The following is a 115,343-nucleotide window of genomic DNA, read 5'->3' as shown; positions in this document are numbered from 1 at the left end:
AGGGCTTTACGATCCAGTTTGCCATTCGGGTTGACGGGGAAGGCCTCCAGAATGACATAAGCGCCGGGTAGCATATATTCCACCAGACGGCTGCTTAACTGTTCGCGTAACTGAAGCAAATCAAGCGTAACTCCCGGCTGTGGCACCAGATAAGCCACCAGACGTTTATTGCCGTTTTCCTCTTCACGCGCGACTACCACTGCATCCTTGACTCCGTCACACTGAGCCAGCCGGGCTTCAATTTCCCCCAGTTCAATGCGGAATCCCCGGATCTTGACCTGAAAATCATTACGCTCCAGATATTCAATCGTGCCGTCCGGCAGCCAGCGGCCGAGGTCACCGGTTTTATACATACGGGCATTCGGCTGCGGACTGAACGGATCAGTAATAAAGCGCTCTGCGGTCAGATCAGGGCGGTTGAGGTAGCCACGGGCAACGCTTAATCCTCCGATATGGATCTCTCCGGCCACGCCGATAGGAACAGGCTGCCCCTGAGTATCGAGAATATAGAGGCGGGTATTGGTCAGCGGATAGCCAATCGGCACGGCGTTGGTGAGGCAGAATTCATGGTTATCCGATTTCCACATCGTGGCATTAACGGTGGTTTCAGTCGGACCATAGGAGTTTATCCAGCGGCAGGCCTGTGTTTCAGGCAAAGACTGCCAGGTATTGAAATGACGTAATTCCGCTTTTTCTCCGCCGACCAGCACCAGCCGTAAAGAAGGGCTGAAACCGCAGCGACCGGCCGCCATTTCCTGCATCCATAAATGCCAGAATGCGGTGGGCAAATCGGAAACAGTAATAGCCTGATCACGCAGGAACTGGCTGAATGCCTTGTCGGGAATACGCAGATGAGCGGGACGCAGTACCAGCGTTGCGCCGGTCGCCAGCGTAGCGAAAATATCGGCGACTGTCGTATCAAAGCAAACGGAAGTAAATTGCAGTACCCGATCTGCCGGGGTCAGCTCATTGGCTGCACACTGGACATGAACAAAGTTCACGACCTGACGGTGTTCAATCATGACTCCTTTCGGCTGTCCGGTGGAGCCGGAAGTGTAAATAATATAAGCCAGATGATGTGGTAACAGGCCCAGCGAGTGAGCGTCAGGATTATGAGCCGGCTGCTGTGCCGCGGTGTTCAGGTAACTCATATCGTCCATCACCCAAACAGGAATATCGGTCGTCAGGCGATCGGCTAAGTGTTGCTGGGTCAGCAATAACTGCGGGGCACAATCGGACAAAATATAAGCCAGCCGTTCTGTCGGGTAATCCGGATCTAACGGCACGTAACCGGCACCGGCTTTCAGAATGCCGAACAGACCGATAATCATATCCGGGCTGCGGTCAACGCAAATGGCGACCCTGTCATCCGGCTTGACGCCGGCGGCAATCAGGGCATGGGCCAGCTGGTTGGCTTGCCGGTTCAGTTCGGTATAACTGAGCTGCTGCCCGTCACTGACCAGTGCAACGGACTCAGGCGAACGTAACACCTGTTGTTCGAAGAGTTGTTGCAGTAACAGATCTTGCGGATAAGCGACTTCTGTGGTGCTGAATTCGGTCAGGAGCTGTGTGCGTTGCTGTGGCGTGAGTAGGGCTAAATCGGCGACTTGTTGTGTCTCATCCGTCACCATCGCCGCCAGCAGAGTTTGCAGGTGTTCTGCCATCCGTTCGATGGTGGCGTGCTCAAATAGATCGCTGGCATATTCCAGTTCACCCACTAATCCATTTTCGCTCTCACTGAAGGACAGCGACACATCAAACTGGGTTGTTTTTCTGTCTAAAGGCAGATGGTTGATGGTCAGGTCTGGTAAATTGAATTCTGATGAACCGGAAGTATTATCCAGCCCCATCATCACCTGAAAGACCGGGCTGTGACTCAGGCTGCGCGGCGGTTGTAATGCTTCCACCAACTGTTCAAAGGGCAGATCCTGATGAGCATAGGCGGCCAGCGCATGGGCTTTGACCTGCGCTAACAACGCGTTCACAGTCGGGTTGTCTTCCAGCCTGACCCGTAACGCCAGCGTATTAACGAAGAAGCCAATCAGCGGCTCCAGTTCACGGTATTGGCGGTTGGCAACGGGGGTACCGATCACGATATCCTGCTGACCACTTAGTCGGGACAGTAAAATCGCCCAGCCTGCCAGCAGGGTCATAAACAGGGTGGTACCATGCCGCTGGCTCAGGGCGAGTAAGCCGGCATTTAACTCACTTGGCAGGGTAAAAACGACCAGATCTCCGCGGTAGCTCTGCTCCAGAGGGCGTGGGTGATCTGTTGGCAGCTCCAGTAATACCGGCGCATCCTGTAGGGTCTGACACCAGTAATTCACCTGTTGTGCTAATTTGTCACCCTGTAACCATTGCTGTTGCCATACGGCATAATCCGCATACTGAATGGGCAGGAGGGGGAGCGGATCGGGCTGTTGCTGGCAGAAAGCCTGATAAAGCGCTGAAAACTCTTTGATCAGCACATTCAGTGACCAGCCGTCAGAAACAATATGGTGCTGAGTCACTAACAGAATATGGTGTTCATCACTGATTTTCAGCAGTTGGGCGCGGACTAACGGCCCTTGTGTAAAGTCAAAAGGCTGGTCAGCTTCGGCCTGCTCTGCCGCTTTCAGGGCGATTTGCTGCTCCGCCGGAGATAACGGACTGAGATCCTGCGATATCAGGGAAAATCCGTTGTCAGGGTTGCCAATAATCTGACGGGTTTCTCCGTCAATAACGGCAATCGTGGTACGCAGGATCTCATGGCGGGCCACAATTCTGTCCAGCGCAGCCTGTAACGCGGCCTGATTCAGCTGGCCCCGCAATTCTAACCCGCCGGCAATGTGGTAGGCTGCCTGTGCAGCGCTGTCCAGCTGGGCGAGGAACCATAAACGCTGCTGGGCCCAGGAAAGAGGTAAAGGTTGCAGGCGATCCGCGGGCAGAATAACCGACTGAGTGGATTGGGTGGCATTCCCCAGAGACTGAGCTAAATCAGCCAGTGTCGGGTAGGTGAAGAGATCCTGTAAGGTCACTTCAATGTTCAGTTTTTCCCGTAAACGGGCTGCGACCTGCACCGTTAATAACGAATGCCCGCCCAGCTCAAAGAAATTATCATGACGGCCAACCTGCTCCAGTCCAAGCAGTGTTTGCCAGATAGCCGCCAGCGTTTGCTCCATTTCTCCCTGAGGTTCGGCATATTCACGCTGGACAATGGCAGAACTGTCCGGCGCAGGCAGGGCTTTGCGATCCAGTTTGCCATTCGGGTTGACGGGGAAGGCCTCCAGAATGACATAAGCGCCGGGCAGCATATACTCCATCAGGCGGCTGCTTAATTGTTCGCGTAACTGAAGCAAATCAAGCGTAATCCCCGGCTGTGGCACCAGATAAGCCACCAGACGTTTATTGCCGTTTTCCTCTTCGCGAGCCACCACAACCGCATCTTTGACCCCGTCACACTGGGCCAGCCGGGCTTCAATTTCCCCCAGTTCAATGCGGAATCCCCGGATCTTGACCTGAAAATCATTGCGCTCCAGATATTCAATCGTACCGTCCGGCAGCCAGCGGCCGAGGTCACCGGTTTTATACATACGGGCATCAGTTTGCGGACTGAACGGATCAGTAACAAAGCGTTCTGCTGTCAGATCAGGGCGGTTGAGATAACCACGGGCGACGCTTAATCCTCCGATATGGATCTCGCCGGCCACGCCGATAGGAACAGGCTGCCCCTGAGTATCGAGAATATAGAGTCGGGTATTGATCAGCGGATAACCAATCGGCACGTTCTGGTTCAGGCAGAGTGCCTGGTTTTCCGGTTTCCATACGGTGGCGATTACGGTGGTTTCGGTCGGGCCGTAGGAGTTTATCCAGCGGCAGGCCTGAGTTTCAGGTAAAGTCTGCCAGGTATTGAAATGGCGTAATTCGGCTTTTTCTCCGCCAACAATCACCAGCCGTAAAGAAGGGCTGAAACCGCAGCGACCGGCCGCCATTTCCTGTACCCATAAATGCCAGAATGCGGTGGGTAAATCGGAAACAGTAATAGCCTGATCCCGCAGGAACTGACCGAATGCCTTGTCGGGAATACGCAGATGAGCGGGACGCAGTACCAGCGTTGCGCCGGTCGCCAGCGTAGCGAAAATATCGGACACCGTGGTATCAAAGGATACCGATGTGAATTGCAACACCCGATCTGTCGGAGTCAGTTCATTCGTTTCACACTGGACATGAACAAAATTGACGACCTGACGGTGTTCAATCATGACTCCTTTTGGCTGTCCGGTGGAGCCGGAAGTATAAATAATATAAGCCAGATGATGCGGTAACAGGCCCAGCGAGTGAGCGTCAGGATTATGAGCTGGCTGCTGTGCCATTGTGTTCAGGTAATCGATTTCGTCCATCACCCAAACAGGAATATCGGTCGTCAGACGATCGGCTAAGTGTTGCTGGGTCAGCAATAATTGCGGGGTACAGTCAGACAGAATATAAGCCAGCCGTTCTGTCGGGTAGTCCGGGTCTAACGGCACGTAACCGGCGCCGGCTTTCAGAATGCCGAACAGGCCGATAATCATATCCGGGCTACGGTCAACGCAAATCGCGACCCTGTCATCCGGTTTGACGCCAGCGGCAATCAGGGCATGGGCCAGCTGGTTGGCTCGCCGGTTCAGTTCGGTGTAACTGAGCTGCTGCCCGTCACTGACCAGTGCGACGGACTCAGGTGAGCGTATTACCTGTTGTTCGAAAAGTTGTTGCAGTAACAGATCCTGCGGGTAGGTGACTTCTTTCGTGCTGAATTCAGTCAGGAGCTGTGTGCGTTGTTGTGGCGTAAGTAGCGCTAAATCCGCGACTTGTTGTGTTTCATCCGCCACCATTGCCGCCAGCAGGGTTTGCAGATGGTCCACCATCCGTTCAATGGTGGCGTGTTCAAACAGATCCCGGGCATATTCTAAATCACCGACTAATCCGTTTTTTGTATCATAGAGTGTGAGAGTCAAATCAAAGTAGGCACTTTCTCTGACCAGAGGAAGTTCGCTCAATTTTAATCCTGCTAACTCAAACTGCTTTTGTTCTGATTGGTTATCAAGAGTCAGCATGACCTGAAAAATAGGGCTGTGGCTCAAACTGCGGGTAGGTCGCAGCGCTTCAACAAGTTGTTCGAAGGGTAAATCCTGATGTGCATAAGCGCCCAGTGCACGCTTTTTCACCAGTGTCAGCAACTCACTGACACTTAAGTTATCACTTAATTGAATACGCAATGCCAGCGTATTGGCAAAGAAACCGATTAATGATTCCAGCTCAGGTTGTTGACGATTGACAATGGGCGTTCCTATGACCAGATCGTCCTGCCCGCTGAAACGGGAAAGTAATACCGCCCAGCCCGCCATCAGGGTCATAAATAGAGTCGTTCCATGACGCTGGCTGAGATTTTTCAAACCGGCACTCAGTTCAGCAGGAAATGCCAGCTCAACACGGTTACCTTTATAACTCTGTTGTACCGGATGGGGTTTGTCAGTGGGTAATTCGAGTAATTCAGGAGCATCCTGTAACTGTTCACGCCAGTAATTTAACTGTGTTTCGAGCCGTTCGCCCTGTAACCATTGCTGCTGCCAGAGTACGTAATCAGCATACTGGAGAGATAATTCAGGCAATGGGTCCGGTTGTTCCTGACTAAAAGCCTGATAAAGAGTGGAAAGTTCCTGAATTAATAATCTGACAGACCAGCCATCTGAGATAATGTGATGCTGTGTTAATAACAGAACATATTCATCTTCAGCCAAATGCAATAAATGCCCTCTGAGTAATGGCCCACAGATAAAATCGAAAGGTCTGACAGCTTCGTCATGGGCACGCTTTTCGACGGCTGTCTGTTGTTCTGGCTCTGATAAATGGCGAATATCCTCAGATGTCAAAGCAAATCCACTATCGGGATGCCCGATAACCTGCCGGGCGGTTCCGTTAGTGGAGATAAACGTTGTCCGCAGGATCTCGTGACGGGCGACAATCCTGTCCAGCGCTGCCTGTAGTGCACTCTGATTAAGCTGACCCTGTAGATGTAATCCCACAGGCATGTGATATGCCGTTTGAGCAGATGAATCTAACTGCGTCAGAAACCAGAGCCGTTGCTGTGTCCAGGACAAGGGGATATCACCCTTGCGAGGCTGAGGGAGGATCTCAGTTTTTTGTGTGTATTGACGGGATAGCTTGGCGGCTTTGGCTAACTCAAGTAGCCTTTTCCGTTCAGCTAATGGTAAAGAAATTAATTCATTATTATTCATTGTTAAGTACCATTCGAGAGCCAGATTTATTCCATCGATTCATAAAGACCCTGTAGGGATCCTGCGTCAAATTGCATTAATTGAGCGTTGATAATGCACTCTTCAAGCTGACTGATTGAGGGGTGTGCAAACAGTTGTTGAATGGAAAGATCAACCTCAAAGATTTCATTAACTTTTGACTGAAGTTGCAGCACCAGAAGCGAGTGCCCGCCGAGTTCAAAGAAGTTGTCATGACGACCGACCCGATCTATTTTCAGTATCGTCCGCCAGATATCTGCCAGTTGTTCTTCGGTTTCCCCTTGTGGTGCTGCATATTCCTGAGAACTGACTGATGAATAGTCCGGAGCAGGCAGTGCATGGCGATCCAGTTTTCCGCTCACTGTCAGCGGGAAAGCCTCCAGCATGACAAAGGCGCTGGGAACCATGTGATCGGGCAGGCTACTACTCAATTGCTCCCGCAGTTCGGAGATGCCTGGTGTGGTGTCTGAGTCAGGAACGATATAAGCAACCAGCCGCGTATCTGCCGTATCATATTCACGGGCAATGACGACGACTTGCTGAACGCCTGCGCACTGAGCCAGACGGGTTTCAATTTCCCCCAGTTCAATGCGGAATCCACGGATCTTGACCTGAAAATCGTTACGGCCCAGATATTCGATATTACCATCTGACATCCAGCGTCCCAGATCGCCGGTTTTATACAGACGAGCGTATGGGTCAGTGACAAAAGGATCAGCTATAAAGCGCTCTGCGGTCAGTTCAGGGCGATTCAGGTAACCGCGGGACACGCCGGAACCACCGATATAAATTTCACCTGTGACTCCCAGAGGAGTGGGCTGGCCATTGGGGTCAAGAATATAGATTTGGGTATTAGCCACCGGTTTGCCGATACTGGGAAGCGGCAGGGAGCTATCCACCGGACAGAAGGTAGCCTGAACAGTACATTCTGTTGGCCCATAGGCATTGATAAAACGGGTTGTTTTTATCTGCTGTAAACGTGACCATACGGCAGGGTGAATGGCTTCCCCGCCAATTAATGCCAGTTTGGGCTGATAACCGGAACTGGTGCCTAAGCCCGTGTTTAACAATCCGTGCAGCTGCACGGGAGTGCAGTCAAACATATCTACTTTATGATGTTCGAAATAACGCCAGAGTTGTGGCCCATCGGTACGGATAGCGTTCGGAATGATGACCAGCGTATGACCGGCAAGCAATTGCGACCAGCTTTGCAACGAGGCATCAAACACGATGCTGGCATTCAGCGCTACGCGACTTGACGGAGCGAGATCGAGCATCAACTGTAACCCGATATGAAGGTTGATGACGTTGTGGTGTTCTACCATGACCCCTTTGGGCTTTCCGGTGGAACCGGAGGTGTAGATCACATACGCAAGATGGTGTGAGTTCAGCCCACATGTACAGTGATCGGGATTTGTATCCGGCATCTGGTTAAAGGGTGATGAATTGCTGTCATCCAGCAGCACGATTGTCGGGGTATTTTCCAGTCGGTCAGTCAGGGAGGATTGGGTGAGCAGCGCGACGGGAGCGGCATCTTCCAGCATATAGGCCAGCCGTTCAGCCGGATAGGCCGGATCGAGCGGAACATAAGCGGCTCCTGCTTTGAGAATACCCAGCAATCCGACTATCATTTCCGGGCCGCGCTCTACACAAATAGCAATCCGGTCATCGGGTTTCACCCCTAACCCAATCAGGTAATGTGCCAGCTGGTTGGCCCGACGATTTAATTCATCATAAGTCAGCTGATTGTCGCCATAAATCAGCGCCATCGCTTCTGGTGTATGGTCAGCCTGTTGCTCGAATAGCTGGTGGATCAGAGCATCTTTCGGGTAGGGGACGTTAGTTGCATTAAAATCACCGAGTACCTGCTGAAGCTGGTGTTCATCCATTAATGGTAAATGGCTAATAACCTGCTGGTCATCATCTGCTATGGCTGCTAATAAAGTGAAAAAATTGTCCATTAGCTGAGTGATAAACTCAGAATCGAACAGCTTGGTATCGTAATGAAAACCGCAATTAATCTGCTGATCAATTTCAATGAGATTGATCATTAAGGGCACAGGCATTTCAGCATAATAAGGATATGGGAAAGAGCGGAGTTCTGCGCCTCCCCAGTTCACTGTGGTGGTACCGCTCTGATCCATCCATAACGATGTCAGGTTACTGACATATCTGGGTTGCTGGAAAGTCATGGTTGTCTGGAAAACTGGATGGGTATCCGCATTGCGCTGTAATTTAATGTGCTCCAGTATTTTCGAAAAAGGGTATTTTTGATGCTCAATTGCCTGACGAATGCTTTTAGCAGCCTGTAATATGTGCTCCTGTACTGTCATCTCACCCTTGATTTGGGCGCGTAAGGCAACCGGATTGATAAATTCACCGACGACTTTGCCCCAGAGAGAGCGGCTACGACCGGGCATGATAGAGCCGACCAAAATATCATCCTGACCTGTATAGCGATGTAGCAGGAGTTGATAAGCAGCCAGAAAAATTGCAAACAGGCTATTATGATATTTTGGTGTCAGTGCAATTAATTTTGCGGCCAGTGTATCGGGGAGTTTACGAGCAACCGTAATTTTATCTGCTACCAAAGAGGGGGCACTGACGCTTGATTTGCTGCTGACGGGTAATTGTAATTCGGTTAACTCACCACTTAGATTATCAACCCAGAATTTCTGTTGTTTTTTTGCATTGTTACTATTAAGCCACTGCTGTTGCCAGATAACATAATCCTGATAACTCCGTTCCGAGGTAGGAGGTAATTCCTGCCCGGTTAAAAGCATGCCGAGTTCTTCCAATAATATCCAATAGGACCAGCCATCAACGGCAATATGGTCAAAGGTTAATACCATGACACATTCCTGATCATGGCATTGATACCAACTAACATAAATACGCAGTGGATTTTCGAGATCGAAGGGATACCAGCAATCATTGTGGACTAGCTGTTGAAGCGTTTCTGCATCCAGATCCCGGGCATCATGTTTTTTGATTGTAATAATTGCATTTTCTGCTATTTGATATCCCAGTTCACCGCCATATTGACCAAAACTAGCCCGTAACATAGGGTGGCGTTTTATCAGATGATTAAGTGCTTCTTCCAATTTTTCAGCAGTTAATCCTCTGACTCTGGCACAAAATGCACTATTATTCTGCCCCCTCTGGGCCGGGTTAATTTGATATTGAAACCAACGGCTGCTTTGTGCTTCAGATAAAGCAAATGGTTTCAATGTTTCAGGATGATTCATTTTATAGCTCCCCTTTTATGGGCATATGGAAAAACAAAATTTTCAGAACTGATAAAACAAAAAAAGTGGAACAGAATTAAAGCCAAAGACATTGGCTAAATAAATTTCAAAGAGATATATTTTCTAATAAGAAAATTAATGTGGCGAAAGTATTACGCAATAAAAAAAATAACAACGATAATATGAGTGGAGTTTTCTAGGAAAGTTATAAATTAATTTCATCTTTATATAAACTGTTTCTTGTCTTTATTATTGAATTTAAGGTAATGGATTATATATTAAATAAAGTTATTTTGCAGAGTGACAGCAACGTTATTGTATATCTAATTTTATTAGAGCCCCGTTGTCTTTCGTGTTGCCGCTATCAATTTTTAATATTAAAGAGCCTTTTAAATAATAATACATAGTTTAAAAAAAAGAGCCTGTTTTAATGAGGCTCTTAAAATGGGCGAGGATATATTTATTATAAATATTTTTTGATCTGGATCATTTTTAGCTAGGATGATGACTACTGGTTTTTATCTCCTTAATATGTCCATCTTCCAATTTAATCACACGTTCTGCAATATCAAAATATGCATCATCATGGCTAATAACAATAACAGTCTTGCCACGGGATTTTAGCTCCGGTAATAACTCAGTATAGAAGATCTTTTTAAATACAGGGTCTTGATCCGCAGCCCATTCGTCAAATAGGTAGATAGGGCGGTCTTCTAAATAAGCAGCAACTAAAGCTAATCTTTTTCTCTGACCAGCGGAAAGATCAGTCGTTGAAAATTGTCCGTCAATAACTTTGACTTTGTGACCCATGTTTAAGGATTCAATATAGTGAGTTGCTTTTTCAGTAACATTCGTACCGGTATTTAATAGTTGATCGAATAGATGATAATTGGAGAAAACGGCCGAAAAATACTGACGATAATGTTCATTATTCGTTTCATCCATTTTGATGCCATTAAGCATGATAGAGCCGGATTCTTGTTCGAACAAACCGACTAATAGCATGGCAAGTGTTGTCTTTCCACTCCCGTTACCGCCGACAATAAAAACTATTTCACCCTGAGAAATAGTCAAGTTCATAGGCCCTAGTTTAAATTCCCGATCTTCTTTGTCAGTGGTGTAGTGGTGAATAATATCTTTTAACTCAAGCGATAATGGCTTTTCGGTTAAAAATGGATCCGGGGAATTAGCCTGCTGCACATACAAAGATTCTTCCAGTTCGTTATCCAGCCGCTTCATTTTTTGTAATGAGACTTCCGCCTGTCTTAATTCAGGAATGGCACCGATAACCTCACTGATAGGGCCAGACAAAAACAGGACAATCAGAGTTACCGTCATTAAAGTTGCCGGTTCCTGAGGCAACCAGATAGGAATGACAAAAATCATCAGGCCGATAACAATATAGAAGATCACAGAGCCGGCATTCAGGACCCAGGCATAGTTATTGTTTGCCTTGATGCAGATCTCTTTAAATTTTAGTGCAGCAGGGGAAATAACTTTATCAATAAATGCATTACCTTTTTGTCTATTGAGTTTCAGTTCTTTGCTGCCATCGATCAGTTGCTGAAAGTTGAGATATATCTTATCTACCTGCTCACGCATTTCTTCCATCAGGCGTATAGGACGTTTTTCCAAAAAATAGAAGAGAGAAGCGGTTACCAGACAGACAATAGCCAAAATGATAAATAGCTGCCATGAAATCCAGGCTAAATAACCGAAACAGGCAATGATAAGTGTGATATTACCAAAAACAGTTGGAGCTAACATAAAAGAGTGGATAAACACATCAACATCTTTAGTCAGAACGGCCAGCAACCCATGTTTCCCAAAGCGGTTCAATTTTTTAAACGGTGCCCGTAATATTTTATTACTCAGGCTTAGACGCAGCGAATAAATGGTTGCCTGAGTCAAATGTGACAACATAATTTCTGATAGTGTTTTCGTAACAAAAAAAAGAATACAGAGACCAAAAAACTTCCAGATAAATGAAGTCAGATTAACCGTTCCTGTAATTCCCTGGCTAATCATACCGACTACTGACGCCCCGGAAAATCCACTGATCAATGCAAATATTGTTGATAGAAGCAGCAATATCCAAGATTGGCGATAAAGATAAACAATTAGAGTCATAAACTAAACCATTATAGGAGGTTATAGGTAATATAAAAAATATACACCAGCCAATGAGACCCGTAATGGTTATTTTTTTCTGGTGAAAATTCAAGGAAGATTTATGAATGAAAATATGAATAAAGTTAAACCGTGATAAATTTCACAGTTCACATATAACGGGTTTTTCCTTAATTATTAGAGGTGGTCTTTTTCCTTAATAGATAGAAGTTATTCTAATGGTGGAGGCTGTTGGATCTTGTTAGTCAGAATGATTAATAAGAACATGGATAAATAGTCACGCTTAGTTACACAATAACATCACTCATAATATGAATATAATGTATCAGAGAAGCGTAGGTGAGAATGATTGATGGAATATTGAGAGTGATTCTAGTTTGGTTAATAAAAATCAATAGTTGATGATTTATTTTTATTTTGAACAAGGAAATAGTAATTCTCTAGAGTATTAATTGCATAATGTAACTGGTAAGGTACGTGATAGTAATAAATGGTGTTAGGTAATCATACATAAGGAATAAAAGGGAAATAAGATGTTTTAGAAGGCGTCATTTTTCATATCCTGTGATTTCTAAATTGTATTTTTGCTATAAAAGATAATAAGTCTTATTTTAAATTAGAGTGCATGTTATATCTGAACCAGTCTCTCTATTTGATTAGAGGACCTGGTTTTTTATGTTATTCAAACAAACCAAGATCCTCTGAGAGGTGGGGTGGTTTTTTTATTATTGTGCTGCTTTATGAAATTCATTAAGTATATACTCTGTTTATATTTTTGATTTAAATTAAAATTTCTAATGTTTTAATGGATGAAGATCACAATAAATTTTCGATGTAATAAGTTAAAATTAAAGTTTATGATTAGATAATCATTGGAAATAAATAATAAATTAAATATTAACTTTAACAATATAATGGTTATTGTTTTTAATTATATATTTTTATGAGTAAAGCATGGAGTCTATTTACTATGGTTAAGAATGTGATAATTGCTATATTAATAGCAAAGCGGTTTAATAAAAGTTAATGTTGAGTAATATATGGTAATGACGTAGCAGAGATGAAACTATGAATAAGAGTATTAATTCTACATTGTGGTTTTTAAGGCTAATAATGTTTTAATCGTTGAAGTAAGTATCCTAATTATAATGAGGTAATATATGAAAGAGTTAAATCAAAAAGAAATGGAGCAAGTCGCTGGTGCTGGCTGGAAAGAGTTCGCTGAAGGGCTTGTTGGTGTGTTTGAAAAAGTAGGTGAAAGCATAGTAGACGGCTTGGAAGAGGCGGGTATTCTCTCTAAAGAGACGGGAGATAATATTAAGGGAACTATGAAAAAAGGTGCAGAATTCGTAGACTCAGTTATTGATAATGTTTAATTAATTATTCATATGGCAAGATCCACCCATTCTATTTTATTAGAGTGGGTGGTTTTTTATAGGCCACAAATTATTACTCTACAGAGTAAAAAAATCTTTTCTTGCCAGATTACTCTGGGACATTATAAATATTTTTCCAGATGGGGTTATTGGGAATCCCCAGAGATAGAAATTACACGCTCTGCTGATTGAATAGTTGAGGGTCTGTGCGCAATGATAATTCGGGTGATTTTTAATGAGGATACTGACTCATTAATATATGACTCATTATCTAAATCCAGATGGCTGGTTGCCTCATCCATAAATAGGATGCTTGGGCGACGATACAGCGCTCTTGCAATCAATAGCCGTTGTATTTGACCACCTGATAATCCATTACCTAACTCACCAATCAGTGTTTCATATCCCATTGGCATCAATAAAATATCATCATGAATATTTGCACGTTTAGCGCATTCCTGAATGAAGTGTACATCTGGTGAGTGGGTAAACCCGGATATATTTTCTGCGATAGAACCGGAAAGTAATTTATCATCCTGTAAAACACAGGCAATACATTTTCGGTAGTTATTTAAACCAATAATATTAATATCAAGCCCATTCATTAGAATTGTACCCTTATTGGGCTCTAACAAACCACTCATGAGCTTCATTAATGTCGTTTTTCCGGCCCCGGACGGACCAACAATGGCGATACTTTCTCCCGCATTAATATGGAGATTAAAACCAGAAATAATCGGCTTTGATAAACTATCATATTGATAATGTAAATCATGGATGGTTAAATTAACCGCTTTTCCTGAAAAACCGAGATCCCTATCTGGCGTTTCTTTCTCTGTGTCAGTAAGTACGATATCGGCAATCCTTTCATTATGTAAGTTTAACATGCGTAATTTCATTGCCATATCAATTAAATTACTGGCTCTGTCAGCAAATTGTCCACGATATGAATTAAACGCGACAAACATCCCAAGTGTCATATGATTATCTATAACTAATGATGCTCCTAACCACAAAATGATAATTTGCTCACTCGTGGAAATAAAAGCCTTAACAATATTAAAAATGGAGCCTATCTTGTTAAGTCTGGTATTTGAATTAAGCGTATCAATATTCAGATTTAACCAGGATTTTGCCCGGCTATCACATAGTCCAAGTGCCTTTAATGTATTAATGCTATATAATGTTTCCATAAAATGAGAATTGGCTCTGGCATCTTTAACTATCTGTTCTTCAGAGAGCTGTCTGAAATATTGGTAGGTTATAAATCTTATGAAGATATAAATGATAGTAAACCCTAATACAACCCAAACGAGCCAGTTACCATAAAGCAGCATCATAATGAAAACGCTAACCAGCATAATAGTATCAATAATGCTGTTAATAACATTTTGAGTGAAAGTTGTCCGTATTACACTGAGTGAGCCAAAGCGGGACTGAATATCACCTAATTTACGTTTTTCAAAGTATGCTAAAGGTAATTTCATTAAATGATCAAATACACCGGATTTCCATTGTACATCCACAAATGCTTCCATAGTAATGGATGTCCAGCTACGCAATGTGGATACACTGACTCTAAATAAAATGAAAAAGAGTAGACCATAGCAAATAATCTTCAGAAGGCTATGATCCTGAGCGATGATGACATGGTCCATTATTAATTGGGTTCCGACAGGCAAGAGTATATTAATTGCTTCTATAACCAGAGATAAGAAAAATATTTTACTCAGTGTCGATTTAATTCCCTGAATATTAGTCAGCAAGGAGATAATGCGTAATTTATTTTGTTTTTTTATCGGAACAAATTCACTACCTGGCCATACTTCTAATGCAATGCCAGTAAAGTGTTTGGATACCTCCGCAAAAGTCATCACACGTTGCCCGAATGCTGGGTCATGAATAGTGACTTTATTTTTTTTTACATTAACCAGAACGACAAAATGATTCATGTCCCAATGTAAAATACAGGGGGTTTTTAATGCTTGAAGCTCATCAAGCTCCAGTGCTACAGCTCTGGTTTTGAACTTAAGGATAGTGGCAATATTGATCAGTGTTGTCAGTGTTACGCCGCGGGTAGAAATCCCGAATTGGCTACGTAGGCTGGATAAATCAATTTGTAGCCCATGATAATGAAATACCATTGCTAAACTGGCTAATCCACATTCGGCCGCTTCGGTTTGCAAAATTTTAGGAACTCTTCTTCTGAATCCTAGATTTAATCTTTCGGTGATAGTTTCAAAAGAGGTTTTATTCATTTTTGAGGGCCTGTTAATGTTTTTTTCATGTCATAGAATGGTGAGAACATCCACTGATAAAGTGGTCTTTTTTCAAGGAAAAAGGTCGATTGAGCTTTCATTCCGTTGGATAAATATAATTTTCTTCCATTATAATTGAACTGTTCTTTCTTCAGGCCAACCAGAACTTTATAATATGATTCGGTTTTATCTCCGGGGACATTTACTGGTGAACTTCTGTAATGAGACATTTCTTGAGCAGTGGCAGGAATATAAGAAATATTATTGATGTCCCCTGAAAATTGGCCAAACTTTTCAAATGGGAAAGCATCGTAGCGTATATTAATACCATCGCCTTTTTTGATATAAGGTAAGCTGCTATTAGGAACCCACAAAATTAAATAATAAGTTGGCTTTACATTATCTGGGCTTACCTGAACTAAATTATCATTTGTGACAACCATTTGACCATCGGTAAAATTCAGGGATTCAATCCGCCCATCAATAGGAGAAGTAACAAATATCGATCCGCTGACATTCATTTCAGTTAATTTTTGTTTTAAATCATCCTGCTGGATTTTATATTGTGAAATCTGTTTATCAAAATCGGCTTTTTGTAGCATGATGTCACTATTCAGACTGGTGATTTTTAATGAATCGCTGATGTATTGGCTATAGAGGTTTTGATACATATTTTGTTGCTGGTAATAAGAGTAACCGTAGTTATTAAACTGATCTTTTGTAATAAGCCCCCGTTCCTGGTAAGTTTTATAGTTCTTCATGTTTTCTTTTGCAAAATCAACACCTTGCCGTGCATTTTCTACAATAATCCTGTCTTTTTCATGCGATAGCTCATACTGATTTTTTTGTTCCTCAAGGCTGGCTAAAGTAACGCTTTTATTATGTTCGAGGTTTTCAATGATTTTGTTTATTTGTGTTAGCTGGTTTTTGAGGGAGTTTTGCGCGTTGGTGCTGGTTTTACCGGATTCGGTCACTTGACTAATATCAACCTGATAAATTTTCTGACCTTTTTTTACGATATCACCGACTTTAACAAATGATTTTAAGATAAAGCCTTGTTGAGAAGCTAAAATATTTATTGGGTGAGGATTAGTGATGACTTCGCCATAAACATTAATACGTCTTGCATAATTTCCAAAAGTAATAAAAAGAAACAAAATAGTCAGAAAAATGATTGAAGCAACACAAATAATCCATGCAGGAACTTTTGCTATTAATATTGCCTTACCCGTCCATCTGGATTTTTTATTATCTAAGGCTTCTTGCCTAAATAACTTATTCATAGCAGTCATTTATGGTTAATCTTCATGTTTTATTTGATTGAAATGTTCCTGAATGTAACTAAAAGCTGCCATTTATCAGGTAATGTCAGTGGAGTGGCGGATTTGATACTATCTTACTGTAATATAGGTAACCTGAATGTTACTTAAACCATTAATGAGGTTTCCGGGGCTTAATGCGGGAACTATTTAATATAAGATAGTTAAGGGGAAACCCGGAAGGAAAGAGTTCCTTCCAGAATGAATTAATGATGTTGATAGAGTATTAGTTAAATATATTACCAATCCTATCAACTAAACCTAAGTATGCTGTTTTTAATTTGCGTAATTGATAAGCATCTGTATATTTCCAGTCAGGGCTCCAATTCTCGCTACTAAAACTACATATATTTAATTCACCAAGCTCTTTTTGCAATTCTTCGATTTGTTGATGGACAGAAGTACTTGAAGCAAGGCTCTTGCCCATCCCTTGACCGTTCCAGCGGAATACGGGATTGGGATAAGTACTGAATCACCATTTGACTCCAACATGGGTAATACTTTCATAAATGAACTGAATGCGCTGTAATTATGCCCGCCATAAGTACAGATGTCTGTTTTGTAAACGGTTCCTGGATGGGGTTTAGGATTAACCTGATCGATTTTTGTGGTTACTGAGCGTTTACCATTGATTAGTAACTTAAGTTTGCAAGAGTCCAGTGTGTAATAAATATTACTTAATAAGGTAAGTAATATAAAGTTTAATTATCAGATGAATTAAAAGAATGACTGTTATTTGTTGATAATCTTAAGTTTATAAAATGGTAAGCGGCAAAGGAAAAATAATTTTAAAGACTAAATGTTATGAGGACTAAATATTTAGCCAGTAGTAAAAAGAGGGTTTTGGTAATTTTTTTAGTGCGGCGCTGAATATGTTTATGATATCAACGCCGCCTTCATATTAAAACTCGCCAGTTACGAGTTGTTCCACTGAAGTGGAAGGAGATAGTTACACGTTAAACAGGAAGTTCATTACATCGCCATCTTTAACGATATATTCTTTTCCTTCCGCACGCATTTTGCCTGCTTCTTTTGCACCTTGTTCACCTTTATAGGTGATGAAATCTTCAAATGCGATAGTCTGGGCACGGATAAATCCTTTTTCAAAATCAGTATGGATTTTACCCGCTGCTTGTGGTGCAGTTGCGCCTACCGGAATTGTCCATGCGCGGACTTCTTTCACACCTGCGGTGAAATAGGTTTGCAGATTCAACAGTTCGTACCCGGCGCGAATAACACGGTTCAGGCCCGGTTCTTCCAGCCCCATTTCAGCCATAAATTCTTCACGGTCTTCATCTTCCAGTTCTGCGATATCTGCTTCAATTGCAGCACAAACAGGAACAACCACAGAGCCTTCCTGCGCAGCAATGGCACGAACGGTGTCAAGATGTGGGTTGTTTTCAAAACCATCCTCATTGACGTTAGCAATGTACATTGTTGGTTTCAGGGTCAGGAAGCTCAGGTAACGAATAGCGGCTTTCTCTTCCACACTCAGATCTAAAGCACGCAACATGCCTGCCTGTTCAAGGTGTGGAAGACATTTTTCCAGCGCGGCTAATTCAGTTTTAGCGTCTTTATCGCCACCTTTGGCTTTTTTCTGGACGCGCTGGATAGCACGCTCACAGGTTTCCAGATCTGACAGGGCCAGTTCAGTATTGATAACGTCAATATCAGCCGCAGGATCAACCTGACCGGAAACGTGTATGATATTGTCATTGTCGAAGCAACGTACAACGTGACCAATCGCTTCAGTTTCACGAATGTTGGTCAGGAACTGGTTACCCAGACCTTCGCCTTTTGACGCGCCTTTTACCAGACCGGCAATATCCACAAATTCCATTGTGGTTGGCAGAATGCGCTGTGGTTTAACAATTTCAGCCAGCTTGTCGAGGCGTGGATCCGGCATCGGAACAACACCGGTATTTGGCTCGATAGTGCAGAAAGGGAAGTTTGCTGCTTCGATACCTGCTTTGGTTAACGCATTGAATAATGTAGATTTACCGACGTTAGGCAGGCCAACGATACCGCATTTGAATCCCATAAATTTATCACCTTTGATTACTTATACACCAACAATGAAGATGCTCTTTGTCTGGCTGAAAAGCCATAGGGCATAACCTGTCGGTGAGTTATATAAAATTGGCGCCATTATACACGCAATAGCATCACGTGCCATGTACTCCCGTCAGGCACTGGCTTTAAATGCGTGCAGGCGGTTAATGGCTTTGCTCATGCCATCTTTCATAAGAATATCAGTACAGCTTAATGCTTCAGCGATAGCATCATCAATCAGCTTTTGTTCACCGACCGGTGGCTTGCCAAGTACAAATCCCACAACTTTGTTTTTATCACCCGGATGGCCGATACCAATCCTCAGACGATGGAAATTAGGATTATTACCAAATTTGTTCTGGATATCTTTCAGTCCGTTATGCCCGCCATTACTGCCGCCCAGCTTCATTTTTGCCACACCCGGCGGGAGATCAAGCTCATCATGTGCAACCAGAATTTCATCCGGCTGGATACGGTAAAACCCAGCCAGGGCAAGAACAGACTTACCACTGAGGTTCATGAATGTCGTTGGCACCAGTAGGCGGACATCTTGCCCGTTCATATTAATGCGAGCGGTATAACCGAAAAATTTACTTTCTTCTTTTAAAGACTGGTTATGGCGCTGTGCTAATAAATCGACAAACCATGCTCCTGCATTATGACGGGTTTGAGCATATTCAGCCCCGGGGTTTGCCAGACCAACGATTAATTTTATGTTACTCACAGTTTGGTTTCGCTTATTGGCATTAATGTATTAAAAAAAGAGGCCTAGTTTACCTGCCTCAGAGCTTGAGTACAAAATTGATTATGATATTAGATAATAGGATGTCGGTATTAAAAATAAGTTAAAATTTGCACAGCTTGTGATCACTGGCGCAATAACCTTTTTAATACTATGGCTATAATAACTAGGAGGCATCCGCTTTCGTGCTTTTGAGTTCGTTTGTAAACAAATTACGTTCACAAAAAGTATTGGAGGTTGGCTATGGGACGTAAAAAAGCGTTTATTCTGGGCAATATTTTTATGGGATTAGGTATGGCTGGGATGCTTATTAGTCTAGCCTATGTCTTGCTCAGCCATATATTTAGTATCAAGGAATCTGAATTTTTTGCGGGAGTTGCACTGGTAGGGTTATTTGTCGGTGCACTTATTTGGTTGGGTGGCGCTAGTCTTGGAGGGCGGGAGCATATTACGGATAAGTATTGGTGGTTGAAAAATCATGATGAGCGCTATCGTCGCAAAAAACAACATAAGCATTCGTAATTTTATTAAGATATATTTATATTTTGATATAACGCTATTATTAGCATTGCACACAATATAACACGGGTATTTTGTTAGCTGGGTTATTAACATATTTCAGTTATTTCAAGTTGCAGCTGATAACGCTGCAACTTGAAAGGTAATGAATCTTAGAATATTGCATTAATTCCCAGACTGAAATTATAGTCAGGCTCCTCACCGCTACCTTCATTACGGGTTACAGTAATAAAACTATGTAGGTTATTGACCAGTCCCATATTCATCCCAAGGGTATATTGCCGCCAGTTTTTGCTCCGTTTACTACTTTCTATTACAAAGGAAGTTTTGGTGGCATTAATAGCACTACGTATTTTGGTGCTGAGATCCCCGAACTGGCGATTAAACTGAACAGAAGCATAAGGATTAAAGCGACCTAACTGAGTGTCTACACGCCAGCCCAGTGTACCAACTTCAGACGTATATCTCTGACCAGAAAAGTGCATGGATGTACTGTTATTTTCGTGTTCACGATAACCATTAACATCACCTTTATCCCAGATAAACTGCACAATCGGGCTGGTAGTGATGACTTCAGTCACAGGAATATTCCAGTTGGCAGTAATGCGGGCACCCCATTGTTTACCCAATGTTGAACCAATTTCTCTACGGGTAGCTTCACCAAGCTCAATATTACGGATCAGGCTATCGTAATTTATATGCGAATAGTGGAGATCACCACTCAGCCACGCGTTGCCATAGAGATTCCACAGTCCGTAAGCGATAACAGTATGTCCCAGCCCTTCATAGGTGAAGCTGGAAGCGAGAGTTCGTTCATCCTCGTAGTGAGAATAGAGCGCTCCCAGTAATAGATTATCTGTCAGCTGGTAGTCACTACCCAACGTGAAGCTATCATTACCGCTATGTGTATAACCGCCAAATACGCCGATTTTTCCCGGTGTATTACCGGCATCGCGGAGCTGCTGTAAGTGGCCATCAAGGAATGAACGAACACCTTTGACCGGGAGTTGATTGACACTAGTTAGTGATGCCACAAGGAATGGTGCAGTATAGATTGAGGTAATGTATTGACCGGTGACATGATGAACATATGGGGTCGGGTGGAAGCCATCAGAGAATAAGAATTCTTTGTCTTTATCAAAATTTGTATCTTGTGAAGAACACTGATCAGCAAGTTCTCCCTGAGGGCAAGGGTAACCTAATGTATTCTGAATACCGTATGCATAGGGGTTTTCCATGACTTCGCGTAGTAGAGCATTAATATCAGCACGCAGGATATTGCCATGACTTTGACTGATTTTATCATCTACCTGTTTGTTATAACTATCGGTGAATTCGGTGGCTTTTTGGCGGTATTTGTTATAAGCATACTTCAGTAATGTTACATCTATTCCAGACTTTTTTGCCAATTCTTCAAGGAGTTTATTAATCGCCATTTCACGGGCTTCACCGCTGGGAATATCGTGTTTATTAACCTCCTGGCGGATCTTTTCTAATATTTCTTTAATCTGCTCCGGAGTTTTGCCCATGGTGACTAATTCCTTTTCAACCAATGTTTCCATAAGTTTGGGCGTTGTTCCCACATCAGGAACGGTTGGTACGATGATTAGTCCGGCTCCGGCTTTGACCAGCGTGTTGATTTGGTTTGATGTGGCATTTGCACTGGCATCAACAATTTCATGTGATTTTTTAGAATCATCCGACATAATATTATAAGCTTGTAAAGCAGCAGTCATGTCATTACCACCGACCCAATGAATATAGATACCATTTGGATCGGCTTTTCCTCCGTGTTGTTTAAGATAATTATCCAGCTGCTTTTCTGTTGTATCCTGGTGTTTTGGCATCGGCAGTGCGGTTGCACCTCCTTCAGCGTAGTTAGTTCCGTTTTTCTTGGAAGGAGTTAAGTCTTTACCGGTAATGTGGCGGCTCACATATTCATCATACAGTTCACTATTTGCTCCGTCGGTTGTATAACGTCCTTTATTCCCGCCGTCACTCAGACTATCGCCGAAGACATAGGTAGTATCATAAGCATATGAATTTGTAATGAAACTGGATAAAAGTAGTGTTGTAGTTGATATTCCGAAAAGTATTTTTTTCATTGGAGTTCTCCAGAGAACGTAACCATTGCTTTCCTCTCAGCTCTTATCCCCCCGATATTGTTGGATTAAGAGTTGACTCCTTATATTCCCTGATAATTTCAATATGATATTACTTCTGGTTACTTATACGAAAAATCAACGTGATGCGGATGTATGTATATAGAAAGAGAAAATGTGACGGAAAAAGAAAAGCGCAAGGGAGAGATTCTTTCCCCGTGCGCTTTATTTTTTACGACATCAAATCAGAAGCGGGAGCTAACACCCAGACTGAAATTGTAGTTTGGATCCTGTGAGCTGCCTTCATTACGGGTAACGGAAGCAAAACCATGGATATTACCGAACAGATTGGCGTTCGCACCTATAGTATATTGACGCCAGTCTTTGCTCTGTTTACTGCTATCCGTAACAAACGATGTTTTGGTTGATAGAATAGCACTGCGCAGTTTGTACTGGGTATCACCGAACTGGTGATTAAACTGAATAGATGCATATGGGTTGAAACGACCCAGTTGGGTATCTACACGCCAGCCCAGTGTCCCGACTTTAGAGGTGTAATTTTGGTCACTGAAACGCATGGCAGAACTGTTATTGCCGGATTCGTGATAGCCTTTAACATCACCTTTATCCCAGCTGAACTGCACAATCGGACTAGTGGTGACGATATCAGTGACAGGAATATCCCAGTTAGCGGTAAGGCGGGCACCCCATTGTTTACCGGTGGTTGAGCCTGTTTCTTTGCGGTTTGCCTGACCAAGCTGGATACTACGGGTCAGGCTATCGTAATTGATACGGGCATAGTGAATATCACCACTCAACCATGCGTTATCAAAGAGATTCCACTGTGCATAACCGGTTGCCACATGCCCATTTCCTTCGTAAGTAAAGTTAGAAACAGGGGAACGATCAAATTTGTTGTTGGAGTACAGAGCGCCCAGTAAAAAGTTTTCCGCCAGTTGGTAATCGCCGCCTAACGTAAAGGAATCATGACGGTTATCGGTATAGCTACTGAAAACCCCAAATTTCCCCTGTTCATTGCCGGTATGGCGTAGCTGTTGCAGATGACCATCAAGGGAGGCACGGGTGCCTTTGACCGGGGTGCGGTTGACCTGATTCAGTGTCATAACCTGGGATGGGGCGATAAGGGTGGATACTATATATTGGCCCATAATTTTGTGTGCTAATGGTGATGGGTGGAAATTGTCAGAGAATATAAACTCTTTGCGTTTATCAAAGTCAGCATCTTCAGACTTGCAGTAACGGGAGCTTTTACCTACGGTACAGGAATAACCAAGATTATTATTAAAACCATAACTAAATGGATTATCGATAACTTCATGCAATAGACCGTAGATATCGGCACGTAGAATATTGCCGTTATTTGCGCTGATTTTATCATCCACTATCTTGTTATAATCTTTAGTGTACTTTGTTGCGAGCATACTGGCTTTGGAATATCCCTCAGTCAGATTTTTTTTTACTTTTTCAGCGTCTAAATTAAAGTCTTTACTGGCTTTTTGAGCCAGAGAATCAAAGACTTTTTGGAGAGCCAGATGACGTGCTTCACCATTAGGGAGATCAGCATCATTAATATCTGAGTGAACTTTACCTAAAGTTCCTTTTATAATAACTTTAATTTTGTCCTCTGATATTCCTTTATTTTTTAACTCTTTTTCCAATCCCATTGTTAAAACTTCGTCTAACACTCTAGGAGCCATACCAACATCAGGAATGGTTGGTGCAATGATTAACCCAACTCCTGCATCCACCAGTTGGTTAATCTGCCCTGCAGCTGCTTCTGCACTCTCTATAAGCTCACTATATGCTTTATTGGGATCGCCTAAAGTATTTTGTAACGTTTGAGCAATATCGTTCCCACCTATCCAGTGTATAAAGATAGCATTAGGATCTACGCAATTATTATTTCTCAGAACGTCTTTGAGCTGGTTATCTGTTGTATTATCAGGATTTTTAGGATTCAACTTACTGATAGCTGTTGCACCACCTACTGCAAGATTGGTGCCACCATGTTTTGAACTAAAGTGGTCTTGGTTAAGTGATACCCGAGAAACATATTGGCTATACACTTCTTTTTGGTCAGAGGTGTAGACTCCATTATTTCCACTATCGCTTAAACTATTTCCATTCGTACAAAGAATATTAAAAGACTGAGCATTAGCAATGGTGCTGACTGAAAGCGCTAATAGGGCAGGTGCAAATAAAAAAGCTTTTTTCACTGGTATTCTCCATAAATAGTTTTTGTTATTTATCAGTTCCCCAATTTTTTTAATGACGAAGTCTGAGCAATGCCTTTTCGGAAGTTTTGAGGTGCTGACAGGTTAAATATTTTGTGATTTCCATCAAGTTGTTAACCATCTGATAACAATTGACTAAATTAGAGTATGTTCAAACGTAAAAAATAATCCATATCACATTGAATTATTTGTAAATAATGTGATGTCTGACCAGTGTGTCTGAAATAATTAACCCAGTATATTTATATTATTTCAGTGTTAAGTTTTATGCGGGTTTAGGCTGAAGAAGGGATTTGAAGGGGATGAAAAAATGCAGGGCACAACATTGTTGCCCTGCATTTTTAATTAATCAGCTGATTAAAATTAATCGACTTCTATCGTGTTTATTGCCTACAAAATCAGAAGCTGGCGTTGATACCTAAGCTGAAATCATAGTTAGCATCTTGTGCACTGCCTTCATTACGGGTGACGGATGCAAAACCGCGTACGTTACCGAACAGATTAGCATTTGCACCTACAGTATATTGACGCCAGTCTTTGCTCTGTTTGCCACTATCCACAACAAACGATGTTTGGGTAGAGTTAATGGCACTGCGCATTTTAGACTGGGTATCGCCGAACTGGTGGTTAAACTGAACAGACGCATATGGGTTGAAACGACCCAGCTGAGTATCTACACGCCAGCCCAGAGTAGCGATTTTAGAGGTGTAACTCTGGTCACTGAAGTGCATAGAAGAACTTTCATTACCGGATTCACGATAGCCTTTAACATCACCTTTATCCCAGCTGAACTGCACAATCGGGCTGGTGGTAACAATGTTGGTAACTGGGATATCCCAGTTGGCAGTAAGACGGGCACCCCATTGTCTACCTGTAGTTGAGCCTACTTCTCTGCGAGTTGCCTGACCCAGTTGGATGCTACGGGTTAAGCTGTCGTAATTGATGTCCGCATAGTGGAGATCACCACTTAGCCATGCTTTGTTAAATACGTTCCACAAGCCATAGGCAGTGGCAACATGTGCATCACTTTGATAAGAGAAGTTAGAGGTCGGTGAACGCTCAGTATTATCATTAGAGTACAGGGCACCCAGTAACAAACGCTCTGTTAACTGATAATCGCCACCTAAAGTAAAGGTGGTATTACGGCCGCCGCTATAGCCACCGAATACACCTGTTTTCCCTTGCTCATTACCACCGCTGCGCAGTTGTTGCAGATGACCATCAAGGGAAGCCCGCGTACCTTTAACCGGAGCACGGTTGACCTGATTCAGGGTCATAACCTGTGATGGGGCAATATAGATGGATTCTATATATTGGCCCATAATTTTGTGTGCTAGTGGAGTTGGGTGGAATTGATCAGCGAATAAAAATTCTCTGATATTATTGAATTCAGGATTATCCTTTCCGTCTATTTTAGAAACACATTCACTGGCTGACTGTCCCTGAGGGCAGGCATAACCTAATGTATTTTGAATACCATAACTATAAGGATTGTCGATCACTTCCTTTAGCAGACCGTTGATATCGGCACGCAGGATATTGCCCTTGCTCTCGCTGATTTGTTTATCCACTAATTCGTTATAAGCATCGGTGAGTTTTGTTGCACCTTCACTTGCATCACCATAGGCGGTAATAAGTTGTTTATATAACTCTTCGGTTTTAGTGTTGATTTCAGCCTCAACTTTAGCTTTTTCCTCTGGAGTTGCGGCCTTGTCCATATCAGCTTGAGCTGATTTTGCGGCTGCCTTTGCGGCAACTACTTTCAAGGTGCCTTCAAGAACTTTATCACGGAAAACACCAGAAGGGGTTTCGTATCTATTAATACCATCATGGACTAATGTTAAGGTTTCTTTTGTTGTTTTGTTAATTTCGTTTGCAATTGCTGTTTTTTTATCAGCTTCTTCATTGTTTTTTGGTGGTTCGACAAAAGTGTTAGGATCAATATGGTTAGCCGCTAAAACCTGATTAAAAACTGCTTGGCTAAGTAATGTTTCTAACATTCTTGGAGTAGTGCCGACATCAGGCACAGTTGGCGCTATGACCAAGCCGGCGCCAGCGTTCACCAATTGAGTGATCTGCCTTGATGCTTCTGTAGCACTTTTCCCGACAATGTCATACGATTCAGAAGGGTCCTTCGGATTTTTACTTCCTGCGATTAATGCTGCTGCAAGATCATTCCCACCTACCCAATGGATATAGATTCCATTAGAGTCAGCCTGTTGATTATGCTGTGCCAAATACTGACTTACTTGTTCCTTAGTCCCAAGACCACGCTCACTATATTCTTTAAGAGCTGTCGAGCCTGCTTGTGAATAGTTGGTGCCGCCTTCTTCACTGGAGGGTTTTAATTCGATATTTGCAAGTTTTTTAGCAAGATATTCATTATAAAGCTGGCTAGTTTTTCCATCCGTGGTGAAACGTTCTACACCTTTAGTATTTCCAGTATCACTCAAACTATCGCCAAAAACATAAAGATTGTCATAAGCATGGGCATTAGAAATGGTGCTGATTGAAAGTGCTAACAGTGCTGGTGTGAATAAAAATGCCTTTTTCATTAGCATTATCCTTACTTAAATAGTTTTTATTTATCAGCAACATCGGCTTTTTTTAATGGCAAAGCCTAAGCGACGCCTCTTCATAAGTTTGAAGGTGCTGATAGGTTGAATATGTCTGATTGATATCTGGCTGGTCAGATCAATAATCTATGGGGAACAACTTTTCTGGATTGAATGGTGTTTCCTGTCTGAGTAGTCCAAATGAGCCTGAAATTTATCTCATCAGATAATCTTAATTTTTTCGATGAAAAATATTTACTAACATAACTGTTGTTTTTTTTAAGGTATTTTTTATCGTCAGTTTTCAAAACGGCGACAGGTTAGCAGCAACCACACGGGCGCACCAGTATTGTTACGTTTATAGAGGACTGGACGTACCAGATGATTTGTTATGCACAGATATGATTGTTGTTTTTCTGTTCTGATATGTTGATGGCGAGTTTTCCTGAGATATTAATCATAAATCAGATTAACTTGTTGATATGGATGATTATTTTTATATTGTGAATATTATCTTGATTAACTAAACCGATATCTAATTATTTCATCTGATTGCTAAATAAACAGAAAAACCCGCTGGTACAGGCGCACCAACGGGTTTTTTCAGCGATGATTTATTTAATCACTTGTATAAGTTTGTGCTCAAAATCTGCACTGGCTTATATTTTAGTGTTCAAACATTGCAGAGATTGACTCTTCATTGCTGATACGGCGGATTGCTTCAGCAAGCATGCCAGACAGTGTCAGAGTACGAACTTTGTTCAACGCCTTGACCTCATCAGACAGAGGAATTGTGTCACAGACAATAAATTCATCTATCACTGAGTTCTTGATGTTTTCTACAGCATTACCAGAGAAGATTGGGTGTGTTGCATAAGCAAACACCCGCTTAGCTCCGCGCTCTTTCAGTGCTTCAGCGGCTTTACACAGCGTGCCACCTGTATCGATCATGTCATCAACCAGAATGCAGTCACGGCCTGCAACATCACCAATGATATGCATAACTTGAGAAACGTTCGCACGTGGGCGGCGCTTATCAATAATAGCCATGTCAGTATCATTCAGCAGCTTAGCAATAGCACGGGCGCGAACAACACCACCAATATCTGGAGAAACAACAATCGGGTTTTCCAGCCCTTTCTGGAGCATATCTTCCAGCAGGATTGGGCTACCAAATACATTATCAACCGGAACATCAAAGAAGCCTTGGATCTGCTCGGCGTGCAGGTCAACCGTGAGAACACGGTCTACACCAACGCTGGACAAAAAGTCCGCAACGACTTTGGCAGTGATAGGCACACGCGCTGAACGAACACGACGATCCTGACGGGCATAACCAAAGTAAGGAATTACCGCAGTAATACGTCCGGCAGAAGCGCGACGCAGCGCATCGACCATAACGACCAATTCCATCAGGTTATCGTTGGTTGGTGCACAAGTGGACTGGATGATGAATACATCGCCACCGCGTACATTTTCATTGATTTGAACACTGACTTCACCGTCGCTGAAACGACCGACAGCAGCGTCTCCCAGGCTTGTGTACAGACGGTTGGCAACACGTTGTGCTAGTTCAGGGGTGGCATTACCAGCAAAAAGCTTCATATCGGGCACGAGAAAAACCTCAGGCTTGCGTCCAGAGAGATATTGTTGACCAATCAAACCGCTACTCATTAAAGCAAAACAACGATCCATTGGTTCAATAACATGTTTATCCCAGAGCTGTTTGTTTACAGCGAAATGTATGCAATGGTGAAATGTTAACGCCACGCGCAACAAAGCCCTGCATCCACTCTGGGGCTTGATTTAACACCTTACGGGCTGATGCTTCTGATTCGAACTCGCCGAAAACACATGCACCTGTCCCGGTCAGGCGTGACGGGGTGTATTCTAACAGCCATGAAAGAAGCTGTTCAACCTTACGGAAACGTTTTCTTGCGATTGGCTCACAATCATTTTTGAATGGTGCCTGTAATAATGCGGGTAAAGTGCGGATCGGAGAATTTCTTTTTAATTCAGGATCTGTGAATATTTTTGGGGTCGGGATCTCAATTCCGGGGTGAGCAACCAGAAACCATTTCTCTTCAGGTGAGGCTGGTTGGAGTTTTTCACCGATGCCTTCGGCAAAAGCTGCGTGTCCTTTAACGAAGACAGGAACGTCCGCGCCGAGGGTGACGCCAAGTTGTGCCAGTTCATCATCCGACAGGTTTGTCTGCCAGTGATAGTTCAGGGCAATTAGTACCGTGGCTGCATTGGAAGAACCACCACCCAGACCGCCACCCATAGGCAGGCGTTTATGAATGTGGATATCTGCGCCCCGGTATTGGGTGCCGATTGACTGCTTTTCAGCGTGCTCTTGTAATAACCGCGCAGCCCGGACGATCAGATTATCGTCATTTGGCACACTTTTAACGGGTGTCAGCAGGCGGATCTGATTATCCTGACGGGGAGTGATGGTTATTTCATCACCATAATCCAGAAACTGAAACAGTGTTTGTAGTTCATGATAGCCATCAGAACGGCGCCCGGTGATATATAAAAATAAATTTAATTTTGCCGGAGAAGGCCAGGTCAAAGTCATTATTGGGTAGTCCAGTTATCCATTTTCAGTTTAATACGGTTTTTACCCTGGGTCAGTTCCAGCCGGTTTGGTAAGGCGGGAGTCATTGACGTATCGTACCCCTGATAATTTACCTGCCAGATTTCACCATTTTCTTTATCGCTTACCGATTTAAGCAGATAGTTTTTATCCAGCTGAAAATCGCGGGCATTGCCGGGCAGGCCGATAATCCAGCTTTTCAGATTATCCAAAGGAATATTCATATTGGTAAGCTTATAAATCAGTTCTTCCGGATTATTACTGATATATTTTTTCCCTTCATTGTCCGTAATCTGGGTGATATTAGGCTCAACAGATAATTCCAGTTCAGTTGTCCCTAATGGATTTAGCAGAAGTAGCTTGTAGTTATTTACTGCATATTGTTGCCAGAAAAAACGGGCATACACTTTCTTTTCATTTGCCAGATAAGCGAAAGATCCCCGGGTTTGATAATGAGTCAAATTTTGCAATTGTGCTTTGCGATCATTCCATTGCGGGGAGCTCATTGACCCTGTTCCGTCTGGTGCCTGTGTAACGGTACAAGCCGTCAGCAAAACAGCGGAGAGGGGGAGTAAACGAAAAAATGATGGTATTTTCATAGGGTAGCCCAATGGTGTGATAGCGAATAATGTGCAATCAAAGTCTATAATCAAGGAGGTAATTTAGCGAAGTTTCGTTAAAATTTCCCGAATAATTATAGCCGAACTGTTTGATTGACTTTTATTGAACTGTTGCATCAAGTAGAATGCTCAACCAATGAGAGTCCTTACGAAAGGTGTAGGTTTATGAGAATGATTATTAATATTGTTATGAGCCAATGCCAGATAACTCAACGCAGTTAAGATGACTTTATTAGCACTCGGTATAAATCACAAAACAGCGCCTGTTTCTTTGCGTGAACGGGTAGCCTTTTCTCCCGATACGATAGGGCTTGCACTTGATAATCTGCTCCAGCAGCCGCTGGTGAGGGGCGGGGTTGTGCTGTCAACCTGTAATCGCACCGAACTGTATCTCAGTGTCGAACAGCAGGACAACCTGAAAGAGCAACTCATTAATTGGTTATGCGAATATCACCAGTTAAGCCACGATGAACTCAACACGAGCCTTTACTGGCATCTGGGGAGTGATGCTGTCAGCCATTTAATGAGAGTTGCCAGCGGTCTGGATTCACTGGTGCTTGGTGAACCTCAAATTTTAGGTCAGGTGAAAAAAGCTTTTTCTGAATCGCAGAGTTCCCAATCCTTATCAGGGGAATTAGAGCGCCTGTTCCAGAAATCATTTTCTGTTGCCAAACGGGTCAGAACTGAAACAGAAATTGGGGCGAATGCGGTTTCTGTCGCTTTTGCTGCCTGTACGCTCGCCCGGCAGATCTTTGAGTCGCTTTCCCAGTTAAATATCCTGCTGGTAGGAGCCGGGGAAACGATTGAGCTTGTCGCCCGTCATCTTAAAGAGCACCGGGTTAACCATCTTATGATTGCCAACCGCACAAAAGAGCGTGCGTATACGCTGGCGAATGAGGTGAATGCGGAAGTGATATCCCTGTCGGAAATTGATACCCGACTGGCAGAAGCAGATATCGTCATTAGTTCTACAGCCAGCCCTTTACCGATTATTGGTAAAGGAATGGTCGAACGGGCACTAAAACTGCGCCGTAATCAACCCATGCTGCTGATTGATATTGCTGTTCCCCGAGATATCGAGCCGGATGTTGAGAAATTGAGTGACGCCTATTTGTACAGTGTTGATGATTTACAGGCCATTATTCAGCAAAATCTTGCGCAACGTAAAGCAGCGGCGGTGATTGCTGAAGGAATTGTACAACAAGAGAGCACTCATTTTATGGATTGGTTGCGTTCGCAGGGCGCAGTTAATACAATTCGCGAATATCGGGAACAGGCAGAAAAAATCAGGGCTGAGATGACTGCAAAAGCATTAATGTCCATACAGCAGGGTGCTGACGCAGAACAGGTCATCAACCAGTTAACTCACCAATTGACGAATCGTCTGATCCATACACCAACTAAATCACTCCAAAAGGCTGCCAGTGACGGCGATTTAGAACGCCTGAATCTCCTGCGGGACGGCCTTGGGCTGGATCCATAACCCTATTCTAAATAAGGTCTGATATTACGAATGAAGCCTTCTATTGTCGCTAAACTGGAAGCATTGCAAGAACGCCATGAAGAAGTACTGGCTCACCTCGGTGATGCCGAAGTGATCGCTGATCAAGAGCGTTTCCGTGCATTATCAAAGGAATATGCTCAACTTACCGATGTAACTAGCTGTTTTAAATCCTGGAAAATAATTCAGGATGATTTACAGACAGCCGAGATGATGCTTGATGATCCTGAAATGAGGGAAATGGCGCAGGAAGAACTCAAGGACGCAAAAATTCGTAATGAAGAGTTGGAGCAGCAACTCCAGTTATTGCTGTTGCCAAAAGATCCGGATGATGAGCGCAACTGTTTTCTGGAAGTTCGTGCGGGAACCGGTGGTGATGAAGCGGCAATATTTGCCGGAGATCTGTTCCGGATGTATAGCCGTTACGCCGAATCTCGTCGTTGGAAAGTAGAAATTATGAGTGCCAACGAAGGGGAACATGGCGGTTACAAAGAGGTTATCGCGAAAGTTTCTGGTGAGCAGGTTTACGGACATTTGAAATTTGAATCAGGTGGTCATCGTGTTCAACGTGTGCCGGAAACAGAATCTCAGGGTCGTATCCATACTTCGGCCTGTACAGTAGCGGTACTGCCGGAAATTCCGGAAGCTGAATTGCCGGAAATCAGCTCAGCAGACCTGAAAATTGATACCTTCCGTTCTTCCGGTGCGGGTGGTCAGCACGTTAATACCACCGACTCCGCGATCCGAATTACCCATATTCCTACCGGAATTGTGGTGGAATGTCAGGACGAACGTTCGCAACATAAAAATAAAGCTAAAGCATTATCTGTGCTGGGTGCCCGTATTCGTGCTGCTGAAATGCAGAAGCGTCAGGAAGCTGAAGCCTCTGAACGCCGTAACCTGCTTGGCTCTGGTGACCGTTCAGATCGCAACCGGACTTATAACTTCCCGCAAGGACGAGTGACTGACCACCGCATCAACCTGACGCTATACCGCCTTGATGAAGTCATGGAAGGTAAACTGGATATGTTGATCCAGCCAATCATTACCGAATATCAGGCTGACCAGTTATCAGCACTGTCAGAGCAGGATTAATGAATTATCAACATTGGCTGCAATACGCCGCGGCTCTGTTATCTGATAATTTGCCTGCTGATAGCAGCCCTAAGCGAGAGGCGGAGATCCTGTTAGGGCATGTGACAGGTCGCTCCCGCACTTATCTGATAGCGTTTAGCGAAACGTCCATTTCAGGAGAAGAAACCCTTCAGCTTGATGGCTTACTGGCTCGCCGACTGAAAGGTGAGCCAATCGCTTATATTGTCGGTGAGAAAGAGTTCTGGTCATTACCACTTGCAGTCTCACCCGCAACTCTGATCCCGCGGCCTGACACGGAGTGTCTGGTGGAAAAAGCACTTGAATTGTTGCCGGAAACACCGGCACAAATCCTCGATCTTGGCACCGGAACGGGCGCGATCGCTCTGGCACTGGCATCTGAAAGGCGTGATTGCCATGTCACGGGAGTCGATATTAATCCTGAAGCAGTCATACTGGCAAAAAACAATGTTGAAAAGATCAATATTGGAAAAGTCAATGGACAAGAAGCTATTCACAATGTGAATTTTTTACAAAGTGAGTGGTTTTCTGCAGTGGGTGACAGACAATTTGATATGATTGTCAGTAATCCCCCGTATATAGATGAGAATGACCCTCATTTGAAAGAAGGGGATGTTAGGTTTGAACCGGCCACTGCATTGATTGCCGCACAAAATGGTTTGGCGGATTTACAGGCAATCGTGGAACAGGCCCGCCATTTTCTATTATCGAATGGATGGCTGTTATTGGAACATGGCTGGAAACAGGGAGCAGTTGTCAGGAACCTGTTTTTAGAGAAGGGTTATCATCAGATAGCGACTTTTCAGGATTATGGTGGTAATGAACGTATCACGGTAGGTCGATGGAATAAAAATGAAACCCATAACTAATTATGAATTCAATGATGCTCCCCTGATTGATGGTATTATTCTGGTATCGAAGGCTATTCGCCCTGATTTCCCTCAGACATTAGTGTCAGAGCAGTTAACTGCGTTAGTCGAAGAAGCACAGCAGGCACTTTTTTCAATCAATGACCATAAAGAAAAACTGCAATCATTACTGACACTTTTTTATCAGGAGTGGAAGTTTGGTGGAGCAAATGGGGTGTACTGTCTATCGGATACTCTATGGCTGGATAGTGTAATTGCTTCCCGTCAGGGGGCACCGGTTGCACTGGGTGCGCTATTTGTGCATATCGCTCAGATGTTGGCTATTCCTATAACGCCGATAATATTTCCGACCCAGTTGATATTGCGTATTGATTTGCCTGATCAACCTGCTTGGTTTATTAACCCCATGAATGGGGAAACGCTTAATGAACATATCCTTGATGTCTGGCTGAAAGGTAACATTGGCCCGACTGTCCGGCTGGAAAAGAAAGACTTACAGGAAGCCGATAACAGCAGCTTAGTACGCAAAATCACTGATACGATCAAAGTTTCTCTGATGGAAGAAAAAAAGATGGAACTGGCACTTAAAGCCAGTGAAGTTGTGCTGATGTTTGATCCGGATGACCCATATGAAATCCGTGATCGTGGGCTTATTTATGCCCAGCTTGACTGTGATCATATTGCGGTTTCAGATTTGAGTTACTTTGTAGAACATTGTCCTGAAGACCCTATCTCAGAGATGATAAAAATGCAGATTAATTCTATAGATAGAGAACGCCGAACCATAGTGCTGCACTAACCTTACTATCACATTGGTAGGCAGGTATTAAGCGGATGGTGGCAGAGTTATTCACACCTGATTTGGTGTTTTATTAAAAAATTTTTTACCCTTAACAAATGATTTGTTCTTAACATTTGTCCTTAACAGCAGAAGGTATAAGCATGCAACAGAAAGTGGTTAATATTGGTGATATCAGGGTCGCAAATGATCTGCCATTTGTGTTGTTTGGTGGCATGAATGTCCTGGAATCACGGGATTTGGCCATGAAGATTTGTGAACACTATGTCACGGTGACACAAAAACTGGGCATTCCTTATGTTTTTAAAGCCTCTTTTGATAAGGCTAACCGCTCTTCTATCCGTTCTTACCGTGGCCCGGGTCTTGAAGAGGGAATGAAAATTTTTCAGGAACTGAAACAAACCTTCGGCGTAAAAATTATTACTGATGTACACGAACCCGCGCAAGCGCAGCCTGTAGCTGAAGTGGTTGATGTTATCCAGCTTCCTGCTTTTCTTGCCCGTCAGACCGATCTGGTGGAAGCGATGGCGAAAACGGGTGCGGTGATTAACGTTAAAAAACCACAGTTTGTCAGCCCGGGGCAAATGGGCAATATCGTCGAGAAATTCAAAGAAGGCGGTAATGATCAGGTGATTTTGTGTGATCGTGGCAGCAACTTCGGTTATGACAATCTGGTTGTAGATATGCTGGGCTTCGGTGTGATGCAACAGGCAACTAACGGTTCACCAATCATTTTCGATGTTACTCATGCGTTGCAGTGCCGTGACCCATTTGGTGCAGCTTCCGGCGGGCGTCGCGGGCAGGTTGCTGAATTAGCTCGTGCGGGAATGGCAGTGGGTATCGCAGGTTTATTCCTTGAAGCACACCCAGATCCGGAAAATGCAAAATGTGACGGCCCATCAGCACTGCCACTGGCAAAACTGGAAGCATTCCTGATGCAGATGAAAGCGATTGATGATGTAGTGAAAAGCTTTCCAGAGCTGGATACCAGTAACTAATTCTTGAGCTGTTTGGATGTATTGCTGAAATTGCGGTTATACCCTTCGTCTTTCAAGTTGCCTCTTTGTTGGCTGCGCTCGCTCACCCCGGTCACATAGCTATCTATGCTCCCGGGGATGAACTCCCTTGCCGCCGCGATGCAACTTGAAATCCATTGGGTATATATTTATTTATACCTTGTAGCCGCATATTTTAATTATTGATGGCTGGCTTTATCCACTGAGACACAAATTTCAGGTGAATATTCAACTTTCATCTCTTTTAATGCCTTAGGTAAAGTCGCATAAAAACTGAGTTGCCCTGCAATGGGTGTGACTTTAGCTCTTGCCAGTGTTTTCAAAGGCTGGAAGGGGATATCACAGACAACAACCTGCTTCGACTCTTTAGCCATCTCGCGAACAAAACCCTGAAAAGCATGTAACCCGCCAGCATCCAGTACAGGAACAGCATCCCACAGCATAATGATGTTTTGATATTCAGCACTTTTTTCTTTTAATTCAGTAAAAATACGCTCCGCAGCTGCAAAGAAAAGTGGCCCGTTAATCCGAACGACCAATAATCCTTTTTCAGCATCTGTTATGGAAGAAGTGCTGATACGGGTCATATTGGCGATTTTACGCATAAACAGTAGTGACGCCAGAACAATGCCGACAGTAATTGCGATCACCATATCAAACAGAACTGTCAATGACATACATAGCAGCATCACAATAATGTCATCTCTGGGAGCATGGCGAATTAAATCCACCACTTTATGGGCTTCACTCATATTCCAGGCCACAATCAGTAAAATAGCGGACATTGCAGCTAACGGTAAGTACGAAAGCATGGGGGCCAGAAACAGTAAAGTTAATAACACCAATAAAGAGTGAATCACTGTGGCGACAGGGGAGGTTGCTCCGGCTCGCACATTAGCTGCAGAACGGGCAATAGCGGCGGTTGCTGTGATACCACCAAAGAAGGGCGCGGCAATATTACCTAAGCCTTGCCCAACTAATTCACTATTGGAATGATGTTTTTTTCCTGTCATACCATCAAGAATGACTGCACACAGTAAAGATTCAATAGCGCCTAACATAGCCATTGAAAATGCAGCAGGCATTAATGCAGAAATCGTATTCCAGCTGATATCAAAAGAAGGCGAATTCGGTAAATTCCACGGTAATACAAATTGGGGCAGGATTGGCGGAATGCCCTGACCCTGTGTTCCATCCTCCAGCGTATAACTGAATGAAGAGCCGATAGTGGCCACATCATACCCGAGCAGAAGCATTATTCCCATAACAGCCGTTCCGGCAGCTAAAGCCGGTAAATGCCCCGGTAACTTTAATCCCAGTTTGGGCCAGAAGATTAATATTAGAAGGGTAGTTAGGCCTATAATCGTGTCACTTAAATGAAATGAAGGAATTGCCTGAGAGAGAGTAATGACTTTATCGATATAGTTTTCCGGAACTTCGCTGATTTGTAAGCCAAAGAAATTTTGTATTTGCATGGTGGCAATCGTGATAGCAATGCCGGAAGTAAACCCAAGGGTAACAGAAAGCGGAATGTATTCGATAAGTCGGCCCAGACGAGCCAGACCCATAACAATCAGGATAATACCGGACATGAGTGTCGCTATCAATAGGCCACTCAGGCCGAATTGTTGTGATACCGGATAGAGAATGACGACAAAGGCGGCAGTCGGCCCGGATACGCTATAACGTGAACCGCCGGTAATGGCGATAACGATACCGGCGATTGCTGCGGTATAAAGACCATACTGCGGTGCCACTCCACTCCCTATAGCCAGAGCCATTGCCAGAGGAATAGCGATAATACCCACAGTGATACCAGCAATGATATCTTTGATAAAACGGGAGAAAGAATAAGATTCTTTCCAGCAGGCGTCAATAAATGCGCTGAAAATCCGTATTCCATTGATTTTTTTAGTATTCATTTCATGTAAGACCTAAGAATAAAATATCCATTTATACACTTCGTCATTCAAGTTGTTTGCTGCCGCGATGTATCTTGAAATCCATTGTGTATAGTGGATTGAAAATAAGAAACAGGGATAAGGATATCGCTTTAGTTACCTAATAAAGGTGTTATACGTCAAAAAGTTACCTGATAGGTTAGCGTTGAATAAATAAAAATCAATCGAATGCGGTTTTTGATGCTTTTATGACTTTGTTATATTAATGTGGATATTAATTCATCGTTATAAATAATTTTAATAAAATAATAAGAGCCAGTACTCACTGGCTCATATTATTTTCAACGATAAACACGTTTAGCAATGGAAACGGAAAAGATACCCCAGTTATCCGTTAACTGGTATAACTTCTCAAACCCGGTCGCTTCCACCAATGCATCCATTTCACCTTGTGTGCGGCGTCGCATGATCCACGGTTCATGTTCTCGGTGGCTTGAAAGAACACGGGCAATAATTTCAAGCTGCGGATGCCACGGCTGGCTGGTATATATCAGATAACCATTTTCTGTAATAGCTTCAGCAAGACCGTGCAGGGAATTTCTAACCAGATTATTATCAGAAAATAATTCATAGAGGCCTGAAACAATTCCCAGTGTTGGTGCAGGTGTTATTGAGGCTATGCTGTCAGCATCAAAAGCATCCCCTATAACAAACCGAATTTTTTCTGACAGATGGCGTTCTTCAATATAAGCCTGCCCCTGACGCACATTAATATCGCTATAATCTCTCAGTAAAACAGAATCAACTTTACTGAACTCATTGATGGCATCGAGCACATAGCGCCCATGCCCGGCAGCAATATCCACAATATGTACTGGCATTTTTTGTTCATGCAAACAACGAATGGCCTGTCGGATCAGCGTTTCGATATGAATTTTACGTTGCCGTATACCACGCCAGCCAATGCTGTTCAGGTAGTGTTTATCCAGCAATCTCCCCCAAATTCCCTGACCTTGTGGTTGATCTCGGTAGATATAATCCAGCGTAGAACCAGAATCGAACCCTGTTGTAAAACCCAGTCGTATTCCTTCTGAAGCCTTACCTAAGTGACTCTCCATGGCTTTACGCATTAATTGATAAGCGAGGTTTTTGGGACTGAAATGAGGAAGAGGAGTACTGAGTGCACGAAACTCATCGGCGGAGTAGCTCCAGATATCTTGTTGCGCATAGTTATGCTGGTAACGTGGAATAGCAAAAATACGCTCCAGAAAAAGCCGGATCTTATCAAAAATAAGGTGCCGATCTTTTTCACCCAGCGTATCGTGATAGAAACCTGCCATGACATGTTTCTCTTTCATTGGGCTACTTAATTGCTGGTAGAACTGGTGCTGTGGTTTTGAATTCACAACATGATCACTGCCTGAAATGAATAATTGAGTAGGAAGTGTGATCGCGGCGGCATCTTTAACGATACGTTCTGAGGTTTGGTAAAGTTCCAGCAAGATATTGACTGCAATCTCACGGGTAATCAGTGGATCATTATTATAAGAGGCAATACGGGTTTCATCGTGGGTTAAAAACTTCGCTTTTACATAGGAGTTGACGAAGAAAATTCCGCGTATTTTCTGCATCAACTGCAATCCCCGAGTAGCGAAAGGAACATACAATTTAATATCAAAAGCCGGAGCAGCAAGGATCATCGCCCGGATTTTCGGCGCATAATCATGTACCCAGGCGGATACCAACACAGCGCCGACACTCTGACCAATCACTACGATATTTCCCATCGCAATATCATATTCAGCGGCAATAAACCGGACAAATTCATCCACATCACGAATTGATGTGCCGACTGACGGACTATAGCCACGTGTTCCTTTTGTCTGACCGTGACCACGGGCATCCCACGCAAAGACAGCAAAATCAGGTAGATTGAGTTCATCAACAATATGCTGAACGCGTCCGGAGTGTTCATGACCACGGTGAAAAATAATAATCGCTTTTTCTGCTTTAATTTGTTGCTGTGGCCAGTGACGATAAAACAGAGATACATCATCAGATGTAGTGAAGTAGTGTTCTTCAGCAATACGTTGTTTGAATAGCTGTGTCATTATGGGGCCTTATCTGGATTGGGATTGTTCAATTTGCCTGATCTCGTACAGGGCTTTGAAAACCCGCTGATAGCAAGTCATTACAAGTAAGATAGCGATAAAAGGAAACAGATAACTACTCCAACTTAAAGCCGAAGGAAAAATGGCAATAATCAGCCCATAAGTACCAAAAACAAAAGCGCGATCACTTTTTCCCATTGGGCCATCATAGCGTCGTGATGCGCCGATGGTTTGTGCTAATACACCAATAAACTCAGTCAAAATGGTAAGAAATAGAATAATCAGTAAACTGATATTGCTGACACCGGGTAAAAAACATAAGGGAAGATAGAGGGCCACATCAGAAATAATATCTCCTAACTCATTATAAATAGCACCTAAATGAGATTTTTGGTTATGTTCCCGCGCCAGCATTCCATCAATTGCATTCAGTGCCATACGAATAAATAGAAAAACAGGCAGTATCCAATATAGGGAAGGTGTGGGAAATAAACTTAATAATAAACCGATAAAAAGCGATAAAAACAGAGCGGATAATGTGACTTGATTGGCTGTATATCCCAGATGATGAAGACGAATGACGATAGGCCGTAACAGGTTCTGAAAACGGGGTTTTAGATCATATATAGTCATTATTTCCCTAGATCCGTTAGAGGTAAAAATATCAGTGTTATTAATGTACCATGTGATGTCAAATATTATGTGTAGAAAAACATACTGATATACTATTCATTTTTCAGGTTACTTGTCAGTGAGTAATCGCCATTATTCCCTGCCGTGTATAAGTCACCAAAACCAGTTTAAGTATCGCTATTATGGTGGTGACTATTTTCTTTGTTGTACACGTTCTGTCAGAGATACGGCGGCTTATTCGGATGCTTTGGCAGGAGCACTTCCGGGTGAGCCTTATACACCTCCGACCTCGGATTTGCCATAGGTAGAATTGTCAGAGCGTGATACGGGAGAATTACACATTGGGTTTACTGTTTCACCGCCAAATGGACAGACTCAGTGTTTGCCTATCCTTTCAATATTTCTGGTCAGCCAGCTATTTCATTGCCACTTGGCTGGAGTGATGAGGGTATTCCTATTGGTATACAGCTTGTTGGGCGTTATAAAAACGGGCTATTTTATGGATCTCATAACGTGTTTTCGGCATATATATTTAGCAGTATCCCCGAAGATCTATTTGAGCCCACTTCAGTAGTTAGCCTATGATTCACTAAATGAATAAACAAATTGGATAAGGAGGGATCATTGTCCAGAGCACAGCGTTTGTTATCTTTGATTGAAATATTGCGTAGCTATCATTTTCCTGTGCAGGGGAAAGTATTAGCCCAGAAGATGAATATTAGCTTAAGAACGCTTTATCGGGATATTGCCACTTTACAGGAGCAGGGAGCGATTATTGAGGGGGAGCCGGGGGTGGGGTATGTCTTAAAGCCCGGTTTTGTATTGCCGCCTTTGATGTTTACCCAGAATGAAATCGAAGCGCTGGCATTAGGTGCCAATTGGGTGGCGAAACGTGCAGATCCACAATTGAGGGAAGCGGCAAAGGGTGTTGTCAATAAAATTGCAGCGGTTATCCCAACAGAATTGAAGCAACTTCTGGAGAGCAGCTCTTTGTTAGTCGGGCCTGCTGCGGCCGCTACTCAGCCCGTGATCGATATTTCATCAATCCGGCAAGCAATTCGTGCCAGACGTAAAGTGACTTTGACTTACCGGGATTTGAAAGAACAGGATTCTGAAAGAACTATCTGGCCATTCGCATTAGGGTATTTTGAAAATGTCAGTATTGTGATTGGCTGGTGTGAATTGCGGGAAGAATTCCGCCATTTCCGCTCTGACAGAATCCTGAGTCTGCATGTTGAAAAACAGTGTTACCCCCGATCAAGGCAATCCTTACTGAAAGAATGGAGGGAATTTAAGAAAATACCTCACTGATTAAGTCAGGCTACTGACAGAAACTGTCACTTGGTATTGATACCTTACAACTATTCTAAGCAGCACAGACAATAGTTGGAGGTATTTCATGTTAGTTCTGTCTTTTTCTATCCCGGTAAAAGCTGAACCATCGCATATTTGGGCTCATTATGTTGATTTTGAGTTAAGGAAGAAATGGGAAACTGATCTTGAATCTTTGCAATTTGAAGGTGAGGTAAAAACCGGGCAATACGGAAAAATGGTGTTGAGGGGAAAGCCAGAAATTCGATTCTACCTTTCAAATATTGAAATCAATAAAGAATTCACTGATCAGGTTAGTCTTCCGCATATAGGAACTTTAATTTTTTCTCACCAAATTCTTCCACATAAGAACAATATGGAATATCTGATTAAGGCAACGGTATCACTTATGCCTGATTCGAATGTGCCTGCTATTCAGGTTCAGAATTTCTTTAAACAAGTTACACATGATTTAGTTGAAACAGTATTAAGGCTGAAAGCTACTGTTGAAACCTATTAAGTATGAAAAATATTGATCAGGGAAAATTGAATCACATCATTCTTTTATATAAATACGAATAAAAAATCTTTATAAAATTAATATGAGGTTAATATGGAAACAATAACTGCTAAACCTAATCTTCAGCTTGTCTATGTTTCTGATATAGAGCGTTCGACATCCTTTTATACAAAAATATTTAATTCTGAACCGGTTTTTGCTGGCCAACGTTACGTTGCATTTTCTGCTGGTGCTGAAGCTTTATTTTCCATTTGGTCAGGAGGTCCGAAACCTGATTTAAATACTCCCCGATTTTCCGAAATTGGCATCATGTTACCAAACAGTGAAGATATCGATAAATTATTTGTAAAATGGCAACAGGAACTAAAAATTAAAGTATTACAGGAACCTCATACTGAAGTATTTGGCCGAACGTTTGTTATTGAAGATCCTGACGGCCATATGATTCGGGTTTGTTTATTGGATTAAGACGACAAAATAGAAAGCCCATTGAGGAACAATTATAATAAGAGTCTATATGGTTAGGCTCTTTTAAAAGTAATAGGACTCAGTGAGGAAAGATATGTCAATCCTGATGATTATCAAAGACACACCGGTATGGGTTTGGATCTTATTTGTTTTTTTGGTTCTCCGTGGCATTAAAGCATTAGATGACAGAGAAATGACGGTAAGTCGTCTATTTTTATTACCAATAGTGTTTTTTATCTGGGCGGTTTACGTTGTACTACATGAAACGGTTTTTCAGGCTTCGGCATTATTGGCGCTTGTTGTGGGGATATTGGCAGGTATTGCAATAGGCTGGAAATTATGGAGTACTCAGCCCCGCTTAAGACAAAAGCCGGGCAGCGATTTAATTATCCGTTCAGGTACTCCTTTAACCTTGATTTTTATTCTGATTATATTTTGCGTTAAATTCATTATTTCCGCTACAGCAGCAATACATCCAGCGCTAACACACTCTTTTAGCTTTAATTTATTATTTGGCTTTGCCAGTGGTTTGTTAGATGGTGTTTTCTGGGGGGGAACACTGAATCTCTATATCCCTTATTATAAGGGTCGGCAAAAAAGAAGAGTTGAATGAGAATAAAAAGGGGAGTTTTGACCAGTATAAAATCAAAAAGCCCCGTTATTTTAACGAGGCATTATATCTTTATAATTTATTCAACTGATATTAAATCATGGCGGTGAGGGAGGGATTCGAACCCTCGATACGTTTTCACGTATACACACTTTCCAGGCGTGCTCCTTCAACCACTCGGACACCTCACCGTTTTCTAATTTTTCAGTTGATTACAAAATATGGCGGTGAGGGAGGGATTCGAACCCTCGATACACTTTCGCGTATACACACTTTCCAGGCGTGCTCCTTCAGCCACTCGGACACCTCACCATATTTTGTCATTTCAGCGATTCTGTTTGTATTCGTCGCTGCAACGGGGCGCTACTATAGGGAAAAGCAGTGCAGGCGTCAACAGGCTTATCACGATTTTTTCTCGCTTTTTGATTGATTAGACAAATAAAAAACAATTTGCATACGTGATAAACATTTATAGCACTTTTGAAGCTGTTTTTAATCAAAGCTCTGATGGTTTTTTGTAATTTAAGGTGCTGATGCTAAGCGCCGGGCAGCTTCAACAACAGAAGCTCGACGTCTGGCATGTTCTTGCTGGCTATCTGAGCCAGTGAGCATACGCGCTACCTGAGGTACTGCTGACCACCATCCGGCTAGGGACAATATCAAGAATGCCAGATGATCGGGAGCCAGAGTCTGTGTGATTGAACCCTGCTGTTGTCCATCAGCGACAGCCTGAACTTTGGAACTATAGTATTCGCGTCGTTGCTCCTCGTCCGGCACTTCACCATCGAAAACAAGCCCTTCCCAGCGCATAAGCCGGCTTAACTCAGGATGTTCGCGGTGATAATCGTAGGCTTTACCGGCATATTCAGCAATTTCCTCAATTGTGAAAGGCTTAACCGGTACTTCCTGAGCGACTCTGGCTAATTCACTGCGTAGCACAGTTGAAAATAATGCCCGTTTATCACCAAAGTAATTGTAAATACGTTCTTTATTTACTCCAGCTAACTTAGCAATCTTTTCGATAGTAGTGCCATCGGGCCCAAGGTAGGCAAATTCTTTTACTGCCGCTTCTAAAATCCTGCGCTTTGTTGCCTCTGTATCCCAAGCCATAATTTGCTTTCCTATTAATCAGTTGTTGCTATTACAAAAATAATACTATAATAAAATCCAACGTTTTAGTTGGAAATTGAGTGATGACACACTCGATACTAATTAACAGGCGTGGCTCAGGTATTCCACACTATTCTCCCGGCTTTGGCGGGGTGGATCTCTCATCAGCAGTACCAGGATCGGAGGCTGTAGATTATGAATAATCAGATAGAACATATAAAAGAGGCCGTTAGCAATATAAATAACCAGACCGTTTCATCCGAACAAACCTATGTAGCAGGAACCGGTGTGGTTATGTTGTTGGCGGTAATAGCATTGTTTGTTTTAACTCAGCTTTATTTGGCGATCCCTCTGCTCGCGCCTGTCAGTCAGAACTTTAGTTTGGTAGATTCGGAAGAAGTTACATTTGCGCTTGCCACAAGTTTTAGTCTGGCTTATGCCATAGGATTCCTGATTTGGGGACCAATATCAGATCAGTATGGTCGTCGCGTCGTGATGTTATGGGGATTGATGGCAATATCGGTTGCTACCCTCGTATGTTCGTTTGCTCCGTCACTATCATGGCTGGCTAGTCTGCGGGTGATTCAGGGGCTGGCAGCATCTAGTTTTGCCCCCATAGCTCTGGCATATCTGGCTGAAACAGTACCAGAACGTTATCGTGCGACTGCAATCGGAACTATGTCCACGTCGTTTCTTGTGGCAGGCATTTTGGGGCAGGTTTTAGCAGCTTGGATAGCTCTACGATGGAATTGGAACGAAGTCTTTCTGGTGACGGGAGCATTTTTGATGGCGATGATCCCACTGTTTATTATCGTGGTCAAAGAATCAAAACGTTTTGTTACCGAGGGGCATCTTGGGCACCGCTTCATAGCATTAGGAAGAATTATTGTCCGCCCGGCGGTTTTACTTCTGTCATGCGCGCATATTACGTTGTTGTTATCATTTGTCGCCATGTATATAGCATTAGGACCCCATTTATGGGAGTTGGGCCTGACGCCGGATAAAGTAATTTTACTGCGCTTAATTGGATTACCGGGCATGTTTGCGGCACTGCTGGTTGGAGTATTAGCTCGCAGAATCAGTATGCCTGCAATTGCCATCATTGGTTATATTACTGCTGCTGTTGGGTTCTCACTGGAAGCTATATTGTCACAATCCTTGATTGGCATTGCCATTGGTAGTCTGGTTTTTGTTATTGGTATCGCCATTGCTATTCCTGCGATGATCACGCAGTTTGGTTCGCTATCAGCGCCCAACCGAGGTGCTGGAATGGCACTTAATGGATTCATTCTATTTATTGGGGCCAGTATCGGGCCATTAATTGCGGCAGAAATATCTCACTTTGGCATATTACTATCTGTGTTTGTCGTTATGCTTCTTTTGGGGGCCATCTGTGTGGCGGGTAGCGCGTCACTTACTGCAATGCTGAAAAGGCCATAAAAATAGCATTGCTGCTGAAATAATCTTCAGTACACGAAAATCAGCTGAAATATAAATTGATTCAATTCAATTGAATAGTAGATATTGGTGAGCGAATGAACGATATTCAGCTATGTTTTTCTTGACATTTCACCTTTCGGCAATAGTTTTAATCTATTAAAAAATAAAAAGGGATAAGATTATATGAACATCATTTTTTTTAGTCCTGCGTCTGATGCCGATAAGTGGGTTCAAGGAATAACTGAACGTTTACCTGATGCTAAAGTGAGAAAGTGGGCTAAGGGAGATAACGCTCCCGCAGATTATGCCCTTGTTTGGCATCCTCCCTATGAAATGTTGACTGAGCGCTTAGATCTTAAGGGAATATTTTCTCTGGGTGCTGGTGTTGATTCTATTCTTCAGCAAGAGTTGGAAAATCCCGGAGCTTTGCCAGCGAATGTCCCGTTAATCCGTCTCGAAGATACGGGAATGGGGTATCAGATGCAGGAATATACAGTGAGTGCGGTGTTACATTATTTCCGGCGAATGGATGAGTATAAACGTAATCAGGAGCAGCGCATCTGGCAGCCATTATCTCCTCACGATCGAAAAGACTTTGTTATCGGTGTATTGGGTGCCGGGGTTTTGGGGCGCTGTGTGATTGAGAAATTGGCAGAGTTTAATTTTACGGTACGTTGTTGGAGTAGGACTCCAAAACAACTTAATGGCGTTGAAAGTTTTTATGGTGAAGAACAATTTGGAGAGTTCCTTTCTGACTGTAAGGTATTAATTAACTTACTTCCCAGCACGTCTGAAACCCGTGGTGTGTTAAACCTTTCGGCATTTAGTCAATTAAAAGAGGGTTCATATATCATTAATATAGCGAGAGGTTCTCACCTTGTTGAACAGGATTTACTGACTGCCATTGATAAAGGATATGTTGCCGGCGCAACACTTGATGTCTTCGCTGAAGAGCCGCAGTCAAATATGCACCCATTCTGGACTCACCCCCGTATCACTATTACGCCGCATATTGCTGCAAACACCATTCCGGAACTGGCTATGGACGCTATTTGTAATAATATCCGTCGAATGGAGCAGGGACAAACACCAACTGGCCTTGTGGATATATCGCTTGGCTATTAATAAGCTGCTTTACAGCATGGCGGATGATTAGCAAAATAACGCCATTTGAATGAGTCGTTATTTTAAATTATTGGGATTTAATGAAGTCATGAATGAATTTTCGATTGTCTGCCGCATTTTAGGCACCCTGTTTAACCGCGCACCGCAAGATCCTATGTTACAGCCTCTGATGAACATGATTGCTGAAGGTAAATTAAAGCAGGCATGGCCTTTAGAACAGGATGAATTATTGGTTCGCCTGCAACAAAATAGCGATTTATCTGTAATAGAATCAGACTATCAGGCGTTGTTTGTCGGGGAGAAGGCTAAGGTTGCCATTTGCCGCTCTGATTATACTGATGGAACAGAAAATGAAGTGCGTCAGTTCCTGAGCGAACGGGATATGCCATTATCTGATACAGCAGCCGATCAGTTTGGCTCTTTATTGCTGGCTGCATCATGGTTGGAAGATCAGGCGGCAGAAGATGAAGTTCAGGCTCAGATAACATTATTCGATGAATATTTATTGCCGTGGTGTGGGCAGTTTCTTGGAAAAGTTGAAGCTCATGCTGTCAGTGGTTTTTATCGGGCTCTGGCTATGATTACCCGTGAAGCATTACAGGCACTACGTGAAGAGCTGGAAGCGGAGTAACATTGTCACTTAGCTGAGGCTAATTGCGTTAATTATCGATAAAATAAGGGCAAATTATTTATGAATAATTTGCCCTTATTATTTCAATGACAATAAAAATTATTTATCAGTTAATCCAATCACCAGTTTTCCTGGCTTAATTTCCAGTCCCTTAGCGAATTTTGCCGCTGCTGCTTCGGACTTGCTTTTTTCCGGATTCAGAACATAAACCGGATGAGTATCAAAAAACTCAGTTAACGAGGTATTCAGATAAGGAATCAATGCCTTGATCGGTCCAGCTACTTTTTCTGGGGTAGTCTGATAATCAATAATTTCCAGCCCTTTGACAAAAATAGCCCCTTTTTCTGCATCAAATACAGGCTTAGCCCTGATAGCCAATGTCATATCGGCCTGTGTTGAACCAAATAATGTTGAAATTTCAACTTTTCCCTTGCTGGTCAGGATGATTTTTTCCGGATCCTGACGGCCTATCTGACTACTTAAATTTCCCAGAGAAACATTGAAATTTGCTATGCCAGCAATTCCAATTTCTTTCTGATAATGCACTTTTTTTAATAAATAATCATTGAGCAAGCCTTCACTGATGCTGAGATCTTTAAACTGACCGCAACCACTGAGTAAACCAATCAGCACTAATGCTGCCCCTAATAAAAACTTTTTCATGCCGGCTCCTATATTTATTTTTGCTGGGCAGATTCTACACCATTATTCATATTGTTAATGTCTACTAATGGTTACTGGTTCGATTTTTTTCTGATTAAATTGGCGATGAAGAGCATAAATGGTGAATAAGCCGATCAATCCTAATAAAACCCACGGCAATTGAGGCATATTCAAAGCATGACCGGTATCATAAAGCCAGCCGCCACCGGTATAACCCAATACGCCACCTAGCGCCAGCCCTAATCGACTGAATCCCATATAACTGCCACGAGCTCTTGGATCTGCCAGACCGGCGCTGAGGGTTTCCCGGGCGGGCTCTGCCGTAACAGTACCCAGGTAAAACAGGGCAATAAGGGCAAAAAGCAGGTGTAATTGGTTAATCCAGCCGATAGGAAACATGCACAGGCTCATTAAAAATAAGCCTATCATCAGGCGCTGTTCCATGCGGAAATGTTTTTCACTCCACCGGGCGATAGGGTAAAGCAATGTCAGGGAAATAACCGCTTCGATAGCATACATCCATTTTACGGCAGTGTGGCTGCCGGACATTTCATGGATAATAATCGGGAACATCAGCATCACTTGTACTGATAAAATAAAATACCCTGTCAGGGTCAGTACATAATAAAAGAAGCGACGATCTTTAATAACCCGCATCATACCTTCTTTGATAGGTGTGCGGATTGTCGAGATACGATATGCAGGTAGTAACCAAGCATTTGCAATGGCTGCCAGAACGAAAATTCCGGCACCTATCCAGCACACCATATTGAAATTGTATTGTAATAACCAGCTTCCTATCAGTGCACCAATCACAGCGCCTGCGCTGTCTTGCATCAATAACAGTGAATAGAAACGACCGCGTTCATGTGGACGGGTTAGTTTAATAACCAGCGCAGCTCGTGGTGGATCGAACAATGTTCCGCCCAAACCAGATAAAATACAGGAAAAGATTAATATCCACGGTTCAGAAGCTATTGCCATCAAAGCGAAGCCTAATGCACGCAGTAACATTCCGCAGACAATCATCGGCTTGGCACCGAATTTATCAGCAATGGCACCACCAAAAATGCCCAGCCCTTGCTGAACAAACTGTCGAGTTCCCAGAGCGAGCCCGACAATGACGGCGGCCCAACCCATTTGCTCGACGAAACGGATCGAAATTAATGGAAAAACAACGAAAAATCCCAGAACAACCAATATGTTATCAAGTAATAAAAAATATTTACCTAAACTACGGGCCTGTGAAACCAATGACATTTCGCACCATCAATATATGAGAAAATAAAAATGAAATTTCTATCATTTTGTACGCAATCCTATTTTTAAGATAGAGGATTTATATATGATATTTTTTTATCGTAAAACAATGATATTGGCTTTTATTAGCTATAAATTATTCAGAATCTTTTTAAAATAAATATCGGGAGAGGGCATGTTTGGTTATCGGTCTACATCGCCTAAAGTTCGTTTTATTACGGACAGGATGATCGTCCGTCTGGTATATGAGCGTGATGCTTATCGTTTGGCTGAATATTATTCAGAAAATAAAGAGTTTCTTAAACCGTGGGAGCCGATAAGAGATCGGAGTTTTTACCAACCCTCGGGCTGGACGAATAAGCTGAGTTATGTTGCGGAATTACAACGGCAAAATGCGACATTTAATTTTGTGTTGTTGGATCCTAATGAGAACGAAATTTTAGGTGTGGCAAATTTTACCAATGTTGTACGTGGTGCATTTCACTCCTGTTATTTGGGTTATTCTCTGGCGGAAAAATTGCAAGGGCAGGGGATTATGTATGAAGCATTGCAGCCGGCTCTTCGTTATATGCAAAATCACCAGAAAATGCACCGGATCATGGCTAACTATATGCCGCATAATCAACGAAGTGGAAATTTGCTTAAGAAACTGAATTTTGAGCAGGAAGGGTATGCAAAAAAATACTTAATGATAGATGGTGTCTGGCAGGATCATGTTCTGACGGCATTAACCAACAATGATTGGTGAACGGGAAAGAGCATACAGGGTTAAAAATAATTAATAAAAAGGAGATAGCCAATGTAGGCAGGGTTTTTGTCTGTTAAACTTTGCCTATCAGTGCTATCTCATCGGATCATATTCGGTTCCATTTTAAGCATATCTGATGACGTTGCTTTACGCTTTTACGCTCATTTCATAGAAATATACTTATTAAACAATATCATGAACTTACTAAAATCACTGGCAGCCGTCAGTTCAATGACGATGTTTTCCCGCATTCTGGGTTTCATCCGTGATGCTATTATTGCCCGTATATTTGGTGCAGGCGTAGCAACAGACGCCTTCTTTGTTGCGTTCAAATTACCTAACCTATTACGTCGTATTTTTGCTGAGGGGGCTTTTTCACAGGCTTTTGTTCCCATTCTTGCTGAATATAAAAATCAGCAGGGGGATGAAGCAACACGCACCTTTATCGCCTATGTATCGGGTATGCTGACATTAATCTTAGCGATTGTTACCGTAATTGGGATAATTGCTGCGCCGTGGGTGATTTATGTGACCGCGCCGGGTTTTGCTGATACACCGGATAAGTTTACGCTGACCCGTGATTTACTCAGAATCACATTCCCTTATATTTTTTTAATATCTTTGGCATCTTTGGCAGGGGCAATTCTGAATACATGGAACCGTTTTTCGGTACCTGCTTTTGCACCAACTTTGCTTAATGTCAGCATGATCTTCTTTGCGTTGTTCGTGGCACCATACTGTAACCCTCCCGTGATGGCGCTAGGATGGGCTGTGGTTGCTGGTGGTATTTTGCAACTGGCTTACCAGCTCCCTCATCTGAAAAAAATAGGTATGTTAGTGCTGCCTCGGGTTTCTTTCCGTGATAGTGGTGTATGGCGTGTTATCCGCCAGATGGGACCGGCTATTCTGGGGGTATCAGTCAGCCAGATTTCTTTGATTATCAATACGATTTTTGCTTCATTTCTGGTTTCCGGCTCTGTTTCATGGATGTATTACGCAGATCGATTAATGGAATTACCTTCTGGCGTCTTAGGGGTCGCATTAGGAACGATTTTATTGCCATCTCTGGCAAAAAGTTTTTCCAGTGGAAATCATGATGAATACCGGAAACTGATGGATTGGGGGCTACGCCTTTGCTTTTTGTTGGCATTGCCTTGTGCTGTGGCATTGGGGATTTTGGCTGAACCATTAACAGTATCACTGTTTCAGTATGGTAATTTTTCTGCTTTTGATGCAGCCATGACACAACGGGCATTGATCGCCTACTGTTTCGGCTTAATGGGGTTGATCGTTGTTAAGGTTCTGGCTCCCGGTTTTTATTCCCGTCAGGATATTAAAACACCGGTTAAGATTGCGATTGCAACCCTGATTTTAACTCAGCTAATGAACCTTGCTTTTATCGGTCCCCTGAAACATGCAGGATTAGCCCTTTCCATAGGTTTAGCTGCCTGTTTCAATGCAGTGATGCTGTACTGGCAACTGCGTAAGCGTGAGATATTTAAACCATTAGCAGGATGGGGAGTATTCTTGCTTAAATTGCTGGTGGCAATTGTAGTTATGGTTGGCGTTTTGTTGACAGTGCTGTGGTTCATGCCGAACTGGGAGCAGGGTAATATGGCAATGCGTTTGTTAAGACTGATGGGCGTTGTGGTTGCCGGGGCAGGCAGTTATTTTGCTGCATTAGCTTTATTGGGATTCCGGTTAAAGGATTTCGCACATCGGGGATTGCAGTGATTATTTAATCTACTAGTGTGTTTAAATATCCCGCCGCAAACGGCGGGATATTTTTATAGTTCGATTACATCCGCTCTACAGTCTGAATCCCCAGAGTATCCAGACCCTGCTTCAGGGTTTTTGCCGTCAGCAGTGCCAGTTTCAGGCGGCTCTGACGCAATTCTTCATTTTCCGCATTCAGGATTGGGCAGTGTTCGTAGAAACCGGAGAACAGGCCAGCCAGATCATACAGGTAAGCACACATCACATGTGGTGTCCCTTCACGAGCTACTGTTGTGATTGTTTCTTCGAATTGCAGAAGACGGGTAGCCAGCGTTTGCTCGCGTTCTTCATTCAGTACAACAGGCAGTGTCAGGCTGCTTTCATCGATTTCAGCGCGTTTGAAAATAGAGGAGACACGGGTATATGCATACTGCATATAAGGAGCAGTGTTGCCATCAAAGGCCAGCATATTATCCCAGTCAAATACATAGTCTGTTGTACGGCTCTTGGAGAGATCGGCGTATTTTACTGCGCCAATACCAACTGCCTCGATAACTTTTTTAAGCTCATCTTCCGGCATATCCGGGTTTTTCTCACGGATAAGTGCATCTGCGCGTTCAATAGCTTCATCCAGTAGATCAGCTAATTTCACTGTACCGCCTGCGCGGGTTTTGAATGGTTTGCCATCTTTGCCCAGCATCATGCCGAACATGTGATGTTCCAGTGACATGGATTCAGGGATGTAGCCGGCTTTGCGTACAATTGTCCACGCCTGCATTAAATGTTGGTGCTGGCGTGAATCGATGTAGTAAAGCACACGGTCTGCATTCAGGATTTCATGACGGTATTTGGCGCAGGCGATATCTGTCGTTGTATAGAGGTAGCCACCATCTTTTTTCTGGATGATAACGCCCATCGGTTCGCCTTCTTTATTTTTGAATTCATCAAGGTAAACCACGGTTGCGCCATCACTTTCAACAGCTATGCCACGTTGTTTCAGGTCAGCAACGACCCCCGGCAGCATATCGTTATAAAGGCTTTCACCCATCACATCTTTTTCTGTCAACGTGACATTCAGGCGGTCATAAGTTGCCTGATTCTGTGACATGGTTATTTCAACCAATTTACGCCACATATTGCGGCAATATTCATCACCGCCTTGTAGTTTTACAACATAGCCACGTGCGCGAATGGCAAATTCTTCGTCTTCGTCGTAATTTTTCTTGGCGGCGCGATAAAATTCTTCCAAATCTTCTAATGCCATATCACTGGCATTTTCATTCTGTACTTTTTCCAGATAGGCGATCAGCATGCCGAACTGAGTACCCCAGTCGCCAAGGTGGTTAGCACGAATAACTTTATGGCCGAGGAATTCAAGGGTACGTGCTGCAGCATCACCGATGATGGTTGAGCGAATATGACCGATATGCATTTGTTTAGCGACATTAGGAGCAGAATAATCGATAACGATAGTCTGTGGTTCTACAGGAGATACCCCCAGTTTTTCTGCTGTCAGCGCGTTTTCTACATTTGTGGCAACCCATGTTTTATCAAGGAAGATATTGATAAAACCCGGACCCGCGATTTCGACTTTGCTGGCAATTCCTTGCAGATCCAGCAAATTGACAACTTTTTCTGCCAGTTGTCGTGGAGGCATACCAACTTTTTTCGCTGCCGCCATGACACCATTTGCTTGATAGTCACCAAATTGAGCTTTTGCAGATTGACGAACGTGAGCCTCACTATCGGCTGGAGCACCAGCTGCAATCAGCGCACTACTGATTTTTTCTGAAAGAATAGCCTGTATATTCACAGTGTTACCTTAAATTACGTACCAAAACTACACATTTTTATAATGCAGCATTTTCTGGCATGCGGGTTATGAGAAAATAACGGGCTTTATACCATATTCAATACCCTGCATGCTACTATCAGCCCCAGTTGGCAGGGGGACTTTTTGTTTTTGCCACTTCTTTTGGTGGATTCTTCGTCGAGGAAAGATATCTGATAGCATCATTAATCTCTGATACGAAGAAAAGCTGGTTATTTTTATGACTTTCCACAACAAAAGCACGAAAACTAGTGCTGATATTGGTGTACTTCGTCATATCCCCTAAAATAGCGACTTTTACCCGATAATTAACGAATGCTTGCAGTATTTCGCCAGCAATTTCCGTTTTTAATATGAAAAAATCAGGATGAAAGCAAGCCTCATTGATTATGAAATCAGCAATGTTTCTGTATTCATGACTAAGGATAATATTAATGACATCCTGCCATGATCGGAAAGGCTCTGGGGTATCCGTAATATGGATAAATAATGTGTTTGTTATTACGCCAAAATAATAGAAATATTAATAATTACTATTCAATACAAAGAATTAATGAGTAATTATCATAATATGCTCTCTTAAATTAAGAATTAGTGGCTGAACAAAATATGAGCCTCTATACAGGCAATTATCGCGCTGATAAAGAGTCATATAAATGTGATTAATACTCTGATATTTAGAAAATATTTAGCTAATGGATTTGTCTTGGTGGATGTTCAGATTGTTATAATTGTGCAGCTAATAGCTGATAATGCCACTGTGATCAAGCATTATTCTTTTTCTATCTATTAATCTTGATAAAAATGCGGACATATCAGCAAAATTGACTTTTTCATGACGATTTATCAGCAAAAAATTCTGTTCTTGTGATTTGCAATATGTCATTTTGAAAAATAGTTGTCATAGTTAATAAGTTCGCTAATGGAATATTTCGAATCTATTTATGACGCATTGACAGATTTGAATTCAGAGGAGGGGTTAATGCTAAAACTGGAAATTTGCTGTTATAGCGTAAATTGTGCGCTTATTGCACAAGAGGCAGGAGCTGATCGAATCGAATTGTGTGCAGGGCCATTGGAAGGGGGGCTGACCCCCAGTATGGGAATATTAAAACAAGCGTTGCAGTGCTTATTTATTCCTGTACACCCGATTGTTCGGCCCAGAGGAGGGGATTTTTGCTACAGTAAATTCGATTTTGAAGCGATGAAAAATGATGTTTCCTGTATTCGCGATATGGGGTTTCCCGGTGTTTCCTTCGGTATTTTGAACGAAGAAGGGAAAGTGGATATGTTGCGCATGAGGCAACTAATGTCCTTGGCTGGAGATATGGCTGTTACGTTCCATCGCGCTTTTGATATGTGTTGTGATCCGCTATATACGCTGGATCAGCTGACTGAGCTGGGTGTAAAGCGTATATTAACTTCTGGTCAGCAAAGTAGTGCAGAGTTAGGCTTACATTTATTAAAAGAGTTGGCGCAGGCCAGTCGTGGCCCTAGTATTATGCCGGGAGCGGGTGTCCGGGCCAGTAATATTAGTAAGTTTTTAGAAATTGGAGTAAAGGAAGTGCACAGCTCAGCAGGTAAAATTGTATCTTCTAAAATGGTCTACCGTAAGGCTGGTGTAAGAATGAATTCCGAAGACCGTGAGATGGAGGAATACACGAATTATAGTGTCGATCCTGAGTTAGTAGAATCTATGAAAGGAGTGATGATCCTGATTGATAACTAAATCCCGGCTAAAACCACCTCTGAACATTGAAGGTGTGAACTGCCATAACGAGCAATTCACACATCAATATTTAAATTTTCAGGTTTTAAGGCTTGCGGGCAATAAGAACGGCGCGCAATGGTGCAGGATAGCCTTCGATTGTTTTGCGCTGATCTGAAGGGTCAAGGAAATCAGCCAAAGATTCAGTTTTCATCCACTCTGTCTGACGTTGCTCATCCGTCGTTGTCACTGCCTGATCAACGATCCTGACATCGACAAAACCACATTTTTCCAGCCATGTTTTCAACATTTCAGCTGAAGGAATAAAGTAAACATTGCGCATTTGCGCGTAACGTTCACCCGGGATTAGGCATTGATATTCATCTCCTTCAATGACTAAACTTTCCAGAATCAGCTCCCCGCCTGAGACTAACTGATTTTTCAACTGCCACAAATGGTCAAGAGGTGAACGGCGATGATAAAGCACCCCCATGGAGAAGACAGTATCAAATGCTTTTAATTCAGGTAACTGTTCAATACCCAGTGGGAGCAGGTGAGCACGCTGGTCATTACCCAAGAGTTTTCTGACGGCTTCAAACTGGCAAAGAAAAAGTTGAGTAGGATCGATACCGACAACTAACTCCGCACCTTCGCCGACCATACGCCACATGTGATAACCACTACCACAACCGACATCAAGTATGGTTTTTCCTTCGAGAGGGGAGAGATGTGGTAAAACACGATCCCATTTCCAGTCAGAACGCCATTCAGTATCAATTTCAACACCATATAACGAAAAAGGCCCTTTGCGCCAGGGCATCAGGATTTTCAGAATATTGCGGATACGTGCCTTTTCACCATCGGGTAATTCGGGAATGTGTGTGGCGATAACACCATTCTTCAGATCAAGGTGAGATGGTTGAATTTCAGGCAAATTATCCAGATTCTTTAACCATGAGCTGAATTGGCCGTGTAATGAGGCTTTCTGCCAATGGTTTAATTGTGCCGGTAAGCATTCCAACCAATGATTCAGGTGGTTTTTGGCAATTAATTGATAAAAATTCCCGAAATCAATCATTATTCGGCTCCCTTAACAGCTAATAACGAACCGAAATTGAAACACTGGAACCAGACTTCGCTATGCTGAAAACCGGCTTGTTTCAGGCGTGATTTATGAGTCTCAACAGAATCTGTTCGCATGACATTTTCCAGCATGCTGCGTTTTTGACTAATTTCCAGCTCACTGTAACCATTAGCCCGTTTGAAGTCATGATGCATGCTGAACAGTAACTCGCCAATGTTCTGATCTTCAAAATTGAACTTCTCAGACAGAACCAGAACGCCCCCGGGTTTTAGTCCGGCATAAATTTTATTTAATATTTTCTGGCGATCATCCGGCTGAAGAAACTGCAATGTGAAATTCAGTACCACCATTGAAGCATTTTGAATGTCGGTATCAAGAATATCCTGTTCGATGATTTCAACGGGAGTTTTTGCCTTGAAAGCATCAATATGACGGCGGCAGCGCTCGACCATAGCCGGTGAGTTATCAACAGCAATAATACGGCAGCCGTCAACATCAATATTGCGGCGAATAGATAAAGTGGCTGCACCGAGGGAGCAACCAAGATCATAAATCTGGCTGTCCGGCGTGACAAAGCGGCTTGCCAGCATGCCTATCATGGAGATGATATTTGAGTAACCAGGAATGGAGCGTTTCACCATATCTGGAAAGACTTCGGCAACACGTTCATCAAAACTCCAGTCACCTAAGTTAGCGATTGGAGCAGAAAACAGACTGTCCCGTTGGTTGTGCGGATCTTGATTTGACATAACAACATTGATTTTGGAAACAATTAAGAATTGGCTATTCTAGCAGAATGCAGGAAAAGGCAGGAAGCGCTAATCTAACAGAACTGTTTTGAGCAGTAAGATCAGGTAGTAAAGATGCCAATTGAAATGAATAATTGGCCTCTTTAATAATCAGTCAATTGGGGGCAGGTTACGAATAAGGAGAAAATATTGGCTCCCAGGGCAAATAATATATGTTGACAACAACCATTATGATCATTGACATAAAGGTCGCCCCCATACCCATTCGCCGCCATCGGAGTTCACGCTGCTTTAGGCCATAGAAATGCAATAACCTGCCAGCAAGTAGCAATATTCCGCAAATATGCAGCATCCAGACTGTTGCTCCATTCATCTCCATGACCAGTAACAAAAGTAAGGAAATAGGAATATATTCAACAGCATTACCATGAACGCGAATCGCTGTTTGTAATTCGTAAAAACCGCCATCACCATATGCAACCTGATACTGTGTTCTTAATTTAATCACATCAAGAGACAGTTTAATTAACAATAGTGCGCCCAATACAATATAAAGTGAGCTAACCATTTCTAACTCCATTGCCTAACCCAAAAACGGCTTACTGATGATAAACCTCAAAAGTAAAACTGTCGCTATAAATCATCATATTTAATAATAAATTGGATTTGGTTTATCTGATCGTGAAAATTGTCTTGTCATGAAGCGTGTTATAGCCTTATCTCCGGATAGAATTTCCAGTATAATGGCTTCCTTTTTTGACAATTCTTCCTAAAAGAACAATGCCAAAATTTCCGCAGCAGAATGCATAACGAGCTGAGTAAAAGGATATTGTATGCGTACTAATTATTGTGGGCAGTTGAGCCGGGCCCATGAAGGCCAAAAAGTGACTTTATCAGGTTGGGTAAACCGCCGTCGTGATTTGGGTGGTCTTATTTTTATTGATATGCGAGATCGTGAAGGTATCGTTCAGGTATTTTTTGATCCGGATAGAAAAGACGCATTTGCTCAGGCTTCTGAACTGCGTAATGAGTTTTGTATTCAAATTACCGGGATTGTGCGTGCCCGTCCTGACAGCCAGATCAATAAAGATATGGCGACAGGGGAAATTGAAGTTTTTGCTGAAAGTCTTGAAATCTTCAACCGTTCAGAGCCATTACCGCTGGATAGCAACCAAAACAACAGTGAAGAACAGCGCCTGAAATATCGCTATCTTGATCTGCGTCGCACGGAAATGTCTCAGCGTTTCAAAACCCGGGCAAAAATCACTAGTTTTGTCCGTCGCTTTATGGATGATGCCGGTTTTCTGGATGTGGAAACTCCGATGCTGACTAAAGCAACACCAGAAGGTGCGCGGGATTATCTGGTACCAAGCCGTGTACATAAAGGTAAGTTTTATGCACTGCCTCAGTCTCCACAGCTGTTCAAGCAATTGCTGATGATGTCCGGTTTTGACCGTTATTATCAAATCGTCAAATGTTTCCGTGATGAAGACCTGCGTGCTGATCGTCAGCCAGAATTCACTCAGATTGATGTTGAAACTTCATTTATGACCGCTGAACAGGTTCGCGAAATCATGGAAAAAATGATCCGTGAACTGTGGCTGGAAATTCGTGGTGTCGATTTGGGGACTTTCCCTATCATGACGTTCGCTGAAGCTATGCGCCGCTTTGGTTCGGACAAACCGGATCTGCGTAACCCGCTGGAATTAGTTGATGTTGCTGATTTGGTTAAAGACGTTGAATTTGCTGTTTTCGCTGAACCGGCAAATAACCCTAAAGGGCGTGTAGCAACCATTCGTGTACCGGGTGGCGCTGAGCTGAGCCGCAAACAGATAGATGAATACGGCAAGTTTGTCGGGATCTATGGCGCGAAAGGATTGGCATGGATGAAGGTTAATAACCGTGCCGCTGGTCTGGAAGGTGTTCAAAGTCCGATTGCCAAGTTCCTGTCCGCAGAAGTGGTTGAGGGCTTGTTGTCCCGTACTAATGCACAAGACGGAGATATTCTGTTCTTCGGTGCTGATCAGAAAAATATCGTTACCGATGCCATGGGCGCACTGCGCCTGAAAGTGGGTCGTGACCTGAACCTGACTGACCTGACCAGCTGGAAACCGCTTTGGGTTGTTGATTTCCCAATGTTTGAAGGCGATGGAGAAGGTGGTCTGGCTGCAATGCACCATCCATTTACTTCTCCATGCGATATGTCTGCTGAAGATCTGGAAAGTAACCCTGAATCTGCTATTGCGAATGCATATGATATGGTTATCAATGGCTACGAAGTGGGTGGTGGTTCAGTCCGTATCCATCGTAATGAAATGCAGCAGGCGGTATTCCGCATTCTGGGTATCACCGAAGAAGAGCAACAGGAAAAATTCGGTTTCCTTCTGAATGCCCTGAAATATGGCACGCCTCCTCATGCAGGGCTGGCTTTTGGTCTGGATCGCCTCGTCATGTTGCTGACGAATACTGATAATATCCGTGATGTGATTGCATTCCCGAAAACAACCGCAGCAGCATGTCTGATGACTGAAGCACCGGGTTATGCAAGTTCGGCAGCACTGGAAGAGTTAGCTATTTCGGTTACTAAAAAAGAGAGCGAATAATGGATTACAAGCGCCCTGAATCTGTATTGGTTGTTATTTATGCTGCCGATAGCAAAAGGGTGCTGATGTTACAACGGCGGGACGATCCTGATTTCTGGCAATCCGTTACGGGGAGCCTCGAAGAGAACGAAAAGCCGTATGAAGCAGCGTTGCGTGAAGTACAGGAAGAGATCGGGATTGATATTATCAGTGCCAATCTTGAACTGATAGATTGTCAGCGCAGCCTCTATTATGAGATTTTCTCACATTTACGTTATCGATATGCTCCCGGGGTAACACGGAACAAAGAACACTGGTTTTTGCTGCCGTTGCCCGGGGAGTGCGAGATCCTGCTGACAGAGCATCTGGCTTATCAATGGCTGGCAGTGGAAAAAGCTGCCAGCCTGACTAAGTCATGGAGTAATCAGCAGGCAATTGAAGAGTTTGTTATTTAGTCTGCTAAACCTGACAGATTTCACTTTACCGCAGATAAAGCAGGTAAACTGAATGATGAAGGGCACAGACGTTTTATCGGAGATATTTTCATGGCAGGTCATAGTAAGTGGGCCAATACGAAGCACCGTAAAGCGGCGCAGGATGCAAAACGCGGTAAAATTTTCACTAAAATTATCCGTGAGTTAGTCACTGCGGCACGTTTGGGTGGCGGTGATCCTGATTCTAACCCACGTCTTCGCGCAGCGATTGACAAGGCGCTGTCCAATAACATGACTCGTGATACCTTAAACCGTGCTATTGCCCGTGGTGTGGGTAATGACGAGTCAGATAACATGGAAACCATCATTTATGAAGGTTATGGCCCGGGTGGCACAGCCGTTATGGTTGAGTGCCTGAGTGATAACCGTAACCGTACAGTTTCCGATGTTCGTCACGCATTCACCAAAACAGGCGGTAATTTGGGTACGGATGGTTCTGTTGCTTATCTGTTCACCAAAAAGGGTGTTATTTCCTATGCGCCGGGTCTGGATGAAGATGCTGTGATGGAAGCGGCTTTGGAAGCAGGCGCTGATGATGTTGAAACTTATGATGATGGTGCGATTGATGTCTATACTACACCAGAGAGTTTTGGTGAGGTTAAAGATGCGCTGGATGCAGCGGGTTTCAAGGCTGATTCTGCCGAAGTTTCCATGATCCCATCGACGAAAGCAGAACTGGACGCAGAAACTGCACCTAAATTACTTCGTCTGATTGATATGCTTGAAGACTCTGACGACGTTCAAGAAGTTTATCACAATGGTGAAATTTCTGATGAAGTTGCAGCCTTGCTGTAATTAACATTAGGGTTCACAGCGTAGAGAAAGTGCACCTCATGTCAGGGCACTTTCTCTAACGTTTTTATTTCATGCATTCTTATTCCGGATTTTTTTATTCCATAGTTTTTATTCCATACAACAGGTGAATAAACAGCATGGCGGTTATTCTTGGTATAGACCCTGGTTCCAGAGTGACAGGGTATGGTGTTATCCGCCAGCAGGGACGACAGCTTATTTATCTTGGCAGCGGTTGTATCCGGACAAAAGTTGATGATCTTCCCGGTCGTTTACAGCGAATCTATGCAGGTGTTGCTGAAATAATCACTCAATTCCAACCTGATGTTTTCGCAATAGAGCAAGTTTTTATGGCGAAAAATGCAGATTCAGCCTTAAAACTTGGGCAGGCGCGTGGTGTCGCTATTGTTGCGGCAGTTAATGAATCCATTCCTGTATTTGAGTATGCAGCACGTCAGGTGAAACAAACGGTTGTGGGCACCGGCGCAGCAGATAAAAGTCAGGTTCAGCATATGGTTCGTTCAATGCTGAAATTATCAGCCAATCCACAGGCTGATGCAGCAGATGCTTTAGCGATTGCGATTACACATTGTCATATGAGCCAGAATTTACTCCGTATGGGCAATGCGAGGTTAAATTTAGCGCGAGGGCGTTTGAAATAACCTTTCAATTGTTTTGGCTGGATATGCATCCAGCTTTTTTTATGCTATAAGCTTTATCGAATCATTTATTTTTATTTTCAGGGGGTAAGTAGTGATAGGGCGTTTGAGAGGAACTGTATTGGAAAAACAGCCACCACTGGTTTTGTTAGAAACGAATGGTGTAGGTTATGAAGTTCATATGCCAATGACCTGCTTCTATGAACTACCTGAAATTGGTCAGGAAGCCATATTATTCACTCAGTTCATTGTACGGGAAGATGCTCAACTCCTATATGGGTTTAATGATAAGCAAGAGCGTGCTCTTTTCCGTGAACTGATTAAAGTCAATGGCGTCGGGCCAAAACTGGCACTGGCGATCCTTTCTGGTATGTCCGCTCAGCAATTTGTTACTGCTATTGAGCAGGAGGCTATTTCTTCTCTGGTTAAATTACCGGGAGTTGGTAAAAAAACAGCGGAAAGATTAGTCGTAGAAATGAAAGATCGTTTTAAAGGGCTTAATGGCGATCTGTTCAATCAAAATAGCGATATTAATTTGCCAGCAGCAACACAACCGGCTAATTCCGATGCTGATATTGAAGCAGAAGCTGCGGCAGCTCTGGTTTCACTGGGATATAAACCACAGGAAGCAAGCCGGATGGTCAGCAAAGTGGCTAAACCGGGTGCAGATTGTGAAACCCTTATCCGAGAAGCGCTTCGTGCGGCTCTGTAATTGCAGGAGTTAAGTGATGATTGAAGCTGATCGTCTGGTTTCAGCAGAAATTCTGCAAGATGATGAGGCGGTTGATCGCGCTATCAGGCCAAAATTCTTATCTGAGTATGTTGGTCAGCCCCATGTCTGTGAGCAAATGGAGATTTTTATTCAGGCTGCACGGCAGAGGGGGGATGCGTTAGATCACTTGCTGATTTTTGGCCCTCCAGGATTGGGTAAAACTACGCTGGCGAATATCGTTGCCAACGAAATGGGTGTGAATCTGCGTACAACTTCAGGACCAGTATTGGAAAAAGCGGGTGATCTCGCTGCGATGCTGACGAACCTTGAACCCCATGACGTTCTGTTTATTGACGAAATCCACCGTTTATCTCCGGTTGTAGAAGAAATTCTTTATCCGGCGATGGAAGACTATCAGTTGGATATCATGATTGGCGAAGGGCCGGCTGCCCGTTCAATCAAGATTGATTTGCCTCCGTTTACATTAGTCGGCGCTACAACCCGCGCAGGCTCTTTAACTTCTCCTTTGCGTGATCGATTTGGTATCGTCCAGCGCCTTGAGTTTTATAACGTCGATGATCTGCAAAGTATCGTTTCCCGTAGTGCCCGTTATATGGGGTTGGAGATTTCAGACGATGGAGCAAGGCAAATTGCCATGCGTTCCCGTGGAACTCCGCGTATCACAAACCGTTTGCTGCGGCGGGTACGTGACTTTGCTCAGGTAAAAGGCGATGGTTCAGTTGACAATGATATCGCCGCTAAAGCCCTTGATATGCTGAATGTGGATTCAGCGGGTTTTGATTATCTTGACCGCAAATTACTGGTTGCCATTATCGATAAATTTATGGGCGGCCCGGTTGGTTTGGATAACATCGCCGCAGCTATTGGTGAAGAGCGGGAAACCATAGAAGATGTTCTGGAGCCTTTTCTGATACAGCAGGGTTTTATCCAGCGTACACCTCGGGGCCGAATAGCAACTAACCATGCTTACCGGCATTTTGGTTTGAGCAAAGAAAACGAGTAAAAATTACATTAATGACTACTCCTCCTGAAGCAGATAATGCATTGTTAATCCTCCAGAATAGATTAGCGGGATCGCTGGTGGCTGTTTACCTTCATGGATCGGCTGTGGCAGGAGGTCTTCGCCCAAACAGTGACGTAGATTTACTGGTAGTCACTAATGAACCGCTGACGTCTGAAATCCGGGAATGTCTTGCTACTGATTTAATGCTGATATCGGGCCGATATCCTTCTGATCCTGATGGACGTCGTCCGGTTGAACTGATTGTTTTCCTGTGCACTGATCTGAGAGCATCGAATTATCCAGCCCGAAGTGAGTTCATGTATGGCGAATGGCTACGTCATCAATATGAAGAAGGAAAAATGCTTAAATCTGTTTGTGATCCGGAACTAACTTTAGTGTTGGCTCAGTCACGACAGGAAGCGCTCCCTCTGATTGGCCCACCCGTAAGTGATCTAATTCCAGTTATTCCAAAGTCAGAGATTCGTCGGGCTATTAAAGATGTTCTGCCGGGGTTAATTGAAACCTTACAGGGAGATGAACGTAATGTTTTGTTAACGCTGGCGCGTATGTGGAGAACGTTAGTTACCGGAGAGTTTGTTCCTAAGAATATCGCTGCTGACTGGGCGGCGGCACGTCTTCCCGTTATACAATCCACAGTCTTGGCTGATGCGCGGAAGGCTTATTTGAGTGGGAATGAAGAAGATTGGCAGAGTCGTCAGCAGGAACTCCATATTACGATAAGTTCGCTGCGTGACTGTGTGCTGAAGAGTTAATAATGTACCAATGGATCATGCAGGCCCAAGACACGATAGCATGTATTATTTTGCAGAAAGAAGCATCACGAAAATTGTTGACTTAATTAAACTGGAATATGAGTCAGAACGGTTAAAAAATATTGGCGAGTTGCTCATATCTCTAGATGAAGATAATATGTTGTCATAATTGAATTTATAAAAGACATTGTTTTTTATAGTGAAAAATTATATTGGTAAGGAATGAAGTTATTGATGTTGATTAGTCTTGAAATTCACTTGGCGAGTAAATTTAATGTTGATTTAAATAAAAGGGCCATAATTATTTAAATTATGACCCAACTATTTATTTGATTAAAAAATTAACTTTTTGCCTTACAAGTTAAACTTAAAGCAAATAATACCGCAGCACAAAGCACAACAGAAGGCCCTGCTGGTGTATTATAAAACGCGGATAAAGTCAATCCGCCGGTAACGGAAAACATACCTATACCAATTGCACAAATTGCCATCTGTTCAGGTGTGCGAGCAAAACGACGAGCAGTAGCTGCCGGGATAATAAGTAAGGAAGTGATTATCAACGCTCCGACGAATTTCATTGCCAGCCCGATAGTCAGTGCAGTGACCAGCATCAACAATACACGTAACCGCTGAATATTAACTCCATCAACGAAAGCCAGATCCTGACTGACGGTCATCGACAGTAAAGCGCGCCATTGCCATGCCAGTAACCCTGCCACAATAACAACGCCTGCCGTAATCAGCCAGAGGTCTTCATACGTTACAGAAAGTAGGTCACCGAACAAATAAGCCATCAGATCAACGCGGATGCCGCTCATAAAGCTGACAACCACTAAACCCAGTGATAATGCACTATGAGCCATAATGCCCAGTAATGTATCAACGGCTAATTGTGGTCGTTTTTCCAGCCATACCAGAATAACAGCCAGTATCAGTGTCACTGCAATCACCGCATAAAACGGATTCACATCTAACAGGAAGCCGAATGCCACACCAAGCAGTGAAGCATGGGCCAGTGTATCGCCAAAATAGGACATTCTGCGCCAGACAACAAAAGAGCCAAGAGGCCCTGCGGCAATCGCCAATAAAACTCCGGCTAGCCAGCCCGGAAATAGTAGTTCGATCATTGGCGAGGCTCTCCACCCTTTTTCAAAATAATTTTCCCTCTTAAATCGTGATGATGATTATGATGGTGGCGATAAACTGCCAGCTGTTCGGCACCGCGGTGACCAAACATGGCAATAAATTCCGGATGCATGGATACCACTTCTGGGGTACCTGAGCAGCAAATGTGTTGATTAAGGCATAAAACCTCGTCTGTTTTCGCCATCACCAAGTGCAGGTCATGCGATACCATAAGGACAGCGCAATTTAGTTCTGTTCTGATTTGATTAATTAAATCATAAAGTGCTAATTGACCATTCACATCCACACCTTGTGTCGGTTCATCGAGAACCAGCAGTTGAGGATGATTGAGTAATGCTCTGGCGAGCAAAACTCGTTGAGTTTCTCCTCCTGATAGTTTTTGCATGGGTTGCTGCAATAAATGAGCAGCTTTGACTCGTTCTAAAACAGGGGTGATATCGGTTGATTTAACCCCCGGTTTAAGCATCATGAAACGTTTAACAGTCAAAGGAAGAGTAGGGTCAAGATTTAATTTTTGTGGAACGTATCCTATCCTTAGTGTTTGGTTGTGCTCAATGACACCGGAAGTAGGACGAATTAATCCTAGAACAATGCGTACTAACGTTGATTTACCGGCTCCATTTGGGCCGATTAACGTCAGGATCTTACCTTGTGTAAGGCTGAAAGAAATATTGTTTAATACCGTGCGGCTACCAAACTTAACCGTAATGTTTTTCAGGGTGATCATAATTGGCATGTTACATAACAGGCATGTTAAAAGTGTCTTGCAGAATCATTGGAATGTTATAATATAACATTTTTAGATTCTATGCATGGGATATTCATAATATGTTACACAAACCACACAGATACGCGCATACATTTTTTCGTCAGGCAGCTCTGATTTCTGTGCTGACCGCGGGTATTAATTATTCTGCACAGGCGGATGTTGTCACATCTATTCGTCCTCTGGGCTTTATTGCTGCAGCTATTGCTGATGGTGTAACAGAGACGCAGGTACTTTTGCCTGATGGCGCCTCTCCACATGATTACGCTTTAAGGCCTTCGGATATCCGCAAACTTGATCAGGCGGATTTGGTTGTCTGGATTGGCCCGGATATGGAAACATTTTTAGCGAAGCCAATAGAGAAAATTGCACAAAATAAACAACTGGAATTGGCTAATTTACCTACCATCAAACCTTTATTACTGAAAAATAGCGAAGATAACCATGATTCAGATGAATCGAATCAGCATAAACATGAAACAGATCACGAACATCATCACCATGGCCAATATAATATGCATATTTGGTTGTCACCAAACATTGCACAGAAGGCGGCTCAGGCGATATATACCCGTCTTGTCGAGCGATATCCTCAACATAAGCAACAATTAGAAGTAAACCTACGTAAATTCAATGGACAGCTTGTACAAACTGACAAGAATATTACAGATATGCTAAAACCCGCGTTAGGGAAGGGGTATTTCGTTTTTCATGACGCTTATGGCTACTTTGAAAAACATTATAAGTTGACACCGTTGGGTGTTTTTACTGTGAACCCTGAAATACAACCCGGTGCGCAGAGATTACATAACATACGAACACAATTGGTTGAGCAAAAAGCGAAGTGTATTTTTGCTGAGCCTCAATTCAGGCCAGCCGTCATTCATGCCGTTGCAAAAGGTACTGATGTACGTATTGGAACACTTGACCCATTGGGAAGCGGCATTGTATTGAATAAAGACAGTTATATGAAATTTATAACTCAGTTGTCAGAACAATACTCGAGCTGCCTGAATTAATATAATAAGGAATTATAAATAGTGCAGCAGATGGTTAAAACTATCGTTCTGGTATATAACAACCTGCCTAGACCACACAAAATCATGCTTGGTTCTTTGACGTTGGTCACTTTAGCTGTGGCTGTGTGGCGTCCGGTTGTTTATCACGAACAAGAAGAAAGAATGGAAAGATCCGGGAGTATCACCATCACAGCTCCCAGCACTATCCCTGATGCAACAGATGACACGATTGGTGATAGTAATGAGCAGTTCTCTGATGAAGGGATCAGAGATGAGGAAAATGAATCGGAACCAGCTGTAAATGTTCCTCATAAATATGTTGTTTCCAGTGGTGATACCTTAAGTTCTATTTTAAATCAGTTTGGTATTGATTCGTCCGATATTGCTTTATTGGCGAATCAGAATAAGGCACTGCGTGGCCTGAATATTGGTCAGTCATTATCATGGACTGTCGATGAAAACGGTAGTCTGAAAACGTTAACATGGGGAATGTCGCGTCGTGAGACACGGGTTTATACTCGTGAAGGTGATATCTTCAAAGAAACAAAAGAGTTTCAGAAAGGTGAGTGGGTAAACAGTGTCATAAAAGGCGCTGTGAATGGTAACTTTACCGGAAGTGCTTTAGCCGCAGGGTTAACCAGCAGCGAAGCAAGGGATGTGACTAAAGCACTTCAATGGCAGATTGATTTCCGCAAGCTGCGAAAAGGTGATCAGTTTTCTGTATTACTGTCCCGCGAAATGCTTGGTGGAAAAAGTGAACAGAGCCAGCTATTGGGTGTTCGCTTACGAAGTGGTGGTAACGACTATTATGCATTCCGGGCTGATGATGGTCGTTTTTACGATAGTAATGCGTCTGGTTTGGAGCGTGGTTTTTTACGTTTCCCAACAACAAAACAATTCCGGGTCTCTTCTCCTTTTAATCCGCGTCGTTTAAATCCTGTCACGGGAAGAGTGACAGCTCATAGAGGCGTTGATTTTGCCATGCCTGTAGGAACACCTGTTCTGGCTGTTGGTGATGGCGAAGTTATTGTTGCTAAATTTGATGGTGCAGCAGGTAATTTCATTGCTATCCGGCATGGTCGTCAGTACACAACCCGGTATATGCACTTAAGAAAGCTATTGGTAAAACCGGGCCAAAAAGTGAAACGTGGCGAACGTATTGGTTTGTCGGGTAACACCGGCCGCACAACTGGTCCTCATTTGCATTTTGAATTCTGGGATAATCAGCAGCCGGTGAATCCATTGACTGCAAAATTACCTCGTTCCGGCGGATTAAGTGGTAAAGATCGTTCGGAATATATTGCGATGGTTAAGGAGCTTAAACCGCAACTATCACTAAATTAAAAATCCAGATTGTTAACACATAAAAGCGGATGATTGGTATCATCCGCTTTTATCTTTTATGTTATATTTGTTGACAACAGATTGAAAACAAATGATTTGGAAGTTTATGTTGGAGCCAGCAGAGTTAGCTCATGAATAAAGAAAAAGATACAGATAGCAAACTGGGTTATATCCCAACGTTTCATTTATCCTATTTGCACCCTCGTTATTGGGGAATTTGGGCTGGTGTTGGAATATTGGCAGGTTTGGCTTATATCCCCGCTAAATGGCGTGACCCTTTGCTGGCTAAAATAGGCGTTTTTGCTGGTCGTAAAGCAAAAAGTGCCCGGCGAAGAGCGAAGATTAATCTGTTGTATTGTTTTCCTGAATTATCAGAACAACAGCATGAAATATTAATCGACAAAATGTTCGCAACAGCGCCACAATCTTTTGTTATGCTTGCCGAGCTTTGCCTGAGAGGTGTGGAGCCTACACTCCAACGTACTCAGTGGCATGGAGAGGAAATCACTCAGGCTTTAAAAGAACAGGGCAAAAATGTAATTTTTATGATCCCACATGGCTGGGCTATCGATATTCCGGCCATGTTACTGGCTGCTCGGGGTCAACCAATATCAGGCATGTTTCATCACCAGAGTAATCCGGTGGCTGATTATTTATGGAACAAGGCGCGTTGCTATTTTGGCGGACGCTTACATTCCCGTGATGCGGGGATAAAGCCTTTTATTGCATCTGTGCGTCAGGGGTATTGGGGATATTATCTTCCGGATCAGGATCATGGCGAAGAACACAGTGAGTTTGTCGATTTTTTTGCAACTTATAAAGCTACGCTGCCTGCTGTCGGACGCCTGATGAAAGTGTGTAAAGCGGCAATTGTTCCTTTGTTCCCGGTTTATAACTGTGAAACGCATCAACTGGATATTTATATTCGTCCACCGATGGACGATATAGCAGGGCAGGATGATGCTTATATCGCCCGCCGTATGAATCAGGAGTTGGAAGAATTGGTGAAGCCTAATCCTGAGCAATATACTTGGATATTGAAACTGCTTAAAACCCGTAAAGAGGGTGATATCGAGCCTTATAAAAGGAAAGATATTTGATTTAATATACACAATGGATTTCAAGATGTGTCGCGGCGGCAAGGGAATGAATCCCCGGGAGCATAGATAACGATGTGACTGGGGTGAACGAGCGCAGCCAACAAAGAGGCAACTTGAAAGACGAAGTGTATAACAATCAGGGGTAGAAGCCGCCCCTGATTATTATCGAGTAAAGATTATTCTGTAAATTTAAGCGCTTTTTAGTTTATTCCTGCATAGCGCAGTAATGCTGTTATGAACGCCGCCGATAGAATTACCACAATTAACGGCACTTTTCTCCAGGCCAGAAATACCGCGATAACAACACCCAATACACGCGCCATACCTGCAAAATGTTCACCTTCGTAGACGGTTGCAGCCAGTGCTACAGCGAACAACAATGTGGTTGCTGCATCAGAAAGTAGTGCCTGAGAACGCTCAGATAAAGCTAACTTATTACCCAGCTTTGCTCCACCGAAACGCATTAAATAAGTGCCCAGCGATAGTATTGCAATACCAATAATAATCAGAGAGTAATCAGCCATTATTTTTTCCTCGCGAATAAGCCCAATAACGACAGCAGAACAGGTAAACCCACGGGTATAAAAGGTACAACGGAAAGTGAAAGTGCTGCTCCGCTGGAAGCACGAATAAGAGATGTTTTATTCTTGAATGCAGGGATCACCATTGCCAGTAATATGGTTGGAAAGACTGCATCTAGACCAATCGTTTCTGGTGCAGGAATAAATTTGCCAACTGTACCGCCAATAAGAACACCTAAGGGCCAGAATAGAGCGACTCCGATACCACAAAACCAGTATGCGGCCTTACGTTGTTCGGGAGTCGACTGTGACATGCCGAATACCACACTCTCATCGTTCATAATATGGCAGCCGAAAAACTTTGCTGTACCTTTTCCGACTAATTCGCGTACCGCTACACCAAAAGGTAAATGACGCGCATTTACCAATAAACCCGCCGCTGCCGCAGCAAGTGGATTACCACCACTGGCAATAATACCGATAAACATAAACTCAGATGCGCCTGCCAGCACGAATGTGGATAACACAAGAGGAAGCCATAATGGAAAGCCATAAGCAATGGCGAGCGATCCGTAAGAAACGCCAACAACGCCGACAGCCAGATAAACCAGAAATATTGCTTTTTTTATCTCTCCTGACAAACAGGAAAAATGGTGTGTGAACATATACGTTTACCCATATCGAACAAAATTACATTATAATGAACATTATTAAAATGTAGGTCAAGATGAACATTTTGTTCATTATAATGAACAATGGAGCAACAATAATGACACAGCCAATCAGCATAATTGCGAAGAGTTTAGTTCGTGAACGTGCACGAAGCGGTCTTTCACTGACGGAAGTAGCGCGGCGCGCAGGTATTGCCAAATCTACACTTTCACAGCTGGAAGCAGGGAATGGGAATCCCAGTCTTGAAACGCTTTGGGCATTGTGTGTGGCATTAAATATTCCTTTTGCCCGTTTGCTGGAACCTCAAAGTAATAAAACGCAAGTGATTCGACGTGGTGAAGGAACTAAAGTCACGGCTGAACAGGCAAACTATCAGGCAACTTTATTGGCAACCTGTCCACCGGGCGCCCGTCGCGATATCTATTTGCTGATGACTCAGCCGGGAGCAGATCGCCTTTCAGATCCGCATCCAGCCGGTTCGGTAGAACATATTATTGTCACGAAAGGACGAGCTTTGGTGGGGCTAACAGAAGCCCCGGAAGAATTAAGTGAAGGCGATTACATCTGTTATCCGGCAGATCAGGAGCATATATTTAAAGCACTGGAACCGGATACACAGGCGATATTAGTCGCTGAACAGAATTAATATTATTTTGTTATTCTGCGCGTTTTTGAGATCGCGCAGAATAAGTATTTGCGTTATTCGACTTCAAGCACTCGGCAAGTATTGGTACTGCCGATAGTTCCCATCTGATCCCCCTGAGTGACCAGCACCAAATCGCCAGAGGCTAAGTAACCTCTGTCACGCAGACGGCTGACTGCTTCACTCGCCGCGGCAATACCATCAATGTGGCTGCTACAATAAACCGGTGTGACACCACGGTATAATGCGGTACGGTTCAGTGTTGATTCATGGCGTGACATAGAGAAAATAGGCAGACCGGAGCTGATACGTGACATCATACGTGCTGTACGACCTGATTCGGTCATGGCGATAATGGCTTTGACCCCTTTCAGATGATTGGCTGCATACATGGCAGACATTGAGATAGCTTCTTCAATGCTGTCAAATGTGATATCCATCCGATGCTTGGATGCATTGATCCCCGGCATTTTTTCTGCACCCAGGCAGACTTGAGCCATTGCCGCAACAGTTTCCGCTGGATATTGACCCGCCGCTGTTTCCGCAGATAGCATAACCGCATCAGTACCATCAAGGACGGCATTGGCAACATCCATCACTTCCGCCCGTGTTGGCATTGGGTTGGTAATCATCGATTCCATCATTTGAGTCGCTGTGATTACGACACGATTCAGTTGACGGGCACGACGAATAAGTTTTTTCTGAACTCCAACTAATTCAGGGTCGCCGATTTCAACACCCAAATCGCCACGTGCTACCATGACTACATCAGATGCCAGAATAATTTCATCGATAATCTCATCACTGCTGACCGCTTCAGCACGTTCTACTTTGGCTACAATTTGTGTTTCACAACCAGCGTCCCGTGCCAGCCGGCGGGCATAATTCAGATCTTCACCAGAGCGGGGGAAAGATACCGCGAGATAATCAACGCCGATTTTTGCGGCAGTGATAATGTCTTCTTTGTCTTTTTCTGTCAGTGCTTCGGCAGATAAGCCGCCACCCTGTTTATTAATACCTTTGTTATTGGAAAGCGGGCCGCCTACAGTCACTTCTGTAAATACTTTCATGCCCTGCACATCAAGTACTTTCAATTGAACTCGTCCATCATCCAGCAACAGAATATTGCCGGTTGTAACATCTGATGGCAGTCCTTTGTAATCAATTCCGACTTTTTCTTTATCGCCTTCTCCTTTGCCTAAGTTGGCATCAAGCAGGAATTTATCCCCGATATTGAGGAATATTTTCCCTTCTTTAAACGTCGATATACGTATTTTAGGGCCTTGTAGATCACCAAGGATAGCGACATGGCAACCCAGCCTGGCTGCGATTTCCCGTACTTTATTTGCGCGCAGGATATGATCTTCTGCGGTACCATGAGAAAAATTAAGGCGGACAACATTGGCTCCCGCATTGATCACTTTCTCTAAATTGTTGTCACGATCTGTAGCGGGACCAAGTGTAGTGACGATTTTAGTTCTTCTGAGCCGTCTGGACATGTATTACTCCGTTGACCTGTAAAGTATGGATGCTTGATTACCGTGAGATAACCATACAACTTTTTTGATTATCAACCCCGCAATATGTGTAATATGCATAATATTGACGGGGATAAACTTTCCATTATGCTATCAGGCTGGAGAGTTGATAAATAGTGAACAAAAACACAGTCTATTTTTATGCTTTAGTCGTGCTTATCAAACCGCGAATTGCGTAATGCTTCCTTGACTTTCTTCAAGTTATCTCTGAATTTTGAACCTCTGCGCAATGTAAAACCCGTTGCCAGCACATCAATGATGGTAAGCTGAGCAATCCGGGAAACCATTGGCATATAAATATCAGTATCTTCGGGAACATCCAGCAGAATAGAGAGAGTGGCTTCCTGTGCCAGCAGGGAACCCGTTGAGGTAATGGCAATAACTGTTGCGTCATTTTCACGGGCCAGTCTGGCCAGTTCCACCAGATTTTTAGTCCGTCCTGTATGAGAGATCAGCACGACAACATCACCTTCAGTACTGTTGATGCAGCTCATTCGCTGCATAACGACATCATCAAAATAGCTGACGGGAATGTTAAAGCGGAAAAATTTGTTCATGGCATCGTGTGCGACAGCAGCAGAAGCGCCCAGACCAAAAAAAGAGAGTTTCCTTGCCTGTGTCAGAAGGTCAACAGCACGGTTAATGGTTGTGATATCCAGATTACTCTTGACTGTTTCCAGATTAGCCATCACCGATTCAAAAATTTTATTGGTATAAGAGGTGACGCTGTCACTTTCTTCCACATTGCGATTTACATAAGGAGTGCCATTCGCCAGACTTTGTGCCAAATGCAGTTTAAAATCAGGAAAGCCTTTGGTATTCAGGCGACGGCAAAAACGATTAACCGTAGGTTCACTGACATTCGCCATTTTTGCCAGAGTAGCGATACTTGAATGAATGGCAGTATTGGGTGAATCGAGAATGACCTGCGCAACCTTTTTCTCAGACTTACTCAAAACATCAAGGCTATTTTGGAGCCGTTCCAGTGTGTTCATAAGACGCAGTTAAACCTCGGTTTTAACGATTTCATTAACAGGGGAAATCTATGTAATTTTCGTGAAAATATACTACTTGTTATTGAAAGCTGGCAGAGGTAAAAGTCAATAACTTGATATTTTTCATGAAAATATGACAAACATCTAACTTTCAACTTGGTAAGATTACTTCTTATTCGTAGTAAATTTTCACCTGATTACCACTTTTCGCTGCAAATATCATTCATAATACAAGATGAAATGTAAAAATTTATACACAATGAGTCAGGTAGTAAGATTCATGCAGGCCATCATGATCGAGGAATGAAGTATTTACTGCATATAACCAAAAGAGTACATTACCTGCAATTTCTGTAAAAAAATTACAATATCCCGTAATTGAGGAGATGCAAAATGGCGGTGACGTCTACAGCTCAGGCTTGTGATTTGGTGATTTTTGGGGCAAAAGGAGACTTAGCACGCCGGAAATTAATGCCTTCCCTTTATCAGCTGGAGAAAGCGGGTTATATCCATCCGGATACCCGTATTATCGGGGTTGGTCGTGCTGACTGGGATAAAAAAGCCTATACAAAGTTGGTTGAAGAAGCATTAACAACATTTATGTCCGAAAAACTGGACCCGGAATTATGGAAGAAACTCAGTTCGCGTCTGGAATTCTGTAATCTGGATGTCAACGAGACGGAACATTTCTCCCGACTGGCGAAAATTCTCAATCAGGATAAATTACCTGCCATTCATTACTTTGCTATGCCTCCAAACACCTTTGGCTCTGTCTGCCATGGGTTGGGTGTTGCGGGATTGAATAAAGAACCCAATCGTGTCGTGATGGAAAAACCATTGGGTACAGATCTTGCCTCTTCTCGTGCTATCAATGATGAAGTAGCAAAATATTTCAGTGAAAACCAAATTTACCGTATCGACCATTATCTGGGTAAAGAAACCGTACTGAACCTGCTGGCGTTACGTTTTGCTAACTCTTTGTTTGTTAATAACTGGGATCATCGCACGATAGATCATGTGCAAATTACAGTTGCTGAAGAGGTTGGTATCGAAGGGCGCTGGGGGTATTTCGATCAGGCCGGTCAGATGCGGGATATGATCCAGAATCATTTGCTGCAAATCCTGACCATGATTGCTATGTCACCTCCGTCTGATTTGTCGGCAGATCGTATTCGTGATGAAAAAGTTAAAGTGCTTCGTTCATTACGCCGGATTGACCATACTAATGTACGGGAAAAAACAGTTCGCGGGCAATATACCGCCGGATTTGTTCATGGTAAAAAGGTTCCGGGTTATCTGGAAGAAGAAGGGGCAAACAAGGCCAGCAAAACGGAATCTTTTGTTTCGGTTCGTGTCGATATTGATGACTGGCGTTGGTCGGGTGTGCCTTTCTACCTGAGAACGGGTAAACGCTTACCGGCGAAATGCTCTGAGGTTGTGGTTTATTTTAAAGAGCCAGCGTTAAATCTGTTTGCTGGCTCCTCCTATCAGCAGTTACCTCAAAATAAGTTGACTATCCGTTTGCAACCGGATGAAGGTATTGATATTGAAGTGCTGAATAAAGCTCCGGGGCTGGAGCACAAGCACCGTTTACAGACAACAAAACTTGATTTGAGCTTCTCTGAAACATTCAATCAAACCCACCTTGCTGATGCTTATGAGCGATTATTGCTGGAAGCAATGCGCGGTATTCAGGCACTGTTCGTCCGTCGGGATGAAGTGGAAGAAGCCTGGAAATGGGTTGATTCCATTATGGAAGCATGGGCGGCGGATAACGAACCTCCAAAACCTTATCAGGCAGGAACCTGGGGACCGGTTGCCTCTATTGCGATGATCACCCGAGATGGGCGCTCATGGAATGAATTTGAATAACTAAATGTTATTAAATCTGGCCGCGTTAGCGGTCAGATCCTGCTTGCACTATCCATATATTGTTTAAGCTAACTCAAATGAGTTAAGTGATTTCATTAATTGTGTTTATTGTTTGAATATGCTAAAAATAGAGCGCAATCAGTTACACCACTAATATGAGGGTTCGTAGTATATTACACAGTGATTTCCGTGTGATGAAAGAATAAAACATCATGAATAGCGCCAAAAGCGTAAAAATCCAACGTAGTACCAAAATTCAAAGCAATACCCACGTCTTATTCCTCTCAGCTATTTTATCCAGCGAACACTACTGGTGCGGCGCACTTTAGCTTCTTTTTTCTCCTATTAACCGGTTTGTTCCGGAAAATTCTAGCGACTTTTTAGCCAATTATTAGTCAACTAATTATGTGCCAAAATATCAGGCTTCTTTTGATATCGCATTTTTAGGTGATGTTATTGGCATGAATAGTTTGATGTTTTGGCATGCCTATTCGGTATGTTTGGGAGAGAAAAATGATTTATTGGATATTTCTTGCACTGGCGATTGTGACAGAGGTTATTGGTACGCTGTCCATGAAGCAAGCCAGTATTTCAGGTGATTTCACCGGTATGTTTGTGATGTATTTCATGATCACAACGTCTTATATTTTATTAGCAATAGCAGTTAAAAAAGTTGCTTTGGGTGTTGCTTATGCTTTGTGGGAAGGGATCGGTATCCTGTTTATTACAGCGTTTAGTGTGTTGTGGTTTGATGAATCATTGTCACCGATGAAAGTAGGTGGGTTGTCACTGCTAATAATGGGTATTGCACTTATCAAAGCCGGTGCAAAAAAAGCACCAAAACTCCAGATGAAAGAGAAGGAGGCATAATATGCTGGCGCATTTTGAATGGTGGCATATCGCTTTTCTGATTCTGGCTGTTTGTTTAGAAATTGTGGCAAATATTTTGTTGAAACTATCCAATGGATTCGAGCGCTTCTGGATTGGTATTTTATCGCTGGTGGCTGTTTTAGGTGCATTCAGCGCACTGGCACAAGCGGTAAAAGGTATTGAGCTTTCCATTGCATATGCGCTTTGGGGAGCATTCGGAATTATTGCCACAGTTGCAGCGGGCTGGATTATGTTTAACCAGCGTCTGAATTTTAAGGGATGGGGAGGAATTGTGTTATTGTTGATCGGTATGGTTATGATCAAAATGGCATAAATTCAGCTTAAACCTGACTGCTAAAATGGCATTGAATAAATTAACAATTTTCAATGCCATAAATTTTATTTCAGTATTAGAACAATATTAGAGCTTAACAAGCTGCAATAATTTTGATTTCCACTTTGTATTTTGGATGCATCAGCCCAGCCTGAACAGTGCAACGTACAGGAGCATGGCCTGCAACAACCCAGTCATCCCAAGCGGCATTCATGCCTGCAAAATCGGCTTTATCAGCCAGAAAAATTGTTGCATCAATGATTTTACTTTTGTTTGAACCCAAACGTTGCAACATAGCATCAATGTCAGACAGTGTACTGGCGGTCTGCGCTGTGATATCACCATCCAGATTTTCTGGCACACTGGTATAATAAATTGTGTCGTTGTGGATAACAGCTTCTGACCAACGGGTATCTGGGTCAATGCGTTTAATAGTCATTTAATTTCCTGTCGATTGGTACAATTTTGATCCTGAATTGGCGGGTTATTGCCCCCTGTAAAAGGTCTATGGAAATAAACCCGTAGCACATTTTATCCTGATAGGGGATGTTCATTATTGTGATGTCATAACCTGTTGTCCAGTTCCGTCTGCAAGCTCTTTATTATTGGGATATATCAGGACGTAATGTTTGCGAGAAATGTCTGGGATTAAAGTTAATATTTATCCATTCCCTGAGTGATAAAAGAGAGCTGCTAATACATACTGTCATTTTGCGCTGTGCATCTGCAGACTAGCGGCATTTTTAGGTGAAATGAATTATCCTGATCTTAATTTCTATGTTTATATTGTGATTTTTAAATCAATCTTATTCTATTAAAAGAGACGATCTGTGTCAGACGATTTTGCAGAGAATGGCATACTTGCCAAAACCATACAGGGCTTTAAACCCCGCGATGCACAACGGGAAATGTCTTCTGCGATTACTGCGGCAATTCAAAATAAGCAACAGTTAGTGGTAGAAGCAGGGACAGGAACGGGGAAAACTTTTGCCTATCTGGTGCCTGCATTGCGGTCGGGCAAGAAAGTGATTATTTCCACGGGTTCAAAGGCGTTACAGGATCAACTCTATAGCCGGGATTTGCCTGCTATTACTGATTCGCTGGCATTTTCCGGTCGTCTGGCACTGCTAAAAGGACGTTCAAATTATTTATGCCTTGAGCGCCTTGAACAGCAATCAATCGGTGGCTCTCAACTTGAGCCAGAAACACTCTCAGAAATAATTACGCTGAAAAATTGGTCGTCACAAACTGAAGATGGTGATATCAGTACCTGCCATAAAATTGCGGAAGACAGCACTGTCTGGCCGTTGGTAACAAGCACTAATGATAACTGCCTTGGTCGTGACTGCCCGAATTATCAGGAGTGTTTTGTATTGAAAGCCCGCCGTAGGGCGATGGAAGCAGATATTGTCATCGTCAATCATCATCTGTTTATGGCGGATGCGGTTGTCAAAGATACCGGATTTGGCGAATTAATTCCGCAGGCGGAAGTGATGATTTTTGATGAGGCGCACCAAATTCCTGATATCGCCAGCCAGTATTTTGGGCAGCAGTTAAGCAGCCGACAATTACTGGATTTATCCCGGGATATCATCATGGCTTACCGCACGGAAGTCAGGGATCAGGCTCAGTTACAGAAAAGTGCGGATCGTCTGAGCCAGAGTACGCAAGATTTTCGTTTAGAACTCGGAGAAAACAGTTATCGTGGTAATCTCCGTGAAATTTTGCAGCAGCAACATATTAAGCGGGCATTGGTGCGGCTGGATGATGCACTGGAACTTTGTTATGACGTTATGAAACTGTCACTGGGGCGTTCAGCAATGCTGGATGCAGCTTTTGAACGGGCTACAATCTATCGTAACCGTCTTAAAAGACTGATTGATGTTACTGTGCCTGATTATAGCTACTGGTTTGAAAGTTATGGGCGGCACTTTTTGCTGGCTTTAACGCCTCTGTCTGTCTCTGATAAATTCAGTGAAATGATCCGTGAACAATCCGGTTGTTGGGTTTTCACATCAGCAACGTTGTCAGTTAACGAACAACTCGAACATTTCACCGCGCGTCTGGGGCTAAAACAGGCTCAAACTTTGCTCCTTCCCAGCCCGTTTGATTATCAGCGCCAAATGTTGTTGTGTGTTCCGCGTCATTTACCACTACCTAATCAGAATGGTGGGGCGAAATGGTTAGCAGGTATGTTGAAACCACTGATCGAAAGTAATAAAGGGCGCTGTTTTTTCCTGTGTACTTCCCATCAAATGATGCGCAGTTTGGCTGAGGAATTCCGTGCAAGTATGACATTACCTGTATTGGTACAGGGCGAAACCAGTAAGGGAAAATTATTGTCACAATTTCTCGCAGCAGGTAATGCTCTGCTGGTGGCTACCGGAAGTTTTTGGGAAGGCGTGGATGTGCGAGGTGATGCACTATCCTGTGTCATTATCGATAAATTACCCTTTACGGCGCCGGATGATCCGCTACTTAAAGCGAGAATCGAAGACTGTCAGCATAAAGGGGGAGATGCTTTCAGTGAAGTTCAGCTGCCTGATGCCGTACTTAGCCTGAAACAGGGAGTCGGGCGTTTGATTCGTGATGTTGATGATTATGGCGTGGTAGTTATTTGTGATAATCGATTAGTCATGCGCCCTTATGGTGAAGTCTTTCTCAACAGTCTGCCTCCATCTCCCCGTACTCGGGATCTGTCGAAAGCGGTGGAATTTCTTAAATCCCGTCAATCACAGTCGAAGTAAAATCTCTGGGGGTATGATAGCATAGCCCCCTTATTTCGAATTCTATTCTTGCCGGAGTTAAGGCATGTCCACACGGATTTTAGCTATTGATACTGCAACTGAAGCATGTTCTGTTGCACTTTGGAATGATGGTCTCATCGAGGCGCAGTTTGAAATTTCCCCACGGGAACATACTAAACGCATTCTACCTATGGTGGAGGCGATATTGTCCAAAGGTGGTATAAAGTTACAACAATTGGATGCACTGGCGTTTGGCAGAGGGCCGGGTAGTTTTACTGGTGTGCGTATTGGAGTGGGGATTGCTCAGGGGCTGGCCTTAGGAGCTGATCTGCCAATGATAGGTGTTTCTTCCCTGAAAACAATGGCTCAGGGAGTATTCCGTCTTAAAAATATATCGAATGTCTTGGTTGCCATTGATGCCCGTATGGGAGAGGTTTATTGGGCACAGTATACCCGTGATGAACAGGGTATATGGTCGGGGGATGAAACTGAATCTGTGTTAAAACCTGAGCAGGTACAGGCCATTATGTCTAATTTAACAGGGGAATGGGCAATAGCTGGAACGGGATGGGAAGCTTATCCTCAATTACTGGAAAGCCACTTAACTTTAATTCCGGGAGATATGGCGTTACCTCATGCAGAAGACATGCTGCCGTTAGCCGTTCAGATGTGGAAAGAGGGGGAGGCAACCGCAGTTGAGCTGGCAGAACCCGTTTATCTACGTAATGAAGTCACATGGAAAAAATTACCGGGCCGTTAAAATTGTTCAGGTAACTTTAGGGGAGAAAGTTGCATAAATTTAATGCAACTTGTAGCGGAAACTGGTGTCCATGAAATATTGATATCCATAAAAACAGGACTGGCTATACCCACCGTCTTTCAGGTTGAATCTTAGCCAAAGAAGAGGCAATCTGAAAGACGAAGAAGTCGCATTCTCTGATTTTTCCTGCATGGGAGGTATTTATTATGCTCAATGGAACATACTGTCGGGTCATATTGCAATCTATTGTATTTATGGGGGCAATGGCACTCATCGGTTGTGCATCAGTTCCGGACTCAATAAAAGGAGCGACTAAACACCCGGAGGAAAACCTGATTAGTGTCAAAAACAAACCCGATTTATATGTTGGGCATGAAGGGCGCTTTGGTGGAAAAGTCCTAAGCGTCTTAAATGAAAAAGGACGGACACGGTTAGAAATTTCAACAATGCCACTGGCAAGTAATGCTGCTCCTCTTATTGGTTCCCCTTCACTCGGCCGGCTTTATGCTTACGTGAATTCTTTTCTGGAACCCACCGATTTCAAGAACCATTATGTGACTGTTGTCGGCTTGATTACGGGAATAGAAAAAGGAAAAGTCGGGGATAGCCCATATAACTATGTTGTGATGAATGTTAATGGTTTTAAACGCTGGCATGAAATAAGACGTATTTCATTACCACCTTCAGTAGGAAATATGTGGGGTTATTATGGTGATCCCTATTTTAATGAATGGATAGAACGTCCAGAAATTCAGTCTGCGCCTGTTGAAACTATCTTGACTGAGAAACATCCAGCCGAGTGATAAAGGTGGTCTCATATTTGTAACAAATATGGGGCCATTTTAAATAAGTACTAAATTTTATTATTACAAGACTGGAGTCGTAAAGAAAAATATATTACAAACAAAAGGATAGTGAAAATCATGAAAATATTAATTAATTGATGAAACTCAGTTATATGAAATAAATCAAAACACATCATAAATACGCCGGTGAAACTCATTTTTAATGCACCCTGTAAAGCACTGGCAGCACCTTTGTTCTTGGTTACATTCTCCATGCACAAAATCAATGATAAAGGTGCAGTAACACCTGATACAGTGGCTAATAAAAAAGAGAATATCATAATATTAATGGGTGTTTCTAAGTTTTGTAATGAAAAAAAAATAAGGATAAAGCTATAAAATATGAGTGATAGTAAATAGAGTTTTTTAGACGTTATTCTTATAAATTGCCTTCCTAACAACCATGATCCTAAAATAATTCCAGCAGAATAAATAATGAAGAATAGGCTGTTTTCTATCGGGCTGTAACCAAGTTTATGGAAAATATAAGGAGAGGTGGAGTAATAGCCTATTGTATAAGAAAAGATGAGTGATGATGCAATGCTGAATGCAATAAATTGTATATTTTTTGCCAATTGAATATATGGTGTCAGGAACGCTGATAGTTTTGGTTCCTTTTTCCTCGTTTCATCCATTATGAGTAAGGTAATAATTAAACCAAAAAAATAAATAACAGCCAGTGTAAAAAAGGATATATGCCAGTTATATTTCATTTGTAGCCATCCTCCAAAGACAGGGGCAAGAGCCGGAGATAGCTGGCTGGACATTGAAAAATAAGAAAATGCTTTTTTTAATTTTATATTTTCCTGAAAGACATCAACGATAATAGCCCTTGAGATAACAGTAAAACTAGCAGCACCAAATGCTGTGATTATTCTGGACAAATAGAGGTAACTGATTTTTTCACTATAGCCTGATAAGAACAGCCCAATAATAGAAATGGCAAACCCGATAACAACAGCAGGCTTTCTGCCATAGTAATCACTGATGCTGCCATAAAAAAACTGAGAAATACCCAGTATTGCCATATAAACTACAATTAAATTTTTGATGCTTTCTTGTGAAGTATTGAGTTCTTTTAAAATAAAAGGTAGTGAAGGATTAAAAAAATCAACAGCCATTAAACCAACAACGAGTAAAAAGCATGAAAAAAGAATTGTTTTTTGTTCGTTCATTAAAATACCTTCATTTCTATCGACTCGTACATGTAAGTTTTATTGCTAATGACAAAATACCCACCTGATTGCAGATGGACGATCAATGAATAAAATGACCTTGTCCTAATATAGTGAAAAAATTATCAATACAAGATAAACAATACCGAAGCGTTTATTAGGTCAAGATGTGTACACAATGGATTTCAGAATACGTGGCGGTGGCAAGGGAGCCCATCTTAGGGAGAGTAGTTAACGCATTATTTTGTTTAAATATTAAACAGGAACATGCGAATAACCCTTAATAATTATCGGGCATTGGTTTACATTGTTTATAACTATTTGGAATAATGATATGGGTTTTCGGCAAAAATAGCTAAATCAGTGTATAATTAGTGAATTATACATCTAAATACTAGTTTTGGTATTAACTATTTGATAAATAATAAAAACATACAGGCGGCATAAGCTGCCTTATTTTTTAGCAGCGATAATGAAGTATTAAATTAGTGATGTGTATCGCCAACCTGAACAATGTTCCTTTTCAAACTGGTACGCTGAGTTAATAATTTGTTAAATACACAGGTCTGGTTTTTGTTTCATGGTCAATGGTTACACAGCAATTAGATTTCAGGAGTACTCAACTTGGAAAAAGTCTGGCTAAAACATTATCCGGCGGATGTTCCGGCAGAAATCGATCCCGATCGTTATTCATCATTGATTGAAATGTTTGAAAATGCCGTGGCGAACTATGCTGATCAGGTCGCATTTATTAATATGGGTGAGGTTCTCACTTTCCGCAAACTGGAAGAGCGTAGTCGCGCTTTTGCTGCTTATTTACAAAATGGATTGGGGCTTAAAAAAGGCGATCGGGTGGCATTAATGATGCCGAATCTGCTGCAATATCCCATTGCCCTTTTTGGTATTCTGCGTGCGGGAATGATTGTCGTTAATGTAAACCCACTGTATACCCCGCGAGAATTGGAGCACCAACTGACTGACAGTGGTACTTCGGCTATAGTCATTGTCTCTAATTTTGCTCATACCTTAGAAAAAATAGTTTTCAATACCCCGGTCAAACATGTCATTTTGACTCGCATGGGTGACCAGTTATCCCGTCCAAAAGGGACTCTTGTAGATTTCGTCGTAAAATATATTAAACGGCTTGTTCCGAAATATCACTTGCCGGATGCAATTTCATTTCGCAGCGTTATCCACAAGGGTTATCGCATGCAGTATGTCAAACCAGAGGTAAATAACGAAGATTTGGCATTTCTGCAATATACCGGCGGTACAACAGGTGTGGCAAAAGGCGCCGTGCTGACCCACCGGAATATGTTAGCGAACCTTGAGCAGGTTAAAGCCAGTTATTCATCGTTGTTACGTCCCAAACAAGAACTGGTTGTCACGGCATTGCCGCTATACCATATTTTTGCTCTTACTATAAATTGCCTGCTGTTCACTGAATTGGGTGGCCGGAACTTATTGATTACCAATCCGCGGGATGTGAACTCAACAGTTAAAGAGCTTTCCCGTTATAAATTTACCGCACTGTCTGGTGTTAATACGTTATTTAATGCCTGGATGAATAATGCGGAATTCCAGAAACTGGATTTTTCTGCATTACGTCTGGCTGTCGGTGGTGGTATGGCAGTGCAGAGCGCGGTTGCGGATAAGTGGCAAAAACTGACAGGTTGCCATTTACTCGAAGGATATGGCCTGACTGAGTGTGCACCTTTAGTGTCTGCCAACCCATATAATCTGGATCATCATAGTGGCAGCATTGGTTTCCCGATTCCTTCAACAGATATTAGGCTGATGGATGACAGTGGGAATGAGGTTCCTATGGGAGAGGCTGGTGAAATGTGGGTTCGTGGGCCTCAGGTAATGAAAGGTTACTGGAATCGCCCTGATGCAACAGCTGAGGTATTAAAAGATGGCTGGCTGGCAACAGGGGATATTGCCAATCTGGATGAAAAAGGCTTCCTGCATATTGTTGATCGGAAAAAAGATATGATTCTGGTTTCCGGTTTCAATGTCTATCCGAATGAAGTGGAAGATGTTGTTTCATCACACCCCAAAGTATTGGAGTCAGCGGCAATCGGTGTTCCGAGCGAAAACTCAGGTGAAACTGTTAAAATCTTTGTTGTTCGTAAAGATCCTAGTTTAACTGAGGATGAACTTAAAACACACTGCCGCCGCTATCTGACCGCCTATAAGGTGCCGAAAATTATCGAATTTCGTGATGAATTACCGAAATCGAATGTAGGTAAAATTCTTCGTAAAGAACTGCGTAAAGAAGAAATAGCAAAAGCAGAAAAATAGATTAGAGAATGTTTAAGAAGCAATGTTAATTGCCTATTACATGAACAACGCCGGTTTTTACCGGCGTTGTTGTATATTACGGATATCCCGACTTACAAATTAACGAATTGTAATCTGTTAAAAAGTTATTTTTGTTGTTAAGGCAATAGTTTCGTTAACTTGTAGAGAATTACATCAAATACAACGCCTTAATTCAATTTTTCATAAAGCACAAAAAGACAAGAATAATATTTTCTGTATAATGCTTTTGCTTCATTAATTGCATTAAGGGAATAATAATGAAAAAAATAATTTTAACTTCGTTAGTTACTTTGGGACTATCAGCGGTTTCAGTAGGTGCATATGCTGCGGGTGAAAGTACAATTTCAGCAGGTTATGCGCAGAATAGTATTAAGCTTTACGGTGAAAAACCAAAAGATAATCCAAAAGGCTTTAACGTCAAATATCGCTATGAGTCCGATGATAATTGGGGGGTAGTGGGTTCATTTGTATATACGCATCAAGGATATGAATATCGTGATCGCGGTTTCAAGGTAGGTGACTCCAGTGTAAGTTACTACTCATTAACAGCAGGGCCATCCTATCGCATCAATGATTATGTGAGTGTTTATGGTTTGGTTGGTGCAGGTCATGGTGAAGCGGAGTACAGCTATCTGGAGCGGACACGCTGGGGATTAAGGAGTGAAAGTGGAAGTGGAAGCAAAACTGAACTTGCTTATGGTGCAGGTTTTCAGGTTAATCCGATCCCTAATATAGCTATTGACGCATCATACGAATATACAAAACTTGATGATGTTAAAGTTGGTACATGGATGATCGGTGTTGGTTATCGATTCTAAAATTTATAAATTGCAGAATAAACTATCTCTGACTTCGAGATATTCTTTAGAGATCAGAGGCAGGTTTTATAAACAGGTATGGCATTAATTTTTTGAATTAACTGAATAACTACTATTTAGATAATCAATATATTAATTATGTCATACCTTTTTATGGTCAGGGGTTATTGGGTGAAAATTAAGGCTATTAGAAGCCATGAAGGTATACCCTGTTTTATATTAAAAATCTTCAGGAAATAGTTACTATCTGGCTAATGGTAGATCTGACATGTCTCAGTATTAAACTTCAAATATACAACTCACTTAATCAGTCACTCGACAAACAGACATATCTTATAATACATCACCTTATTTTAATGCGTATTGATTCTGTTATAGGTGATTCAATTGAGATAAAAATCTGTCCTAAGTAATATTAACCAGCTAGTTAGCAGTAGGATGAAATGACCTTTAACGAATAATAAAGTGAGGTGTTTATGTCTGAAGTTAATAAGCTGGATAATAAAAAATGCCCGTTTGATCTTGATAAATATCAGATGAAAATTGATAACCTTGCTCCAGAAGGTTCTCTGCCGTGGGCAATAATTCAGGTGTATAAGGGAGAGATAGTAGCTCGTAGTGAGTGGGAAGCACCTGAAGAGTATATAGCGTTGACAGTTCAAAGTCCTGACAGCGCCGCTCATATTGTTAAACATGATAAATATGGCACGTCAGATTGGGTACCTATACAGGAAGAGTTGATGGCTTGTGATTGGAAATTGCAGGTGCTAACACCAAAGCCACAGCCAGCTGATTGTATGCTATCATTTTATCTTGTAGTGGGGACTGGCTCTTTTTCTAATAAGGATCAGTTGTGGGGTTATCTTGCTGATGCTGAGTTTGAACCTATGGGGGAGCATTTAGGGCCTTTCGGTACTCTGAGTAATTTCCAGAATAAAACAGATATCACAAAATTTTCGTTGCTTGTCTGGGATGGTAAGCAACAGAAGATTTTTATTCGGGCCTCTTCGGATAACAATCAACAAGGTTATCAGAAGATGGTGGAATTATTTAAGAAAAGCCTCACGATAAATGTGAGCGGTATCGATTATCAATTGGGTGGTAGCACCGATAACCATTTATATGGCAAGCATGAGTTTGAGTTTATTGGCGCGTATGGTAACGATGATGCCCAAAGATTGGGTAATCTGCTGCAACACCAAAACGCAGGTGATTTATTTCCTTATTGTTTCAACTGGAAATAGCCTGCCTGAACCTACCTTCTGAATTTTAGGCTGCGCTTCGGTGTGGCCTTTTTCGTATTTGCAGTAATCAAGTCAGCGTTTACAACTCAGAGTGATCTGGGTGGTCAACACCTATCTCCTCAACAAGCGTTTTAAAGATTTTTCTGATATTCCTCAGTGTAAATTTTTCAAAGTTGTGGCAAGTGGAAGGTATGTTTAATACTATAGAAACAGCTACCTGTGTAAAAAATATTTAGAGATTTTACTGTGTGTACATGATTGTGTGCATGTTTATGTTTTAATAGTATATATGGTTATATAAAACAATGTATTTAAAGGATACTTTCCTAAATAATTGTAATTATCAATTGATTACCTCCGATGCCCAGTTACAGTCCATCTGTGATCGGGCCAAACAACATGCAAAAATTGCGCTGGATACAGAATTTGTACGCACAAGGACATATTATCCCCAATTAGGCTTGATTCAACTGTTTGATGGGGAAGAACTTTCTCTGATTGATCCCCTTGAGATTTCTCAATGGCAGCCTTTGCGCGAATTGCTGACTGATCCGAATGTCGTAAAATTCATTCATGCTGGCAGTGAAGATTTGGAAGTTTTCTGGAACAGCTTTCAGTGCATGCCGACTCCGATAATAGATACTCAGGTATTGGCGGCGTTTATTGGGCATCCTTTGTCGTGCGGGTTTGCAACACTGGTTTCAGAATATTTGCATGTAGAACTGGATAAAAGTGAATCGCGTACCGATTGGCTGGCTCGTCCGCTCAGTGAAAAGCAATGTGAATATGCGGCGGCGGATGTTTATTATCTCTTGCCTCTGGCTGATATTCTGATGACAGCCACAGAGCAGGCGGGTTATATGGACGCAGCAAAAGATGAAAGCGAACTGATTGTACAGCGTCGCAAAGAGATCTTAATGCCGGAGTCTGCATACAAAGATATCAGCAATGCCAACCAACTACGCCCGAGGCAATTAGCCTGTTTAAAAAAACTGGCTGCATGGCGTTTAAATCAGGCTCGTGAGCGGGATTTGGCGGTTAATTTTGTTATTCGTGAAGAAAACCTGTGGCAGGTGGCGCGTTATATGCCAGCTTCACTGGGCGAGCTGGATGCTTTGGGTTTAAGCGGGCAGGAAATTCGTTGTCATGGGCGTCGGTTACTGGCAATGGTAGCAGAATGCCGGGATCTTTCAGATGAAGAATGCCCTGAATTAATTAAAAACTTAGTTGATTACCCTGAGTATCGTAAAGCGTTTAAAGAAATAAAATCATTGATAAATACGGTCAGTGAACCACACCAGTTTTGCGCTGAATTATTGGCATCCCGCCGTCAGATTAATCAATTACTTAGTGCTCACTGGAAACTGAAATCATCAGCAAATCTACCTGAGTTATTACGGGGCTGGCGGAATAAACTATTGGCTGAACAGATTGCTGAAATATTAGCTGATTACCCAGTTCAGTGATTCATTTGTCGGAACTGAAATCGGGATGTATAAACATCCCGATTACTTTCGGGAAATCACACGCTTAAATTAAATAGCACCATTTGATAGCGTTATTTTGGCGATTCCTCAATCTCCGGTAATGTTACATTGAGTTCCAGTACGGAGATATCATCATTCTTTTGCTCAAACTGTACAGAAAGCATATCCGGGTCAATTTGTACATATTTACAAATAACAGCCAGAATATCGCGTTTCATTTCGGGCAAATAGGCAGGCTCAGCATCACCACGGCGCCGCTCTGCCACGATGATTTGCAGCCGTTCCTTGGCAATATTGGCTGTCGGTTTTTTTCTCGACAGGAAGAAATCTAACAAAGCCATGCGTTACCCTCCAAACAGGCGTTTCAAAAAGCCCTTTTTTTCTTCCTCAATGTAGCGGAAAGGCCGCTCTTCACCGAGTAAACGTAAAACTGTGTCTTCGTATGCCTTACCCGCATCAGACTCTTTATCCAGAATAACAGGCTCTCCCTGGTTCGAAGAACGTAAAACAGATTGATCTTCAGGAATGACACCGATTAAAGGAATACACAAAATTTCCAGAACATCTTCCATGCTTAGCATATCGCCACGGTTCACACGACCGGGGTTATAACGAGTCAACAAAAGATGTTCTTTGATAGGGTCTTCACCTCGTTCAGCCCGACGTGATTTAGACGCGAGAATACCTAAAATTCGATCTGAATCGCGAACAGATGAAACTTCCGGATTTGTTGTAATAATAGCTTCATCGGCAAAGTAGAGAGCCATCAAGGCACCACTTTCAATACCTGCTGGTGAATCGCAGACAATAAAATCAAACCCTTGCTGAGTTAATTCATTCAGGATTTTTTCGACACCATCACGGGTGAGGGCATCTTTATCCCGAGTCTGAGAAGCAGGCAGGATATATAAATTCTCTGTGCGCTTATCTTTTATCAGCGCTTGATTTAATGTGGCGTCACCTTGGATCACGTTAACGAAGTCAAAAACCACACGGCGCTCACATCCCATGATGAGATCGAGATTACGCAGCCCGATATCAAAATCAATGACTACGGTTTTTTTCCCTTTTTGTGCGAGGCCGGTAGCAATGGCCGCGCTTGAAGTGGTTTTGCCAACGCCACCTTTACCAGATGTAACAACAATAATGCGTGCCATGAAGCGATTCCTTGTTATAAGGGCTAGATTAAGGTTTCAATAGTTAATTCATTATTTACCAGACGTAATTTCACCGCTTTACCAGCAAAATTATCTGGAATTTCATCACTGAGCCAATATTGGCCGGCAATAGAGGTTAGCTCAGCATTTAAATGGGTGCAGAAAATCTGGCTTTCTTGATCGCCAGATGCGCCTGCTAATACACGCCCACGTAGCACGCCATATATATGAATATTCCCGTCAGCGATTAATTCTGCACCAGCACTGACATTACTGGTGACAATAAGATCACTATTCGGAGCATAAATTCTTTGTCCTGAACGAACAGGCGTATTAATTATACGAGTTTTTTTGAAAATAGGTTCAGGTGGCTTATTTTCTTCAGTACGAATTTTCTGGCTTTTCCCTTCTTTTAATAAAGGGAGTTCCGATTCCAACACAATTTTCCGCTGTTCTTCATCCTGGCAGCCGCTGATGCCAACAATACGTAGCCCGCTAGATTCAACCACACGATGTAGAGCAAGAAGGTCTGCACCAGCAGGGAGATGGGATATATTGATAACAACTGGAGCATTTTTCAGGAATTCGGGCGCTTGCTCCAATTTTTCCTGTATGGCCTTTTGAATGATATCCGGCTGGTCATCATGCAAATGAACGACCGAAAGCGTAAAATTACTGCCTTTTAGCTCAATTGGCGATTGTGACATCGATATTCAGACTCAGCAAGGTTAAGTTCCATGGAACAACTCCAAGGATACGATATTCTTAAATATAATAAGCATGTTATAGTTACTGAATTATTCAAGCAAGTCGCAGTGTTAATTAAAAAGAGTTTATGACAATGATTTGTGTAATCTATAGAAGTCCAAAGCGTGAACAAACATATCTCTATCTTACAAAAAAAGGAGATTTTTCCTCTGTTCCTGAAGAGTTATTGAAAGCTTTTGGCGAGCCACAGTTTTCTATGATGATTTCGTTATCAGAAAGAAAAAAATTAGCTAATGCGGATATTGAAAAAGTAAAAGCGGCATTGAGTGAGCAGGGTTTTTACTTGCAGGTTCCCCCTCCCGTTGAAAGTTTAATCAATGAACATCTGGCAGCAGCCAAATCATGAAAAAAATCGTCATCCGAAGAGCCACAGATAGTGGCTTGATCCTGAATTAAGAGGGTGATTTATGAAATTAATCATCAAGGTACCTTTATTATTGAGTGTAATACTGCTGGCTGGGTGTATTTCACCCGATAAAAAAATACAGCAGGATTCAGGGTTGACGGTTTTATCTCAAGTGGATGTTAAGGCACTAGAACAGCAGTTTCCACGCGCTTCACGTGAATCATCGCAGTTTCCTGCTTATGTGGCTTTAATCAGGCAGCAGGCGCGGCAACAGGGGATCAGTGAGGAGACCTTAAAACGGGCATTTGCTGATATACACTTTATCCCACGGGTCATTAAATCAGATCATAATCAACCAGAGAAAAAAGCGACTCTTGATGAGTATCTGAAACGTGTTTTGCCGGACTGGAAAATAAAACAGGGCGTTGAACAATATCAGAATAATTCCCTGCAATTAGAAAGGGTCGGCCGTAAATATGGTATCCCTGAATCTTATATTGTCGCCTTATGGGGGCTGGAGAGCGGGTTTGGCCGTATTCAGGGTAAGGAAGATGTCATATCTGCATTGTCTACGCTGGCTTTTGAAGGGCGGCGGGAAGACTTCTTTATCAAACAGCTTCTGGCCGCTCTTGAGATTATGGAGAAAAAATACATTGGCGCAGACCAGACTCTGAAAGGTTCTTGGGCTGGAGCGATGGGGCAAAGCCAGTTTATGCCGACTTCGTATCTGACTTATGCCGCAGATGGTAATGGTGACGGAAAGATCGATATCTGGAACAACAAAGAAGATGTTTTTGCTTCCACCGCTAATTACCTGCATAAAGAAGGATGGCAAAAAGGGCTACCGTGGGGTTTTGCCGTTTCATTGCCGGCTAATTTTGATAAAGCGCTGGAAGGCGTTAAGGTGGAGCAGGGTAAATCGATTTCACAATGGCAGTCATTGGGTGTTTTTTCTCCTGAATTTGCACAATTACCCGCTAAAACCAACGGTTGGATTATAATCACTGATGGGGTCGAACCGCAGGCGTTTTGGGTGACGCAAAATTTCCGTACTATTATGCACTGGAATCGTTCTTACTATTTTGCCCTCAGTGTTGGTATGATGGCTGACGGTATCGAACAGAGAATGCGTCATCTCACTCATTAAATATCAGAGCCTGCGTAATCAGGCTGATGACAGTTTAAGGAAGAGTACTATGTACCAGCATAGAGACTGGCAGGGGGCACTGCTGGATTTTCCTGCTAATAAAGTTGTTTGCGTTGGCAGTAACTACGCTAAGCATATTAAAGAGATGGGTTCCAGTATCACTGATGAGCCGGTGATATTTATTAAACCCGAAACTGCGCTTTGTGATTTGCGCCAACCCATATCTATTCCGGAAAAACTGGGGGCAGTGCACCATGAAGTAGAACTGGCGGTTTTAATTGGTTCGACACTCAAAAATGCCAATGAGGAACGGGTCAGTAACGCCATTGCTGGTTTTGCCGTTGCTTTAGATTTGACACTGCGCGATTTACAGCGTGAATTTAAACAATCAGGCCAGCCGTGGGAGAAGAGTAAAGCATTTGATGGCTCATGCCCGACCTCGGGTTTTATTCCGGTTAATGTCTTTGGAGATCCACAGAACGTCCGTCTTTCTCTGACAGTAAATGGCGAGTTACGTCAAAACGGCAATACGAGTGACATGCGAACGCCAATCATTCCTTTGATTAGCTATATGTCACAATTTTTTACCCTGCGCCCCGGTGACATTATTCTGACCGGAACACCTGAGGGAGTAGGGGCTTTGAAGTCTGGTGATGTTCTGAACGTTTCTCTTAATGAACACGTTTTAACTACCAGAGTGATTTAATGATGAGGAATGGCAGTAATTATGTCCCAACCTTTCTGGCAGATGAAAACATTGGAACAAATGACCGATCAGGAGTGGGAAGCTCTGTGTGATGGTTGTGGTCAGTGTTGTCTGCACAAGTTGATGGATGAAGACACTGATGAAATTTATTTCACCAATGTCGCCTGTAATCAGCTGAATATCAAAACCTGCCAATGCAGAAATTATGAAGATCGTTTCAGTTATGAACCTGACTGTATAAAACTGACTCGTGAAAATATGGTGACTTTTGAGTGGCTACCCACAACCTGTGCTTATCGTCTGATTGACGAAGGAAAAGGCCTTTTGCCGTGGCACCCGCTAGTCAGCGGTTCAAAATCAGCCATGCACGCAGAACGCATTTCTGTCAGGCATATTGCTGTGCGTGAGGTTGATGTAGTGGACTGGGAAGACCATATCTTGAATAAGCCTGAGTAGGTAATTTACTTATTGATATAAAAGGGAATTTATATCATAAGGTAGATGCTTGGGGTATTCCACGTAGCTCCAGATGATCCCGGAGAATAGCAATCACCACCCTTTACATCAAGGGTAAACCTAAATTCTAGGTCGAGCGCTTTAAATAACGGGAGAGATATTACTATTTCCAAAATTTGCCATATTATTTTCAGTTATTTATTTGGTTGACGTATTTTATAAATAGAGTTTTTGGTTTTGATATATCCATCAATTTTATAAGTTTCGGCGTTCTGCAATAATGAATTGATTATTGCAGTGCTGTCATAAAATCATTGATTGCTGTTATTGAATATCTTTTCGAATGCTACTGATTTTTCTTCGTTATTTTTATAGAAGTCAGTTAATTCTATTTCGTCAGTATATTCTTGTGATAATTTACTTAAAAATCAGCGGATGAGGATTCTTCTTTAAATTCATTTTTCATTTCTGGTCTCCTGACTTATTACTTTACTGTATTAGGCGTACAAAATTTGATGATTTAAAAAAATACATTAGGAGTAGTATTTAAAAACCATTTCTAAAAAATAGAGGTGATATATGGTATGGGTAGTTGATGACGAACGTGCCGAATGGGCACAAATACCACGTGCTGCCGAAAATAAATATGATGAATGGGTGAGAATTATAGTAGAAAATAATAGATCTCCAAGTGATGCTGCACGTGATATAGGAGACTCCAATTTTAAAATGTTGAGCGGTGCAACCGAACTATATACCATCAGACTTAGTCAGAGGCACAGAGTTTTATTTACAATAGATAGTGTCAATGAAGTAGTTAGGGTTCTCCAGGTGGGTGGTCATACTTAGCAATGTTGGCTACCTAATAAAAACCGACTGTCGGGTCATTAATAGGTGACCAGCTATCAGAAATCCTTGGTTACTCAGAGAACGCATTGTAACCTCAGAGCAAATGATTCTGGGGTTGCAGGAGTATATCAGGGCGCAGCGTGGTGAATTGGAAAGAATAAAAGGGAGGTCGAAACACTTCCACCTCCCTCAGTTTTATGATGAACAAGTCCCTCCCGGATATAGTGAGCATACAAGTTGACAGTCTCTATATTCTGGGCTGTTAGGAGCGTATAAATCTGAACAAATATTGGCATAAGTCTGCATTGAGGCTAAAAGAGTCGTGCCAGCCACTAGGCAAAGAAGAACGTATTTTCTCAAAGGTATCCCCCACATCGGTTACATCATTACTATCGAAAAAACTGGTAAATTTAATAAACCCATCACACTGCAACAACAAGCGAATAATTCTTAACAATTAGTTACCTATTGAAATTAAAGTCAATATTTCTTCACCCATTCCCTGAGTGGTTAAAGGAATATCCAAGCCATCACATCCCGTGGTCTTATATCTGAATTTCACCTTGCATTAGCACGCGCATCCAAAGAACAACAACAGGCTGGAACTCATCTTCCTTGATGACAAGGTGAATAAGGGCGGTAGTATCATGTTTGTGAGCCGTGCAATATTCCCGCAGGTTATCGTTCGGATGTCCATATTCAGATGCCGGAGAATTCAGTGTGGAATGTGAAGCAGAAGATGGTAGAGGCTGCCACTGATAGTGAACAAGGCTGAGCAGATGGAGTAATGGTATGATTAACCCGCAGAAAATTGCGGGTTAGAATTTTAGTTATTTATTTTATTTCTTGGAGAGGAGAATAACGCGACTCTATTTTAATGTTGACATAAAAGTCACCGGAATTATCTTCATAATGAGTATCTAAAAATAAAAGAATTAATTCTCCATCGGTGGGAATAGTTCTGTGAAGTACACCGTTGCCAATTTCATAGGTCTTATCACCAATTTTTGCAGCTAAAGCACCTCCCGGAGGGTTAGGTGGAACCCCTTGAGGGGCAGACCAAGGATTCGGTCGGTTATCATTGGCATACTGTACCCATCCTGACGCAATAACAGAGATCACATCCCCTTTTTTGAGTACAAGTCCCGTAGGTTGACCTTGTTGAAGTTTTCCAGACACAGTTCCAGACCAATCATACATAGCATTACCTCCAATATCTTTTTATAACTTTCTGAGGGCGATGTTTCTCCACCGATGAATATTAATAAATGGATTCATCAGTAATGGAGAACACGCTTTATTTTTTAGTTCAGTGGGTGGGCTACATGTTTTGGTTCTAGGATGACATGGAATAACTGGTAGTAAATTAATGAAATTTGTATGGCTATTGTTAAGAATGAATGCATAGCAAACTCTACAGCGACAATTAATTAAAAAATAATCTGGTTCTGTTGGCTTTATCAAAAAATGATTGGTTTAAAAAATAATCTATTACATATTAAAACTCTTCTGGATTGTACTGGTTTGGATATTTTCAATTATTTATTTTGTTTAATGAATACCTTGATTTCGCTCATGTAATTAACTCTATTTTTAATAAATTATTAAGTTAAGATGGTACTTCTGATGTAAGAGTGCCAAAGCTACGGTTCTGTATACCTCGTAATTTTATCTAGAGAAGTATAAACACCAAAGAACCTTTCAGACTATCGTGGGCTGAATAATATTCCCGAATTAACCTTAATTACAACATCTTTCCCTTAATAGTGTGAATAAATTATAAATATCCTGCTGTATTACATTAAATGTTACTGGTGAAATAAAATTTATTAATATCTTATATTTTATGCTTCTGTTATAAAAGTATGGCCGTGGAAAATGCTTATACCACGGATAGAAATAGAAACTCACCAAAATAGACTTTCCGTGTTGTTAAACCTGATAAATGATGTTTACAGGCGGAGAAGTATCAACCGCCTTCATATTACTTAACAATGTATTTGTTGATTAAATGAGGGTTACAAATGAATTCTCAAAATAATAAACCGAATAAGACGACGAAAAAAGATGATGTGCTCCCTGATAGCTCAATCAGGGAAAAGCAGACTGTCACACGAAACCAAGCCGAAAACAGTGTCAGTAATATCTTTGGCTTTGGCTATTCACATGCCAACTTCTTTAACAGCCATTTCGGAGCTTAATACCATGACAAAACAATTTAAAGTTCCTTTTGCCGCGCAAGGAGATAGAGTTTCTGTACCTGATGAGGCCCAATCAGAGGGGGCTGTCTCATATGCTAAAGGGTACGGTGCTGCATACGGGCTTGACCAAAATGAAGATCCTACAGCAAGGGAGATTGAACGTGAAAAAATGAATGGCATTTTTCACGATATTACGGAAGCAGTGGGCGAGATTCAGACTTTTGGTGCATCACAGTGGGCTATAGAAGGCCAGCCTTATCCTTTGCGTGGGTTGGTTTACCATAAACAAAAACTCTGGCAATCCCGTATTGATAACAACAAGGAAGAGCCAAAAACAGGGAATGCCTGGGTGGAGTTAAAAGCTGATCTGACTGCCGATGATGTGGGCGCTTATAGTAAAGCCGAATCTGATGGGCGATATGAATCCAAAGGGGTGAGCTATACAAAGGGAGAATCTGATGGGCGATATGAATCCAAAGGGGTGAGCTATACAAAGGGAGAATCTGATGGGCGATACGAATCCAAAGGGGTAAGTTATACGAAAGGAGAATCTGATGGGCGATACGAATCCAAAGGGGTAAGTTATACGAAAGGAGAATCTGATGGGCGATACGAATCCAAAGGGGTGAGTTATACAAAAGCCGAATCTGATGGACGATACGAATCCAAAGGGGTGAGTTATACAAAAGCAGAATCCGATGAACGATACCAATCTAAAGAGGCATTAAAAAATATTAGGTGGGTTCCTCTACCCAAGGGGAAAATGGGATGGGGATTTCCAGGTGATCCTGGCGATGAAGGCCTTGTGGATACAATTCATTTTTCGGAAGATGTCAGGGGAAAATATTTAATATGTGGGACGTCTGGTCATTCAGTGTTTTCTGGGTATGTTACTATGTTGTTACCTGTCGGTGGGCTGGAGATAGAGTATATCTATCCACTGGGCGTTGGGGGGTCGGAGCCGAAATATTATAAGTTTGCTTTTACATTAGCTGCTGATGGTAGAAGTGCTACTAGTACTAGTCAGTCTGGGGTGTTTGTGCATAGGGTCGGGATAGTAGGCTAATATATTAGAGTAATAGAAAGCCCATTTGGGCTTTCTATTGGGTACTAAGGTAATTATTTTATTTCATCGGTAAGTTTTTTAAGAAGTAAACATTTTTAGTCTATAAAGTAAATAATAAGGTTCCTTCTTCTTTAATTTATGTTTATATAACATCCTGCCTTTTTCAGTAACAATCCGGCCATGACTTAATAAATTGAGGACATAACCAGATTAATCAAAGCGGATGATCTATCATATTTAAATCTATATGAACGATATTGGCTTATTTATACGGAAATTAATAAGTGGAAAATAAAATACTCCAAAATTTGTTAACAATTAAAATACACTGTATGCTTTAATATCAGCAATATACAAAATGCATACCTTAGTAATCCTGTATTAAAACAAAGCTAAAGTATTCGGGCCTGCTATTAAGGAGTGAACGCTAGCATGAAAGATTCCATCACCTCATTATTCAAGCCATTTGAACTAGGTACCCTGAAATTACAAAACCGTTTTGTTATGGCTTCAATAGAGCAGGAGCGCTCATTCGGAGAAGTGTCAGGGAAAAAGATGGCAGAGCACTCTTGCCAGTGTGCAACTAACGAAGGCGCTGGTCTGGTTATCACGGAGGCTTCCTATATCAATCATCCCTCCGCAGGAGAAAAAACGGATTTATCCCGCTTGGGATCTGGCTCAGAAGCATACTTTTTTGAAATGGTTAAGGCCGTACATGCTACTGGCGGAGTTATTTTTGCGCAATTATTTCATCCGGGTGCCGATGATTCAGGGCGACTTGAGCCGTCACTGGTCTGGAGCCCGTCGGGATTTTCTGCCACACGTGGCTCATATGGCAAAACCATGACGCTGGACGACATTGATGAGATTATTGCTTCTTTTGCGGAAACGGCCAGTTTTGCCCAGTCAGTAGGATTTGACGGTGTAGAAATTCATGGGGCACATGGTTATCTGATAGATCAGTTCCTTTGGGCAAATACGAACCGCCGCGAAGATGTATGGGGCGGATCCATCCGTAATCGTGCGCAATTTGCGGCGCAGATAATCGCCGCGGTGCGCAGAGCTACCGACCGTTTGTTCCCGATCTCTTTTTTATTTTCGCAATGGAAGATGGGTGCCAATAACGCGGCTATTGCAACCAGTCCGCAGGACTTAGAAACCTTGCTGGATCCGATTGTTCAGGCTGGTACAACTATATTACATGCTTCAGATGGCCATTTCGGCCAACCTGCTTTTCGGAATTCAGATCGTAGTTTAGCTGTATGGGCGAAAGAATTGACAGAACTTCCTACCATTGCAGGTGGTTCGACCGATTTGTCATTATCAGGGTGTTCAGCTTACAGTTCTGACTTAGAAGTACTGATACGGCAGTTAGATAACCAGCAAATTGACTTAGTAGCTGTCGGGAGGCAATTGTTCTCTGAACCAAACTGGGTTTCAGAACTACAGAGGATGTCGAAATAACCGCCATAAATATCCCCAATGCTTAAATTGCCATTAATGCCAAATTTCTTCTCGTTTTTCTCACTTTTATCAGAGAAGAAAAACTGATAGTTTGACTATTTGGCAGTCAAGACAAGGAAAGAGAAATGGCAAGTTATTTAGTTCGAGTAGAACTGTATGGTACGGGGTCTGCGGGATATGAAAAGCTACATAAAAGGATGGCAGGCAATCAGTTCAGTCGCTCTATACGTTTCCCCGATGGAAAGTGGCATCGCCTTCCAAGTGGAACGTATATTGGTAATTCTTCATTAGGCTCTCTTCAACTGGCAGAAAAAATCAAATCCATTGCTAAGTCTTATTCAAGCAAAGACCCTTCCATATTTGTCTGTACTTACAGTAACTGGAGCGCTGCGCTGTATATTGATAAGGAACATCCAGAAAACTGATTAATCCAGTAAATAAAAAATGGCAGTCTGAAAAACAAACTGATGTAGGTGAATTTTCTTATATTTCAAATTAATAAACCAGTAATAAATAATAGAATAGCTTCCGATTCATTGAACAAATATATAGGGATACATTGGTAAAGTCATACCATGTTGTATTACTTTATGTTTTTGTGTTTGCGTGAGGTTTTATTATTTTATTATAAATCATATAGATAATAAAAAATTACACTGTCTATTGTTCCAGTGTTTATTGACGTTTTCCCATTCTTGCAGCACACTATGTATAAATATTTGTATAAATATCTTAGGTGATCATGGCTAACGAACTAAACAAGCTCAGTGACAAAAAACTTAAGGTTTTACTTGGCAGAAAGAACGACAAGATAGAGTTTTTTGCCGATGGAGCGGGATTGAGTGCAAAAACATCTAAAGTAGGTGGCATTAGTTGGGTCTTTACATATCGGCTTGATGGTAAGAAGCTAAACCGCCTTACCATTGGTCGCTATCCTGATATGAGTCTCAAACAGGCTCGTGAAACGCGGGACAAATGCCGTAACTGGCTGGCTTCTGGTAAAGATCCAAAGCTACAGTTTGGTTTGGACATGCAGGAATCATTAAAACCAGTCACTGTAAAAGATGCTATCGAATATTGGATAGAAAACTATGGGAAAGACAACCGCGTAGGTATTGATAAACATATAGCTCAACTAAATAAGTATATTTATCCTAATATTGGGAATATGGCATTATCAGACTGTGAAACACGCTATTGGCTTCAATGTTTTGATAATATAAAAAAGAAATCTCCCGTTTCTTCTGGAATTATATTCCAATTATGCAAACAAGCCTTAACGTTCTGCCGTGTAAGGAAATTTGCTATTAGTAACGCTTTGGATGATTTAACCATTCCAGATGTAGGTAAAGTGCAAAATAAAATCGATCGGTTTTTAAGCGATGGTGAGTTGGGTCAATTATGGAAATCCATAAATACCAATACTTACATTCCTTATTACAGTAACTTATTAATAGTCTTGATTGTGTTTGGCTGTAGAACTCAAGAGGTTAGATTATCGAAATGTTCGGAATGGGATTTTAATTCCATGTTATGGACTGTTCCAAAGGAACATAGTAAGTCTGGTGGTAAAATAATTCGCCCAATACCAGCATGTATGAAACAATTTTTAGAAGAACTTATCTACCAAAACCATAAAAGCAGTTATTTTCTTGGTGAATTAAAATACGGTGCAACAGTAGCGAAATATGGGGCTAATATATGGAAAAAATTAGGCCATACGGAAAAATGGACATTACATGACTTAAGGCGCACCTTAGCAACTAAACTAAATGATATGGGCGTAGCGCCTCATGTAGTTGAACAACTGTTAGGCCATGCACTGCCGGGCATTATGGCGATATACAACAAGAGCCAATATTTAACAGAGAAACTGGACGCTTTAAACCAGTGGTGTGAACAACTGGATGTATTGGCGGGTAATTATGAAAACGTGGTTATATTAAAGACTGGGCAGAAATGAGAATTAATAAAAAAAGCGATTTACCAAAATGGTTTGAGATTGAAAAATACAATAAAATAAAAGCATTACCTGATGATGAAATTGCTTATTTAATATGCTGTAGATGCAATGACTTACTTACAGGAAGATATAACAAGGAGGGATATTTCGATAATGATTTATATTGTGGTGAGTTTTATTCTGATCGGGATGCAATGACAATAAAACAATCTGATAGTAATTTAAATATCAGCTCATCATCATCTATTACTCCTATTTCTATCGGTAATTTAAGTGTATTCATAGATGACTTGCGTGATATTAATGTTCATATCAAAAATGAAAGTGTAAAAAACAATCATCTGTCTGCATATGAAATTCACGGAATGAGCATAACATCTTGGAATGGTGTTATTTGTGGTATAAATTTAATGACACATCAAGATGAGACAATTATTGAAGATTTACGAGTGTTATTAAAAAAATGGCGAAAGGAATTAGACCTCGAAGAAACTCTGTCATTAATTAATAATTCTTGGGGAGTTATTAAAACTAAAATAATTAATTACAATATTTTCGCTTTCTTCGACTTGCAGTTATGGCAACTTGCTACAGGAAACTCAATAACCAGTGGAGTGCTATCTGTGACACTATACCCAGAAGGGGAATATGATTCTATTCAGATCGCTCAAACCATCAAACCATTTTCAGAGAAATTATTTACTTATGAAACTTTAGAAAAAATAGAGCGAGAAATTTCTAATAAATAATTGAATGATAAATTTATAAGATTAAATTATTTTTTCCTTTCTGATGATAGGCTTACTTTAAGCGTAGAAAATACCCTCACAAAAACAACGAAACAGTGAGGGTAACATGACCATTCAATATACAACTCCTACGCCAGAAGAACGTCGCTCTATCCTTTCCGAGTATGGCGAACCTTATGATCGTCTTGTGCGTGAAAAGGAACGCCAGCACATCACTTCTATTTCCAGAACATCAGCATGGAAACTGGAAAACGAAGGGCGCTTCCCAGCCCGTAAGCCGTTAGGCCGCAATTCCTGTGCTTGGTTGCTCAGTGATCTGCTTCATTGGGTACGTAATCCGCCAACAGTAGAAAACGTAAATAACCCCTATAGCCGAAAATCAAATTAATTAAGACAGGGTAAAATTATGACATCAAAAAATGCGGCCTTAAATGGTCAGGGACTTGTTTACGCTGAAAACAGCCAGGAGCCTATTTTAGTTCAGCACAGAACTGAATCGAGAATAGATAGCCGCTTGTTTGCAAAGCGTGTCGGATTACAACACCGTAGCTTATATAAGCTAATCAAAGCCAACATTAAGCAGCTAAGGGAGTTTGGTTCACTGCCGTCATTTGAAATCGCAGCAGTGAAAGAGGTTGGGGCGCGAGGAATTAAGTACAATCGCTATTATTTACTCAACGAAAACCAGTTCGATTTTATGTGCCGCCTTGTGCGAGGGCGTGATCATGAGCTGATGGTTCACTTTAAGCTGGACGTAACAAAAGCCTTTGCTAAGAAGCGAGCGGTTGAACCTATTCGCCGTGAATATCTGCCGAACTACCATGAGTCACGCGATGCGTTAAGGGATTTAGGTGCAGAGCGTCACCATTATATCAACCTTGCCCGTACTGAGAATCGTTTTGCGGGTTTAATGGATGGTGAACGTCAGAACGCAGACGAACAACAATTAGGATTACTTGTCTGTATTCAGAAGATTGAACAGGCCGCTTTTCAGGATGCAAGGAGCGCGGGTCAATCACCCACACAAGCCCTAAAGGAAGTAAGCCGCCGTATTGAGCTGTTCGCAACATTGATGAACCCTACCGGGCGCATTGGGGGGTAATTTGATGAGCGGTCACAAAATACTCTATGTTCCTCCGAAATGGGGGAATCAAAGTACAAATTCCCACTTTGACGATAACTCATTGATATCTAATCAAGCTGCAAATATGCAGTCTGGTCATAATACCCGCGTATCTTTTAGCGACGCGCAAACTTTGCAGTCATCATTTAGAGGTGTGCAAAAAGAAAAGGATAGCACGGCGAATGCTACCCTTTGGCGAAAACCAAATTTGGTTTACAAGGAATTACAACAGGTTAAGAACCTCATATCTTTAAGAGGTTTGGTTGGTTATTGCTCAGATGATGATTTGGCTTTGTGCTGTCGGCGTTTAATCTCATTACTGGCTGTTGTGACAATTGATTGCAAATCAGCCTTAATTTTTGTTCCTACATCCTCAATTTGCTTGAATGCTTTTAGGGTGTCATTCAAATCTGACAAGAGTTGGTTTGTATCGCTTTCCCTATATTGTCGACGCTCGGCTTCATTTTTTATTGCAGTTGCGATAAATCTTCCTACGCTTTCACCCTCTTTTCGAGTTATTTCAAGCAATTCAGCAACTTCATGCGGAACACGGGATGCTAATTGTACCGATTTATTGTTGATGTTACCTGTTGACATGCTAAACACTCCATTTGAATTGGTGTATAGCAGTATACATGAAAAAACTGTTGAAGTGCATATCACCTTGATGTATGGTGTATATCACTTAGTTGATTTAGTGCTAACCACTTTACTAGGTATAGATTGCAAAAACAGCAACGCCCCGAAAGTGCTTGGAACCACTATCGAGGCGTCTAACCAACAACCGTTAACTGGAGTAACGATTATGGCTATACAACAGCATAACCAAACTCGCCTCAAATTTACATTCCTAATTGCATCAGGCACTCAGCGACTGGTGGATATTCATCCGGTGCGCCTTATCACGGTACTGGCAGACAGCGAAGGTGAAGCCCGTCTATTGGCTGGCATCTCTTCCCTGATATTCGTTTCCCGCCAGGGGGTGAACCATGCGCAATCCTGAACCCCGTGACTATTACGCTCACAAGAACGGGGAAACTGTACAAGTGCTGTCAGTTGCCTTTAATCGCGTGACCTTTGTCCGTGAGGGTTATCAAAGCCCGATCATCATGCCGTTAAGCCGTTTCACTAACGAATACACCTACGCAGGGAGAGCCTGATTATGTCTGATATCTATAACCATTTGGTACGTACTAATTTCGACGCCATGAGCACCGAAGAACTCAAAGATCTGCGTAAAAACTCCGAAGGGGCATTGAGCAGCGTGATGGCGGCAATGTCGGCAATGGGGGAGATGGCGTTCTGGTCAGTTGATAATGAAAGCTATGATAATCGTCAGGCAAGGGAAGATTTACGCCGTATCGGTGAAGCATTGATGCACTTGCCGAGGATCGCCGAAGCGCTGAACGACACAGAACAAAATGCTCAGTTTGAACTCCATCACCGCGAGGGATTCCCGAAATGGTAAGTCATATTGGTATTCGTTCGGTGAAATCAGCAGCACAAAATCAGTGGCAAGGCTTGTTATCTGCTTGTGGTGTGGACGTTCCGGCAAAGGGTAAGCATGGTGCTTGCCCTATCTGTGGCGGGAATGATCGCTTTCACTTCATAGACGACCACGGAGACGGCAACTGGCATTGTCGCCAGTGTGAACACCCGAACCACGGAGACGGTTTTGATTTACTCTCGAAAGCTAAAGGTATCACGGTAATTGAAGCGGTTAAGGTGGTTTCTGAGGCTTTATTACTTCCATTACCTGAACCCCAGCCTGCCAGAAAGGAGGCGCCAAAATCAGAGGCTCCTCTGATAACTGAGAAAGTGAACAAGCTGGTGGCTCAGTCCACTATCGGACAATCTGATTATCTGACCAAAAAGGGGCTGCCATGCCCCAATCAGAGACTGCTGAATGACGGTTCGTTGTTGCTGGTCACTCAGGCACTGGACGGCACAATCACCGGTGCGCAAATTATCAATCCGAAGGGTGAAAAACGTCTTGTCGCTGGTACTCAAAAAAAGGGGAGTGTTATCCCCTTATCACCTGTAATCGGAATACCAGACACAATCATCATTACGGAGGGCTATGCAACCGCCTTAACGGTGAGTCAATTGTATGAGGGCTGGGTACTGGCTGCGATTGATGAAGGCAATTTACCGACGGTGGCTAAACAAGTCAGAGAACGGTGGCCAGATGTGAAAATCATCCTTGCCGCCGACAATGACTGGCACGCACCGGAGGAACTGGACAACAAAGGCAAGCCCAAGAAGAACGTCGGCAAGATTGCAGCGGAGAAGACAGCTAAGGCTATTGACGGGTGGATCACATTACCGCCAACAGAATACAAGGCCGATTGGGACGATTATCGCCAGCAGCACGGTATTGAGTCAGCAAAGCAGGCATTCAGGGAAGGGTTGTATCAGGTGGAAGCGAATATGTCAGTACCAAAATCAGTCGTCATTAATCTGGACGAACACCGGGCAAAAGAGCGTGATCCGTTAATACCGTTCACTCAAGCCCGAAAAGAGGGAATTTTTCATATCACCCCTAAATTAGATAAAGAAACAGGCGAGATTATCAAACCTGAGCAATGGCTATGCTCCTTTGTTGAAGTCATTGGAACGGGGACGCTGGATGGTGATGAAGATGATCAATATCTTATTTTTCGTTGGAAAGCCCAGGGTAAGAAAGAGCCCGTGATTAAAGGTATTTCCTCGGCTCATGTGGGTGAACGTGAGGGATGGCGGATACTGAAAGCGGCGGGTGTACAGGTCACCACTAAAAACCATCTCAGGGCCATTCTGGGCGATTGGTTTATCCGAAACCCGGCACAAGAAACATGGAGCGTTACCACTAAAACAGGCTGGCACAAAGGCGCATATATCATGCCTGATGGTTCCATCATCGGTAAGCCAGAACAACCGGTGTTATTTGTGGGGGGCAGTGCGTCAGCAAATGCCTACACCGTCTCAGGAACAGCAGAAAGCTGGCGTAAGCATGTAGCCACACTGGCGAATAATAACCCGTTTATGATGCTGGGGATTGCGACTGCATTAGCTGCACCTTTGGCGGGTATCGTGGGAACTGATGGCTTCGGTATTCATTTGTATGCTCAATCCACCGCGGGAAAAACGACAACCGCCGATATTGCAACCAGCTTATACGGTGAACCCGATAAGCAGCGCCTGACATGGTACGGCACTGCATTAGGTATTGCCAATGAAGCACTGGCTCATAATGATGGTCTGTTATCACTGGATGAAGTCGGACAGGGCGCAAACCCGAAATATGTTCATATGTCAGCCTATACGCTGTTTAACGGTAAAGGCAAGATTCAGGGTGCTAAAGAGGGCGGCAACCGACCCATGGCAAGCTGGCGAACCGTTGCGATCAGTACAGGTGAAAAAGATATTCCGACATTCCTCATTGAAGCCGGTATCAAAATTAATGCCGGGCAATTGGTCAGGTTGCTGAATATTCCGATGGAGCGCGCTAAGGAATTGCACGGTCTGGAAAATGGCAAGGCCCACGCTGACGCTTTAAAACAAGGCTGTCGGGAGCACCATGGCGCAGCGGGACGAAAATGGATTGATTACCTCTCTTCACACCAGAAGGAGGCCAGACAAACCTATATTGATGCCCAAGCCCGATGGAGTAAGTTAATTCCTGAAAGCTACGGTGAACAGGTGCAACGGGTCAGTGATCGATTTGCTGCTCTGGAAGCGGCCATGATATTGGGGCGCGTTGTGACCGGATGGGATGAACGAGAGTGTCAGGATGCTCTGCAATATATCTTTAATGTCTGGGTGGCTGAGTTTGGTACGGGGAACAAAGAGCTTGAACAAATTGTTGAACAAGCGGTTTCGTTTCTCAATGCTTACGGAATGAGCCGTTATGCCCCTCTGCCCTATGATGAAAGGGATCTGCCTATACGGGATTTAGCCGGTTACCGGGAAAAGAAAGGTATCCATGATGATGCGCCCATAACCTTTTATACGCTGCCTGCCACATTCAAACAGGAAATTTCCCGGGGGTTTAATACGGATATGTTTGCCGATGTCTTAGCCAAAAAAGGCATCCTGAAAAAGCCAGCCAGTGGAAGGAGTTTTCAGGGAAAAACGCCCCGCCTTAAGCATTTAGGGGGCATTCAGCAGCGGGCGTATGTCATGGTACTAATCCCTGAATCGGATGAAGAAGCCTGATTTATCACACAAGAACTCAAACCTGTTGTCTCAGTTGTCTCTGTTGTCTCATTTTTATTAACTCTATGAATTTTAATTATTTATATTTTTAATTTGAGACAACACGAGACAACAAACAGTGCATTTGAGACAACACCGTATTGCCGGGAAAGGGAGGCAGTAGAGACATGTTGAAAGTATTTAATCAGTTACACTGTCAGAAAGAAAATAGCGTCAAGGGTCGGCTGCTGAGGGAGAGTGTAAATGCGTAATATGCAGATGATATTAAGTCAATGGGGCGCATGGGCTGGTGATGGTCACAGTGCGGTTGATTGGGCACCCATTGCGGCCGGATTTAAGGGGCTGGCACCCAGCACCCGAAAAAGTCGCATCCAGTGTTGTGATGATGACGGGTTTGCTATCGATGCAGCCGTTCTGCGGTTGAAGAAGCATAATCCGTATTCCTACCAGCTGATTGTATTGCACTACATCAAGGCACTGCCACTCAGACCGATGGGGATTAAGTTGGGTATTTCTCATAACGAAGTCGCCAAACGGTTACAGGCCGCCGAGGGATTTATTGAAGGTGTACTGGCTGTCTCAGATGTGGTTTTAGAACTGGATAAATGTGCACAAAAAGAAATCATTGATAAGGTTGCGTAATTACAAAAGTCAGTATATTGTGATAAGAGTGATAGCAATGTCACACAGCTTATTAATTTCAGACCTCGCCCAGTGCGGGGTTTTTTGCTTTCTGGGGGAATGAATGCCTGCACCAGTCAAAGAGTCTTTAATTATTCGCCCTGCATCTGAGCAACCTACATTTGATATGGATGGCAAAGAGGTACTGGTTTTAAATCCTTGCGATGGCTGGCATATTGGTTATGTTCATTTTTGGAATGAAAAAGAATATAACGGCATCTATCGATGGATAGGCGAAGAGTTTGAACCCCGATATTTTTACGTTGCTTGGGCACTTTTACCCGATGGACTGAAAGTTAGTGATGCTTTTGAGGGGCAAAGTGCTACACCAGAAGAGCATGATCGCTATTGGACTGGAAGAGAGAAACCAAGCGGGAAATAAGTTATCAGCACCAAACTTCAAATATACACCTCACTGAATTACGCACTCGACTAACAGATAAACTTTATAATGTGCCACCCTATTTTAAGGCGTATTGATTCTGTCACAGGCTATTCAATTGAGATAGGAACCTGACCTCAGTAATATTAACTGGCTAGTTAGCAGTAGGATGAAATGACCTTTAACGAATAATAAAGTGAGGTGTTTATGTCTGATGTTAATAAGCTGGATAGTAAACCATGTTCGTTTAATCCTGACCAATATAAGGTCAAGGTTACAATTGCCAATGATACAGTTGCACCTGTTGGTTCATTCCCGTGGGCGATGATTCAGATGTACTTGGGTAAACAAGTGCGTCGTAAGGTTTGGTCTGCTGGTATGGTACTTGGAATGATCACTATTAATGATCCCAGTGGCAATGAAGTTCCAAGTATCCAAGTGTTCGATGCATATGGTAATAGTGAATGGGTTTCTTGGCAGCCAGGACAAAATGATATGACATTTTGTGATTGGGATTTGGTCTCCTGATTTACAGGTTATTTAGTTTTAAATGTAAAAAAGTTCAAGGCTGCTTAATGCGGCCTTTTTCGTATCTGCCACCGCAATCACTCCTACAACCTCAGTATCTCCTATTGCGGCTGGCAACCTATTTACTACAACTCACAGGGGCGACCACAGACTCACCCCACGGACGCCCATTGTTCTGATGGGGTGGAAATATGCGTATGACTGAAAAAGACACGGAGTTCTGGGCGCATGTCTGGGACTGGTTAATTATCAATGCTCCTTTTCTGGGTGGCATGTTTCTGGCTGCATCGACAGCATTTGCCCGGGAGAAAAGGGATGGCTCAGGCTGGAAAGCCTCATTAGTCGAAGCCTTTATCTGTGCGGCAATCAGTGTCGGGATTATTAACGCGCTGGAGTATGCTCAATTACCGCTGAGTCTGGCTCAGTTCTTCGGTGTCCTCATTGGCTTTTTAGGTACGAAGAAGATTGGTTCCATTCTTGATGCGGTCTTTACCTTCTTCAAAAACAAGTTCGGGGTGCACAGATGAAAATCAGCGAGAATGGATTGAGCTTCATCAAGCAATATGAAGGCCTGAAACTGAAAGCCTATCCCGATCCGGCAACGGGTGGTATTCCGTGGACAATCGGCTACGGTCACACAAAAGACGTTAAGCCAGGGCAAGTTATCACTGAACAGCAGGCCGAAGCATTCCTGCATGATGACCTTCAGCCTATTTACCTCACCCTTGAATCAGCCGTGAAGGTGTCACTGACTCAGGGACAGTTCGATGCCCTGTGCTCGTTCATCTTCAATTGTGGTGCAGGTAACTTTGTTCATTCTACCTTGCTGAAGAAGCTCAATGCGGGTGACTACCAAAGTGCAGCCGATGAGTTCCAGAGATGGGATAAGGCAGCGGGTAAAGTGATGAATGGTCTGACTAAGCGTAGGGCATCTGAACGCCAGGTGTTTTTATCATGAAGCTCAATTTTACCTATGGCGTGATTATTGCGCTAATTATTGCTTCCGGTGCCGCTTACCTCTATCGCTCTGGATATAAGAAACAGCTCGGTATCAATAGCGACCAGTTAACTGAAATCCAGCAACTGACCGACCGAATTAACTACCAGAACACGCACATTGACATGCTGCATGAGTTAGACACCAAACACACTCAGGAACTCGCCAATGCTAAGACTGAAATTGACAGGCTGCACGTTGCTTCTCTTGCTCATCCTGAGCGGGTGTACATCAAAGCCAAGTGTCCAGTGCCTGAAACCACTACCACCCCCGACATGGATGATGCAGCCACCGCCAGACCTACAGACTCCGCTGTCAGAAATTATTGGCTACTCAGAGAACGAATCGCAACCTCTGAGCAAATGATCTTGGGATTGCAGGAGTATGTTAGGACGCAGTGTGGGTGAGAGGACGGTGTAAGCACTACCGTCCTATCGGAAGTTATTATAAAGATAGGCAAGTACCGTAATCATGGTAAAGTGCTATGCATGAAGTCATGCAGCTAACCCAATCCTTACCATTCATATACTCGCAAATCGAAGCGTAGGTCTGCATTGATGCTAAAAGCGCAGTGCCTGCCACTAGGCAAAGAAGAAGATACTTTTTCATAGTTATTCTCCGCATCGTTTACAACGTTATCATCACAAAAACTGGTAAATCTAATAAACCCATCACACCGTAACAACAAGCGAATAATTCTTAACAATTGATTAACACTTGAAACTAAACCCAATATTTCTTTACCCATTCCCTGAGTGGTTAAAGGAATACAGATAACTCATGCTGCCACTTCGTTCTCACCGCGTATCCTACGCATACGGACTGGTGGCATTTTTATTTTCACCGCGCACCGAAAGCGCATCTTAATTACACCGAACCTAACCCTATCGAAATGAGCCTTCGAGGTCACCAGTTATGGCTGGCGAGCCTTCGGTGGGCTGGTTTCCTATTTCGGCGAAGGTTCATTTCATAGAGCAGGTAATACGCATGAGTAACATCATTCCATTTGAGTATGACGGTCATGAGGCATTAGTTTTACTCGCGCCGGGTTATCGCCGTCTGTCGGTATTAGCTATGACATGTCTCCTTTTCATCGAGCGTACTGACAGAATCAAAAATAACCCATGCCCCTGAGAATAACAGGTCATTATCAGCAACATCCGCTGTAGGCAGACGAAGTGATGTGACAGCCGGAGAGACGGCTTACATTGCCATCATGATTCACGAATCACGATTGCCATACAGAAAAGCCAAGTCCGTTTATCGTGCATTACCTGTGTTTTAGGACACTGACAGCAACCTAAGTATTAAGTAGACTAAAACTTCAATGAGATTAATAAACAAAGGGAGTTGGTCGTTATGGGAATGGTCCTGATTATTTATGTTGTTATGACGATTGCAGCTACGGTTGCAGTAATAGGCTCATTAATTGGAGTAATAGCTACATTCAGAGATGGTAAGAAAAATGACACGTCACTTCACTGGCTGATTGTCATTTTGCTCGGAGGGGTATTTATTGTCTCATCCTATTACTTCTGTATCCTTTGGTCTCAAGTACCCGATTTTCTTGATATGTACAGAAGAGGCTATGTTTAACATCTGATAACTAACCACCTTCGGGTGGTTTTTTGCTTTATGGAGGGCATTTCATGTCATCCCGTATCTATGGCAGTAAATGGAATAAAGCCCGGCTGACTTTCCTGCAACACCACCCCCTGTGTGTGATGTGCCGGCAGCAGGGCAGATTAACCGCCGCCACCGTTGTAGACCACATAGTCCCGCATAAACTCAAAGACGCCATGAATACTCGTCACAGCGCGGCCATCAAAGCGGCGCAGCGTTTATTCTGGGACAAAAAGAACTGGCAGTCACTGTGCGCCTCACATCATAACTCGACTAAACAGCGTATCGAGAAGCGCGGTCAGGACATCGGCTGTGATGCAAACGGTTATCCGCTGGATGCTCACTCACACTGGCACCAATAACTGCCTGAAATTGATTCAACGGGAAAGTGAAAGAAAGGCAATGATGACGGGTGACATCATCACGGGGAGGGCGAGTAAAAAGTGCCGGGCAAGCCCTCAAAGACCGCCGCCGTCCCGCAAAAATAACGCTAACGCAGTTTTTTAACAAAAAAGATCCTTAACCGCTTGACATTGAAAGGAGGCTGACAATGACAAAGCGTACGCGTTCTGACAGCCTCAAAGGCAAAATGCAGGCGATTGTCAACGCCTTTCAGGACACCATTGAACCCCCGGCGCACGCCGGTTTAATGCCGGAGGCCATCGATTTCTATAACGACAATATCCGCACCAAGGCCCTCCATTTATGGACCCCGTCCGATCTGATCGAGGCGGTCAGTCTGGCCAATAACCAGTATGCCCTGATGGCCGTCAGTCACTATCTTCGCCAGTTGGAGTCAGATTACTCGGACGGGCGCGACGAGAAAGCCATCAAAGAAAACCGCAAATACAAACTGGAGTTAACCCGCGTGATTATCGCTCAGCGTTCCGGTCTGCAAATCCACTCACGCGCCACGAACGGTGAAAGCCGTGATCAGCGCAACAAGAATCAGAATGATGCCGAAGCGCGCGCCCTGTTAGGGGAGGTTGAGGGTGATGAGTTACTGGCTTCACCGTGGCATTAAGGAGAGGGCATGGTCAGTCAGTTATCACGGGGTGAAAAGGTGATCGCGTTTATTGAGCGCTTTTGCTTTGTCCCCGAGGGCGCGCTGTTCGGGAAACCCCTCAGACTGGAGGCGTTTCAGCAAAAGTTTATCCGGGAGATTTACGATAACCCCAGCGGGACGCGTACGGCCTATTTATCGATTGCCCGCAAGAACGGCAAGACCGGTCTCATTGCCGGCATATTATTGGCCCATCTGGTGGGGCCGGAAGCGGTGCAGAACTCCCAAATCGTCAGCGGGGCCATGAGCCGTGAACAGGCGGCGATTGTGTTCAATCTGGCGGTCAAGATGATTAACCTGAACCCCCGGTTACAGTCCCTGATCCACATTGTGCCCAGCGGCAAGCGGCTGATTGGCAAACCCTGTAATGTTGAATACAAAGCCCTGTCTGCCGATGGTAAAACAACACACGGGCTTTCTCCGGTACTGGCGATACTGGATGAGGTCGGGCAGGTCAGAGGCCCGCAGAACGATTTCATTGATGCCATTACGACCTCACAGGGCGCGCATAAACGTCCGTTACTGGTGGCGATTAGTACGCAAGCGCCCACGGATGCGGATTTACTCAGTCTCTGGCTGGATGATGCGGCGAATTCTAACGATCCAAAAATCGTGTCACATGTCCACTCTGCACCCATGGACTTGGCCATTACCGACCCTGACGCATGGAAAGCGGCCAACCCGGCGTTGGGTATCTTTCTGTCACTGGAAGAAGTTGAGGGGCAGGCCAAGCGGGCGGCGCGAATGCCATCGGAAGAGAACCGGTTCCGGAATCTGGTGTTAAATCAACGGGTATCACTGGTGTCGCCGTTTATTTCACGCAATACGTGGATGGAGTGTGCCGGCGAACTGGAACCCATCGTGGGCAAATGTTACGCCGGGCTGGACTTATCGGCAGCAAAAGACCTGACAGCGCTGGTGATTATCGGTCAGTCCGCATCGGGCAAATGGAATGTTCACCCGTTTTTCTGGACACCGGATAAGACCCTGCTCGACAGGGCGAAAACGGATCGTGTGCCTTACGACGTGTGGAAGAAGCAGGGTTTTCTGCGTACCACCCCGGGTGCTACGGTGGATTATGAATACATCGTGAAAGAACTGACTGAAATTACCGATAAATACGATATCGAGATGCTTAATTTTGACCGATGGCGCATTGACATTTTTAAGAAAGAAGCCAGGCGGGTTGGGCTGTCCCTGAAAATGGCACAGTTCGGGCAGGGCTATAAGGACATGTCGCCGGCCATGGATAAAACGGAGCAGTTATTACTGGAAGGCCAGATAAATCACGCCAACCACCCTGTCCTGACCATGTGTGCCGCAAACGCGGTGGTTGAGCAGGACGCCGCCGGCAATCGGAAGCTGGCAAAAGACAAATCCACCGGTCGCATGGATGGCATGATCGCCTTAGTGATGGCCGCCGGGGCACTGAATCACGCGAAAAGTACCGCCGGTCTCGATGCCTTCCTCAGAAACCCAATCATGGCAGGGGTATAAATGACGAAAAAAATAGGAAAAATCAAAAGTGCCCTCCTGAATTGGATGGGGGTACCGATAGGGCTGTTGGACGGTGCGTTCTGGCAGGAATGGGTCGGGACCAGCAGCAGCGGCAAAACCGTCAGCGCAGATAATGCCCTGCAATTGTCCACGGTCTGGGCGTGTGTCCGGTTACTGAGTGAAACGGTGTCAACCCTCCCGCTCAAGATATACCACTCAAAGGATGATGGCTCGCGCGAACTGGCGAAAAACCACCTAGTTTATCCGGTGCTGTGTCACCGGCCGAATCTGGAGATGACACAATCCCGGTTTATGTTAACCGTGGTCGCCAGTCTCTGCCTGCGCGGCAATGCGTTCATTGAAAAGAAGTTCATTGGTCACAAACTGGTGGCCCTGCTCCCGTTGCTCCCGCAAAACATGACGGTCAAGCGCTTGCCGAGCGGGGAGATTGAATACACCTACGCCGATACCACCGGCAAAAATCCGGGGGAGCGCCGGGTTATTCCGGCCAAGCACATGATGCATATCCGGGGATTCGGGGTCGACGGGCTGAGCGGACTCATTCCGGTTAAAACCGGGCGGGATGTGATTGGGGCCGCGCTGTCCACGGATGAGGCGGCGGCCAAAGTCTTTGAGCATGGGCTGCAAAGCTCGGGCTTCATCTCGGCGAGAACGGATCTTACCGAAGAACAAACTCAGCTTATTCAAAAACATATCACCACTTTCACCGGGTCAAAAAACGCCGGAAAAATGATGGTACTGCCGGCGGATCTGACCTATCAGAACATCACCATGAACCCGGAGGCGGCTCAGCTGTTACAGAGCCGCGCCTACAGCGTGGAAGAAATTTGCCGCTGGTTCCGGGTGCCGCCCGTGATGGTCGGTCACGCCACAAAGCAATCCAGCTGGGCCTCCTCACTGGAGGGCATGAATATGCAGTTCCTGACGCACACCCTCAGGCCATTACTGGTCAATATTGAACAGGAGATCTCGCGTTGTCTGCTGGATTCCGACAGTGATTATTACGCGGAATTCAATGTGGAAGGGCTGCTGCGGGCCGATAGCCGGGGCCGGGCCTCTTATTATGCCACCGCATTACAAAACGCCTGGATGAGCCGCAATGAGGTCAGGCGTAAAGAGAATTTACCCCCGATTGAAGGCGGTGACGTCTTCACCGTGCAACTGAACCTGACCCCGATAGATCTGCTTGGGGAAGACCCCGAACCAAAACTGCGACCGGAGGACAACCATCATGATGATTAAACACAAAATGCCCGCTGCCCCCGAGGGCAGGCCGTTGAAGGCGGCTTCCCACGAGGTGAGACCTTTAGCCCTCGACAAATGGAACAGCGGCATTAAGGCTGCGAACACGGATAACACCCTGTCTATGCTTGACGTGATTGGCGAGAGTTTCTGGGATGAAGGGATCACCGCGAAACGGGTCGCCGGGGCGCTGCGGGCGATAGGTAACCAAGACGTCATCGTCAATATCAACAGTCCGGGCGGGGATGTGTTTGAGGGGATCGCCATTTATAACCTGCTGCGCAACCACGGCGGCAAAGTCACGGTGAATGTGCTGGGACTCGCGGCCTCCGCTGCCTCCATTATTGCGATGGCGGGCGATGAAATCAAGATGGGGCACGGCGCATTTCTCATGATCCATAACGCATGGACGTGTTGTTGTGGCAATAAAAATGACCTGTTCGCGGTAGCGGCCGCACTGAAACCGTTTGATGACGCACTGGTCGATATCTATGCCACCCGGACCGGTATCGACAAAGACACCCTTGTCCGCATGATGGACGATGAAACGTTCATTAACCATACCGATGCGCTCACACAAGGGTTTGCCGATGGGATGTTAACCGCCGATGTGGTTGATGACGGCAACGACAGTCCGCAGGCCGCCATGCGTAAACTGGATGCGTTACTGGCGAAATCCCATGTCCCCCGCGCGGAACGCAGAAAACTGTTCAATGCGTTAAATGGGCGTATGCCGGGCGCGACGCCCCACAATAACGGTACGCCGGGCGCTGCCGATGACCTCAACGACGCAGCTTTAGCCAAACTGGCGACCGCTGTTAATAACTTTACTCCCAACTCACGATAATGCGGGATCTCACCATGTCTAATACGATTGAAATGTTACAAAACCTGTC

The 115,343-nt window shown here is 43.1% G+C and carries 108 protein-coding genes, 2 tRNA genes and 1 pseudogene (1 of these 111 running past the window's edge); 71 read left to right on the top strand and 40 right to left on the bottom strand.

What is annotated here, in order from left to right:
* The 3 genes from AACS90_RS04205 to AACS90_RS04195 all read right to left on the bottom strand — a co-directional run.
* Window positions 1-6,254: the start of a non-ribosomal peptide synthetase gene (locus tag AACS90_RS04205; protein WP_241538224.1), read on the bottom strand. Its footprint begins 6,916 nt before the window's first position; 6,254 of the gene's 13,170 nt are visible here — the first part of the coding sequence; its start codon is at window positions 6,252-6,254; its stop codon lies off the left edge, out of view.
* A gap of 26 nt (window positions 6,255-6,280) precedes the next feature.
* Window positions 6,281-9,520 carry a non-ribosomal peptide synthetase gene (locus tag AACS90_RS04200; RefSeq protein WP_099121829.1) on the bottom strand — a complete coding sequence of 1,080 codons (3,240 nt, stop codon included), beginning with the start codon at window positions 9,518-9,520 and terminating at the stop codon, window positions 6,281-6,283.
* A gap of 492 nt (window positions 9,521-10,012) precedes the next feature.
* The gene (locus AACS90_RS04195; protein WP_099121828.1) at window positions 10,013-11,650 is read right to left on the bottom strand and encodes a cyclic peptide export ABC transporter; all 1,638 of its coding nucleotides are present in this window, start codon (window positions 11,648-11,650) and stop codon (window positions 10,013-10,015) included.
* Between the two features lie 1,160 nt (window positions 11,651-12,810).
* Between AACS90_RS04195 and AACS90_RS04190 the strand changes: the two genes are divergently transcribed.
* Window positions 12,811-13,026, top strand: a complete 216-nt coding sequence (locus AACS90_RS04190; protein ID WP_099121827.1) for a hypothetical protein — start codon at window positions 12,811-12,813, stop codon at window positions 13,024-13,026.
* Between the two features lie 146 nt (window positions 13,027-13,172).
* Here the strand turns inward: AACS90_RS04190 and AACS90_RS04185 are convergent, their stop codons facing one another.
* The 5 genes from AACS90_RS04185 to pth form a co-directional block, all read right to left on the bottom strand.
* Window positions 13,173-15,284, bottom strand: coding sequence for a peptidase domain-containing ABC transporter (locus AACS90_RS04185; protein WP_099121826.1), 2,112 nt, complete (start codon window positions 15,282-15,284; stop codon window positions 13,173-13,175).
* The gene (locus AACS90_RS04180; RefSeq protein ID WP_099121846.1) at window positions 15,281-16,567 is read right to left on the bottom strand and encodes an HlyD family secretion protein; all 1,287 of its coding nucleotides are present in this window, start codon (window positions 16,565-16,567) and stop codon (window positions 15,281-15,283) included. The genes AACS90_RS04185 and AACS90_RS04180 overlap by 4 nt, the downstream gene beginning before the upstream one ends.
* Before the next feature lie 262 nt (window positions 16,568-16,829).
* Window positions 16,830-17,030, bottom strand: a complete 201-nt coding sequence (locus tag AACS90_RS04175; protein WP_099121825.1) for a hypothetical protein — start codon at window positions 17,028-17,030, stop codon at window positions 16,830-16,832.
* Between the two features lie 522 nt (window positions 17,031-17,552).
* Window positions 17,553-18,644, bottom strand: coding sequence for a redox-regulated ATPase YchF (gene ychF / locus AACS90_RS04170; RefSeq protein WP_099121824.1), 1,092 nt, complete (start codon window positions 18,642-18,644; stop codon window positions 17,553-17,555).
* Window positions 18,645-18,788: 144 nt separating this feature from the next.
* On the bottom strand, window positions 18,789-19,379 hold the full coding sequence (pth, locus tag AACS90_RS04165; RefSeq protein ID WP_099121823.1) for an aminoacyl-tRNA hydrolase: 591 nt from the start codon (window positions 19,377-19,379) through the stop codon (window positions 18,789-18,791).
* Window positions 19,380-19,640: 261 nt separating this feature from the next.
* On the opposite strand from pth, the gene ychH reads away from it, so the two are divergent.
* Window positions 19,641-19,919, top strand: a complete 279-nt coding sequence (gene ychH, locus AACS90_RS04160) for a stress-induced protein YchH (RefSeq protein WP_099121822.1) — start codon at window positions 19,641-19,643, stop codon at window positions 19,917-19,919.
* A 149-nt stretch (window positions 19,920-20,068) separates the two neighbouring features.
* Here ychH and AACS90_RS04155 read toward each other — a convergent pair whose 3' ends face one another.
* The 6 genes from AACS90_RS04155 to lolB all read right to left on the bottom strand — a co-directional run bounded on the left by AACS90_RS04155 (window position 20,069) and on the right by lolB (window position 30,026).
* On the bottom strand, window positions 20,069-22,021 hold the full coding sequence (locus AACS90_RS04155) for an autotransporter domain-containing protein (RefSeq protein WP_099121821.1): 1,953 nt from the start codon (window positions 22,019-22,021) through the stop codon (window positions 20,069-20,071).
* 242 nt (window positions 22,022-22,263) lie between these two features.
* A complete protein-coding gene (locus AACS90_RS04150) occupies window positions 22,264-24,255 on the bottom strand; it encodes an autotransporter outer membrane beta-barrel domain-containing protein (protein ID WP_099121820.1) in 1,992 nt (663 codons plus the stop codon).
* A gap of 416 nt (window positions 24,256-24,671) precedes the next feature.
* Window positions 24,672-26,828: an autotransporter domain-containing protein gene (locus tag AACS90_RS04145; protein WP_099121819.1), complete on the bottom strand. Its 2,157-nt coding sequence runs from the start codon at window positions 26,826-26,828 to the stop codon at window positions 24,672-24,674.
* 666 nt (window positions 26,829-27,494) lie between these two features.
* The gene (prs, locus tag AACS90_RS04140) at window positions 27,495-28,442 is read right to left on the bottom strand and encodes a ribose-phosphate diphosphokinase (protein ID WP_141554498.1); all 948 of its coding nucleotides are present in this window, start codon (window positions 28,440-28,442) and stop codon (window positions 27,495-27,497) included.
* A 97-nt stretch (window positions 28,443-28,539) separates the two neighbouring features.
* On the bottom strand, window positions 28,540-29,409 hold the full coding sequence (gene ispE / locus AACS90_RS04135) for a 4-(cytidine 5'-diphospho)-2-C-methyl-D-erythritol kinase (protein ID WP_099121818.1): 870 nt from the start codon (window positions 29,407-29,409) through the stop codon (window positions 28,540-28,542).
* Window positions 29,409-30,026, bottom strand: a complete 618-nt coding sequence (gene lolB / locus AACS90_RS04130; RefSeq protein ID WP_099121817.1) for a lipoprotein insertase outer membrane protein LolB — start codon at window positions 30,024-30,026, stop codon at window positions 29,409-29,411. The genes ispE and lolB overlap by 1 nt, the downstream gene beginning before the upstream one ends.
* A gap of 244 nt (window positions 30,027-30,270) precedes the next feature.
* Between lolB and hemA the strand changes: the two genes are divergently transcribed.
* The 5 genes from hemA (at window position 30,271) to kdsA (ending at window position 35,327) form a co-directional block, all read left to right on the top strand.
* Window positions 30,271-31,530, top strand: coding sequence for a glutamyl-tRNA reductase (gene hemA, locus AACS90_RS04125; protein ID WP_099121816.1), 1,260 nt, complete (start codon window positions 30,271-30,273; stop codon window positions 31,528-31,530).
* A gap of 30 nt (window positions 31,531-31,560) precedes the next feature.
* Window positions 31,561-32,643: a peptide chain release factor 1 gene (gene prfA / locus AACS90_RS04120; RefSeq protein WP_099121815.1), complete on the top strand. Its 1,083-nt coding sequence runs from the start codon at window positions 31,561-31,563 to the stop codon at window positions 32,641-32,643.
* A complete protein-coding gene (prmC, locus tag AACS90_RS04115; RefSeq protein WP_099121814.1) occupies window positions 32,643-33,530 on the top strand; it encodes a peptide chain release factor N(5)-glutamine methyltransferase in 888 nt (295 codons plus the stop codon). Before prfA ends, prmC begins: the two co-directional genes overlap by 1 nt.
* On the top strand, window positions 33,514-34,329 hold the full coding sequence (gene sirB1 / locus AACS90_RS04110) for an invasion regulator SirB1 (RefSeq protein ID WP_099121813.1): 816 nt from the start codon (window positions 33,514-33,516) through the stop codon (window positions 34,327-34,329). Before prmC ends, sirB1 begins: the two co-directional genes overlap by 17 nt.
* A 143-nt stretch (window positions 34,330-34,472) precedes the next feature.
* A complete protein-coding gene (gene kdsA / locus AACS90_RS04105) occupies window positions 34,473-35,327 on the top strand; it encodes a 3-deoxy-8-phosphooctulonate synthase (RefSeq protein WP_099121812.1) in 855 nt (284 codons plus the stop codon).
* Between the two features lie 197 nt (window positions 35,328-35,524).
* Here kdsA and dauA read toward each other — a convergent pair whose 3' ends face one another.
* The 3 genes from dauA to AACS90_RS04090 form a co-directional block, all read right to left on the bottom strand.
* Window positions 35,525-37,267 carry a C4-dicarboxylic acid transporter DauA gene (gene dauA / locus AACS90_RS04100; protein WP_099121811.1) on the bottom strand — a complete coding sequence of 581 codons (1,743 nt, stop codon included), beginning with the start codon at window positions 37,265-37,267 and terminating at the stop codon, window positions 35,525-35,527.
* 320 nt (window positions 37,268-37,587) lie between these two features.
* Window positions 37,588-39,357 carry a bifunctional alpha/beta hydrolase/class I SAM-dependent methyltransferase gene (locus AACS90_RS04095; protein WP_099121810.1) on the bottom strand — a complete coding sequence of 590 codons (1,770 nt, stop codon included), beginning with the start codon at window positions 39,355-39,357 and terminating at the stop codon, window positions 37,588-37,590.
* Between the two features lie 9 nt (window positions 39,358-39,366).
* Entirely contained in the window at window positions 39,367-39,990 is a 624-nt protein-coding gene (locus tag AACS90_RS04090; RefSeq protein ID WP_099121809.1) for a CDP-alcohol phosphatidyltransferase family protein, read from the bottom strand.
* A 118-nt stretch (window positions 39,991-40,108) separates the two neighbouring features.
* Here AACS90_RS04090 and AACS90_RS04085 point away from each other — a divergent pair, with 118 nt between their 5' ends.
* The 6 genes from AACS90_RS04085 to AACS90_RS04065 all read left to right on the top strand — a co-directional run bounded on the left by AACS90_RS04085 (window position 40,109) and on the right by AACS90_RS04065 (window position 42,902).
* On the top strand, window positions 40,109-40,294 hold the full coding sequence (locus AACS90_RS04085) for a hypothetical protein (RefSeq protein ID WP_153043656.1): 186 nt from the start codon (window positions 40,109-40,111) through the stop codon (window positions 40,292-40,294).
* A 74-nt stretch (window positions 40,295-40,368) separates the two neighbouring features.
* Complete coding sequence (locus AACS90_RS23295) at window positions 40,369-40,575, top strand: amidase family protein (protein ID WP_099121808.1); 207 nt, start codon at window positions 40,369-40,371, stop codon at window positions 40,573-40,575.
* A 39-nt stretch (window positions 40,576-40,614) separates the two neighbouring features.
* Complete coding sequence (locus AACS90_RS04080) at window positions 40,615-41,301, top strand: helix-turn-helix transcriptional regulator (protein WP_099121807.1); 687 nt, start codon at window positions 40,615-40,617, stop codon at window positions 41,299-41,301.
* 88 nt (window positions 41,302-41,389) lie between these two features.
* Window positions 41,390-41,821, top strand: coding sequence for a polyketide cyclase (locus AACS90_RS04075; protein WP_099121806.1), 432 nt, complete (start codon window positions 41,390-41,392; stop codon window positions 41,819-41,821).
* Between the two features lie 93 nt (window positions 41,822-41,914).
* A complete protein-coding gene (locus tag AACS90_RS04070; RefSeq protein ID WP_099121805.1) occupies window positions 41,915-42,289 on the top strand; it encodes a VOC family protein in 375 nt (124 codons plus the stop codon).
* A 94-nt stretch (window positions 42,290-42,383) separates the two neighbouring features.
* Window positions 42,384-42,902, top strand: coding sequence for a DUF6622 family protein (locus AACS90_RS04065; RefSeq protein WP_099121804.1), 519 nt, complete (start codon window positions 42,384-42,386; stop codon window positions 42,900-42,902).
* Window positions 42,903-43,000: 98 nt separating this feature from the next.
* Here the strand turns inward: AACS90_RS04065 and AACS90_RS04060 are convergent.
* From AACS90_RS04060 to AACS90_RS04050, 3 genes are all read right to left on the bottom strand, one after another.
* Window positions 43,001-43,090: transfer RNA gene (locus AACS90_RS04060), tRNA-Ser, on the bottom strand.
* A gap of 31 nt (window positions 43,091-43,121) precedes the next feature.
* Window positions 43,122-43,211, bottom strand: a tRNA-Ser gene (locus AACS90_RS04055).
* 210 nt (window positions 43,212-43,421) lie between these two features.
* Window positions 43,422-44,009: a TetR/AcrR family transcriptional regulator gene (locus tag AACS90_RS04050; protein WP_099121803.1), complete on the bottom strand. Its 588-nt coding sequence runs from the start codon at window positions 44,007-44,009 to the stop codon at window positions 43,422-43,424.
* Between the two features lie 195 nt (window positions 44,010-44,204).
* On the opposite strand from AACS90_RS04050, the gene AACS90_RS04045 reads away from it, so the two are divergent.
* The 3 genes from AACS90_RS04045 to AACS90_RS04035 all read left to right on the top strand — a co-directional run bounded on the left by AACS90_RS04045 (window position 44,205) and on the right by AACS90_RS04035 (window position 47,205).
* Window positions 44,205-45,449 (top strand): MFS transporter, encoded by a 1,245-nt coding sequence (locus AACS90_RS04045; protein WP_206601839.1) that lies wholly within the window; start codon window positions 44,205-44,207, stop codon window positions 45,447-45,449.
* A gap of 183 nt (window positions 45,450-45,632) precedes the next feature.
* Window positions 45,633-46,574 (top strand): glyoxylate/hydroxypyruvate reductase GhrA, encoded by a 942-nt coding sequence (ghrA, locus tag AACS90_RS04040; protein ID WP_099121802.1) that lies wholly within the window; start codon window positions 45,633-45,635, stop codon window positions 46,572-46,574.
* Window positions 46,575-46,662: 88 nt separating this feature from the next.
* Complete coding sequence (locus tag AACS90_RS04035; RefSeq protein ID WP_099121844.1) at window positions 46,663-47,205, top strand: TorD/DmsD family molecular chaperone; 543 nt, start codon at window positions 46,663-46,665, stop codon at window positions 47,203-47,205.
* A gap of 99 nt (window positions 47,206-47,304) precedes the next feature.
* Here AACS90_RS04035 and AACS90_RS04030 read toward each other — a convergent pair whose 3' ends face one another.
* Together AACS90_RS04030 and mdtH are read right to left on the bottom strand one after the other, a co-directional pair.
* On the bottom strand, window positions 47,305-47,868 hold the full coding sequence (locus AACS90_RS04030; RefSeq protein ID WP_099110180.1) for a lipoprotein: 564 nt from the start codon (window positions 47,866-47,868) through the stop codon (window positions 47,305-47,307).
* Window positions 47,869-47,922: 54 nt separating this feature from the next.
* A complete protein-coding gene (mdtH, locus tag AACS90_RS04025; RefSeq protein ID WP_099110179.1) occupies window positions 47,923-49,128 on the bottom strand; it encodes a multidrug efflux MFS transporter MdtH in 1,206 nt (401 codons plus the stop codon).
* A 175-nt stretch (window positions 49,129-49,303) separates the two neighbouring features.
* On the opposite strand from mdtH, the gene rimJ reads away from it, so the two are divergent.
* Together rimJ and murJ are read left to right on the top strand one after the other, a co-directional pair.
* Complete coding sequence (gene rimJ / locus AACS90_RS04020; protein WP_099121801.1) at window positions 49,304-49,876, top strand: ribosomal protein S5-alanine N-acetyltransferase; 573 nt, start codon at window positions 49,304-49,306, stop codon at window positions 49,874-49,876.
* Window positions 49,877-50,071: 195 nt separating this feature from the next.
* Window positions 50,072-51,610, top strand: coding sequence for a murein biosynthesis integral membrane protein MurJ (gene murJ / locus AACS90_RS04015; RefSeq protein WP_099121800.1), 1,539 nt, complete (start codon window positions 50,072-50,074; stop codon window positions 51,608-51,610).
* Window positions 51,611-51,674: 64 nt separating this feature from the next.
* On the opposite strand, the gene argS is transcribed toward murJ, so the two are convergent.
* Window positions 51,675-53,405 carry an arginine--tRNA ligase gene (gene argS / locus AACS90_RS04010; protein WP_099121799.1) on the bottom strand — a complete coding sequence of 577 codons (1,731 nt, stop codon included), beginning with the start codon at window positions 53,403-53,405 and terminating at the stop codon, window positions 51,675-51,677.
* 118 nt (window positions 53,406-53,523) lie between these two features.
* Complete coding sequence (locus tag AACS90_RS04005; protein WP_256376532.1) at window positions 53,524-53,901, bottom strand: DUF4180 domain-containing protein; 378 nt, start codon at window positions 53,899-53,901, stop codon at window positions 53,524-53,526.
* Between the two features lie 504 nt (window positions 53,902-54,405).
* Between AACS90_RS04005 and cutC the strand changes: the two genes are divergently transcribed.
* Window positions 54,406-55,152 (top strand): copper homeostasis protein CutC, encoded by a 747-nt coding sequence (gene cutC, locus AACS90_RS04000; RefSeq protein WP_099121797.1) that lies wholly within the window; start codon window positions 54,406-54,408, stop codon window positions 55,150-55,152.
* An 85-nt stretch (window positions 55,153-55,237) separates the two neighbouring features.
* Here the strand turns inward: cutC and cmoB are convergent, their stop codons facing one another.
* The 3 genes from cmoB to AACS90_RS03985 all read right to left on the bottom strand — a co-directional run bounded on the left by cmoB (window position 55,238) and on the right by AACS90_RS03985 (window position 57,532).
* Complete coding sequence (gene cmoB / locus AACS90_RS03995; protein WP_099121796.1) at window positions 55,238-56,209, bottom strand: tRNA 5-methoxyuridine(34)/uridine 5-oxyacetic acid(34) synthase CmoB; 972 nt, start codon at window positions 56,207-56,209, stop codon at window positions 55,238-55,240.
* Window positions 56,209-56,964: a carboxy-S-adenosyl-L-methionine synthase CmoA gene (cmoA, locus tag AACS90_RS03990; protein ID WP_099121795.1), complete on the bottom strand. Its 756-nt coding sequence runs from the start codon at window positions 56,962-56,964 to the stop codon at window positions 56,209-56,211. Before cmoA ends, cmoB begins: the two co-directional genes overlap by 1 nt.
* 169 nt (window positions 56,965-57,133) lie before the next feature.
* Window positions 57,134-57,532, bottom strand: a complete 399-nt coding sequence (locus AACS90_RS03985; protein WP_099121794.1) for an MAPEG family protein — start codon at window positions 57,530-57,532, stop codon at window positions 57,134-57,136.
* A 265-nt stretch (window positions 57,533-57,797) separates the two neighbouring features.
* Here AACS90_RS03985 and aspS point away from each other — a divergent pair, with 265 nt between their 5' ends.
* The 7 genes from aspS to AACS90_RS03950 all read left to right on the top strand — a co-directional run bounded on the left by aspS (window position 57,798) and on the right by AACS90_RS03950 (window position 64,000).
* Window positions 57,798-59,567 (top strand): aspartate--tRNA ligase, encoded by a 1,770-nt coding sequence (gene aspS, locus AACS90_RS03980; protein ID WP_099121793.1) that lies wholly within the window; start codon window positions 57,798-57,800, stop codon window positions 59,565-59,567.
* Complete coding sequence (gene nudB, locus AACS90_RS03975) at window positions 59,567-60,001, top strand: dihydroneopterin triphosphate diphosphatase (RefSeq protein WP_099121792.1); 435 nt, start codon at window positions 59,567-59,569, stop codon at window positions 59,999-60,001. Before aspS ends, nudB begins: the two co-directional genes overlap by 1 nt.
* A gap of 90 nt (window positions 60,002-60,091) precedes the next feature.
* Complete coding sequence (locus AACS90_RS03970; RefSeq protein WP_099110169.1) at window positions 60,092-60,835, top strand: YebC/PmpR family DNA-binding transcriptional regulator; 744 nt, start codon at window positions 60,092-60,094, stop codon at window positions 60,833-60,835.
* Between the two features lie 137 nt (window positions 60,836-60,972).
* Window positions 60,973-61,494 (top strand): crossover junction endodeoxyribonuclease RuvC, encoded by a 522-nt coding sequence (gene ruvC, locus AACS90_RS03965; protein ID WP_099121791.1) that lies wholly within the window; start codon window positions 60,973-60,975, stop codon window positions 61,492-61,494.
* Between the two features lie 91 nt (window positions 61,495-61,585).
* A complete protein-coding gene (gene ruvA / locus AACS90_RS03960; RefSeq protein ID WP_099110167.1) occupies window positions 61,586-62,203 on the top strand; it encodes a Holliday junction branch migration protein RuvA in 618 nt (205 codons plus the stop codon).
* A 16-nt stretch (window positions 62,204-62,219) separates the two neighbouring features.
* Window positions 62,220-63,227, top strand: coding sequence for a Holliday junction branch migration DNA helicase RuvB (ruvB, locus tag AACS90_RS03955; RefSeq protein WP_099121790.1), 1,008 nt, complete (start codon window positions 62,220-62,222; stop codon window positions 63,225-63,227).
* A gap of 11 nt (window positions 63,228-63,238) precedes the next feature.
* A complete protein-coding gene (locus tag AACS90_RS03950; protein ID WP_099121789.1) occupies window positions 63,239-64,000 on the top strand; it encodes an aminoglycoside adenylyltransferase family protein in 762 nt (253 codons plus the stop codon).
* A gap of 341 nt (window positions 64,001-64,341) precedes the next feature.
* Here AACS90_RS03950 and znuB read toward each other — a convergent pair whose 3' ends face one another.
* Window positions 64,342-65,127, bottom strand: a complete 786-nt coding sequence (znuB, locus tag AACS90_RS03945) for a zinc ABC transporter permease subunit ZnuB (protein WP_099110164.1) — start codon at window positions 65,125-65,127, stop codon at window positions 64,342-64,344.
* Window positions 65,124-65,882, bottom strand: coding sequence for a zinc ABC transporter ATP-binding protein ZnuC (gene znuC, locus AACS90_RS03940; RefSeq protein ID WP_099121788.1), 759 nt, complete (start codon window positions 65,880-65,882; stop codon window positions 65,124-65,126). Before znuC ends, znuB begins: the two co-directional genes overlap by 4 nt.
* Window positions 65,883-65,974: 92 nt before the next feature.
* Between znuC and znuA the strand changes: the two genes are divergently transcribed.
* From znuA to lpxM, 3 genes are all read left to right on the top strand, one after another.
* Window positions 65,975-66,931 (top strand): zinc ABC transporter substrate-binding protein ZnuA, encoded by a 957-nt coding sequence (znuA, locus tag AACS90_RS03935; protein ID WP_099121787.1) that lies wholly within the window; start codon window positions 65,975-65,977, stop codon window positions 66,929-66,931.
* A gap of 21 nt (window positions 66,932-66,952) precedes the next feature.
* Window positions 66,953-68,275: a murein DD-endopeptidase MepM gene (gene mepM / locus AACS90_RS03930; RefSeq protein WP_099121786.1), complete on the top strand. Its 1,323-nt coding sequence runs from the start codon at window positions 66,953-66,955 to the stop codon at window positions 68,273-68,275.
* A gap of 131 nt (window positions 68,276-68,406) precedes the next feature.
* Window positions 68,407-69,375 carry a lauroyl-Kdo(2)-lipid IV(A) myristoyltransferase gene (lpxM, locus tag AACS90_RS03925; protein WP_099121785.1) on the top strand — a complete coding sequence of 323 codons (969 nt, stop codon included), beginning with the start codon at window positions 68,407-68,409 and terminating at the stop codon, window positions 69,373-69,375.
* Window positions 69,376-69,575: 200 nt separating this feature from the next.
* Here the strand turns inward: lpxM and AACS90_RS03920 are convergent, their stop codons facing one another.
* Window positions 69,576-69,899, bottom strand: coding sequence for an AzlD domain-containing protein (locus AACS90_RS03920; RefSeq protein WP_099121784.1), 324 nt, complete (start codon window positions 69,897-69,899; stop codon window positions 69,576-69,578).
* Window positions 69,899-70,561, bottom strand: a complete 663-nt coding sequence (locus AACS90_RS03915; RefSeq protein WP_099121783.1) for an AzlC family ABC transporter permease — start codon at window positions 70,559-70,561, stop codon at window positions 69,899-69,901. Before AACS90_RS03915 ends, AACS90_RS03920 begins: the two co-directional genes overlap by 1 nt.
* Before the next feature lie 104 nt (window positions 70,562-70,665).
* Here AACS90_RS03915 and AACS90_RS03910 point away from each other — a divergent pair, with 104 nt between their 5' ends.
* On the top strand, window positions 70,666-71,214 hold the full coding sequence (locus tag AACS90_RS03910; RefSeq protein ID WP_099121782.1) for a helix-turn-helix domain-containing protein: 549 nt from the start codon (window positions 70,666-70,668) through the stop codon (window positions 71,212-71,214).
* A 53-nt stretch (window positions 71,215-71,267) separates the two neighbouring features.
* Here the strand turns inward: AACS90_RS03910 and pyk are convergent, their stop codons facing one another.
* Together pyk and AACS90_RS03900 are read right to left on the bottom strand one after the other, a co-directional pair.
* The gene (pyk, locus tag AACS90_RS03905; RefSeq protein WP_099121781.1) at window positions 71,268-72,710 is read right to left on the bottom strand and encodes a pyruvate kinase; all 1,443 of its coding nucleotides are present in this window, start codon (window positions 72,708-72,710) and stop codon (window positions 71,268-71,270) included.
* Window positions 72,711-72,895: 185 nt separating this feature from the next.
* A complete protein-coding gene (locus tag AACS90_RS03900) occupies window positions 72,896-73,744 on the bottom strand; it encodes a MurR/RpiR family transcriptional regulator (protein WP_099121780.1) in 849 nt (282 codons plus the stop codon).
* 393 nt (window positions 73,745-74,137) lie between these two features.
* Between AACS90_RS03900 and zwf the strand changes: the two genes are divergently transcribed.
* The 3 genes from zwf (at window position 74,138) to mdtI (ending at window position 76,820) form a co-directional block, all read left to right on the top strand.
* Entirely contained in the window at window positions 74,138-75,616 is a 1,479-nt protein-coding gene (gene zwf, locus AACS90_RS03895; RefSeq protein WP_099121779.1) for a glucose-6-phosphate dehydrogenase, read from the top strand.
* A gap of 513 nt (window positions 75,617-76,129) precedes the next feature.
* Complete coding sequence (mdtJ, locus tag AACS90_RS03890) at window positions 76,130-76,486, top strand: multidrug/spermidine efflux SMR transporter subunit MdtJ (protein ID WP_099121778.1); 357 nt, start codon at window positions 76,130-76,132, stop codon at window positions 76,484-76,486.
* Window position 76,487: 1 nt separating this feature from the next.
* On the top strand, window positions 76,488-76,820 hold the full coding sequence (gene mdtI, locus AACS90_RS03885) for a multidrug/spermidine efflux SMR transporter subunit MdtI (RefSeq protein ID WP_099121777.1): 333 nt from the start codon (window positions 76,488-76,490) through the stop codon (window positions 76,818-76,820).
* 94 nt (window positions 76,821-76,914) lie between these two features.
* Here mdtI and AACS90_RS03880 read toward each other — a convergent pair whose 3' ends face one another.
* Window positions 76,915-77,259, bottom strand: coding sequence for a RidA family protein (locus AACS90_RS03880; protein WP_099121776.1), 345 nt, complete (start codon window positions 77,257-77,259; stop codon window positions 76,915-76,917).
* A 391-nt stretch (window positions 77,260-77,650) separates the two neighbouring features.
* Here AACS90_RS03880 and AACS90_RS03875 point away from each other — a divergent pair, with 391 nt between their 5' ends.
* The 3 genes from AACS90_RS03875 to AACS90_RS03865 all read left to right on the top strand — a co-directional run bounded on the left by AACS90_RS03875 (window position 77,651) and on the right by AACS90_RS03865 (window position 81,130).
* Window positions 77,651-79,567: an ATP-dependent DNA helicase gene (locus tag AACS90_RS03875; RefSeq protein ID WP_099121775.1), complete on the top strand. Its 1,917-nt coding sequence runs from the start codon at window positions 77,651-77,653 to the stop codon at window positions 79,565-79,567.
* Window positions 79,568-79,631: 64 nt separating this feature from the next.
* Complete coding sequence (gene tsaB / locus AACS90_RS03870) at window positions 79,632-80,327, top strand: tRNA (adenosine(37)-N6)-threonylcarbamoyltransferase complex dimerization subunit type 1 TsaB (protein WP_099121774.1); 696 nt, start codon at window positions 79,632-79,634, stop codon at window positions 80,325-80,327.
* A gap of 206 nt (window positions 80,328-80,533) precedes the next feature.
* Window positions 80,534-81,130, top strand: a complete 597-nt coding sequence (locus AACS90_RS03865) for a Slp family lipoprotein (protein ID WP_099121773.1) — start codon at window positions 80,534-80,536, stop codon at window positions 81,128-81,130.
* 50 nt (window positions 81,131-81,180) lie between these two features.
* On the opposite strand, the gene AACS90_RS03860 is transcribed toward AACS90_RS03865, so the two are convergent.
* On the bottom strand, window positions 81,181-82,347 hold the full coding sequence (locus tag AACS90_RS03860; protein WP_099121772.1) for an MFS transporter: 1,167 nt from the start codon (window positions 82,345-82,347) through the stop codon (window positions 81,181-81,183).
* Window positions 82,348-82,971: 624 nt separating this feature from the next.
* On the opposite strand from AACS90_RS03860, the gene fadD reads away from it, so the two are divergent.
* The 4 genes from fadD to rnd all read left to right on the top strand — a co-directional run bounded on the left by fadD (window position 82,972) and on the right by rnd (window position 88,200).
* Window positions 82,972-84,651, top strand: coding sequence for a long-chain-fatty-acid--CoA ligase FadD (fadD, locus tag AACS90_RS03855; protein WP_099121771.1), 1,680 nt, complete (start codon window positions 82,972-82,974; stop codon window positions 84,649-84,651).
* Between the two features lie 278 nt (window positions 84,652-84,929).
* Window positions 84,930-85,490 carry an Ail/Lom family outer membrane beta-barrel protein gene (locus AACS90_RS03850; RefSeq protein WP_099121770.1) on the top strand — a complete coding sequence of 187 codons (561 nt, stop codon included), beginning with the start codon at window positions 84,930-84,932 and terminating at the stop codon, window positions 85,488-85,490.
* A gap of 476 nt (window positions 85,491-85,966) precedes the next feature.
* Window positions 85,967-86,734: a Thoeris anti-defense Tad2 family protein gene (locus AACS90_RS03845; RefSeq protein WP_099121769.1), complete on the top strand. Its 768-nt coding sequence runs from the start codon at window positions 85,967-85,969 to the stop codon at window positions 86,732-86,734.
* A 305-nt stretch (window positions 86,735-87,039) separates the two neighbouring features.
* On the top strand, window positions 87,040-88,200 hold the full coding sequence (rnd, locus tag AACS90_RS03840) for a ribonuclease D (RefSeq protein ID WP_099121768.1): 1,161 nt from the start codon (window positions 87,040-87,042) through the stop codon (window positions 88,198-88,200).
* A gap of 92 nt (window positions 88,201-88,292) precedes the next feature.
* On the opposite strand, the gene minE is transcribed toward rnd, so the two are convergent.
* Genes minE through minC form a run of 3 tightly spaced genes read right to left on the bottom strand, consistent with a single transcriptional unit; the run spans window position 88,293 to window position 90,085 of the window.
* Entirely contained in the window at window positions 88,293-88,562 is a 270-nt protein-coding gene (gene minE / locus AACS90_RS03835; protein ID WP_099121767.1) for a cell division topological specificity factor MinE, read from the bottom strand.
* 3 nt (window positions 88,563-88,565) lie between these two features.
* On the bottom strand, window positions 88,566-89,378 hold the full coding sequence (gene minD / locus AACS90_RS03830; RefSeq protein WP_099121766.1) for a septum site-determining protein MinD: 813 nt from the start codon (window positions 89,376-89,378) through the stop codon (window positions 88,566-88,568).
* 23 nt (window positions 89,379-89,401) lie between these two features.
* On the bottom strand, window positions 89,402-90,085 hold the full coding sequence (gene minC / locus AACS90_RS03825; protein ID WP_099121765.1) for a septum site-determining protein MinC: 684 nt from the start codon (window positions 90,083-90,085) through the stop codon (window positions 89,402-89,404).
* A gap of 134 nt (window positions 90,086-90,219) precedes the next feature.
* On the opposite strand from minC, the gene AACS90_RS03820 reads away from it, so the two are divergent.
* The 6 genes and pseudogenes from AACS90_RS03820 to AACS90_RS03795 form a co-directional block, all read left to right on the top strand.
* Entirely contained in the window at window positions 90,220-90,492 is a 273-nt protein-coding gene (locus AACS90_RS03820) for a YcgL domain-containing protein (protein ID WP_099110141.1), read from the top strand.
* Between the two features lie 61 nt (window positions 90,493-90,553).
* Window positions 90,554-91,639, top strand: a complete 1,086-nt coding sequence (locus AACS90_RS03815) for a lytic murein transglycosylase (protein ID WP_099121764.1) — start codon at window positions 90,554-90,556, stop codon at window positions 91,637-91,639.
* 49 nt (window positions 91,640-91,688) lie between these two features.
* The gene (locus tag AACS90_RS03810; RefSeq protein WP_099121763.1) at window positions 91,689-92,345 is read left to right on the top strand and encodes a fumarylacetoacetate hydrolase family protein; all 657 of its coding nucleotides are present in this window, start codon (window positions 91,689-91,691) and stop codon (window positions 92,343-92,345) included.
* Window positions 92,346-92,363: 18 nt separating this feature from the next.
* Window positions 92,364-92,801 (top strand): YcgN family cysteine cluster protein, encoded by a 438-nt coding sequence (locus tag AACS90_RS03805; protein ID WP_206601840.1) that lies wholly within the window; start codon window positions 92,364-92,366, stop codon window positions 92,799-92,801.
* A gap of 579 nt (window positions 92,802-93,380) precedes the next feature.
* Window positions 93,381-93,650 carry a hypothetical protein gene (locus AACS90_RS03800; protein ID WP_099121762.1) on the top strand — a complete coding sequence of 90 codons (270 nt, stop codon included), beginning with the start codon at window positions 93,381-93,383 and terminating at the stop codon, window positions 93,648-93,650.
* Window positions 93,651-93,702: 52 nt separating this feature from the next.
* A pseudogene (locus AACS90_RS03795) lies at window positions 93,703-93,789 on the top strand (lysis protein); the annotation flags it as partial.
* Between the two features lie 695 nt (window positions 93,790-94,484).
* Here the strand turns inward: AACS90_RS03795 and AACS90_RS03790 are convergent.
* Window positions 94,485-94,850, bottom strand: coding sequence for a LecA/PA-IL family lectin (locus AACS90_RS03790; protein ID WP_099121760.1), 366 nt, complete (start codon window positions 94,848-94,850; stop codon window positions 94,485-94,487).
* Window positions 94,851-95,674: 824 nt separating this feature from the next.
* Between AACS90_RS03790 and AACS90_RS03785 the strand changes: the two genes are divergently transcribed.
* The 8 genes from AACS90_RS03785 (at window position 95,675) to AACS90_RS03750 (ending at window position 102,195) form a co-directional block, all read left to right on the top strand.
* The gene (locus AACS90_RS03785) at window positions 95,675-95,851 is read left to right on the top strand and encodes a hypothetical protein (protein ID WP_193757179.1); all 177 of its coding nucleotides are present in this window, start codon (window positions 95,675-95,677) and stop codon (window positions 95,849-95,851) included.
* Window positions 95,852-95,855: 4 nt separating this feature from the next.
* A complete protein-coding gene (locus tag AACS90_RS03780; protein WP_099121759.1) occupies window positions 95,856-96,917 on the top strand; it encodes a hypothetical protein in 1,062 nt (353 codons plus the stop codon).
* A gap of 432 nt (window positions 96,918-97,349) precedes the next feature.
* Window positions 97,350-98,381 (top strand): oxidoreductase, encoded by a 1,032-nt coding sequence (locus tag AACS90_RS03775; RefSeq protein WP_099121758.1) that lies wholly within the window; start codon window positions 97,350-97,352, stop codon window positions 98,379-98,381.
* 125 nt (window positions 98,382-98,506) lie between these two features.
* Window positions 98,507-98,806, top strand: a complete 300-nt coding sequence (gene ghoS, locus AACS90_RS03770; RefSeq protein ID WP_099121757.1) for a type V toxin-antitoxin system endoribonuclease antitoxin GhoS — start codon at window positions 98,507-98,509, stop codon at window positions 98,804-98,806.
* Window positions 98,807-99,123: 317 nt separating this feature from the next.
* Complete coding sequence (locus AACS90_RS03765; protein ID WP_099121756.1) at window positions 99,124-100,344, top strand: tyrosine-type recombinase/integrase; 1,221 nt, start codon at window positions 99,124-99,126, stop codon at window positions 100,342-100,344.
* Window positions 100,341-101,093, top strand: a complete 753-nt coding sequence (locus tag AACS90_RS03760) for a DUF6387 family protein (RefSeq protein ID WP_099121755.1) — start codon at window positions 100,341-100,343, stop codon at window positions 101,091-101,093. Before AACS90_RS03765 ends, AACS90_RS03760 begins: the two co-directional genes overlap by 4 nt.
* Before the next feature lie 106 nt (window positions 101,094-101,199).
* Complete coding sequence (locus AACS90_RS03755; RefSeq protein WP_099121754.1) at window positions 101,200-101,481, top strand: helix-turn-helix transcriptional regulator; 282 nt, start codon at window positions 101,200-101,202, stop codon at window positions 101,479-101,481.
* Between the two features lie 18 nt (window positions 101,482-101,499).
* Window positions 101,500-102,195 (top strand): Rha family transcriptional regulator, encoded by a 696-nt coding sequence (locus AACS90_RS03750; protein WP_099121753.1) that lies wholly within the window; start codon window positions 101,500-101,502, stop codon window positions 102,193-102,195.
* 288 nt (window positions 102,196-102,483) lie between these two features.
* On the opposite strand, the gene AACS90_RS03745 is transcribed toward AACS90_RS03750, so the two are convergent.
* Window positions 102,484-102,813, bottom strand: coding sequence for a YlcI/YnfO family protein (locus tag AACS90_RS03745; RefSeq protein WP_099121752.1), 330 nt, complete (start codon window positions 102,811-102,813; stop codon window positions 102,484-102,486).
* Window positions 102,814-103,021: 208 nt separating this feature from the next.
* Between AACS90_RS03745 and AACS90_RS03740 the strand changes: the two genes are divergently transcribed.
* The 17 genes from AACS90_RS03740 to AACS90_RS03660 all read left to right on the top strand — a co-directional run bounded on the left by AACS90_RS03740 (window position 103,022) and on the right by AACS90_RS03660 (window position 115,294).
* Window positions 103,022-103,219 carry a hypothetical protein gene (locus AACS90_RS03740; RefSeq protein ID WP_153043655.1) on the top strand — a complete coding sequence of 66 codons (198 nt, stop codon included), beginning with the start codon at window positions 103,022-103,024 and terminating at the stop codon, window positions 103,217-103,219.
* Window positions 103,206-103,376, top strand: coding sequence for a DUF4222 domain-containing protein (locus AACS90_RS03735; protein ID WP_099121750.1), 171 nt, complete (start codon window positions 103,206-103,208; stop codon window positions 103,374-103,376). Before AACS90_RS03740 ends, AACS90_RS03735 begins: the two co-directional genes overlap by 14 nt.
* 2 nt (window positions 103,377-103,378) lie before the next feature.
* Window positions 103,379-103,684 carry a hypothetical protein gene (locus AACS90_RS03730; protein WP_099121749.1) on the top strand — a complete coding sequence of 102 codons (306 nt, stop codon included), beginning with the start codon at window positions 103,379-103,381 and terminating at the stop codon, window positions 103,682-103,684.
* Entirely contained in the window at window positions 103,678-106,413 is a 2,736-nt protein-coding gene (locus AACS90_RS03725) for a TOPRIM and DUF927 domain-containing protein (protein WP_099121748.1), read from the top strand. Before AACS90_RS03730 ends, AACS90_RS03725 begins: the two co-directional genes overlap by 7 nt.
* A gap of 243 nt (window positions 106,414-106,656) precedes the next feature.
* Window positions 106,657-107,055, top strand: a complete 399-nt coding sequence (locus AACS90_RS03720; protein ID WP_099121747.1) for an antiterminator Q family protein — start codon at window positions 106,657-106,659, stop codon at window positions 107,053-107,055.
* 103 nt (window positions 107,056-107,158) lie between these two features.
* Entirely contained in the window at window positions 107,159-107,476 is a 318-nt protein-coding gene (locus AACS90_RS03715; RefSeq protein WP_193757178.1) for a hypothetical protein, read from the top strand.
* 207 nt (window positions 107,477-107,683) lie between these two features.
* Window positions 107,684-108,004, top strand: coding sequence for a Thoeris anti-defense Tad2 family protein (locus tag AACS90_RS03710; protein WP_099121746.1), 321 nt, complete (start codon window positions 107,684-107,686; stop codon window positions 108,002-108,004).
* Window positions 108,005-108,201: 197 nt separating this feature from the next.
* Window positions 108,202-108,531, top strand: coding sequence for a phage holin, lambda family (locus AACS90_RS03705; RefSeq protein ID WP_169926698.1), 330 nt, complete (start codon window positions 108,202-108,204; stop codon window positions 108,529-108,531).
* On the top strand, window positions 108,528-108,962 hold the full coding sequence (locus AACS90_RS03700; RefSeq protein ID WP_099121744.1) for a lysozyme: 435 nt from the start codon (window positions 108,528-108,530) through the stop codon (window positions 108,960-108,962). The genes AACS90_RS03705 and AACS90_RS03700 overlap by 4 nt, the downstream gene beginning before the upstream one ends.
* The gene (locus tag AACS90_RS03695) at window positions 108,959-109,408 is read left to right on the top strand and encodes a lysis protein (RefSeq protein ID WP_099121743.1); all 450 of its coding nucleotides are present in this window, start codon (window positions 108,959-108,961) and stop codon (window positions 109,406-109,408) included. The genes AACS90_RS03700 and AACS90_RS03695 overlap by 4 nt, the downstream gene beginning before the upstream one ends.
* Window positions 109,409-109,988: 580 nt before the next feature.
* A complete protein-coding gene (locus AACS90_RS03690) occupies window positions 109,989-110,135 on the top strand; it encodes a hypothetical protein (protein WP_193757177.1) in 147 nt (48 codons plus the stop codon).
* Between the two features lie 225 nt (window positions 110,136-110,360).
* Window positions 110,361-110,597 carry a hypothetical protein gene (locus AACS90_RS03685; RefSeq protein WP_099121742.1) on the top strand — a complete coding sequence of 79 codons (237 nt, stop codon included), beginning with the start codon at window positions 110,361-110,363 and terminating at the stop codon, window positions 110,595-110,597.
* Between the two features lie 53 nt (window positions 110,598-110,650).
* Window positions 110,651-110,986, top strand: a complete 336-nt coding sequence (locus AACS90_RS03680) for an HNH endonuclease (RefSeq protein ID WP_099121741.1) — start codon at window positions 110,651-110,653, stop codon at window positions 110,984-110,986.
* A gap of 188 nt (window positions 110,987-111,174) precedes the next feature.
* A complete protein-coding gene (locus AACS90_RS03675; RefSeq protein ID WP_099121740.1) occupies window positions 111,175-111,648 on the top strand; it encodes a terminase in 474 nt (157 codons plus the stop codon).
* A 9-nt stretch (window positions 111,649-111,657) separates the two neighbouring features.
* Window positions 111,658-113,184: a terminase large subunit gene (locus AACS90_RS03670; protein ID WP_099121739.1), complete on the top strand. Its 1,527-nt coding sequence runs from the start codon at window positions 111,658-111,660 to the stop codon at window positions 113,182-113,184.
* Entirely contained in the window at window positions 113,185-114,447 is a 1,263-nt protein-coding gene (locus AACS90_RS03665) for a phage portal protein (RefSeq protein WP_371635348.1), read from the top strand.
* Window positions 114,440-115,294, top strand: coding sequence for a head maturation protease, ClpP-related (locus AACS90_RS03660; RefSeq protein WP_099121843.1), 855 nt, complete (start codon window positions 114,440-114,442; stop codon window positions 115,292-115,294). Before AACS90_RS03665 ends, AACS90_RS03660 begins: the two co-directional genes overlap by 8 nt.
* The last annotated feature ends 49 nt before the right edge of the window (window positions 115,295-115,343 follow it).

The organism is Xenorhabdus sp. KK7.4 (assembly GCF_963876465.1).
In the GTDB taxonomy this organism is placed as follows: domain Bacteria; phylum Pseudomonadota; class Gammaproteobacteria; order Enterobacterales; family Enterobacteriaceae; genus Xenorhabdus; species Xenorhabdus stockiae.
Note: the sequence above shows the minus strand (reverse complement) of the source record. Positions and strands in the feature narration are given on the sequence as shown.

Bases quoted from the DNA above. Each gene is read 5' to 3' on its own strand.
- AACS90_RS04200 (WP_099121829.1), bottom strand. From the start codon at position 9,520: ATGAATCATCCTGAAACATTGAAACCATTTGCTTTATCTGAAGCACAA.
- AACS90_RS04195 (WP_099121828.1), bottom strand. From the start codon at position 11,650: ATGACTCTAATTGTTTATCTTTATCGCCAATCTTGGATATTGCTGCTT.
- AACS90_RS04190 (WP_099121827.1), top strand. From the start codon at position 12,811: ATGAAAGAGTTAAATCAAAAAGAAATGGAGCAAGTCGCTGGTGCTGGC.
- AACS90_RS04185 (WP_099121826.1), bottom strand. From the start codon at position 15,284: ATGAATAAAACCTCTTTTGAAACTATCACCGAAAGATTAAATCTAGGA.
- AACS90_RS04180 (WP_099121846.1), bottom strand. From the start codon at position 16,567: ATGAATAAGTTATTTAGGCAAGAAGCCTTAGATAATAAAAAATCCAGA.
- AACS90_RS04175 (WP_099121825.1), bottom strand. From the start codon at position 17,030: ATGGGCAAGAGCCTTGCTTCAAGTACTTCTGTCCATCAACAAATCGAA.
- ychF (WP_099121824.1), bottom strand. From the start codon at position 18,644: ATGGGATTCAAATGCGGTATCGTTGGCCTGCCTAACGTCGGTAAATCT.
- ychH (WP_099121822.1), top strand. From the start codon at position 19,641: ATGGGACGTAAAAAAGCGTTTATTCTGGGCAATATTTTTATGGGATTA.
- AACS90_RS04155 (WP_099121821.1), bottom strand. From the start codon at position 22,021: ATGAAAAAAATACTTTTCGGAATATCAACTACAACACTACTTTTATCC.
- AACS90_RS04145 (WP_099121819.1), bottom strand. From the start codon at position 26,828: ATGAAAAAGGCATTTTTATTCACACCAGCACTGTTAGCACTTTCAATC.
- ispE (WP_099121818.1), bottom strand. From the start codon at position 29,409: ATGACTTTGACCTGGCCTTCTCCGGCAAAATTAAATTTATTTTTATAT.
- lolB (WP_099121817.1), bottom strand. From the start codon at position 30,026: ATGAAAATACCATCATTTTTTCGTTTACTCCCCCTCTCCGCTGTTTTG.
- hemA (WP_099121816.1), top strand. From the start codon at position 30,271: ATGACTTTATTAGCACTCGGTATAAATCACAAAACAGCGCCTGTTTCT.
- prfA (WP_099121815.1), top strand. From the start codon at position 31,561: ATGAAGCCTTCTATTGTCGCTAAACTGGAAGCATTGCAAGAACGCCAT.
- prmC (WP_099121814.1), top strand. From the start codon at position 32,643: ATGAATTATCAACATTGGCTGCAATACGCCGCGGCTCTGTTATCTGAT.
- sirB1 (WP_099121813.1), top strand. From the start codon at position 33,514: ATGAAACCCATAACTAATTATGAATTCAATGATGCTCCCCTGATTGAT.
- kdsA (WP_099121812.1), top strand. From the start codon at position 34,473: ATGCAACAGAAAGTGGTTAATATTGGTGATATCAGGGTCGCAAATGAT.
- dauA (WP_099121811.1), bottom strand. From the start codon at position 37,267: ATGAATACTAAAAAAATCAATGGAATACGGATTTTCAGCGCATTTATT.
- AACS90_RS04095 (WP_099121810.1), bottom strand. From the start codon at position 39,357: ATGACACAGCTATTCAAACAACGTATTGCTGAAGAACACTACTTCACT.
- AACS90_RS04090 (WP_099121809.1), bottom strand. From the start codon at position 39,990: ATGACTATATATGATCTAAAACCCCGTTTTCAGAACCTGTTACGGCCT.
- AACS90_RS04075 (WP_099121806.1), top strand. From the start codon at position 41,390: ATGTTAGTTCTGTCTTTTTCTATCCCGGTAAAAGCTGAACCATCGCAT.
- AACS90_RS04070 (WP_099121805.1), top strand. From the start codon at position 41,915: ATGGAAACAATAACTGCTAAACCTAATCTTCAGCTTGTCTATGTTTCT.
- AACS90_RS04065 (WP_099121804.1), top strand. From the start codon at position 42,384: ATGTCAATCCTGATGATTATCAAAGACACACCGGTATGGGTTTGGATC.
- AACS90_RS04050 (WP_099121803.1), bottom strand. From the start codon at position 44,009: ATGGCTTGGGATACAGAGGCAACAAAGCGCAGGATTTTAGAAGCGGCA.
- AACS90_RS04045 (WP_206601839.1), top strand. From the start codon at position 44,205: ATGAATAATCAGATAGAACATATAAAAGAGGCCGTTAGCAATATAAAT.
- ghrA (WP_099121802.1), top strand. From the start codon at position 45,633: ATGAACATCATTTTTTTTAGTCCTGCGTCTGATGCCGATAAGTGGGTT.
- AACS90_RS04035 (WP_099121844.1), top strand. From the start codon at position 46,663: ATGAATGAATTTTCGATTGTCTGCCGCATTTTAGGCACCCTGTTTAAC.
- AACS90_RS04030 (WP_099110180.1), bottom strand. From the start codon at position 47,868: ATGAAAAAGTTTTTATTAGGGGCAGCATTAGTGCTGATTGGTTTACTC.
- mdtH (WP_099110179.1), bottom strand. From the start codon at position 49,128: ATGTCATTGGTTTCACAGGCCCGTAGTTTAGGTAAATATTTTTTATTA.
- rimJ (WP_099121801.1), top strand. From the start codon at position 49,304: ATGTTTGGTTATCGGTCTACATCGCCTAAAGTTCGTTTTATTACGGAC.
- murJ (WP_099121800.1), top strand. From the start codon at position 50,072: ATGAACTTACTAAAATCACTGGCAGCCGTCAGTTCAATGACGATGTTT.
- cutC (WP_099121797.1), top strand. From the start codon at position 54,406: ATGCTAAAACTGGAAATTTGCTGTTATAGCGTAAATTGTGCGCTTATT.
- cmoB (WP_099121796.1), bottom strand. From the start codon at position 56,209: ATGATTGATTTCGGGAATTTTTATCAATTAATTGCCAAAAACCACCTG.
- cmoA (WP_099121795.1), bottom strand. From the start codon at position 56,964: ATGTCAAATCAAGATCCGCACAACCAACGGGACAGTCTGTTTTCTGCT.
- AACS90_RS03985 (WP_099121794.1), bottom strand. From the start codon at position 57,532: ATGGTTAGCTCACTTTATATTGTATTGGGCGCACTATTGTTAATTAAA.
- aspS (WP_099121793.1), top strand. From the start codon at position 57,798: ATGCGTACTAATTATTGTGGGCAGTTGAGCCGGGCCCATGAAGGCCAA.
- nudB (WP_099121792.1), top strand. From the start codon at position 59,567: ATGGATTACAAGCGCCCTGAATCTGTATTGGTTGTTATTTATGCTGCC.
- AACS90_RS03970 (WP_099110169.1), top strand. From the start codon at position 60,092: ATGGCAGGTCATAGTAAGTGGGCCAATACGAAGCACCGTAAAGCGGCG.
- ruvC (WP_099121791.1), top strand. From the start codon at position 60,973: ATGGCGGTTATTCTTGGTATAGACCCTGGTTCCAGAGTGACAGGGTAT.
- ruvB (WP_099121790.1), top strand. From the start codon at position 62,220: ATGATTGAAGCTGATCGTCTGGTTTCAGCAGAAATTCTGCAAGATGAT.
- AACS90_RS03950 (WP_099121789.1), top strand. From the start codon at position 63,239: ATGACTACTCCTCCTGAAGCAGATAATGCATTGTTAATCCTCCAGAAT.
- znuB (WP_099110164.1), bottom strand. From the start codon at position 65,127: ATGATCGAACTACTATTTCCGGGCTGGCTAGCCGGAGTTTTATTGGCG.
- znuC (WP_099121788.1), bottom strand. From the start codon at position 65,882: ATGCCAATTATGATCACCCTGAAAAACATTACGGTTAAGTTTGGTAGC.
- znuA (WP_099121787.1), top strand. From the start codon at position 65,975: ATGTTACACAAACCACACAGATACGCGCATACATTTTTTCGTCAGGCA.
- lpxM (WP_099121785.1), top strand. From the start codon at position 68,407: ATGAATAAAGAAAAAGATACAGATAGCAAACTGGGTTATATCCCAACG.
- AACS90_RS03920 (WP_099121784.1), bottom strand. From the start codon at position 69,899: ATGGCTGATTACTCTCTGATTATTATTGGTATTGCAATACTATCGCTG.
- AACS90_RS03915 (WP_099121783.1), bottom strand. From the start codon at position 70,561: ATGTTCACACACCATTTTTCCTGTTTGTCAGGAGAGATAAAAAAAGCA.
- AACS90_RS03910 (WP_099121782.1), top strand. From the start codon at position 70,666: ATGACACAGCCAATCAGCATAATTGCGAAGAGTTTAGTTCGTGAACGT.
- pyk (WP_099121781.1), bottom strand. From the start codon at position 72,710: ATGTCCAGACGGCTCAGAAGAACTAAAATCGTCACTACACTTGGTCCC.
- AACS90_RS03900 (WP_099121780.1), bottom strand. From the start codon at position 73,744: ATGAACACACTGGAACGGCTCCAAAATAGCCTTGATGTTTTGAGTAAG.
- zwf (WP_099121779.1), top strand. From the start codon at position 74,138: ATGGCGGTGACGTCTACAGCTCAGGCTTGTGATTTGGTGATTTTTGGG.
- mdtJ (WP_099121778.1), top strand. From the start codon at position 76,130: ATGATTTATTGGATATTTCTTGCACTGGCGATTGTGACAGAGGTTATT.
- mdtI (WP_099121777.1), top strand. From the start codon at position 76,488: ATGCTGGCGCATTTTGAATGGTGGCATATCGCTTTTCTGATTCTGGCT.
- AACS90_RS03880 (WP_099121776.1), bottom strand. From the start codon at position 77,259: ATGACTATTAAACGCATTGACCCAGATACCCGTTGGTCAGAAGCTGTT.
- tsaB (WP_099121774.1), top strand. From the start codon at position 79,632: ATGTCCACACGGATTTTAGCTATTGATACTGCAACTGAAGCATGTTCT.
- AACS90_RS03865 (WP_099121773.1), top strand. From the start codon at position 80,534: ATGCTCAATGGAACATACTGTCGGGTCATATTGCAATCTATTGTATTT.
- AACS90_RS03860 (WP_099121772.1), bottom strand. From the start codon at position 82,347: ATGAACGAACAAAAAACAATTCTTTTTTCATGCTTTTTACTCGTTGTT.
- AACS90_RS03850 (WP_099121770.1), top strand. From the start codon at position 84,930: ATGAAAAAAATAATTTTAACTTCGTTAGTTACTTTGGGACTATCAGCG.
- AACS90_RS03845 (WP_099121769.1), top strand. From the start codon at position 85,967: ATGTCTGAAGTTAATAAGCTGGATAATAAAAAATGCCCGTTTGATCTT.
- rnd (WP_099121768.1), top strand. From the start codon at position 87,040: ATGTATTTAAAGGATACTTTCCTAAATAATTGTAATTATCAATTGATT.
- minE (WP_099121767.1), bottom strand. From the start codon at position 88,562: ATGGCTTTGTTAGATTTCTTCCTGTCGAGAAAAAAACCGACAGCCAAT.
- minD (WP_099121766.1), bottom strand. From the start codon at position 89,378: ATGGCACGCATTATTGTTGTTACATCTGGTAAAGGTGGCGTTGGCAAA.
- minC (WP_099121765.1), bottom strand. From the start codon at position 90,085: ATGTCACAATCGCCAATTGAGCTAAAAGGCAGTAATTTTACGCTTTCG.
- AACS90_RS03820 (WP_099110141.1), top strand. From the start codon at position 90,220: ATGATTTGTGTAATCTATAGAAGTCCAAAGCGTGAACAAACATATCTC.
- AACS90_RS03815 (WP_099121764.1), top strand. From the start codon at position 90,554: ATGAAATTAATCATCAAGGTACCTTTATTATTGAGTGTAATACTGCTG.
- AACS90_RS03810 (WP_099121763.1), top strand. From the start codon at position 91,689: ATGTACCAGCATAGAGACTGGCAGGGGGCACTGCTGGATTTTCCTGCT.
- AACS90_RS03800 (WP_099121762.1), top strand. From the start codon at position 93,381: ATGGTATGGGTAGTTGATGACGAACGTGCCGAATGGGCACAAATACCA.
- AACS90_RS03790 (WP_099121760.1), bottom strand. From the start codon at position 94,850: ATGTATGATTGGTCTGGAACTGTGTCTGGAAAACTTCAACAAGGTCAA.
- AACS90_RS03785 (WP_193757179.1), top strand. From the start codon at position 95,675: ATGAATTCTCAAAATAATAAACCGAATAAGACGACGAAAAAAGATGAT.
- AACS90_RS03780 (WP_099121759.1), top strand. From the start codon at position 95,856: ATGACAAAACAATTTAAAGTTCCTTTTGCCGCGCAAGGAGATAGAGTT.
- AACS90_RS03775 (WP_099121758.1), top strand. From the start codon at position 97,350: ATGAAAGATTCCATCACCTCATTATTCAAGCCATTTGAACTAGGTACC.
- ghoS (WP_099121757.1), top strand. From the start codon at position 98,507: ATGGCAAGTTATTTAGTTCGAGTAGAACTGTATGGTACGGGGTCTGCG.
- AACS90_RS03765 (WP_099121756.1), top strand. From the start codon at position 99,124: ATGGCTAACGAACTAAACAAGCTCAGTGACAAAAAACTTAAGGTTTTA.
- AACS90_RS03760 (WP_099121755.1), top strand. From the start codon at position 100,341: ATGAGAATTAATAAAAAAAGCGATTTACCAAAATGGTTTGAGATTGAA.
- AACS90_RS03755 (WP_099121754.1), top strand. From the start codon at position 101,200: ATGACCATTCAATATACAACTCCTACGCCAGAAGAACGTCGCTCTATC.
- AACS90_RS03750 (WP_099121753.1), top strand. From the start codon at position 101,500: ATGACATCAAAAAATGCGGCCTTAAATGGTCAGGGACTTGTTTACGCT.
- AACS90_RS03745 (WP_099121752.1), bottom strand. From the start codon at position 102,813: ATGTCAACAGGTAACATCAACAATAAATCGGTACAATTAGCATCCCGT.
- AACS90_RS03740 (WP_153043655.1), top strand. From the start codon at position 103,022: ATGGCTATACAACAGCATAACCAAACTCGCCTCAAATTTACATTCCTA.
- AACS90_RS03735 (WP_099121750.1), top strand. From the start codon at position 103,206: ATGCGCAATCCTGAACCCCGTGACTATTACGCTCACAAGAACGGGGAA.
- AACS90_RS03730 (WP_099121749.1), top strand. From the start codon at position 103,379: ATGTCTGATATCTATAACCATTTGGTACGTACTAATTTCGACGCCATG.
- AACS90_RS03725 (WP_099121748.1), top strand. From the start codon at position 103,678: ATGGTAAGTCATATTGGTATTCGTTCGGTGAAATCAGCAGCACAAAAT.
- AACS90_RS03720 (WP_099121747.1), top strand. From the start codon at position 106,657: ATGCGTAATATGCAGATGATATTAAGTCAATGGGGCGCATGGGCTGGT.
- AACS90_RS03715 (WP_193757178.1), top strand. From the start codon at position 107,159: ATGCCTGCACCAGTCAAAGAGTCTTTAATTATTCGCCCTGCATCTGAG.
- AACS90_RS03710 (WP_099121746.1), top strand. From the start codon at position 107,684: ATGTCTGATGTTAATAAGCTGGATAGTAAACCATGTTCGTTTAATCCT.
- AACS90_RS03705 (WP_169926698.1), top strand. From the start codon at position 108,202: ATGACTGAAAAAGACACGGAGTTCTGGGCGCATGTCTGGGACTGGTTA.
- AACS90_RS03700 (WP_099121744.1), top strand. From the start codon at position 108,528: ATGAAAATCAGCGAGAATGGATTGAGCTTCATCAAGCAATATGAAGGC.
- AACS90_RS03695 (WP_099121743.1), top strand. From the start codon at position 108,959: ATGAAGCTCAATTTTACCTATGGCGTGATTATTGCGCTAATTATTGCT.
- AACS90_RS03690 (WP_193757177.1), top strand. From the start codon at position 109,989: ATGAGTAACATCATTCCATTTGAGTATGACGGTCATGAGGCATTAGTT.
- AACS90_RS03685 (WP_099121742.1), top strand. From the start codon at position 110,361: ATGGGAATGGTCCTGATTATTTATGTTGTTATGACGATTGCAGCTACG.
- AACS90_RS03680 (WP_099121741.1), top strand. From the start codon at position 110,651: ATGTCATCCCGTATCTATGGCAGTAAATGGAATAAAGCCCGGCTGACT.
- AACS90_RS03675 (WP_099121740.1), top strand. From the start codon at position 111,175: ATGACAAAGCGTACGCGTTCTGACAGCCTCAAAGGCAAAATGCAGGCG.
- AACS90_RS03670 (WP_099121739.1), top strand. From the start codon at position 111,658: ATGGTCAGTCAGTTATCACGGGGTGAAAAGGTGATCGCGTTTATTGAG.
- AACS90_RS03665 (WP_371635348.1), top strand. From the start codon at position 113,185: ATGACGAAAAAAATAGGAAAAATCAAAAGTGCCCTCCTGAATTGGATG.
- AACS90_RS03660 (WP_099121843.1), top strand. From the start codon at position 114,440: ATGATTAAACACAAAATGCCCGCTGCCCCCGAGGGCAGGCCGTTGAAG.